The sequence below is a fragment of the Aeromonas sp. 604282 genome, assembly GCF_049170575.1.
Classification (GTDB): Bacteria; Pseudomonadota; Gammaproteobacteria; order Enterobacterales; family Aeromonadaceae; genus Aeromonas; species Aeromonas veronii_A.
Window position 1 is genome coordinate 1 of record NZ_JAAKMV010000012.1, and the last position, 115,343, is coordinate 115,343.

Sequence of the window (115,343 nt, forward strand, 5' to 3'; positions counted from 1 at the left end):
GTTAAAGAGCGACGCAACAGTTCGTTGCTGCGGGAGTGGAATTCTACTCAACCGCCTTCTCGAGTCAAGCCTTATTTGCAAAGGCTTTTCGAGGTTACCGACTTGGCTTTCTGCGTTTCCGCTTGCCGTGTCGATGGAGGCGCATTATAGGGAGTGAATTCGTTCTGGCAAGCGGATAATTGCAAAAAGATGGCTTTCGCCGTTTGTTCGCTCACAAAGCCACCAATTGGCATATTAAACCGGCGAAATCAGCTCGCTACAGGCACCGCGATAGCAAAATCAGGCTATCTGCCACGGTTTATCACTGCACTCTCACTGCTTGCCCTTATCAACACATCGGTTTTAATTGAACATTTGAAAAGCCAATTTATAATTGGCTTTTCAAATGTTCAATTAAGGTTTCGTCATGCATCAGATCCTGGATAGCCGTAAAGAGGAGAAAATTGTTCCTCTGTTCCGCCTCGGGTTTCGGCCTTTCTTCCTGCTCGGCGCCTTGTTCTCAACATTGGTAATGCTGGGCTGGCTTGGGCAGCTCAATGGCTGGTTCGTCTTGCCGGGGATTGGCAATCCCATCTGGTGGCATGCACACGAGATGTTGTTTGGCTTCGGAGCAGCAATTGTTGCAGGATTTCTGCTGACCGCAGTGCAAAACTGGACCGCTCACCCCGGGGTTAGAAGCTGGCCGCTAGTGCTGATCGTGGTGCTGTGGGCATTACCGAGAGCTTTGCTGCCCAGGCTGGGCGAACACAATACCTTCTTGATGGCGGCAGACCTGCTCTGGCTACCGCTTTCTGCTTGGTATCTGGCCAAACCTATCGTGCAGACTAAACAATGGCGCAACCTCTTCTTTGTGCCTCTGCTGGTTGTTCTGACCCTGCTCAACGCTGCCAGCTGGTTGTGGGAGGCACAGTGGGTAGATATGGAACATCTGCTCGTTACCACGGTGCTCTTGTTTACGACCCTGATCGCCGTGATGGGAGGACGAGTCATCCCCTTCTTTACCGCCAGAGCCACAGGGATAGAAAAAGCAGTTCCTATTCTCTGGCTGGAGCGCACGGCTCTTGCCACGCTGTGGCTCACCCTGGTGACCTGGCTGCTGCTACCCACACAGTGGACCACCAGCATCTATATGTTCCCTCTATATATAGTGGCGGCCGTTTTGCATCTGTGGCGTCAGTTGCGTTGGCGGCTGCCGTCCACTCTTGGCCAGCCTCTCTTGTGGTCGCTGCACCTCGCCTACCTGTTTATCCCACTTGGATTGTTCGCCCTTGGTGCTCTAGCAGCCGGCCTGCCCATCAGTCTGTCGCTGGCCAGCCATCTGCTCAGTGCTGGCTGCATGGGGACAATGATTCTGGGGATGATAGCCCGGGTTTCCCTTGGTCACAGTGGCCGGGCCTTGCAGGTGGGGCGCAGGATCCAGTGCGCTTTCGCGCTGGTGATCATGGCCGCCCTACTCAGGGTCGTGATCCCGCTATTCTGGCCTGCCTATACCCTGCACGGCTGGAACCTGAGCGGCCTGGCCTGGAGCCTGGCGTATGGTCTGTTTGTCTGGGTCTATGCCCCCATACTGACCAGCCCTCGTGCAGATGGGCGACCTGGCTGAGCCACCAGCTCAAGACCTGCTGGCCGGATAGTGGATCAGATTGTGGAAGATAGCCGGGGCCACCCCCTGATTGCGATAGCCATGAGGGCGATCAGCCGCAAAACGCACCGCCTCTCCCTGTGTCAAGGAACGCCACTCTCCATCCACCAGCACGTCCATCTGGCCGCTGATGACGATGACATGCTCGGTCACTCCGGGCTCATGGGGTTCTGATTCTCGCTGATAACCGGGCAACAGAGTCAGCTCAAACAGTTCGAATCCAAAGCGCCTCTCATAAGGGAAGAGAGGGGCGACCTGCATGCCCTCTCCCGCAGGCTGCTGGCGAATCGCATCGGCGGTGCGATAGAGCACTTCCCCCTGCTCTGCCGGAGTCGGCTCGATGAAGCTGGAGAAAGAGACCCGAAAGCCGGTCGCGATCTTCCACAAAGTGGCAACCGTCGGGCTCGATTCCCCTCGCTCAATCTGGCCCAGCATCGCCTTGCTGACACCAGTCTCTCGCGCCGCTACATCCAGGCTCCAGCCCAGTTCACTGCGTAAACTCTTCAGACGTTGTGCCAGATGCTGATTCACCTCTTGCATGACTGCCTCTTTGTTGCGCTTGCTTGAATCGCCTTGTGCGCTATAACGCACAGCGATATAGTCTGAAGCAATATTGTACGTAATAACGCACAAACCGCCACAACCCCACAAGGACGTTATATGCCCTTTGCCCTTCCCCATCTGGTCGCCGGCTTCATCGCCGTGATGGTCGGTTATACCAGTTCGGTCATCCTGATCATTCAGGCAGCCACGGCAGCGGGGGCCGATGCTTCCCAGCTCACATCCTGGTTATGGACGCTGGGTATCGGCATGGGCATCAGCTGCATCGGCCTCTCCCTCTATTACCGCATCCCCGTCTTGACCGCCTGGTCGACCCCGGGGGCCGCCCTGCTCATCACCAGCCTGGGTAACTTCACCCTGGCCGAGGCCATCGGCGCCTTCATTATCTCTTCCCTGCTGATCACCTTGTGCGGCATCAGCGGCTGGTTCGATCGGCTAATGCGTCATATCCCCGCCCAACTGGCAGCGGCCATGCTCGCCGGTGTACTGCTCAAATTCGGGCTGGATCTGTTCAAAGTCGCGCCGGCAGATCCCATGCTGCTCGGCAGCCTGCTGTTGGCATTCCTGCTCGGCCGCCATCTCTGGCCACGCTATACCATGGCACTGGTACTGGCGGTCGGCATCCTCATCAGCCTGTTGAGAGGAGAGCTGCAGCTTGACACCATTCACTGGCAGCTGGCCGGCCCGGTCATGATCTGGCCAGAGTTCTCCCTTGGAGCCATGTTCGGTATCGCTCTGCCACTGTTCATCGTCACCATGACCTCCCAGAACATGCCGGGCATTACCATTTTACGGGCCCACGGCTATCAACCCGCCACCTCATCTCTCATCACCTGGACTGGCCTGACCGGTCTGCTGCTGGCTCCATTCGGCGGTTACGCCTTCAACCTGGCGGCCATCACCGCTGCCATCTGCATGGGGAAGGAGGTGGATCCGGATGCCAACCGGCGCTGGCCCGCGGCAGTGTGGGCTGGCTGCTTCTATCTGCTGACCGGCTGTTTCGGGGCCACGGTGGCGGCACTGTTCACAGCCTTCCCGGCGACACTGGTGACCTGTGTCGCCGGGTTGGCCCTGCTCGGCACCATCGGCAGCAGCCTGCACACCGCATTGCAACACGATGATACCCGTGAGGCCGCCCTGCTGACCTTCATCATCACGGCTTCCGGTATCAACCTGCTCGGCATCGCTGCCGCCTGCTGGGGACTGCTCATCGGCATGGGGCTCTATGGCATCCAAATTTATCGACAAAGGAATCAATTGGATCACAAACCGTGAACCATTCCACACTCTCCGTACAAAATAGTTCACAACTGAAACTAATTTTAATCTAGTGGCATCAGGCGGCATCTTCTTCCCAATTTGCCGCCTGTCAGGTTCATATAACGGAGAATAAAAATGAAAAGTCAGGCTGTCTTGTTATTGCTGGCCATACTGGGCGCCACGAGCGTCCAGGCTGCCGATACGGATCGGGAGCTGGCGCGCCAGCTCGCGCTACAACAGAAGAGTTTGCTGCCTCTGGTAAGCAATCCTCAGTACCAAAGCCCGCTGCCCGAGTTGTTGAAGAAAGCGCCCACCCGCCTTAAACGGCAAGCAACCGATGCCAATCAGGCAGCGATCGCCCGACAAGGGCTCGACGGGGAAGTGAAGCAGTTGATGCAGCTGCGACTGGCCAACCCGGAACAGGCTGCCGCCTTGCAACAGGGGGTTGAACCGCTGGTCGCTTATGTCCCGAGCGGTGATGAGAAGAGCTGGAGTGCCATCGAAGCGTTCGACAGCGCCGGCAATCCGGTCTATCTGGATGTCGACAAGGCACCGGCCCGACCCGTGCTCGTGGTCGAAGCCGATCCAGTAAAAGCCAAAAATGCCGGTCTGCAGGTGATGCGCAAGGCGTTTGCCGCAGCCGATATGCAGGCCGTCCAACCCAAAACCTCAGCCAACACTGCACCGCTCAAAACAAGCATCCTGAAAAAGATCAGACTGAAAGATGATCAGGAGCCCTGGCTGCTCGGTGCTGCCGAGGTTTATGCCGTCGTTGCCGGGGTCAACCCCAGTCGGGATGAACCCGTGGTCGATATCGTCGATATGCCCTACCTCGACTATGACAATACCGACTACACCCCCAACCAAATCCTGGTTTACTGGGATCGCTACCGCTGGGGTGCGGTTGATATCGTGATGATGGAGCAGGATGACAACGTCAACTACAAGGAGCTGGCCGACCTGCTGATTGAGGCTCTCAAGCTCGGCTTTACCGCTGGCGGAGTGCCGGAGGGACTCCCCTTCCTCGATCTGGGCGGTCGTATCGTCAAGGCGCTGCCCGACTCCTGGATGACCAACGACGATGACTATCTGGATACCTTCTACACCCTGGAGCAGGACCAGAGTTATCACCAGTATCCGGGAGCGGCAGGCAATGCCGTGATCGATCTCGAGCCGAAAGAGATCGCCCCGACCAGACCCTGACGGGTCGCCATAACAAAAAAGCCAATGAGCAACTCATTGGCTTTTTATCCCTCTGCCGATTACGGCTGACCTTTCGGTCGCACCCCCAGGGTGTGGCAGATGGCATAGGTTAATTCGGATCGGTTCAGGGTATAGAAGTGGAAATCCTTGACCCCCTCCTGACTCAGCACCCGTACCTGATCGATGGCGATACTCGCCCCCACCAGATTACGAGTCATCTGATCGTTCTCCAGCCCTTCAAAACGTTGATGCATCCAGCGCGGGATCTTCACGTTGGTGAAGCCGGCAAACTTGGCCAGGGTCTGGTAGTTGGAGACCGGCAGGATCCCCGGCACGATTTCGGCATCAATACCGATGGCGGCACAACGATCCCGAAAACGCAGATAGGTCTCCACATCGAAGAAGAACTGGGTAATGGCGCGGTTGGCACCTGCATCGATCTTGCGCTTGAGGTTGAGCAGATCCGACTGGGCGCTCTTCGCCTCCGGGTGACCTTCCGGATAGGCCGCAACCGAGATATCGAAGTCAGCTTCAGCCTTGAGCAGGGCAACCAGATCGGTGGCATACATCTCGGGCTTTTCCAGCCCCTGAGGCAGATCACCACGCAGTGCCACAATATGGCGGATACCGCTGTTCCAGTAGTCGCGGGCAATGGTACGCAACTCGTCGCGGCTGGCATCGATACAGGTCAGGTGGGGCGCGGCAATCAGACCGGTGCGCTCCTTGATATCCTTGATCACCTTGTGAGTACGATCCCGGGTACCCGAATTGGCGCCGTAGGTCACGGAGACAAACTTGGGTTCCAGCACTTTCAGTCGCTCAATGGACTGCCAGAGCGTGTTTTCCATCCCTTCACTGTTGGGCGGGAAAAACTCGAAACTGACCGATATATCGCCATTCAAATCTGCCAGACTCTGGTTGAGCGCTTCAACCTGACGTGCACTGTGAAATCCCATCTGCTCTTCTCCCTGTCCTGCAATCCATCTCTCTACGTCAAAACGGATGTTTGGACGTCTAAACGTCTTTATATTTATGAGCAAAACGGGACAAAGTCAACAGGGAATTACCTCACATCCGATCTGACGAACTTCATATTTATAAAATTAACGGTACGTAACCGAACAGTGCCCATCCCAAAATCGCACCAGTCGAGTTATGATGAGGGCAGATCGTCCTGGACGTTCTGAATCTGCGTGTGATTGTTTGGCCGGAGGCTTCTCCGGCCCCTTTTCATCTATTTCCCACTCCTGCCGATAACAGAATGAGTCTTTGCAGGAGCATCATCATGGATACCCACCCCGGCTTTGCCACCGACTTGCTGTTCGATCGCTATCAAGGCGAGGTCGTTCAGCACGATCAGTTCTGGGCGGTTCGCACACCGGATGCTCCCGATTACTACTTCGGCAACTACCTGCTGCTCCCCACCCCACCCAGCGACCGTGACAAAGGCTGGCTGGAAGCCACATTTGATCAGCTGATCGGCCAGGATCCTCGAGTGCGCCACCGAACCTTTCAATGGCCACTGGCAGCCGGGCAAAACAGCCGGATCGCCGGTTTTGTCGCAACCGGATACCAATACATGGAGTGTGTGGTGCTGGCACTGGATAAGCAGAGCTGGCAACCTCATGGTGATATCAATAGCCCCCAGGCTCGCACCTTCGCCACGGCTGATTGGCCTGAATGGCTCGACTTCGAACTCCATGAGCGGGATGAGGGGTACTCGGAACAGAGCTATCTCCCGTATTTGCGTTCCCGTCAGGCGCTCTATCAGGCCATGATTGCCGATGGTCTCGGGGACTGGTGGGGGATCTGGCAAGAGGGGCAACTGGTCGCCAGCTGTGGTTTATTCTTTTGCGGCACACTGGGGCGCTTCCAGTTGGTGCGCACTCACCAGGCGTGGCGAAACCAGGGGTTATGCCGCCAGTTACTGAGTCAAGTGGCTCGCGCTGGATTGTCGCGCGCCAAACAGCTGATCATAGTGGCCGACGAGCACTACCATGCCCAGCGCATTTACCGCTCTCTGGGGTTTGCCCCGGTTGCCCGCATCGGCAGCCTCTGCCGCTGGCCACACGACACACAATAAAGCGATTCGCTCTGGCCGCAAACCATCAATAAAAACGGGAGGCTGATGCCTCCCGCTTGTCATTTATGCTGATGAGTTATTACTGCGAAGCCTCCAGCTCGTTCGAGAGTGCCTGCTCCGCCTCATCCGACGGCGCCGGTAATGGCGCCGCGGCGGCTGATACGGGCTGCTCTGCGGGTGCCACCACTGCAGGCGCTTCACTGGTCGCTGGGGCTGCGGACACCTCAGTCGCCGGCGCTGAAGCCGAAGCAGGGGCAGGGGCAGGGACAACCGCATCACACTGACAATCCGCGCTCTTGGCCTTGTTGCCCTGATGAGGGGCATACCAGCTCTTCAAGCCACTTTCCAGTCGATCCGCGGCAGCCTTGGGCTCCATCTTGCCGAGCAACACAGCCTGACTCACCTCGGCCAGCTCATCCCCCAACTTGGGCGTACCACGGGAGAGGATCTGAGTCGCCACCCGAATGGTCGAGTCACACTGATCCCGCCACTCCATCATCTCTTTAGCCGCCGGATTGGTGACATCGAAGAAGTGGTTGGAGAGGGAAAAGAATCCAGGCAACGAGTTGGTATAGAGCTCGGCAAATTGCGGCGTCGTCAGCCACTGCAGGAAAGCCATCGCCCCCTCTTTGTTCTTGCTGGCCGGATTCATCCCCATACCGATATCGGTGTGGTCGGTAAAGAAACAGCCATCACCCTGTTTGGCCACCGGCGGGCGCATGACACCAAAATCGACCTTGTCGGTGAAGGGGGCAATCTCCCAGGATCCTGCAACATAGAAAGCGGCCTTGCCGGAGGTAAACAGTTCGTTGCTGGTCGCATAATCGCGGCTCTCGGCCCCCTCGCCAAGGTAGGAACGCCAGCGGGCCAGCTCATCGAACACCCTCACATATTGCGGGTTATCCAACCGCTCCTGCCCGCCGATCAGAGCCAGACGGCCATCCTCTCCCTTCCAGTAGTTGGGGCCAATATTCTGGAAGCCAAGCTCTGAGGCAACCCAGCTCTCGGAACCGCTCATGGCCAACGGCACATAGCGCCCATCAGCCTTGATCTTGTCCAGCACGGCAAAGAACTGATCGCGGGTTTGCGGCAATGTCAGCCCCAACTCACTGAAGATCTTCTTGTTATAGAAGAAGCCATGGATGACCGACGCCATGGGTACACAGAAGGTCTGGGCACCGGAATCGGTCTGCCAGGGTGACTGGGCAAAACTCGGGAAGTTCTCCATTCCCGCCATCTCGGTCAGCTCGGCCAGATGTCCCGCCTTGAACAAGGCAAGCGAGTCATCAAACGGACGACAGGTAATGAGATCCCCCGCCTTGCCCCCTTTCAGGCTCTCCCACAGAGTGGGCATGTAGTTGACGTTCTGCACCGGATGAAAACTCACCTTGATGCCGGGATGCGCCGCTTCAAACGCCGGGATAATCTTCTGCTCCCACAACGCTTTGTCATCGGTTCGCCAGCTTTCAATCACCAGCTCGCTGGCCATCAGCTGGCCACACAACAGGAGACTCAGGGCTCCAATCCACTGTTTAGACATAAGCCCTCCTAGACCTTGAAATGTGAGATCAATTGCTGCTGTTTGGCGACCAGGTCGGCCAGCACTTCACTGCTGCTGGCGGATTCGCGCGCCTCCCGCTCCGTTTCGTATGCCACATCGGCAATACCGGCGATATGACGAGCGACCCCCTGACTGACGGAGATCTGCTCCTGAGCGGCATGGGCCACCTGATCAGCCATCGACTTGATGGCACTCATCCGATCGGCAATCGATTGCAGCGCAACATCCATCTCGCGAGTCTGCTCGACACAGCTCTGGGTCTGCTCTTGGCTGCGCCCCATCACTTCAACCACATGCTTGCTGGAGCTTTGCAGGTTCTCAATCATCCCCTGGATCTCTTCGGTCGAGGTCTGGGTGCGATTGGCCAGCGCCCGCACTTCATCGGCCACCACCGCGAAACCGCGGCCGGCATCGCCAGCACGGGCGGCTTCGATGGCGGCGTTCAAGGCCAGCAGGTTGGTTTGCTCGGCAATACTGCGGATCACATCGAGAATGCTGCCGATATTGTTACTGAATTCCCCAAGTTTGTAGGTGATGCCGACAGCCTCCTCCATGGCGCCAGCCAGCTGCTCGGTGATCCGGCGAGTGGTGGCCACTTTCTGGCGACCATTGCGCGCCTCTTCGTCAGCCAGATCCACTTCCCGCTTGGTGCCATCGGTAGAGCGGGCCACCTCGGTCGCACTCACTTCCAACTCGGTAATGGCGGCGGCTACCTGATCGGTCTGGCTCTTCTGCTCCTGCACCCGAGACATGGCCCGTTCGCTGATCTCGGCAGCGCGACTCGCCTCGTCCACCAGATGGCGGGAGCCCGCATTGATTTGGGAGAGCAGCTCGCCAGTCTTGCCCGCCAGCGTATCAATGGAGCGAGAGAGGCTGCCAAATTCGCAACTGCTGCGGTAGTTGATGCGCCGTGTCATGTCGCCAGCCGCCATGTAATCGAGCTCCTTGTTGATCATCTGCAACGGACGCTGAATGCTGCGTGCCGTGGTATAGCCGATCACCAGTGCGGCAGCAGCCGACATCGCGGCAACCACCAGGATCCAGAAGCTGGCACTGCTGACCGCCTCATCCGCATTGACACGGCTCTCGCTGGCGATGGCTCCGGCAGACTTGCCCATCTCATCGAGCAAATTGAGGCTGTTGACCAGACTGGCATCCAGCTGTTGATTCTGAGTAGCCAACGATAGCTCCAGTTGTTGGGCCTGACGCATGGTCGCCAGCAAGCCCTGAGCGCCGAGCGCCAGCTCCTGCATCCGATCCAGGTTGGAGACAAAGCGCGCTTTCACATCATCGGGCACCAGTACACGCTCCAGACGCTTGCGGGCCATCTCAATATCCTTGCTAAGCACCTTTTCCAGCTCGTTCAGGTCGGTTTTGGCATCGGCACGGCGGATATTCTTCAGATCGCGGGCGATCCCTGAGGTAATGAGTTCCGCCTTGTTGCGCATGGAACGCTTGCTGGCCGTCTGTTGCAACAGCAGATCAGCAGCCCACTGGTAGGTATCCTCAAGGCGGATAAATTCCATCTCCAGCTTGTGGCGCTGATCCAGTGCACTGACCCACTGCCTATGCTGGGCCAACACCTGATCCGCCAAGCCATAAAATTGGGTGGTAGCACTCTCGACCTGCTGGAAACGGGCTCGGGCATCCGCTACGCCGGTAAATTTACCCATCTCCTGACTCAGCTGGGCAAAGCGGTTCTGCTGCTCCTTGAACTGATTGGCCAACTGCGGCAACTGGGCGGCATCTTCACTGGTACGGTAGACCAGCACCCAGCGGTTACTATCCTGCAGTGCCCCCTTGAGGCCTGCGACAGCGACTACCAGCGGGGTTGCACGGTCAGATACGGCAGAGAGACCGTCATTTATACCCTTGATTTTAAAGGTACTGATCACTCCAAGCAGGATCAGCAACAGCAGCATCAACACAAATCCGGCGATGATCCGCTGTACGATAGATAAACCCATGAAGACATCCTCACTCATTGGGGGAAGGTAGACTGAACATAGTCACTATCGGCAGGGGTGGCGAATAACTGAAATAAAGCGGCAGGTATTTAATTGATTTGTATCGGGTTGGATCACAGTCCAGACAAAATCATTCATACAAAAAAAGCCCGGCACAAGCCGGGCTGAAAGAGACGTACTTTGCTATCTTCCGCGATCCTTTCGGAACCGCAGTCAGAATCATTAGAAGCGGTAGCCAACGCCTACCATAAAGGCCATCGGGTCGACCTTGGTATTAATGGTGCCAATCGCAGTATGCACATCGGTATCGATATCCATGACCCAGGCGGATCCATTCACAAACCAGCGGTCAGTAATGGCCATATCGATACCAACCTGCCCGGCAACACCCCAGGAGTCATCGACTTTGACATCGGTCCCGGCCAATGCACCACGGCCCTCTTCATCAAAGAAGGTGGTGTAGTTCACGCCAATACCGACATACGGGCGAACCTTGCTCTGAGCATCGCCAAAATAGTACTGACCCATCAGAGTCGGCGGCAGATGCTTGATCTTGGCAACTTCAGAGCCACCCAGTTTGACTGAATGAGAGAAGGGGGTTGCAGCCAGCAACTCGACACCCCAGTTATCAGTAATCATGTAAGAGAGAGTCAGCCCCAACTGCATGTTGTCATTAATTTCCAACTCTACAGGCGTGCTACTTTCCTGCGGCGATACAAATGCCAAACCACCACGAACCAGAATATCGCCAGCCTGATGGGCCATGGCAAAAGGAGAGGTCACTGCAGCGGCAATCATCAGAGGAAGTAATTTTTTCATCACGTAATCCCTTTTTTTGTTTTCATTTGATGCTGTAAGCCCGCAGACTATATTCCCTTGTAAATGCAAAGTTATTGACTTGGAGCAAAGGTTGCACAGAAATAGATCGATTGGTGTGACATCTTTGCGCGCCATCTCAATCTCGTTGCGTCCCCAGATAACAAGCCGAGATACCTGTTTCGACAGATTGTAACTACCCGCATCCAACGCCAAAAGAGGCAAACAAACCACACCTTATTGCGCGGCAGAGCGGCGATTAATTGTTGTTAACATAGGTAAATCAGCGTATTTTTGCGCCACACAAGTTGCTGGGAAGTAATGGTTTATTTATGAAAAATGAGTCGAAATGGCAAAAGGTGGGAGCCTTTCTCGCGGCCGTGTGGGGAATCGGATCCTTTCTCTTTATCCTGCTCGGTTTTATTGTTGCCCTAGCCTATCTGGTATTGGTTCGGCAGGGTTAATTAGGGTTGGCAGAGTTCAGCAGGGTGAAATCCTCCCCTTGGGCAAGTTGTTCCGGAGTCTGGCTCATTCCCTCCACAGAGAGGGTGCCAGCGTAACCACACCACCGATTGCGCCCGCCAACTTTTGCCTGATACAGCGCCATGTCCGCCAGTTTGAAGCTGTGACTCCAGAATGAATCCGGGCACTCCGGGTGCAACGGATAGCGGCAGAATCCCAGCGATACCGTCAACCAGAGTGGTGTATCCTCTTTGCCAAAGCGGTGTTGAGCCACCCGCTGTCGCAGATATTCGACCCGCAGCGCCAACTCTTGCTCATCATCAACCTGCAACAGCAACAAGAACTCCTCCCCGCCCAGCCGGATGATCGGTTCCCACTCTCCTGTCACCATCTTGCGCAGCAGATCCGCCAGCTGTTTCAGCACCAGATCCCCGATATCATGGCCAAGGCTGTCATTTATCCGCTTGAAATGATCCAGATCCAGCAGCAATAACAGACAAGGTTTGGCCCAGTTGGCCTGCAACCAACCATCGAGATAGCGACGATTGAAACAACGGGTCAAGGGGTCGGTAAATGCCGCCATCTCCATCTGGCTGGATTTTTCCAACAAATCATCGTGTTGCTGACTGACCTTGCTGGCCATCTCCCTGAACTTGCCACTCAGGGTCGCCATCTCGACGCTGCTGTCAATATAGGGGATCAAGGTGGCATCTGGCCGATCGCCAAAGCGCTGCAGCGCCGACACCAGCTGCTGCAACGGGGTAAGCACAATGCTGTTGAGCCGGTACATGGCTATCATGACGCAGATAAAACTGATGAACAGCATGCCGATAAACGTCCAGAGCGCCCCCTCCATGACGCCACTCAAAATCTTTCTCTCCTCCTCAATCACCAGAGTCAGCACCGGCAGGTTATCGCTGTTGAGCAGTCGCACCTCTCCCCTAAGCCGAGTGAGCCCAAGGTCAATCAGGCGATACGTTATTTGCGGTTTCAGTGGCTTGAAGGTAGCGGAGACATCCAGATTGGCGTGGGAAATCGCCAGTGGCAGAGCGGTACGCTCAGATACTTGCTCGAGGTAAGCCTTGTCGAGCCAACGTACAACCAGCAAGAAACCGTTGAACGGGGCCGACTCATCACTGTTTCTGATCGGCTGCCATGAGTACATCAGCGGCCCCCACTGGGAGGCCCGGATCCCATGCAGATTAATCCCCCCTTGTGCAGCCGAGCGCTCCCTTAACTGCTTTTTCAGTTCATCCAGGAAGTAGGGGAACTGATCCGGGTTGATCCCCGGCGCATCAGGCAGCAGAGTGCGCGTCCAGACCTCGTAACCAGTGAGGTCAATGAAACTCATCAGATTAAGGCGAAAGTCCTGCATTGGCATATCACTAAGCAGATTGGATTCGATATATGTCCTGCTTTTGTTGCCCATAAAGCGGTGACTGTCATCCCAGATGCCCCAATCACGACTGAATGCGTCCAGAGCGGCCACATCCGCCTGCACCGCCTTGGTCACGCGCAGCAGATGTTCCTTCATTCGCTGCTCTTCAATCCGGCTGGCTGCCGGGATCTGGGCCCACGCCAGCAGGACCAGCAATAGCAGGATAGCCCCCAGCCAGATAGGGAGCATGGAGTAAGCCAACTGATGATCAATCGTGTGCGGAGCCTGAGCCATAACCCGATATATCCATTACCATGACGCTGAGATGCCAAGCCTGCCCCACTTGACGCGCTTCTCCTCATGCTCCCGATTTTTATAACAAAAAGGGGCCAAAGGCCCCTCGATTATAACGGCTTATCGCGCCAATAGTGGCCGCAAAAAACGAGCTGTATGAGACTCTTTATTGATGCAAATCTCCTCCGGCGTCCCCGTCACCAGAATGCGACCACCACCGGCCCCTCCCTCCGGTCCCAAATCGACGATCCAGTCGGCAGTTTTTACCACATCAAGGTTGTGCTCGATGATGACGATGGTGTTACCGCGATCCCGCAGCTGGTGCAGCACCTTGAGCAATTGCTGGATATCGTGGAAGTGCAACCCGGTGGTCGGCTCGTCCAGGATGTAGAGAGTCTGACCGGTATCACGCTTGGAGAGCTCGCGCGCCAGCTTGACCCGCTGCGCCTCGCCGCCCGACAGGGTGGTGGCCGACTGGCCGAGCCGGATATAGGAGAGGCCCACATCCATCAGGGTCTGCAGCTTGCGTGCCACGGACGGCACCGGATCGAAGAACTCGCGAGCATCTTCCACCGTCATCTCGAGGATTTCGTGGATGTTCTTGCCCTTGTATTTCACCTCCAGGGTCTCGCGGTTGTAGCGCTTGCCTTTGCAGACATCGCACGGTACGTAGACATCCGGCAGGAAGTGCATCTCTACCTTGATTACCCCATCCCCCTGACACGCCTCGCAGCGGCCCCCCTTCACGTTGAAGGAGAAGCGGCCCGGCTGGTAACCGCGCGATCGCGCCTCCTGGGTGCCGGAGAGCAGTTCACGGATCGGGGTAAACAGGCCGGTGTAGGTCGCTGGGTTGGAGCGCGGGGTTCGACCGATGGGGCTCTGGTCGATGTCCACCACCTTGTCCAGATGCTCCAACCCCTCCACGCTGAGATAAGGCGCTGGCGTGGATTCGGTCGCCTTGTTGAGCTCGCGGTGAGCAATGCGGAACAGAGTGTCGTTGATCAGGGTCGACTTGCCGGAGCCGGAGACGCCGGTGACACAAGTCATCACCCCGATGGGCAGATCCAGGTTGACGTTGCGCAAGTTATTGCCGCTCGCCCCCTTGAGCTTCAGCCACTTGCCGGTAAGCGGAGTACGCTCGGCAGGAATGGCGATCTGCTTGCGGCCAGAGAGGTAGTCACCGGTCAGCGACTCGGGATTAGCAATGATCTCCTCCGGCGTGCCCTGGGCGACGATGGCCCCGCCGTGCACCCCGGCTCCCGGGCCGATGTCGAGCACATGGTCCGCGAGGCGGATGGCATCCTCGTCGTGCTCCACCACGATCACTGTGTTGCCGAGATCGCGCAGGTGAGTGAGGGTCTTGAGCAGCCGTTCATTGTCGCGTTGGTGCAGGCCGATTGAGGGCTCGTCCAGCACATACATGACACCTACCAGACCGGCACCGATCTGGCTGGCCAGCCGGATCCGCTGCGCCTCACCGCCGGAGAGGGTCTCAGCACTGCGCGACAGGCTCAGGTAGTTGAGGCCAACGTTCACCAGGAAGCCGAGCCGCTCGACGATCTCTTTGAGGATCTTCTCGGCGATCTGGGCGCGCTGGCCGGTCAGATTCAACCCCTCAAAAAAGGCCAGCGCATCACCGATGGACTGCTCGGCGATGGCCGGCAGGTTGCGGTTGTCGACGAAGACGTGGCGCGCCTCCTCCCGCAGCCGGCTGCCACCGCAGCTGGTACAGGATTTGTTGGCGATGTATTTGGAGAGCTCTTCACGCACCGAGTTGGACTCGGTCTCCCGGTAGCGCCGCTCCATGTTGTGCAGGATCCCCTCGAACGGGTGCTTGCGCACCACAACGTCGCCGCGATCGTTCATGTAACGGAACTCGATCTCGGTGCGACCGGAGCCGCGCAGGATCACCTCTTGGGTCTTGAGTGGCAGATCCTCCCACGGCGTTTCCAGATCGAACTTGTAGTGCTCGGAGAGGGATTTGAGCATCTGGAAGTAGTAGAAGCTGCGCTTGTCCCAACCACGGATGGCGCCGTTGGCCAAGCTGATAGCCGGATCGCCGATCACCTTGGCCGGATCGAAATATTGCTGCACCCCGAGGCCGTCGCAGGTAGGGCAGGCACCGGCCGGGTTGTTGAAGGAGAAGATACGCGGCTCCAGCTCCGACATGGAGTAGCCGCACTCCGGGCAGGCGAAGTTGGCGGAGAAGGTCATGGGGGCAACCCCCTCCTCCCCGTCCATCGGCACTACCAGTACGATGCCGCCGGAGAGGGTCAGTGCCGTTTCGAACGACTCGGCCAGACGCAGTGCCAGGTCGTCGCGCACCTTGAAGCGGTCCACCACCACCTCGATGGTGTGCTTCTTGTGCAGCTCCAGAGTCGGAGGATCGGAGAGATCGCACACCTCGCCGTCGATACGGGCACGGATGTAGCCCTGGGCCGCCAGATTCTCCAGCAGCTTGGTGTGTTCCCCCTTGCGATCGCGCACGACCGGGGCAAGCAGCATCAGCTTGCTCCCCTCCGGTTGGGCCAGCACCTGATCCACCATCTGGCTGATGGTCTGGGCAGCGAGCGGAATGGCATGGGTCGGGCAGCGCGGCTCACCGACCCGGGCGAACAACAGACGCAGGTAGTCGTAGATTTCGGTAATGGTGCCGACGGTCGAGCGCGGATTGTGGGAAGTAGACTTCTGCTCGATAGAGATAGCGGGCGAAAGCCCCTCGATATGGTCGACGTCCGGCTTCTCCATCAGGGAGAGGAACTGGCGGGCATAGGCGGAGAGGGACTCCACATAGCGGCGCTGCCCCTCTGCATAGAGGGTATCGAACGCCAGGGAGGATTTGCCCGAACCGGAGAGGCCGGTGACCACGATCAGCTTGTCGCGGGGCAGGGTCAGATTGATGTTCTTGAGGTTGTGGGTGCGAGCACCCCGGACCACGATCTTTTCCATCTTGTTGCACGCTCGATACGGAAACCTGAGCGGGTCAGTATGGCATAGAGACTACTGGATGAATAGACAGGCATTATCTATCGCCGTTATCCTTTTTTACGATGGATAGACCGTTCGTCACACCCTGACCAAGGCGGCGAGTTTGCCCACAATCCACACCAGCAAGCGCTCGCCCGCAGAGTGATCAACTGTTACTATTGGGGGCTAAACCTGAATCAGAACACGCGAAACGAGCACTCTGATTGCTGCAACGGTTATAGAAAAACCATGCTGTTCAATATGATAACGACATGGTCATGAAAAAAGCGCGGTAACTTATTTAGTGGGTCCAGGCCTTGCCTGACCGGAATATAAAGGTGGAAGAGAGATTATGGCCAGTCGAGGCATCAATAAAGTCATTCTGATCGGTAACCTCGGGCAAGACCCGGAAGTACGCTACATGCCGAGTGGCGGTGCTGTGACCAACATTACTCTGGCCACCTCTGAAACCTGGCGCGACAAACAGACCGGTGAGCAGAAAGAGCGCACCGAGTGGCACCGCGTCGTTTTCATGGGCAAGCTGGCCGAAGTGGCTGGCGAGTACCTGAAGAAAGGCTCACAGGTCTATGTCGAAGGCAAACTGCAGACCCGCAAGTGGCAGGATCAGAGTGGCCAGGAGCGCTACACCACTGAAGTGCTGGTCGACAGCTTCACCGGCGTCATGCAGATGCTGGGTGGCCGTCCGCAAGGCGGTCAGGGCATGGGCCAGAACATGGGTGGTCAACAAGGTGGCTGGGGTCAACCACAGCAAGCCATGCAGCAGCCGATGAACCAGCCGCGCCCTGCGCCGGCTCCGCAGCAAAACATGCAACAGCAAGGTGGTTATAGCCGCCCGGCCCAGCAGCCGCAATCCGCGCCACCGGTCTATAACGAACCGCCGATGGATTTCGACGACGACATTCCATTCTAAAAAGAACATGACAAAAAAAGACCCTGTCAAATCAGGGTCTTTTTATTGGAACAAAGCCACCTGCTCAACTCAAGAGAGGTATAACTTTTAGCGGCCACCCATTTTAGAGTGGCAGATATCCTCAACAGGAGCACTTTGTGAGAGGTGCGATGAAGCCTATTACCCTGTTCGTCCTGCTGCTGGCGAGTGTGCTCTCCGGAACATTGCTGGCGCAACCACTCAAAGTAGGGGTCAGCTTTGCGATCCCACCTTATGTGATCGAACAAAATACCCGTGGTATAGAGCTGGACTTGCTGAAAGAAGCATTTGCCGGGAGTGGCTATGAACCCAGTTTTGAGTTTTTGCCACTGGAACGCACTTTCCGCCTGTTCGAGTCAGGCAAGCTGGACGCCATCATCAACGTCCGACCAGGCATGGTTGATCCTCTCTTTCTTACACGCCCCGTCATTACTTTCCATAACCGGATTTTCACCCTGCGCAGCAGCCAGGTCAGCACACTGGACCAGCTCTCCACCATGAGGGTCACCGCATTTCAGCGGGCAAGGATCATTTTGGGAGAAACCTTCGCCAACATGGTTAATCAGAATCCTCACTACGAGGAAGTAGCCAAACAACAGGTACAGGTTCATCAACTGCTGCGCGGTAGAGTCGATGCCATTGTGTTGGAAGAGCGGGTGTTCTACTACTATCTGGATCAGCTTGTTGCCTCGGGTCAGAGTGGCGAAAAATATGACCGCGATCAGATAAGACAGCTGGATCTCTTCTCACCAACGGTTTATCACTTTGCCTTTCGCGCGGCAGATGCCCGCAACCTGTTTAATCGAGAGCTTGAGAAGATGCACAGTGATGGTCGCTATCGGCAAATTTTTGCGGCATATGGCGCTACACCTTGAACCACAAACAAAAAAGCCAGCCGGTAAGGGCTGGCTTTGTACTGGCTCCGGAGGAACAACAGTAGGAGGAGCGTTACTTCATTGCGCTGCCGTTTTTCAGTTCTGCTTTCTGACGTTTGGCTTCGCGTTTCTCTTTCAGTGACATCTGCGGTTTTTTCTTGGCATCTTTGCCGTTGTGATGTTCTTTGTTACTCATCATCAAACTCCAAAAATGTTACCCAGACAGTTGGTTCCCAAGGGAGCCAGCATGCCATCCGAATTATCGACTTCAGTACGCTTGGTGCGATGGTGCAAGACCATCACCAGACCCAGCATACCCCCCAGTGGCATCCGGATCCAGTCTCATGGTCGGCCAAAAAATGCAGTGAGCTACTCCTGAGTGCCGAATCCAAACAACCTCGACAGGAAAGACCAAAAAAGAGTAATTCGCATTATTAAATGTTGTCATGCTTATATTAAGCCATCGTTACCTGGATATTTTCACGGATAAATATAAATCCCTCTTGTTATTTATTGTCATTCAAGTGACCACCGTTTTAATAAGCATTCGCAATATCACTGGAAACATCAAGTTACAACTCTGAATAGCGTTATTTGCTGTCAGACCGATATAATGCCCACCGCACCAAAATATCCTTTTATATGCAGGAAGCTGTGACATGAACAGAAAAACCAGGGCAGCCATGGTGTCGGTCTGCTCCAATATCAGCCTGATCACCATGAAAGTGGTGGCCGGTTTCGCCAGCGGCTCGGTCAGTATCATCTCGGAGGCGATCCACTCCGCCATGGATCTGGTGGCGGCCCTGATCGCCCTGTTCGCGGTGAAAAAGTCTGATCTCCCGCCTGATGAACGGCACCCCTATGGCCACGACAAGATTGAAAATGTCTCCGGCGTCATCGAAGCACTGCTTATCTTGCTGGCCGCGGGCTGGATCATCTTCGAAGCCGTCGACAAGTTGATCACCCCCAGCCCCATTGAGAGCATTGGCTGGGGCGTGCTGGTGATGGTGATCTCGGCGCTGGTCAACAGCGGCGTCTCGGCTTACCTCTACAAAGTGGCCCGAGAGGAGGAGTCGGTCGCCCTGGCAGCCGATGCGCTTCATCTCAAGGCGGACGTGCTCACCTCAGCTGGCGTGGCAGCCGGTCTTGGTGGTATCTGGCTGGCTGGCCTGTTTGGCCACTCCCTCGTCATCCTCGACCCGCTGGTCGCCATGGCGGTCGCCATCTTTATTGTCAAAGAGGCGATAAGTATGCTCAACGAGGCCTTCCAGCCGCTGATCGACCAGAGCATGAGCCCGGAAGAGCTGGTGATGACCAGCCACATCATCACCGAATGCTGCCCCGCCGCCAGCGGTTTTCACGACCTGCGCAGCCGTCGTGCCGGTCGCCGCCGCCATATCGACTTCCACCTCACACTGCCCCCGGAGATGAGCATCAGCGAAGCCCACGATATCTGTGATCGCATCGAGCACGCCATCATGCAGCAGCTGCCCCACGCCATCGTGCTCATCCATGTCGAGCCGGAGGAGCAAGAGCTGCCCTCGCCGCTCGCCATAAACTGAAATGTGGCAAACAGGCGGGAAAGTAGCAGCGAAAGAACGGAAAGTTGGCACAAACCCGCATTTTTACTGCCGGAAAGCCGATTGCATAAGAAGTGATCGGCACAACTGTGTTAGGGTGTCTAACCACCCTGCCGCAGGAGCGCGCCGTGAAAAAGCTGGAAATGAAAGATCTGACCGAGGCCGAAAAGGCCGAGATAGCCTTGTTATTGCAAAAAGCACAAGCCAATGCAGACCACCAGCTGACCAACGGAGAGCGGAACAAGATCCGCGAAGAGGGTCGCCTGAAAATTGTGGCGGATCGCGCCGAAGCGGCAAAGGCAGCCTCCAAGCTGGCTCGCGAAAAAGCCAAAGAGCGCGCCAAGAATCAGGTACTGCCGGAAACCTTCAGCTGGATTGATTCGGTCAGCAACAAGTTTCGCAGCAAGCGCTGACCCCTTCTTGCAAAACGCCCGCAGGCACTTGGTGCCTGCGGGCGTTTGCATGTCTGGGCGATGCTCGATGATCCCGATTGGGCGCGGCCATTGATTTGCTTCTCAGTCGCTAATCGCAGCAGCTGAGAGGTGATTCACATTATGGGTTAGAGAGAACGCAAACTGACAATCCCCGTCTATCGCCATTTTTTCTTTTTTCTCATCTTTTTTGCCAGAACTGGCTACACAGTCAGGGGAAAAAAGCCGAATCTGACTTTCTACAGAATGGCATGTGTCTCGGATGCTTTTCCTATACCATTGAAATACATCATTTTTACTACGAAAAATGAGATTTCAGGCTGTTACAAAACATTAATATCGAGATAAAGTTTGCTTTAAAAATGAGAGCGTGTTTTAATCTTTCTCGATGGTTCGGCAGTTCAGACCTGATTATGTTAGGCAGTCATTTTAGTAAAGCAGTGATTAGCATAAGCGTTATCCTCGGATAATTCTTATCAAATAATTCTCCTTCTTTAGTGCTCCCCATACGTATTGCTGACGAAAAATCAAAAATTGCCATTTAGGTGGCATTCAACACTATTTAAGGAAATTATTATGTCTAACAAAATGACTGGTACCGTTAAGTTCTTCAACGCTGAGAAAGGTTTTGGTTTCATCTCCCCGGCTGACGGCAGCAAAGACGTGTTCGTACACTTCTCCGCTATCCAGTCCACCAGCTTCAAAACCCTGGACGAAGGTCAGCGCGTTGAGTTCACCATCGAGCAAGGCCAGAAAGGCCCGGCTGCTGCCAACGTAGTTGGTCTGTAATTCAAGCCGGAGCATGCTGCTGATGGCTTATGCCAACTGCTGACAGCTCTGCAAGAATTTAAAAAAACCCGCTTCGGCGGGTTTTTTGTTTTTCCCCGCTTTTTCCTCACAGACCTACCCTTCCCAACCGCTTGATCCCTCCCTTACACGCTCTCACCGCTTGAGTCTTAGAATGAGCTCCGAATGGACTCAAAATGTAAAATAGTGACGAAAAAGTCCGGTTATCCGCTGTATTTGCCGCGAATTCTTGCTATTTTGCGCGCCACCAACGCAAACGATTTCCTTCACACTTTCAGGATTAGTTATGGCAAAGCAAGATATGGCCGCCCAAACAGGGACTGGCGGCTTTCTGGACTCTTATTTTTCCATTTCTGCGCGCGGCAGCAGCGTGCGTCAGGAGCTGGTCGCGGGGCTGACCACCTTCCTGGCGATGGTCTACAGCATCATAGTGGTGCCGAATATGCTGGGTGCTGCCGGCTTTGAGCAGGGCCCGGTGTTTGTGGCCACCTGTTTGATCGCCGCCTTCGGCTCCCTGCTGATGGGGCTGTGGGCCAAGCTGCCGATGGCTATCGGTTGCGCCATCTCTCTCACCGCCTTTACCGCCTTCAGTCTGGTGCTGGGTCAGGGACTGAGCATTCCGGTCGCGCTGGGCGCCATCTTCCTGATGGGTGTGCTGTTTACCCTGATCAGCATCACCGGCGTGCGCCAGTGGATCCTGGATAACCTCCCCTCCGGCATCGCTCACGGTACCGGCATCGGTATCGGTCTGTTCCTGCTGCTGATCGCCACCAACGGCGTCGGCATGGTGATCAAGAACGAAGGAGCTGGCCTGCCGGTACAACTGGGTGAAGTGACCGCCTTCCCGGTCATCATGACGGTGCTGGGTCTGGCCGCCATCTTCGGTCTGGAACGTCGCAAGGTGCCGGGCGGCATCCTGATGGTGATTATCGCCATCTCCATCCTCGGCCTTATCTTCGACCCGAAAGTGACCTGGCAGGGCTTCTTCGCCATGCCGAGCCTGACCGGTGAGAAGGGCTCACTGGTGGGCAGCATGGATCTGCTGGGCGCCCTCAATCCGGTGGTCATTCCGACCGTGCTGGCGCTGGTGATGACCGCCGTGTTTGACGCCACCGGCACCATCCGTGCCGTGGCCGGTCAGGCTGGCCTTATCAACGAGCGTGGCCACATCATCAGCGGCGGCAAGGCCCTGACTGCCGACTCCGTCAGCAGCATGGTGGCAGGCGTCGTTGGCGGTGCTCCGGCGGCCGTCTACATCGAATCCGCCGCAGGCACCGCGGCCGGTGGCAAGACCGGTCTGACCGCTGCACTGGTCGGCGTGCTGTTCCTGCTGATGATCTTCCTCTCCCCGCTGAGCTATCTGGTACCGGCTTACGCCACCGCACCGGCGCTGATGTATGTCGGTCTGCTGATGCTGGGCAACGTCACCAAGCTGGACTTCAGCGACTCGGTCGATGCGCTCTCCGGCATGCTGTGTGCCGTCTTTATCGTGCTCACCTGCAACATCGTGACCGGCATCATGCTGGGCTTCGTGGCGCTGGTCGTTGGCCGCATCTTCGCTGCCGAGTGGAAGAAGCTCAACGTCGGCACCGTCATCATCGCCCTGGCGCTGGTGATCTTCTATGCCGGTGGCTGGGCCATCTAACCCATCCACATATTCCGGTTATAGCGAAGGGCCCTGCGGGGCCCTTTTTCATGGCTGTGAGTCAGCTAACAGTTTCCCGCCCGCCAGCCCTGCGCCGTTTCAGATTGAAACACCCATCCCCCTTCTGCTGTTTCAAATCCGAACCAAATCGCCCGTCATTTTTATCCCTTTTTCTGTCGTTAGACTGGCTCCATCAACCATTTGCCCACCCGAGCGGTGGCAAGCCAAGGAGTGAGCCATGAAGAAACTGATCAATGCCGTCGATGCCGTGGTCCGTGAACAACTGATGGGGATGGCAGCCGCCCACCCCGAGCTCAAGGTACGTATCGAACCCCACTACATCACCCGCGCCGACTCCCCCGTGATGGGCAAGGTGGCGCTGGTCTCCGGCGGTGGCAGCGGCCACGAGCCGATGCACGGCGGGCTGGTGGGCAAAGGGATGCTGGATGGCGCCTGCCCCGGCGAGATCTTTACCTCCCCGACCCCGGATCAGATGTACGAGTGCGGTCAGGCCGTTGATGGCGGCGCGGGCGTGCTGTTTCTGGTGAAGAACTACACCGGCGACGTGCTCAACTTCGAGACCGCGGTCGAGCTGCTGCACGGCGATGGTGTAAAAGTGGGCTTCGCCCTGATCGATGACGACGTGGCGGTCAAAGACAGCCTCTACACCGCCGGTCGCCGTGGGGTTGCCACGACCGTGCTGTGCGAGAAGCTGGTCGGTGCCGCAGCCGAGGCGGGCTATGACCTTGCCCGCTGCGAGGCGCTGGCCCGTCGCATCAACAACCAGAGCCGCACCATAGGCGTGGCCATGCATGCCTGCACCGTGCCGGCCGCTGGCAAGCCCTCCTTCACTCTGGCGGACAACGAGCTGGAGTTCGGCGTCGGTATCCATGGCGAACCGGGCATCGAGCGCCGCCCCTTCACCGACCTCAATACCCTGGTGGATGACATGTTCAGCGAGCTTGCTGACAACACCCCCTATGGTCGCACCCTGCGCCACTGGGATCGCACCAGCGGCAGTTGGCAGGAAGAGCACACCTTTATCGAACCGCTCAACAAGGGTGATCGGGTTATCGCGCTGGTCAACAGCCTCGGCGGCACCCCGATTTCAGAGCTCTACGGTGTCTATGGTCGCCTCGCGACCCTGTGCGAGGAGGCGGGCATCCATCTGGTGCGCAACCTGATCGGCCCCTACTGCACCTCCCTCGACATGACCGGCATCTCCATCACCCTGCTCAAGGTGGATGATGAGCTGATGACCCTGTGGGATGCCCCCGTTCACACCCCCGCCCTGCGTCGCGGCTGCTAAGGAGAACCCATGTTAAGCAAGCATCACATCGTCAACTGGCTGCTCGACTGCGAACACATCTTTACCGAGCAGCGCGACTACCTCACCGCGCTGGATACCGATATCGGCGACGGTGACCACGGCCTCAATATGCAGCGCGGCTTCGCCAAAGTGGCCGAGAAACTGCCCGCAGTGGCGGACAAGGATATCGGTCAGGTGCTGAAAACCACCGGCATGACATTGCTCTCCTCGGTTGGCGGTGCCAGCGGCCCGCTCTACGGCACCTTCTTTATCCGGGCCGCGGCCAGCACCGACGCCTGCCAGAGCCTGAGCCTCAGTCAGCTGTGCAAAATGCTGAGTGACGGGGTCGAGGGGATCGTCTCGCGCGGCCGTGCCGAGCCGGGCGACAAGACCATGTGCGATGCCTGGTGGCCGGCACTGGCCGCCCTGCAACAGGCTCAGCAGCAAGATCTGCCGCTCAACGACGCGCTGGACAAGGCGGTGGCAGCCGCCGCAGCCGGTACCGAGGCCACCATCCAGATGCAGGCCCGCAAGGGGCGCGCCAGCTATCTTGGCGAGCGCAGCATCGGCCATCAGGATGCCGGGGCCACCTCGACCCTGCTGCTGCTGACCGCCCTGCGTGACAGAGCGAGGTTGTGACATGATCGGAATCGTAGTTGTCTCTCACAGCGCCCTGCTGGCGGCCGGCTTGAAAGCGCTGGCCGACCAGCTCGGTAGCCCGGCCAGATTGCTGCTGGCGGCCGGGGTCGATGACCCCGACCACCCCATCGGCACCGATGCCATCGCCGTGATGAGTGCGATTGAAGAAGCGGACGACGGCAGCGGCGTGCTGGTGCTGATGGACTTGGGCAGCGCCCTCTTGAGCGCCGAGACCGCCCTCGAACTGCTGCCCCCGGAGCTGAGCGCGAGGGTGCGGCTCTGCCCCGCCCCGCTGGTGGAGGGCACCCTGGCCGCCGTGGTGGCGGCCGGTTCCGGCCTGACGCTGGATGAGGTCGCCGCCGAGGCGCTCGGCGCGCTGGGCCCGAAACAGGCGATGCTGCCAGCCAGCGCGGCGCAGGCCGCCACCGAGACGGCCCCCGTTGCCGACGACGGCTGGCTGCGCTGCGAGGTGATGGTCGATAACCCCCACGGCCTGCATGTGCGCCCCGCCGCCCGACTGGTAGCCGCCCTCAAGCCCTTTGCCGCTGAACTCAAGCTGCAAAAGGGGGATAAAGAGGCCAATCCCCGCAGCCTGACACGGCTCGCCATGCTCAACGTGCGTCAGGGCGACCAGCTCACCCTGCTGGCGCGCGGCGAGGATGCCAGCGCCGCCCTGGCCTGCTTCCAGCAGCTGGCCGACGAGCGCTTCGGCGACTGACGCCGCACACCATTGTTTCAAGGGGCTGCACTCGCTCGCTGAGCCTGTGCAGCACCATTCAAGACGAAGGAGTCCCCGGCACAGCCGCCCCTTCGCCCCGATTCTTAATTAGTAAAGAGAGAGGGATAGAATATGGACCGCATTATCATCAGCCCCAGCAAATACGTGCAAGGCAACGGGGCCCTCGCCAATATCGGCAACTACGTCAAAGCGCTCGGCAGCAAGCCGCTGATCCTGGCTGACGCCTTCGTCACCAAGCTGGTGGGCGATACCGTGGCCACCAGCTTCCACGGCGCGGGGATCAAGCCGGAGTTCGACTGCTTCAACGGCGAGTGCTCCCGCCCCGAGATCGACCGCCTGCTGGCCCGCTGCAACCAGACCCCGTTTGACGTCATCATCGGCATCGGCGGCGGCAAAACGCTGGATACCGCCAAGTCGGTCGCCTTCTACCAGAAGGTGCCGGTGGTCATAGTGCCCACCATCGCCTCCACCGATGCCCCCACCAGCGCGCTGGCGGTCATCTACACCCCGGAAGGCCAGTTCAGCGAATACCTGATGATCCCGACCAACCCCAACATGGTCATCATGGATACCGGCGTGGTCTCCCGCGCCCCGGTGCGGCTCTTGGTCTCCGGCATGGGGGATGCGCTCTCCACCTACTTCGAGGCGCGCGCCAACAAGGTCTCCGGTTGCCAGACCATGGCCGGTGGTGCCTCTACGCTGGCGGCGCAGGCCATCGCCGAGCTCTGCTACAAGACCCTGCTGGCCGATGGCTACAAGGCCAAGCTGGCGGTAGAACAGGGGCTCTGCACCAAGGCGGTGGAGAACATCATCGAGGCCAACACCTATCTGAGCGGTATCGGCTTCGAGAGCAGCGGGCTGGCCGCCGCCCACGCCATCCACAACGGCCTGACCCAGCTGGCCGAGTGTCACCACCTCTATCACGGTGAGAAGGTGGCGTTCGGTACCCTGGTGCAGCTGGTGCTGGAGAATGCGCCGATGGCGGAGATCGAGACAGTGCTGGGCTTCTGCCGCTCGGTGGGCCTGCCGACCAACCTGTATATGATGGGGGTCAAGGAGCTGGATATGGCGCGCCTGATGGAGGTGGCCAAAGCCTCCACCGCCGAGGGCGAAACCATCCACAATATGCCGTTCAAGGTCACCGCCGAGGATGTGCTGGCGGCCATCGTCACCGCCCACCAGTTGGGGCTGTAACCACGCCACCACTGACCTGCTATATAACAAGGCCCCGCATCTGCGGGGCCTTTTCATTTTCTGCTGGCCGGTTCGCAATGGCTCGCCGTCAGCCGTGATAGTCGGCGGGATCGATCTCGAGCAGTTTGAGCCGTCGCCACAGTGTGGTGCGACTGATACCCAGATGCTGGGCCATCTGGCTCACCTGCCCCTTGCAGGCATGGGCGCAGCGCAGGATGGCCTGCCGCTCCAGCTCCGCCAGCGTGAGCAGCGGTTGCCCCACCACCTCGTCGGCCACCCGTTGATAGCCGTGCCGAATGGCGGCGGGCAGCGCCTCGGGCGGGATCGGCCCCTGACCGGCATGAAGCAGCGCATGCTCAACGGCGCTGCGCAACTCCCCCAGATTGCCGGGCCAGGGATAGGCGAGCAGGCAGTCGAGGGCCGCCGGACTGAACTGGCGCACCGGCTCGCGCCCCTGCGCCGCCAACTGCTGGCTGATAAGGCCCGGCAGATCGGCACTGCGCTCCCGCAATCCCGGCAGCCACAGCTCGCACGCCTGCAAGGCATAGAGCAGCTGGCGGCCAAACAGCCCCTCCTGTACCAGCTGCTCCAGCGGAGCGCTGCTGGTGGCGATGATCCGCACCTTGAGCGGCAGGATGCGGGCCGAATCGAAGCGCTGGATGCGGCCGGTCTTGAGCAGTTGCAGCAGCGCTGCCTGCATGGGAGCAGAGAGGCACTCCACCTGCTCCAGCACCAGGGTGCCACCGTGGGCCAGCTCGAACTTGCCTGCCCGCTCCTGCCCCGCCTCGTCGGAGCCCATCAGCTCCAGCGCCATCCGCTCGCTCGGCAGCGCCTTGCAGTTGAGGGTAATGAGCGGCCCGGCGGCCCGTTCGCTGCCAAAGTGAATAGCCTCCGCCAGCTGGGCCTTGCCCACCTCCTCCTCGCCGCGCAGCAGGATCGGCCCCTGACTCTGGGCCGCCTGCCGGGCGTAGCGCAGCAGCTTGCGCATGGCGCTCGATTCCCCCACCAACGCCGACAGCTCGGGCACCGTTTGGCGCAGCTGATGAATGGCCCGCAGCCGATCGACCGGGTGCAGCAGGGCGATAAAACTGACCCCCTCCGGCCCCGGCAGCGGCTTGAGGCTCAACAGCGCATTGATAAACTCCCCCTCCTGCGCGCCAAGCCGCTCCAGCGTCACCTCCACATGGCTGAGCGGCGTCTGCCCCTTGATGGCCAGCTGCAACCGCTGGGGCAACAACAGGTGCTGCTCCAGCGGCTGGCCGAGACAGAGCGCCGGATCGAGCCGCAGCCGGTTGGCCGCCAGCGCGTTGAGGTAACGCAGCCGCCCCTGCGGATCCCAGGCCAGCACACCGTCATCCATGCCATCGAGCAGGGCGTAGAGCTCGCTCAGGTGGTGCTGGGACTCCTGCATCAGGGTCTCCATCTGCAGCAGATGGGCCAGCTCGCGCCCGGCGCTGACGGTGAGCGCCAGATCGCCGGCGCTCGCCTCTTCCACCTTGCAGATCAGGGCAATGATGGCGACCTGACGGCCATTGCTGTTGTAGACCGGGCTGGCACAGCTGTGCCACGGGTGGAGGGTCTGGTTGAAGTGCTGGGGGCCGCTGACGCAGAGCGGCACTCCCTCCAGCGCCGCCAGATTGATGGCATTGGTGCCGATGCGCCCCTCGCTGAAAAAGGCGCCGGGGCCAAACCCCAGCGCCGCCAGCTCGCGCAGAGTGTCGAGGTGGCCGGTCTGGGCCAGCAGGCAGCCGCTCTCGTCGGTGAGCAGCAGGGCGCAGGGGCGCCCCTCCATAAATTCGTAGAGATCTTCGAGGGCCATCTCGCCGGTGGTGAGCAGATCCCGCTTACGCTGGCGCAGGCTCTGCAAGGTCTGCCCCTTGGCGCTGTGGGGCGGGTGCCAGAGGGTGGCACTGGTCTGGTGGGCGCAGCGCAGCCAGGATGCCTGCAGATAGTCAGGCCAAGCGAGCAGCGGCTGAAGGTCAGATGGCATGGTCACAGCAATATCCGGCAAGATGTAAGCCGACCATTTAACCACTCTTGCTTGCCCGATTCAGTGACCTGCCTCAGAGGGTGGCAACGTTTAAAGACACCAGGTTGCCGCTAAGCGGCACGTACAGTCCTGACTGCCCGCAGCACGCTCTGGCGCCCCTGCCAGTAGCCCTGCAGATAGCCGGACTCCAGCTTGATCGGATCCTGGGTAAAACGGGAGACCATGAAATCGGTCGGTGGCGCGATCACCTCGATGTCGCAATCGGCAGGGGGATTGGCGATGAAATCGAGCGCCCGGTTGTAGGCGCGATCCCGCTCCAGCATAGCTTGCGCCAGTGCAGGCTGGGTTTTCAGCAAGGCTTTGACCATCCAGCAGAAACGGGCCGGCTTCTTGCGATAGCCCCGGGGTTCCGACAGCACCACTGTCATCCGCCGTGCACCGCGCCGATAGGCCTCGATCACCGGAATGGAGTCGCTGATCCCGCCATCGGCCATCGGGCGACCATCGACGCAGGGGGTATCGTGCTGCACCACTGGCAGGGCGCAGGTGGCGGTCAGCACCTCATCCATGTTGTCGGGCCGCACCGGCAGATAGATGGCCTTGCCGCTCGCCACATCGGTCGCCACCGCATAGAAGGGAATGTCGCGGGCGCAGAAAGTCTCGAGATCGAGCGGGAAGCGATGGCGACTGGCTTGCCACAGCCAGCCGATGTCCACCAGATCGCCCCCTTTGACAAAGCGCAGGGGATCGAGAAACCGGGAACTGCAAGCCAGCTCGGTGATGATGTGGTGGCTGCGGCGCGGCTGCTCGCTCAGATAAGAGACCAGATTGGTGGCACCGGCCGAGACGCCCATGACGAAATCGAACGGGTAGTGGTGGCTTTCCACGAAGGCATCGAGCACGCCGCTGGCAAAGATGCCGCGCATGGCGCCCCCTTCGACAATGAGTGCGCTGGTAGCAGAAGAGAACATGTGAAGGCTCCGTCAGCGGTAAAAAATTCGGGGCATACCCCGATCGGTGATGGACGCCTTCATGCTGGGCACCAAGACGCCTGCTGGACGGATAGGACAACTGGAGTGCGCCGATACCGTCAAGCGACTACCAGTATATGCAGCGAACAAACCTGCAAAAAATGAATTTAAATAATAAAAAACATTCCATTTAGGCATGATTTTTACTGTAAAAAGGCCAGCCGCAGGGCTGGCCGTGCGCTTAACTCACTCAGGGCAAACCGGGGCCGAAACGCCCCATCACCGGATCGTAGTGATAGGCGTCGTAATCAAAGTCGATCCCCTTGAGCAGGGGGTTGGGCAGCTCGAACAGCTTGCGCTCGTGGAGCCTGGCCCGCTCAAGGGAGGGTTTGAAGTGGTGCAGCCAGAGCCGCTGCAGCGAACCATCCTGCCACGCCAGTTTGAGCCCGGTCTGAATGCGCCGGATCCCCGCCTGATTCCCCTTGAAGGTGTAGAAGAGATGGAGGAAGGGGTAGTGCAAGGCGATACGCTGCTCCACGATGAGGCCGGCCACATCACGGTGCTGCTCCAGCTCGGCGAAGAGCTCGTTGGCGCCGCGGCAAAAGAGGTCGGCCCGCCCACGTGCCACCAGCTTGAACAGCCGCTCGTAGCCGTCCACCTCCTGCACTTGCAAACCGGCCGCCCGCAGAATGGCAACATCCTGCCAACCACGCCCCTGCACGTTCTGGTACTGCTTGAGCTGATCGAAGCGGGTCACGCTGGCAATCGTCTTCGCTTGCTGCGGACTGACAAAGCAGATGCGATAGCCGAGGATGCCGAGCTCCACCGGGAAGCGGACATAGTCGAGGGCCTCGCCGCTAGCGGGCTGTGGTGTATCGACGGCAAACAGATTGGGATAGAGATTGGTTTGCAGCACCTGTCGCAGCCGGATCCGGTTCATCGGCGGCGCCACCCGCAGCTCGTAGTCACCGAAGCTGTCGCGGGTCTTCTCCAGCGCGAGTTGCAACAGGTCGCGAAAATAGAGGGTACGCAAGTCCCGGTCGCTCTCCGGGCTGATGTGGGTAAAAACGTTGCTCGCCCGTAGGGGACTGGCAAAGAGGAAGAGACTGCACAGCAGCAAGCAGGAAGCGAGGCGATGAAAGGTCATACTGCTCATCCCGGAAATACACGCTCACTAGAGTGTAGCGCCGGGACGAGCAGCCTTGTAAAGGGAAGCTCGGCCTACCAGAACATCCGGCCCAGCAGGGGCGCCAGCAACACGGTCACCATGCCGGCGATCATCATCACCATGCTGGAGACCACCCCCTCTTCGTTGCCCATCTGATAGGCCCTGGCGGTGCCGGCGCCGTGGGCCGAGGCACCAAACCCCGCCCCCTTGCCGAGACGACTGCGAATGGCCAGCACGGTGAGCACGCTCTCCCCCACCGCCATGCCGATGACGCCGGTCAGCACCACAAACAGCGCGGTGAGGTCGCTCTGACCACCGATGGCGCGGGTCGCCTCCACCGCAAACGGCGTGGTGATGGAGCGCATCGCCAGACTGCGTTGCAGCATGTCGGAGAGATCCAGCCAGCGGGCCAGCAGCACGGTGCTCCCCACCGCCATGATGACCGAGGCGACCACTCCGACCGACAGCGACAGCCAGTGGCGACGAATGAGCTGGCGGTTCTCGTAGACCGGCACCGCGAAGGCGACGGTGGCGGGGCCCAGCAGCCAGAGCAGCCAGTGGGATTCCGCCATGTAATCCTGATAGGGGATGTGGAACAGCAGCACCACGGCCACTAGCAGGGTCGGCGCCAGCAGCAGCGGCATCAGCGGCAGGATCCGCTTTTTGCCGTAGAGCCATTTGCTGGCGTAGTAGAAGAGCAGGGTGAGGGCGAAGCAGATCAGCCCGAGCAGGGTATCAGACATGACGGCGACTCCGGCGGGCCAGTTTCAGTTCGAGGCGGTAGACCCGATCCACCACCAGCGCGGTAGTGCCAAGCACTAGCGTGGTGCTCACCAGCAGCACCACCATGATGCGCCACCCCTCCTGCAACAGTAGATCCTGATAGTTGACCACCGCAACTACGGCGGGCACGAAGAAGAGCAGCATCTCGGCCAGCAGCCAGCGCGCACCGGCACTGAACCACTCGGCCTTGACCACTCCGAGCAGGATGCAGGCCAGCAGCAACAACATGCCGGTGAGGTTGGCGGGCAGCGGCAGATGGAGGGTACGCACCGCGGTATCGGCCAGCAGCCAGATGGCTGCCAGCAACACAATCTGGAAGGGAGTCTGTAACCAGCGCAAGCAGAGGGCTTTCATGATCATCGTCTTTCTGTGAACCGGCTCACAGTATAGAGTTGAGCAAAACCTGCCAGAAATGAATTAAAATTATCAAATTCATGCCGCATAGGCATACTTCATCCCGTACCCGCCAACACGAGTCGAGAGAGTCCATGGATATTCGCGCCCTGCGCTATTTTGTCGAACTGGTGCGGGAAAAAAGCTTCACCCGCGCCTCTGAAAAGCTGTTCGTCACCCAGCCCACCATCAGCAAGATGATCCGCAATATCGAAGAGGAGCTGGGCCAACCCCTGCTCAACCGGGAAGGGCGCCGCTTCACCCTGACCGACAGCGGCCAGGTGCTGTTCAACCGGGCCCAGACCATCTTGGCGGAGATGCAGCAGCTGGAGGCCGAACTGGCGGATCTGCAGAGCCTGCAACATGGTCGCCTCACCCTCGGCATTCCCCCCATGGTGGGTCACGTCTATGCAGATCTGATCCGCGCCTACCGCACCCGCTATCCCAAGGTGGAGCTGACCCTGGTGGAGTACGGCGGCCGCCGCATCGAACAGGCGGTGCTGGAGGGAGAGCTGGATCTCGCCATCACCATGCTGCCGACCAAAGAGGGGGGCGCCCTCAGCGCGCTGGAGCTGGATCAATACCCGATCCGGGTGGTGCTGCCGGATCAACCCCGCTGGCATGGCGAAGCGCCGCTGCGGCTGGAGTCTCTGCAGGAGGAGCCCTTCCTGCTCTATACCCAGGCGTTTACCCTGAGCGAGCGGCTGGAGCAGGCGTGTCAGGAAGCGGGCTTTGTGCCTCAGGTGGCGGCGCGCAGCAGCCAGTGGGATTTTCTCACCGCCATGGTACGCAGCGGCATGGGGGTCGCCTTCTTGCCGGAGCCGGTCTGCCACCGGCTGACCCCGGATGGTCTGGTGCTGCGGCCGCTGGAGCCCGAATTGAGCTGGCGACTCGGGGTGATCTGGCCGAGCGAGCGCTATCTCTCCCGCACCGCCGAGGCCTGGTTGGCCCTCTGCCGCCAGCGGCAGGCACCTCAGTAATCGCCGAAGCGATCGGTCTGCGGATTGTAGAAGTAGGGGCGGAAATCGAAGCTGATCCCGTCGAGGAAGGGGTTATCCAGTCGCAGCAGTCGGCGCTGGGAGAGCTTGGCAAAAGCGATGGCCGGGCCAAAGCTCTTGTGCCACAGCGCCTGTAGCGAGCCATCCTGCCACGCCAGCTGCAACCCCCGCTCGACCCGCTGCAGCGCCTCGCGATTGTTGGGATTGGTGTAGAAAACCCGGGGCAGCGGGTAGTAGATCAACAATGCATCATCCACCAGCAGGTCCGTCATCTCCTTGTGGGCCAGCTGCTCGCTGCGCAGCTCGCTCACCCCGCGGCAGAAGAGATCGAAGCGGCCCCGCGCCACCATTTTGAACAGCTTTTCGTACCCCTCCACTTCCACCACCTCCATCCCGGCGTAACGCAGGATATCCACATCCAGCCACCCCTTGCCCTGACCGAAGGTGAACTGGCGCAGCCCCTTGAGGTCGGTCACTTTGCTCACCGCCCCCTTTTGCTGCGGGCTGACAAAACAGATGCGGTAGCTGACGATCCCCAGATGGATGGGAAAACGGACATAGGCGAGCCCCAGATCCTCGCGGGTGCTGCTGTAGCTGTCCATTACAAAGAGGTTGGGATAGTTGTCGAGCTGCATGCTGACCCGCTCGCGCGCCTTGGTCATGGGCGGCGCAGGCTCCAACAGATAGTCGCCAAACTGGTCGCGGGTCTTGTCGAGGGCGAGCCGCAGCAGCTCCCGATCATAAGTGGTGCGCGGGTCCCGCTCGCTCTCTGGGCTGATATAGGTAAACCGGGTGGCCGCCTGTCCGGTCACCGACAACACGCAGAGCAGAGCGGCAGCCAGCAGATGCAGGGGTGACATAAACCGCGCCTTGGCTGAAGGGGTACTTTCAGTGTAGCCCCTGAGCGTGGCTGCTCGGCCCTGCCACCACCCCGCGCTCTCCTCCCCTTTTCGGCCAGTCGCATCCATCAGCCTACTCCCCCACCGGAGGTGTGCTTCTGAGCGATGTTGCATAACGCTGATAGGCAGCAGAGTCGCGCACCTGCTCGATAGCATCCCACACCTGCCGGCTTTGTCGGGGATGGGCCTGATAGAAGCGGTTAGAGAAGACCAGATAGTAGGGCTTCTCCACCAGCACCGGCGACAGCCGCTCGATGCGGGCCTGCAACTCGGGATGAGCCACCAGAATACTGTCGGCCACCTCGGTCTGGATGGCGGTCGCCTGCGCCCGATCCATCACCAGCTTTTTCAACATGATCAGCGGGTCACGGCTGGAGTCATCCACCTCGGCTCCCGCAGCCTGCAACAAGTCGACGATGGAAAATCCGGACTGGGCCGCCACTACGCCCTTGACCCTGAGGGTGGAGCCATCCCACTGGCTTTTGCCACCCTTGAGCTGGTAGAGACTGTAACTCTCGGTCAGCAGCCGCTTGGCGGGGTCGGGTTTGCCCTCACGCATGGGATAGACCCCCACCCTGGTCGCCCGCTCGACGCTATAGCTCATCTTGATGACCGCATCCATCTGGCCACTGCTCACCCGAGAGAGGCAGCGCTTCCACGGCAGCGGCGTCAGCACGATCTCGGCATCAAGAGCGGTAGCAACCGCCTTGAGGTGATACTGCACAACCCCCTCCCCCGATTGCAGCAGCCAAGGATAGGAATCACTGTTTTCAAAGCAGGTACGCAGCGTAAAGGCAGGGGCCGCACCGCCGGTCGCGGGCAGCAGCAACGCAATAAAGAGCAGATAGCGGGCAGATGCGCGCATGGGCCATATCCTTGGCGACAATGATCTCTCCCTTACTCTATCAGAGCCTGCGCACCTGATAATCCGGCTCAGGGTTGTGAACCGAAATCATCCGTCAGCGGGTTGTAAAGGTAGGGGCGATAGTCAAAACCGTCCTTGGGTAACTGCGGATTGCCGAGCCGGACAATCTGGCGAGCCCCCAGATTGGCAAACACCAGCGAGGGTTGGAAGTGATGGCGCCAGAGCCGTTTGAGCGAACCATCCTGCCAAGCCAGTTGCAGACCGCGCGCAAGGCGCTCGCGCTCCTGAACGTAGCGGGCATTGCTGTAGAACACATGGATCAGCGGATAGAAAAGGGCCAGATGGCGATCGACCGTCAAACCGGCCACCTTGCCCTGATGAGATTGCCACTCCGGCAGGATCTCGTTGGCCCCACGACAGAAGAGATCGATGCGCCCTCGTGCCACCATACGAAACAGCGACTCGTAGTTATCCACCTCATGTACCGTCAGCCCGCCGTTGCGCAGGATCACCGCATCCTGCCAGCCGGTGCCCACCCCTTGAGTGAAGTGGCGCAACTGATCCAGGGTGTTTACCCGCGCCAGCTCGGCAGCACGAGCCGAGCCGACAAAACAGACCCGATAGCCGAGGATCCCCATATCGATCGGGAACGGGATCGATGCCACCTGATCCGCCACCGCCTCCCCCTGATAAGGCCAGCTGTCGACAATAAAGAGGGCGTTTTTGCCCTGCTCCTGCACCTCGATCCGCATCCGCGCCTTGTTCATCGGCAGGGAGTCCAGCAACTCGTAGTCGCCATATTCGGGGCGAGTTTTCTCTAGCGCCAGCTGCATCACCTCACGGTAATAACGCATCCGCATGTCCTGACTGTTTTCAGGACTGAGCAGGGTAAAACGGGTGGCAGCCAGCAAGGCAGAGGGGAAGGATAAACAGAGGCAAAGCAACAGAAGTCGGTACATCATGGCTGAACTCATACAACGGGGTTCACCCAGTATAGACTGGCACACTCCCCGTTGAGCACGGGGCAATCACGGCTTGCGCGTCCGATCACAGGTGAGGCAATCCGGGCCACCACAGGCCCGGAGAGCAGGTTCACACCGTGCCCGGCACTACTCTTCGCCGATAGGTGCGGCGATCCACTTCATCAGCGTTAGCATATCCTGCGGCGCCACGCCGACCGAGAGGCCGCGCTTGCCGCCGCTCACCAGGATCTCGTCAAACTGCAGCGCCGACTCATCGAGCACAGTGGGCAGCAGTTTCTTCTGCGCCAGCGGGCTGATGCCACCCACCTTGTAACCGGTCAGCTTCTCCGCTTCCGCCGGTTTCATCATCTCCACCTTCTTGAGACCGGTCGCCTTGGCCAGCTGCTTCAGGCTGCACATGCCGGATGAGGGAACGATGGCCACCACCGCCTGCTTGTCGTGATGGGCGACCAGGGTCTTGAACACCTGCGCCTCCGGCAGCCCGAGCTGGGTCGCGGCATGCTTGCCGAAATCGTCGTGGGCTTCGCACTCGTAGGGGTAGAGCTTGTGGGGGATCTTGAGCTTCTTCAGCAGGTTGATGGCAGGAGTCATGATGGTTGCCTTGAATCGAATCGCATAAAAACAAGGCCAAACAGTCTGCGCCTGCGTGGCGAGGGATGCAAGCCGGAGGGGAAATCTGTACCCATCACCGGTAATGCGTAGAGAGCAATGAACAAGGTGAATTGTGCCGCTTGCCGAATTAAACACAGAACGAGACTAGGCAAAGAGCATTTTCGAGCGGTGCAAGGCGTGCCCCCAACGAAATACAGCCAAAAACAAAGGGCGCCTTATCGGCGCCCTTTGGCTTGATGGATATTGCTGAAGCCTGCTGGCTTGAGCTGGCTATCAACCGGTGTTGCGCATACCTGCGGCAATACCGGCGATGGTGACCATCAGCGCCTTGTCCAGCTCGGGGTGCAGGGTCTCCGGGTGGTTGCGGGAGCGGTTGAGCAGCTCGGCCTGCAGCACGTTGAGCGGGTCTGTGTAGGGGTTGCGCAGCTTGATGGACTCCTTGATCCAGGGCTGATCCTCCAGCAGATCCCCGCGCGGGCTCAGTTTCAGCACCACCTCGATGGATTCGGCGAGCTCCTGACGCAACTGTTTGCCAAGGCCCCACAGCTCCTGCGGCACCAGACGGGTGTCGTAGTACTCGGCGAGCCAGACGTCCGCCTTGAGGAACACCATCTCCAGCATCTCGAGGCGAGTGCGGAAGAAGGGCCACTGGGCGCTCATCTCTTCCAGCACCGCCAGCTTGCCGCCGTCGATCGCCTGTTGCAGCGCCTTGTGGGCACCGAGCCAGGCTGGCAGCATCAGGCGGTTCTGGGTCCAGGCGAAGATCCACGGAATGGCGCGTAGACTCTCGACGCCGCCGTTGGGCTTGCGCTTGGAGGGACGGGAGCCGAGCGGCAGCTTGCCGAGCTCCATCTCCGGGGTGGCGGCACGGAAGTAAGGGACGAAGTCCGGATGACCGCGCACGATACTGCGGTAGTGCTCGCAGGAGTCGGCGGCCAGCTGTTCCATCACCTCGCGCCAGCACTCTTTCGGCTTGGGCGGCGGCAGCAGGTTCCCTTCCAGCACGGCGCTGGTGTAGAGCTCCAGACTCTTGATCGCCACTTTCGGCAGGCCGAACTTGAAGCGGATCATCTCCCCCTGTTCGGTGGTACGCAGACCGCCGCGCAGGGATCCCGGCGGCTGGGAGAGGATGGCCTGATGGGCAGGCGCACCACCACGACCGACGGTACCGCCACGGCCATGGAACAGGGTGAGGCGGATGTTGTTGGCTTCGGCCAGCCCCACCAGAGATTCCATGGCGGCGTACTGGGCCCAGCCAGCGGCCATCATGCCCGCATCCTTGGCAGAGTCGGAGTAACCGATCATCACATACTGACGACCCTGAATGTAACCGCGATACCAGTCAACCGAGAGCAGGCGCTCCATCACGGCGGTGCCTGCCATCAGGTCATCCTGGGTCTCGAACAGCGGGGCGACCGGCATGCGGAACTTGCAGCCCGCCTCTTTGAGCAGCAGTTGCACCGACAGCACGTCGGACGGCGCTCCGGCCATGGAGATGATGTAGATACCGAACGCATCGGGGTCGTGCTGGGCGATGACCTGACAGGTATCCAGCGTCTCGCGCACCTCGGCGCTCGGCTCCCAGTCGTGGGGAATGAGCGGGCGACGGGAGTTCAGTTCGTTGAGCAGGAAGGCCTGCTTGTCATCTTCGCTCCACTCGGCGTAGTCACCCAGACCCAGATAGCGGGTCAGCTCGGAGAAGACCAGCCCGTGGCGCTCGCCATCCTGACGGATATCGAGCTTGACCAGATGGATGCCGAAACAGGCGACCTTGCGCAGCACATCCAGCAGCATGCCGTCGGCGATGTTACCCATGCCGCAAGCGTGCAATGAGTGGTAGCAGAGCTCCAGCGGCTCGCGCAGCTGGGCGGTGGTCTTGACCAGATCCTGGCTCTCGCTCGCCTGACCCTGCACCTTGGCGGTGAGGTGCTCCTTGGTTTCGCGCAGCGCTTCACGCAGCTCGCGCACCAGCGCACGGTAAGGCTCGGGGTGATCGCCAACGCGAGCGCGCACGGCGTCGGTACAGTCGGACATGGAGAGCTCGGAGGTGAGCTCCTTGATGTCTTTGTAGAACAGGCTCACCGCCATCCAGCGGCCCAGCTCCAGTACTTCGGCAGTCACCTTGGCGGTGACGAAGGGGTTGCCGTCGCGGTCACCGCCCATCCAGGAGGTGAACTTGACCGGCGCGGCATCCAGCGGCAGCCGCACACCCAGATGGTGTTGCAAACGCTCGTCCAGATTGCGCATGAATTCTGGGATGGCAGGCCACAGGCTGTTCTCCACCACGGCGAAGCCCCACTTGGCCTCGTCGACCGGTGTCGGGCGCTGTTCGCGGATCTCGTTGGTGTGCCACGCCTGATTGATGAGCTGCTCGATACGATTGAGGATCTTGTCCCGCTCGCGGGGCAGCAGGTCGGAGAGCTCCAGCGCCTCGAGACAGTCGTTGAGCTGTACGTGCTTGTGGATCAGGGTGCGACGGGTCACCTCGGTGGGGTGAGCGGTCAGCACCAGATCGATATCCAGCTCGCGCACGGCCGCAATGATGGCCTCTTGCGACAGGTTGGAGGCTTTCAGCTTGTCGAACATCTGCTCCAGCGGGTCCGGGGTGCAGACCTGCTCTTCGCAGCGACGAGAGATGGTGTGGAACTGTTCCGCCACGTTGGCCAGATTGAGGAACTGGCTGAAGGCGCGGGCCACCGGTAGCAGTTCGTCATCGCTCAGGGTGCGCAGGGTATCGAGCAGACGTTCTCGGTCTGATTCATTGCCCTTGCGGGAGGACTTGGCCAATTGGCGAATGGTTTCGATCTTGTCGAGAAAGGCCTGACCCTGATGATCCTTGATGGATTTACCCAGCAGCTGACCCAGCATACCTACGTTGGCGCGTAGTGCGGCGTACTTTTCGTTCATTCCACATCCTTATCTTGTTGGTGCCTGGCACCCATCCGGGGTGCGAGACGACCTCACTTATTGTTGTGCGATTACAACATATGCTCCGTCATCTTAGGGTGACAATCTACCCAGATTGTCTGCGCAAGGTCAAATAACAGGCCGATTCAGAACATGTATTTCCATCACCACTCCACAACCGGCTTGTTATGTAACTTACTTACAGTTTTTACGCCCCTTTCACCGTCGCCGCTACAGGCAAAAACGTCTGATCAGGTGTTGCAACACTGCGGTGGTCGGCTTGACGAAGGAGAGGTCGAGATACTCATCCGGCTGGTGCGCCTGGGTGATATGACCGGGGCCCATCACTATGGTCTGGCAACCAAGCTGCTGGATAAACGGCGCCTCGGTGCAGTAGTTGACCGACTCGGCGGCGCGGCCGCTCGCTTTCTCGGCTTCGCGCACCAGCACAGAGTCGTCGGCGCAGGCGTAGGCAGGAATGGGTTCATGCAGATGTTGCAGATGCAGGCAGCCCGGCTGGTGGATCTCGATGGGCGACAGCGCCTCTTTCAGCATCCCCATCAGCTCGTCCGGCCCCACCTGCGGGGTGGGTCGCAGGTCGATATGCAGCTCGCAGCAGCCGCAGATGCGGTTCGGGCTGTCACCCCCCTGAATGTAACCCAGGTTCAGGGTTGGCTGCGGCACGGCAAAGCGGTGGTCGGCGTAGCGATCTTTCAGATCCTGCTGCAAGCGCAACACCTGCCCCATCGCCTTGTGCATGATCTCCATGGCGTTGACACCGTTGGCGGGATCCGAGCTGTGACCGCTCTTGCCGGTAATGCGGATCGCCTCCGACATATGACCCTTGTGGGCCACCACCGGCACCAGTCCGGTCGGCTCGCCAATCACGGCGTAGTCGGGTTTCAATTCGGCCGCCGCGGCGATAGCGCGGGCCCCCGCCATGGTGGTCTCTTCATCGGCGGTAGCGAGAATGCGCAGCGGCTTGGTCAGCTTGGTGAGGTCGATCTCTTTGAGCGCCTCGACGATAAAGGCGAAGAAGCCCTTCATATCGATGGTACCGAGACCATAGAGACGGTTGCCCTCTTCGGTCACCTTGAAGGGATCCTTGCTCCACCCTCCTTCATCAAACGGCACCGTATCGGTGTGGCCTGCCAGCAGCAGACCGCCTTCCCCCTGACCAATCGTCGCCACCAGATTGAACTTGCCCGGCAGGTCGGGGAGCGCCGTTACCTCGCACTGAAAACCGAGCTGACCGAACCAGTCGGCCAGCAGCCGGATCACCGCCTCGTTGCTCTGATCCCACTTGGGATCCGTGCTGCTGATAGAGGGAATCGCAATAATATTCTTATAAAGTGAAAAAAAATCCAGATTGGCCATCAGCTCCTCCTTGCGTCCCCGGAATGTTTCTGTTAGAAAATACAAATGCAAAGTGAGTGCATGAATATTCTGTAATTTTGCCTGAATATCTGGCTCATCAACAAAGGCTTCTAGTTGTAAGGGAAAGTTAATGTTCTGTCACCTGATCTATAACCGACGACACACACCCGCCTGAATTGCCCCTCCGCACTTGTGCAAAGGGGCGATCGAACACCCTTGTGCACTGCAGCGTCATGCTGTGAATCTCGAACTCTGACTTGGAATATTCAACATGCTTAACACCGTTATCGTCGGTGCCAGTGGCTACGCGGGAGCCGAACTGGCCGCACTGGTACAGAACCACCCACAACTCAAGCTGTTCGGCCTCTATGTCTCGGCCGGCAGTCAGGATGCCCACAAGCGCTTCTCTTCCCTGCATCCCCAGTGGGTCGGAGCCCTCGATCAGCCGCTGCTGCCGCTGGACGAGGATGGCATGACCCGGATCCTGACCCAGGCCGATCTGGTGCTGCTGGCCACCGCCCACGAGGTGAGCGCCGAGCTCGCACCCAAGTTTCTCGCCAAGGGGTTGCCGGTGTTCGATCTCTCCGGCGCCTTCCGGGTCAAGGATCAGGGCTTTTACGACAGCTTCTACGGATTCACCCACGACAGCGAGCAGTGGCTGGATCAGGCCGTCTATGGCCTGGCGGAGTGGAATGCCGATGCCATCGCTACCGCCCAGCTGATTGCGGTGCCGGGTTGTTACCCGACCGCCTCCCTCTGTGCTCTCAAGCCGCTGCAGCAGGATGGCCTGATTGCCAAGGGGTGGCAGCCCATCATCAACGCCGTCTCCGGGGTTTCCGGCGCCGGGCGCAAGGCAGCCATCAACACTAGCTTCTGCGAAGTGAGCCTCAATCCCTACGGCACCTTCAATCACAGACACCAGCCGGAGATCAGCCACCACCTCGGCAAGGAGGTGCTGTTCCAGCCCCACCTTGGCAACTATGTGCGCGGCATCCTGGCCACCATCTATGTGCAGTTGGCGGATGGCGTCACTCCCACCCAGGTGGATCAGGCCTTCCTCAAGGCTTACGAAGGCAAGCCGCTGGTGCGCCTCACCGGCCAGATGCCATCCATTCGCGGCGTCGCGGGCACCCCTTACTGCGATATCGCCTGGCAACAGCAGGGCAACATGCTGGTGGTGGTCTCTGCCATCGACAACCTGCTCAAGGGCGCAGCCTCGCAAGCCATGCAGTGCATAAATATCAAATTTGGTTTTGAACCGGCCACCGGCCTGATTTAAGGACTTAGGAAGGATCTCGAACATGGACAAACAGACGTTGGTAATCAAGCTGGGCGGTGCCCTTATCGAGAACGATGAGGCGCTGACCGCCCTGTTCGCCACCCTCAAAACCTTCCTCGACGATCAGCACCGTCCGCTGGTGTTGGTGCACGGCGGTGGCTGTCTGGTGGATGACCTGCTCAAGGGGCTGGGTCTCACCTCCACCAAGAAGAACGGCTTGCGGGTGACCCCGTTCGAGCAGATCCCCTTCATTGCCGGGGCGCTGGCGGGCACAGCCAACAAGCAGATGATGGCCAAGGCGATCGCCACCGGCATTCCGGCTGTGGGGCTCTGCCTGGCGGATGGCGGCCTCTGTCAGGTGACCCAGCTCGACCCGGATCTCGGCGCGGTCGGCGAGTGCAAGCCGGGCAACCCGGCGCTGGTAGCAGGCATCCTCAGTCAGGGCTTCCTGCCGGTGGTGAGCTCCATCGGCATCACCGCCGAGGGGCAGCTGATGAACGTCAACGCGGATCAGGCCGCCACCGCCATTGCCGAGGCGCTCGGTGCCGATCTGGTGATGCTCTCCGATGTGAGCGGCATCCTCGATGGCAAGGGCAAGCTGGTGCCCCAACTCGACAAGCTGACCGCGCTGGATTTGATGGAGAAAGGGGTGATCCGCGATGGTATGGCGGTCAAGGTAGAAGCAGCCCTGCACGCCGCCGAGACCCTCGGCAAGCCGGTCTGTGTCGCCAGCTGGCGCTACCCGGATCAGCTGCTCAAGCTGCTGGCTGGCGGCGCGGTCGGCACCCAAGTGGCCATTTGATCTCCACCGGAACAAGGAACATCCGATGCAACATCTTCTGAAAGACAGTGATCTGAACAAAGCCCAGATCGAGGCTCTGATTGCGCTGGGCAAAGCGGTCAAGGCCGACCCGAAGAAGTACAGCCAGGCGCTGGCCGGCAAGAGCGTGGTCACCCTGTTCGAGAAACCCTCCCTGCGCACCCGGGTCACTTTCGACATCGGCATCGCCAAACTGGGCGGCCACAGCGTCTATCTGGATCAGCAAAACGGCGCGCTGGGCAAGCGGGAGTCGGTGAAAGATTTCGCCGCCAACCTGTCGCGCTGGTGTGATGCCATCGTCGCCCGGGTGTTCGATCACCAGACTCTGGTCGAGCTGGCGGAGCACGGCACAGTGCCGGTGGTGAACAGCCTGTGCAACCTCTACCACCCCTGTCAGGGGCTGGCCGACTTTATGACCATTGCCGAGCACTACGACGATCTGTCGAAGGTGAAGCTTGCCTACCTCGGTGATGGCAACAACGTCAGCCACTCTCTGCTGCTGCTGGGGGCCACCCTGGGCACCGACGTCACCCTCATCTGCCCGAAAGGCCACGGCCCGGATACCCAGATCTTCCTGCAAGCGCAGGCGCTGGCGGCCAAGTCGGGGGCAACCATCCACATCAGCGATGACGTGGCGGATATCGAAGGGTTCGACGTGGCCTACACAGATACCTGGGTCTCCATGGGTGACAACACCCCGATGGAGCAGGTCAAAGACCTCTTTATGCCTTACCAGATCAACCAGGCCCTGCTCGACCGCACCGGCATTGCACATGTGCTGCACTGCCAACCGGCGCACCGGGAGCTGGAGATCACCTCGCAGGTGATGGATGGCCCCGCCTCCCTCATCATGGACGAGGCCGAAAACCGGATGCATATCCAGAACGCCGTGTTGCTGACCCTTCTCGGTGGCAAGTAACGCGGTACTCAACCTGAATCACGACACTTTTATTGAATCATCATCGAATCATCACGGAGAGAAGTAACATGAGCGGAATCAACAAGATCGTACTGGCTTACTCGGGTGGACTGGATACCTCGGCCATCATTCCCTGGCTGAAAGAGCACTATGACGCCGAAATCATCGCCTTCGTGGCCGACGTCGGTCAGGAGCGCGACGATCTGGAAGGGATCGAGCAGAAGGCGATCGCCTCCGGTGCCACCAAGTGCATCATCAAGGATCTGCGGGAAGAGTTCGTCAAAGAGTACGTCTACCCGACCCTGAAGACCGGCGCCGTCTATGAAGGCACCTATCTGCTGGGCACCTCCATGGCCCGTCCGGTGATCGCCAAGGCGATGGTCGAAGCGGCACTGGCGGAAGGGGCTGATGCCATCTCCCACGGCTGCACCGGCAAGGGTAACGATCAGGTGCGTTTCGAAGGTGCGGTTGCCGCGCTGGCGCCCCAGCTGAAAGTCATCGCCCCGTGGCGGATCTGGGACATGCGCTCCCGGGAAGATCTGCTCTCCTATCTGGAGACCCGCAACATCCCCTGCAAGGCGACCTTGAAGAAGATCTACAGCCGCGATGCCAACGCTTGGCACATCTCCACCGAAGGTGGCGAGCTGGAGAGCACCTGGAACGAGCCGTCCGAAGCGGTCTGGCAGTGGACCGTACCGGCCGAGCAGGCTCCGGATCAGCCGGAGTACGTCAAGCTGACCGTGGCGCAGGGTGAAGTGGTGGCCGTTGACGACCAGCCGCTCAGCCCGCACCAGATCCTGATGACCCTGAACGAGCGTGCTGGCAAGCACGGCGTGGGCCGCATCGACATCACCGAAAACCGGATGGTGGGGATGAAGTCCCGCGGCTGCTACGAGACCCCGGGCGGTACCGTGATGGTCGCCGCGCTGCGCGCCGTGGAAGAGCTGGTACTGGATCGCCCGACCCGCGCCTGGCGGGAAAAGCTGGGTGCCGAGTTCTCCCACCTGGTCTATGACGGTCGCTGGTTCACCCCGCTGTGCAAGGCGATCCTCGCCTCTGCCAACGCCATCGCCGAAGATCTGGATGGTGAAGTGGTGCTGAAGATGTACAAGGGTCAGGTCACTGCGGTGCAGAAAAAGTCGCCGAACAGCCTCTACTCCGAAGACTTCGCCACCTTCGGCGCCGACGAAGTGTATGACCAGAGCCATGCCGAAGGCTTTATCCGCCTCTACACCCTGGCCAGCCGGATCCGCGCCATGAAGGAGCAACATCAGGCTATCGGTGGCGATCACACCCACGGCTAAGCAAGCGCGATAACCCGTTGATTCCGTTGAGGGGGCATGGCCCCCTCTTCTACTGGCAGAGGACATAACCCCTGACCCATCATCGGCGGGTGTGACAAGAGCGGCAGCGCCCCGGCCGCTTCTGTGAGATAACAGGCTCGCAGAAAAACAGGGCACGATTTCAAGCTCGGCGGCCAGGGCGCCGCCGACAACGCATTCAAGGAGAGCAGTATGGCACTTTGGGGTGGACGCTTCAGTCAGGGAGCCGATAGCCGGTTCAAGCAGTTCAACGATTCGCTGCGGTTCGATTACCGCTTGGCGGAGCAGGATATTCAGGGCTCCATGGCCTGGGCCAAAGCGCTGGTGAAAGTGGGCGTATTGACCGCCGATGAGCAGGGCAAACTGCAACAGGCGATGGAGGTGCTGCTCGCCTCGGTGCAGCAGGATCCCCAGCAGATCCTGAGCTCGGATGCCGAAGATATCCACTCCTGGGTCGAAAGCCAACTGATTGCCGCCGTCGGCGATCTTGGCAAGAAACTGCACACCGGCCGCTCCCGCAACGATCAGGTCGCCACCGACCTGAAACTCTGGTGCAAGGCGCAGGGCGAGCTGCTGCTCGGCTCCATCACCGCCCTGCAGCAGGGGCTGATCGCCTCTGCCCGCGCCAATCAGGCCGCAGTGCTGCCCGGTTACACCCACCTGCAACGGGCCCAGCCGGTCACCTACGCCCACTGGGCGCTGGCCTATGTGGAGATGCTGGAGCGGGACTACTCCCGGCTGCAGGATGCGCTGAAGCGCCTCGACACCAGCCCGCTCGGCTGCGGCGCGCTGGCGGGTACTGCCTACGCCATCGACCGCGAAGCGCTGGCGCTCGACATGGGCTTTAGCGGCGCTACCCGCAACAGTCTGGATTCGGTCTCCGATCGGGATCACGTGGTGGAGCTGATGCACGTGGCGTCCCTCTCCATGACCCACCTGTCGCGCTTTGCCGAAGACCTTATCTTCTACAACACCGGCGAGGCGGGCTTTGTCGAGCTCTCCGATGCGGTCACCTCCGGCTCGTCGCTAATGCCGCAGAAGAAGAACCCGGATGCGCTGGAGCTGATCCGCGGCAAGACTGGCCGGGTGGTCGGCGCCCAGATGGGCATGCTGATGAGCCTCAAGGCGCTGCCGCTGGCCTACAACAAGGACATGCAGGAAGACAAGGAAGGGCTGTTTGATGCCCTCGATACCTGGCACGACTGCCTCGATATGGCGGCGCTGGTGCTGATCGATCTGAGGGTGAATGGTGAGCGCACCATGGCGGCGGCGCAGGGCGGCTACGCCAACGCCACCGAGCTGGCGGACTATCTGGTGGCCAAGGGGATTCCATTCCGTGAGGCGCACCATATCGTCGGTGAAACCGTGGTCTTTGCCATCAGCGTGGGCAAACCGCTGGAGGAGCTCTCCATCGGCGAGTTCCAGCGCTTCAGCCCGGTAATCGAGTTCGACGTCTACCCCAATCTGGAACTGGAAGCGACACTGGCCAAACGGGTTGCCAAAGGCGGCGTTGCCCGGGAGCAGGTAGAAGCAGCCCTGACTGCCGCCGAACAGTGGCTGGCCAAACGGGTGGGTTGATCGCGGTTGGTGATATGTGACGAGAGGGCTTAGGCCCTCTTTTTATTCCCCGGCTATCGCTTGATGTCCCTGCTGACGCAAGAATGGGCATCCGATGCGTTATGCATGGAAGCCAACTATCGATAAAGGAGTCTGCATGTATCTACCACCTTATTTCGCCACCGATGACCCCGAAGCTCTGCATAAACTGATGCAGGCACATCCGCTAGGAGCGCTGATCACCCACGGTGAGCGGGGGCTGGATGCGAACCATCTTCCGTTCGAACTGGACACGGAGAGTGGGAAGCATGGCGTCCTACGTGCCCATGTAGCCCGCAACAATCCGCTCTGGCAAGAGGCCAGGGATGGGGACGAAGTCCTGGTGATCTTCAAGGCTGCAGATGCCTATATCTCCCCTAACTGGTATCCAAGCAAGAAAGCGCATCACCAGCAGGTACCGACCTGGAACTACAGCGTTGTGCATGCTCACGGTCGCATCCAGATTCGCGACGATGCCCGCTTCGTACGCCGCCTGCTGGCAAATCTGACTCGTCATCATGAGGCCGGGGAACCGACCCCATGGAAAATGGCAGATGCCCCCCCGAGACTATCTCGAGGCCAAAGTGGCTGCTGTGGTGGGAATCGAAATCGAGATAACTGGGCTAGTCGGCAAGTTCAAACTCAGTCAGAACAAGGAGGCAGCGGATCGCCAAGAGGCAGCTCACGCTTTGTACGCAAGAGGGCAGGTAGAAGTAGCCAGCGACATGGAAAACCCGCCATCACCTCCCTCATAACGTGTTAAACCAAAAACAGAAACGGCAACCCGAGGTTGCCGTTTTTTATTGCTTACCACCGTTCACGCGCTGGCATTTAGCAGCTTGCCAACCCCATCTCCCTTGCCATTGGGCAGGGTCTGTTTAAAGGCGCCGAGCAGCTGATCGAGGTTGAGATGGCTGGCACCGAGGGAATCCTTGAGGGTATCGAGCTCGCTTTGCAGCGCATCGAGGCGTGTACTCTGGGTGCCACTCGCCAGCTGATTGCGGGCGCTGTCGATGGCAGCCGTGAGGGATTGGCCACCATTCTCCTGCCCCAGGGTCTGCATCAGCTCCCCCATAAAGTGGTTGATGGCCGAGCGGTTCTGTTCGCTATCGGCATCCTTGATACCAAGTCGCTGGAACAGGCTCTGGACGGTCGGGGCTAGGTGCTCCTCCTGTACGGCAGGCTGCACGGGCTGGGGTTTGCTACTGCTGCCAAGCAGCTGGCTGCCCAGCTTGAGGGCGATCGAGGCAAGGGGAAGCAGGCTGCTGATCATGATATCTCTCCGCGACAACGACCCTTGATGGTGTTGCCAAGAGAAATGCATAAGCGGGGCCAGAACGATGAAAAAACGCCAGCCATAGCCAACTCATTGAGCAATCAAGCGATTTGAGTGACCGCCTCGTGCTTGGGCATGACAACTGAGGGCATCACAAGAGAGCCGGACGGCCAGCGGCTGCCGCTGCAGATCAAGGCGGCAAAGGGGTATTGCCGCAACGAACCGGAAACCGCAGGGCTACTCTTCGCTATATACCGGTACATGCCCGCCATCTCCTTGAACACATCATTTTTCATTCATGAAACTTATGGCTATTAAGATCATGTAAATTTTCTTATCTAAAATGTTCGCGCAAGATGGCTCTCAAACCGGATTTGCCGTTGCCGCTATGCTGGCCGGCAACCGCCTTCTCCCAGCCTCGTTCGTTTTATGGAGTCGCTATGTCCCTGATCACCCCCTATATCTCCCCCGAAGTCAGCCAGTTGGCTCCTAGCTTTCGCGCTCTGAGCATCACGGTGCAGGCCGCAGCCGTGGTTGACCCGAACGTGGGGGCACGCGCCCTTGATGAAGCCTGCACCGCCATGCTGACTGCCGATGTGCAGTGGGCAGAGGCGCATCTCGCCGCCTGGGGCGATCTATTCAGAAAGTTCGGCGCCAAGCCGCAGCGGACTCCCTGTTCCGCCGAAGCTCTGAGAAAACGGGTCGCCCGCGATGGCAACCTGCCCGCCATCGATCCCGTGGTCGATCTCTACAACGCCATCAGTATCCGTTACGCCATTCCGGTGGGGGGCGAAAACCTGCTTGCCTATGAGGGACTGCCGCGACTGGTGGTGGCCGATGGCAGCGAGCGGTTCGATACCATGAAGGGGGGCGAGCCGACCCACGAACCAGTGGAGCCCGGCGAGGTCGTCTGGCGGGATGACAAGGGGGTCACCTGTCGGCGCTGGAACTGGCGGCAGGGTGTACGCACCCGATTGAGTGTCGATTCGGGCCAGATGTGGTTCATTCTGGAGAGCCTGCCCGAGATGCCGCTGGCTGCGCTGCATGAGGCGGGGGAAAAACTGATCGCCGGGCTGCGGGAGATGATGCCGGAAGCGGTGATCGCACAGAGCCTGATCGGCGATGTTGAGTAAACCGAAGGACGAGCCAACTCGTCACCGATAGATACAGAGAGGGGCGCCGCAGCGCCCCTCTCTCTTTTCACTCTGCTCAGCCCAGCAGCATATAAAGCTGGTGCGCCGCAACCCCGGCGCACAAGCCGCCGACGGTGTGGGCGACAATGGCGCGGGAAGTGAGATGGCGATAGCCGAGGGCATCAAGCATGGCGGTGTGGGTGCTCAAAAAGCCGCTCCAGCACATCCCCATGGCGGTAAACACCGCGACCTCGTTACCGGTGATCCACCCCTTGGCGATAAAGGGGGGCACCAGCGACATGGCGGCACCCACTGCGCCGAGCGAGGTAGCCGGGAAGGCGACCAGCTCCGGCTGCTGGAAGCCGAATAGCAGGTCAAACAGCCAGCCAGCCTTGGCAGCCAATACCGGCAGCAAGGCAACCCCCTGGAAGGCTTCACCGGTATAGCCCTTCTCCCCCGGGCCGAAGGTGAGCAGCATGACGAAGGTGCTGATGATCAGCACGCCCGGGATCACCGCCATCCCCAGCTCCACGCCGGATTTGCCGCCATCGAGCAACGAGTTGAGGATCCGCAGCCAGCCCGGAGCCGCCTCTTTGCTGACCCCGACCTTGTGCCCCTTGGCATCCGTCGGCTCATCATCCAGCACCTCACCCACCAGCGGACGGATCATTCGCTGCATCAGTCGGGTAGAGACCACCGAGCCAACCAGAGCACCGAGCAGACCGATCAGCGCCGCGCTGGCGGTGGACTCGCCGCCCGGCAGTTGCAGGGTGGCCATAAAGGTGACCACGATCAGGCCCATACCGAAGGCGGTCCCGAAGTTGGTCAGAGACACCAGTTGCCACGGAGTGAAGCCCTTGCGAAAGCGGCTGTCCTTGGCAAGGCTGATCACCGCCGGGTTATCGGAGAAGAAGGTCATCAGCGCCGCCAGCGCGGTACGTCCCGGCAAGCGGAACACCGGCTTCATCAGGGGTGCCAACAGAACCTCCAGCAGGCGGATCACCCCGAATTCGCTCAGCAGCTGGCTGAGGGCGCCGGAAAGTACGGTGATCCCCATGATGAAGAGCACGGTATTGAGCAACAGCTGGTGAGCGGTATTGAACAGGGTGTTGACCATGGCGGAGAGGCCCATCTGGCTGCCGAGGTAGCCAAACAGGCTGCCCAGGATCAGCAGCACCAGCACGGGCTCAAGCCACTCGCGGATGGTGGCCAGTCGCCCCTTTGACTCTATAACTACTTGATTTTCCATATCTATCCTGCCGTCATTCTGTGCGTGTGTGATGGTTGTTATGGTAAAAAGCGGTATTGAACCAAAGAAAAAAAGCCCTTGTCTTGCGACAAGGGCTTTTCGGTTTGGCTCCTCCTGCTGGGCTCGAACCAGCGACCTGCGGATTAACAGTCCGTCGCTCTACCGACTGAGCTAAGGAGGAATTATTAGTGGTGCCCAGAGACGGAATCGAACCGCCGACACGGGGATTTTCAATCCCCTGCTCTACCGACTGAGCTATCTGGGCAAATGGTGCCGGCTACCGGAATCGAACTGGTGACCTACTGATTACAAGTCAGTTGCTCTACCTACTGAGCTAAGCCGGCACACTTTAAACCATTGTGCATGAACAAATTTTTATTTCATGGCACCAAAATTTGGTGCCCAGAGACGGAATCGAACCGCCGACACGGGGATTTTCAATCCCCTGCTCTACCGACTGAGCTATCTGGGCGTGGGCGCTATTAAACGGATTTTAAGGCGGATGGTCAACGGGAAATTTCACTTTTTGTCTCGTTCGTCTCTTTTTTGCGCAACATTAGCTATTTCTGCCACTTCCTTGGCACTGGCAGCACGTTTTCGCCCCCAGACTCTGGGTTCTTCCCCCTTAAGCAGGCGGGAGATGTTCTCGTGATGGCGGATCAGAATGAGGCAGGAGAGCAGGGAGACTGGCAGGGTATATTCGGGTTTGAGTAGATAGGTAAAGAGCGGCGTCAGCAGCACAGTAATAATGGAGGCCAGCGAAGAGTAGCCGCTCACCAGTAGCACCAGCAGCCAGGTACCGATCACCGCTCCTCCCATGGTAAAGCCGATGGGCAGCATGGTACCGAGCGCCGTAGCCACCCCTTTGCCGCCACGAAAATGAAAGAAGAGGGGATACATGTGGCCAAGACAAGCGGCAACCCCGATAAAGCCAAGGTAGACGGGTTTGATCTGCAGATACCAGGCGAGATAGACGGGAGCTGTCCCCTTGAGCACATCGAGCAGCAGTACCACCAGCGCCGCCATGCGCCCGCCGAGGCGCAGTACATTGGTGGCCCCCGGATTGTGCGAGCCATGGTCACGGGGATCCGGCAGACCCGTGATCCGGGAAACCAGCACGGCACTGGATAGAGAACCACCCAGGTAGGCCAGAATAATCATCAAAATCGTCAGGGCCGTCATCTTGGTCGTTTTTACCACGATATGAATGGGGTATGATGCGGGCCACATTCTCTGGCGCTGGCTCGGGCTTGCCCAAAAGCGTGTCGCCCAAACCGACCGCGCGGCAAACTGCTTGCCGAGCCTGCATCCCTGCGCTGTCATCACAGCCCATCAAGAGTAAAGAAGAAGTACTGTCATGGACAAGGTGTTTATTCGCGGACTCGAAGTTTTGACCACTATCGGTGTATATGAGTGGGAGAAGGGCATTCGCCAGAAACTCTGTTTCGACCTCGAGATGGGGTTCGACAACCGTCCCGCCGCCGCAACCGACGATATCAATCTGGCACTGGATTATGCCGATCTCTCCAACAAGATTTGCGAGCATGTCAGCGGCAAGGTGGTCGAACTGGTCGAAACCATGGCCGAACAGGTTGCCATGCTGGTGTTGGCCGATGAGCGGGTACAGTGGGTCAAGGTTACCCTGACCAAACCGGGCGCCGTGCCAAATGCCGCCGGCGTCGGCGTCGAGATCTTGCGCCATCGCACGCCAGCCGCGAGCAGCAACTGATGACCACTATCTATATAAGCCTGGGATCCAATATCGAGCGGAATCGCCATATCCGCGCGGGGCTCGATGCCCTGCACGCCGAGTTTGGCGAGTTGCAGGTCTCCCGGGTATTTGAAAGCGAGGCTGTCGGCTTCAACGGCCACCCCTTCTACAACCTGGTGGCCGCTGCAAAGACCGAGCTGCCGCTGAGCACCGTCTGCCAGCGGCTACGGGCCATGGAGTTTGCCCACGGTCGCGAGCCAGATGCCAAGAAGTTCGCCCCGCGCACGCTGGATCTCGATCTGCTGCTCTATGGTGATCTGGTCTGCGAGACACCGTTGGTGTTGCCGCGCGGCGAGATCCTCACCAATGCCTTCGTGCTCTGGCCGCTGGCCGAGCTGGCACCCACCTTGCGCCACCCAGTCGATGGCCGCACCATGGAGTCGTTGTGGCAAGCCTATGACAAGGCCTCCCAGCAGCTGTGCCCCATTCCCTTTCACTGGGAAGCGTGCGAATTGCAGCATCACTGATCCCCAAGGGCGTCTCGCGGCGCCCTTGTTGTTTCACGGACAAGGTTGCTTATCACTGATAAGAAAGTGTCATTGGGCCAGCCCCTGCGAGAGTGGCAGGATAGCGCCCACCACAGGAGAACCCCATGCCACTCGATACCATTCACGACTTCAACTGCCAGCTGCTCACCGCCCTGCCCCACCAGCGCTTCGAACACGAACCGATCCTCGACTACGCCACCGATGAGAAGGTCAAAGCCCGCTTCGGCTGGCAGGCGGAGTTCAGCAAGACCCTCTTTATCAAGTTCAAGGATGGCCGCTTCGCCCTGCTGCTGACCCACAGGGATGGCCGGCTCGACAACAAGGCGGTCAAGGCCGCGCTCGGTGCCAAGCCCTCCATCTGCAGCGCCGAAGAGATGCAGGCTGAGATCGGCTGCCTGCCGGGAGCGGTCTGCCCCTTCCTGCCCCGCGCCGATATTCCGCTGCTGGTGGACCCGCAACTGCTCAGCCACTCCGCCTTCACCTGGACCCCGGGCCACCCCGAGCAGACCTTTCTGCTGGAGACGGCCCATCTGGCTGAGGTGTTGGCGCAGCTCCCCTGCGAAGTCAGCTATCTGCCCGTGACGACGGCGTAACACCATCGCGCGCCAGCTGGGCAAAGATCAGCGCCGCCAGCATGGAGAGCAAACCGACACAAAGGTAGGTGAGATGGAACCCTGCCAGCCACTGGCCATTGGCAGCTGAAGTGCCCGCCGAGAAGAGCCCCAGCAGGCTGGCCGCAATCGCCACCCCCAAACTCATGGAGAGCTGCATCACCACCGAGAGCAGGCCGTTGCCGCTACTGGCCAGGGTCGGGCTGAGATCTTGCAGCGTGAGAGTGTTCATGGCGGAGAACTGCAGCGAGTTGATGGCGCCGAAGATCGCCAGCCAGCCCAGCAGCACGCCATAGGGAAGCTGGTTGTCGATAAAGTAGAAGCTGGCGATCATGGCGCCGAGCAACAGAGTGTTGCCAATCAGGATCCGGCGATAGCCCACCCTGGGGATGAGCTTGTTCACCAGCGTCTTGGTCAGCATGGCGCCCAGCACCGTCGGGATCATGGTCATCCCCGCCTTGCTCGGGGAGAAGCCAAGCCCCAATTGCAGAAAGAGCGGGGTGAGGAACGGCATGGCACCGCTGCCGAGGCGGGCAAACAGGTTGCCCCAGACCCCGATGGCGAAGGTGGCGGTCTTGAACAGGTTCAGACTGAAGAGCGGCTGCTCCGCATTGGCAGCGTAGAGCCAGTAGCTCGCCATCGCCGCCAACCCGAAAATCAGCGCAAACAGCGCCCAGCCGGTGGAGATGCTGTGCTCCCCCAATCCCTGCAAACCGACCGACACCAGCACCATGCCGAGGCTGAACAGCACGAAGCCCTGCCAATCAAAACGGGCGGTCGCCTGACGCAGATCGGGCATAAAGTACCAGCTCGCCATAAAGCCGATCACCCCCACCGGCAGGTTGATGAGAAAGACCCAGTGCCAGCTCGCTACCTCGACCAGCCAGCCACCGAGCGCTGGCCCCATCAGCGGGCCAAGCAGCCCCGGAATGGTGACGAACGACATCACCCGCAGCAGCTCCCGCTTGTCGTAGACCCGCAGCACAGCCAATCGCCCGACCGGCATCAGCAGGGCGCCGCCAATCCCCTGCAGCACCCGGGCCGCCACCAGCATGGAGAGCGAGCCGGAGGCGGCACAAGCCAGCGAACCGAGGGTGAACAGCGAGATCGCTGCCAGATAGATGCGACGGGTACCGAACCTGTCCGCCAGCCAGCCGGAGGCAGGGATCAGCAGCGCCACCGTCAGCATGTAGGCGATCACCACCGACTGCATCTGCAGCGGGCTCTCCCCCAACGTCTCGGCCATGCTGGGCAGGGCGGTATTGAGAATGGTGCCATCCAGCGACTGCATGAAAAAGCCGACTGCCGCCAGCATGGGCAGCCACTTGCGCTGGGCAGGGCTTACCCCGAGTGAAACTTCCGCCATAACAGACCACCTCCACTTCAGGAATAAAAAGACCCGCTCTCGTTGTTACGGGCGGGTCATCTCAGACATCAGGCATCCGGCTGGCCAAGCATGGCCTTGAGCCGCTCTTCAAGGCTGGGCTCGGGAGCCTTGAGCGTATCAAGGAACAACCGCTCTATCCCCGCCTTGTCCTGAGTTTTCACGATAAACACCAGTCGGGACTGGGCCTTGCCCTCCGGCCACTCACCCAATGCCTGCAATGGATAGAGCTGACCGTGGACGCCGTGGATCACCACCGGCTGGCTCTCCCCTTCCAGCTGCAAGATCCCCTTAAGCCGCAGCAGGGCATCGCCATACTGCGCCTGCACCGCATCGATGGCGGCCAGTAAACGAGAGGGCTTGAGCGGCTCGCCGATGCGCAAAGAGAAACTCTCGATGTTGCCGTGCTCGAAGTGGGTGGGCGCAGCCGTGCCCACCTTGGCGGCGAACGGTTGCATCTTCGGCTGCATCGGTGACGCCAGCCCCTGCTTGGGGGATTCGGTGCGCAGCCAGGCAAGCAGCTGGCGCACATCGCGCCCCGCCGCTTCGTTGTAGGCGCCGAGCTTCTCCAGCACCGCTGGCGACAGTTCACCATTGGTCACCTGCTGGATGGGGGCCGCCGGATTGAGTGCCGCCAGCTGGGCTTCGACCCGCGCCAGCTGCTCGTCATCCACCAGATCGCCTTTGCTCACCACCAGCAGATCCGCCAGCGCCACCTGTTTCACCGCCTCATACTGGGCCGCCAACTGCTGCTCGATATGACCGGCATCCACCACGGTGACGGTGCCATCGAAGCGGTAGCGCTGGGCGATAAAGCCCTCTTCGCGCAGGGTAAACAGAACGGGGGCCGGATCGGCCAGACCTGTGGTCTCGATAATCAGCCGCTTGAACGGTTTGATCTTGCGCTGGATGGCCTTCATAAACAGCCCCTGCAGCGCCTCCACCAGAGAGCCCTGCACCGAGCAGCAGATGCAGCCGGAGTCGAGCAGCATCACCTGCTCATCCACCTGTTGCACCAGATGGTGATCCAGCCCCACCGAGCCGAACTCGTTGATTAGCACGGCGCACTCGCCAAGCTCCGGCTGCTTGACCCAGTGGTTGAGCAAGGTGGTCTTGCCGCTGCCGAGAAAGCCGGTCAGCAGGGTCACCGGGATCCTGGAGTCTTGCATATCGGTCATATCGATGACCTCCCTCTGGTCGGCAGAGTGATGAGTGAGCGGGTATCTTGCATATCGGTCATGTCAGATCCTTACCGGTTGGCAAACAGGTCGCTGAGCCAGCGGTTTTCAAAGCGGCCGTGGGGGTCGAGCTCGGCTTTTAACGCTACGAAGTCGTTCCAGCGCGGCAACAGGGCCGGGAAGTCGTAGAGATCCATCGCCAGATGTTTGCCGAAATGGGGAATGCCGCCGAGCGGCACCAGCAGTTGCTGCAGCTCGCGCATCTGCTCCATGGAACCGTTGACGAAGGTGCCGTCCGCCGCCAGATAGACCAGAAAACCGATCCAGCAGACCGGCTGGCCATAAGCGGCGCTGAGCCAGGCCTCAGAAGGGCCGGTGCAACGCAGGATAAAGGGGTAGTGCAGCACGCCCGGGTTGGCCTGCTGCCAGGCCTGCAGGGTCTCCAGTGCCTCGTTCATGCGATGAAGCGGCACCGCCACCTCACAGTTGATCTGAGGTGCCGGGATCCCCTTGCAGAGAATTTGGTAGACGTTGCCCACCAGATCGGAGGCATCCTTGAAGCGGCGCACCGTCTCGAAGTGCTCCCCCGCCAAGGCCTCATCCTTGGTGTCTTTCGCCATCTTCTGCAAAGTGGCATCAATGGTGGCATTCATGCGGGCGTCGATATCGCCATCCAGCAGCAGCGGCTCGCTACCACCGGCGCGATAACGGGCCACCTCCTCATCGGAGGCAGGGTCCACCAGCCAGATGTGACTCTCGCCGGTCCAGGCAAACCACCAGCTCTTCACAAAGCCATGCTCGCGGTTGAGCCGTTCGTTGTGCTCCAGCAGGAAGGGGTAATCGGTGGTGAACTTGGTGCAGCGCATAATGCGGTTGGACACGGTGCGCAGGGTGACGTCGAGCAGGATGCCGAGCATCCCCATTCCCATCACGAAGGCACCGAAGCGCGGGTCGGTGCGATCCACCCGGATGATGTCGCCATTGGCCAGCATCACCGTCATCGCCTCCACCGCATCGCACAGGGCTGACTGGTGCAGCCCCTGACCGTGGGTGCCGGTGCTGAGGGCGCCGCCCAGGGTTTGGATGCCGATAACGCCGGGGGATGCGGGCAGCATCCGCTCCATGGCGATCAGCTCGGCATAGACGGTATCGAGCGGCGTCCCCGCCTGATAGGTCACGGTATCGGCGGTTTTCGCCAGCTGGCCGCGCAGGTGGTGCAAGTCCACCAGCAGTGCCTGACTGCCCTCGGCGTAGACGCTATGAATGGGCTCAAAAGAGAGGCCGGAGCCGATAAGGCGCAGCTTGCGCTCGGGGTGCTCCCGCAGCAGCGCTTGCAGCTCATCGCGGGTTTTCGGGCGCCACACCTGATCCAGCGCCCCGAGGGGATTGGTTCTCGACCAGTTGAACAGCACCTCCCGATTACCAATCGCCTTGATGCTGTGAAATGCCTGGAACTGAACCGTCATACCGCGCCTCATCTGACTTCAAAATGAGCGCCGATTCTACCGAAAAGTGAGCCACAAGGCATGAAAAACAAGCCCCTGCACTCGAGGGGGGATAGGGGGAGAGCACTTCCCTACCCTGCCAGAAAGGAGCTTGGCCGCCCGTCTGTCACCGATAAATCAGGTGGCGTTCGGGATGCCTCGCCCATCTGGCTGGCGGGTTTGTGCCTCTTCCGGTAGCAGCTCCTCGCAGAACTGGCGCAACGGCATGGGGCGAGCAAACAGGTAACCCTGCAGATAATCGACCCCTTTCGCCCTGAGGTAGTCAGCCTGACGCTCACTCTCCACCCCTTCCGCCACCAGCGCCAGACCGAGCCGGGTCGCCAGATCGATCACGTTGTCCACGATATGTTCCGAAAGGGACTCGGTGCCGATACGGGCGATAAAGGATTTGTCGATCTTGAGGTAATCCACATGGAACTGCTGCAGGTAAGCCAGGCTGGAGTGGCCGGTACCAAAGTCGTCGATGGCGAGTTTTACCCCCATCTCGTCCAGCTGGCGGAACAGGGAGAGGGTCTGGGGATCGGACATCAGCAGCTCCCGTTCAGTCAGCTCCAGCACCAGTACCACCTTGCCGGGGAGGAAATGCCCGAGGAAGGCGCGACACTCGGCCAGCAGGGCAAAATCATGGCAATGAGCGGCGCTGATGTTGAAGCTGATATGAAACCCATCGGGCAACTGCTCCTGAGAGCGGTTCAATCGTGTCGCCACCTGTTTCATGATATGGGTGGTCATGGGAACGATCAGTCCCGACTCCTCCGCTTGCGGGATAAAGAGATCGGGCCGGATCACCCCTTCATTGACATGCTCCCAGCGCATCAGTACCTCGGCGCCCATCATCTTGCCGTCGTGGCTGGCAATCAGCGGCTGCAGATAGGGAACAAACTCCCTGGCCCGCAGGGCGCGTCGCAACTCATCTGTTGGCGAGCCGGGACGCCCCAGCACCCACCACACCAGCCAGGCCAGCAAAAGCGAGGAAACCGCCAGCCACGACAGCGCCACATGCCGCGCGGCCCACAGCGACGTCCAGTAGACCGGCATGGCATAACCGGCATGGATGGTGAAAGGATAATGGGATGAGGTGAGGGCCAGGCTAATCCCGCGCTGGAGGGTGGGCGCCTCGCTCAGATAGCGGCCCGACTCATTGAGCCAGGCCGCTCCCACCTGCAGATAGAGCGCGCTGGATTTTCCGCTCATGGTGAGCATGAAGCTGAGCTGAGTGCTGTCGATAGCGCTCAGGGCGGCATCCTTACCCTGCTCGGTGCGCACCACTAGCAGCGGGTGATTTTGCCGAACCCGGTTGCCACTCATCAACAGCAGCTTGCGGCCAGCATAGATAGCACCGTCATCAGCATCGTTGGCCTCACCAAAAAGCGAGGTGCAATAGATGATGCCATTGCGAACCAGATTGACCGAACGCAGGAAGGGCTCGATGGCGACCTTCTTGCGCAGTACCAGCAGGTTGTCGCGACAGGGAGCATTCACCAGAGGCAGCACAGAGCGATTGGCCTGCTCCGCATGATCCAGCATCGACTCCATCAGGGTTCTGGCCTTGTGGGCCGAGGCGCTGGATTCCGCTTTCAGCTCCTGCACATAATTGCTGTGGATGAGCCAACCTCCCACCAGCAGCGGCAGGGTAAAGACCAGCAAGGCACCGCCGAAGCGTAACCCGGTTCGGGAGAGATCGATCCTGAACAGAAACATAAAGAACCACGCCGCAATTCGTCGGGCCAGCCCGCACAAGCCAAAGAGAAAAGAACTCATCTCACACCGATAGCGGAGCACTGTTTCGCGACCGGTCATAACCAGACAACATAACGCAAAGCGTTTATAAAACGAACTGTAAGGTTCATTGAAAGGATGATGTCTGCCGCAAAAGACCCCGAACGGATCACATTCATCTAAAACACAGCCTGCTCCGGCTCGCCCTTCTCCCAGTAGCCTCTCTGAAGAGGCTAACGACAGACCTGTGCGGTTAACTCTGCCTGTTAAAAATAATGTCGAAAGAACCCGTCCTGAGGTGCAGGTGATCAAATTCACACAACTGGATGACCGTCATAATAATCCAGTAAATGCCACAAAATTAATCTACTCGCTCAATCGACACCCTATTAACATCAATTTACTAAAATAAGAATCTACAAATAATTATGTTGACCATCTATTACGTTCAGCTGCAAACGTAAAAATTCTATCAGTCACCGAAGCCATCTTTGCCAAATATTGGCGAAGAAAGATATTGCTCGTTCATAAATGACACAACCTTGCCAAGGAGCCCAATCATGAAACATAAACCAACCCCATTAGTGATAGCGCTCACCATAGCACTATCCGGCTGTAACAGTGATTCGACCACCAGTTCTGATAACTCTCGTCCGACACCTGATAAATCGTTAATCCAGTATATAAACCCATTAATCGGCACCGGTGCTGATGGCCACACCTTCCCTGGAGCCGTCTACCCGGGTGGACTGGTGCAGCTCTCCCCTGATACAGAGATGGAGGGTTGGGGCTCGGCAGCTGGCTATTTTGACCATGGCAAGCTATCTGATATTCCAGTTTATGGCTTCTCTCACACCCATTTGTCAGGCACTGGTATTACTGATCTCGGTGATATTCTCATTTTGCCGTTTACCGATAAAAACAACACTACTTACAACACCTTTGATAAAGCCAATGAGCAAGCAGAGGCGGGCCACTATTCTGTCATTCTTAACAACGGAAAAATCAAGGCTGAGTTAACAACGTCAGCCCGGGTTGGATATCACAAATATACCTTCCCCAAAGGCAGCACGCCCTCAATTAAACTCGACCTTGATCACACACTGAATAAGAGCTGGGGCAATCGCACCACTGTTGGCGATATTGAATTTGTCGATGAATACACCATTCGCGGCAAGCGCAGTTCGGATGGCTGGGCCAACAACCAGCACATCTATTTCTACGCAAAATTCAGCCAGCCAGTGGTCAAGGCCAGCGTCGTTGTCGATGACGTAACAACCGAAGCGACCTTGAAACAGGATGCATTCAGGGGAACTAAAACCATCGCCTATCTGACTTTCAGTCCCAGTGAACAACAGCTCGAACTGAAGGTCGGGATCTCCCCCACCGGAGTTGAAGGGGCGCAGAAAAATCTGGAAACCGAGGTGCCGGATTGGGGTTTCGAGGATCAGGTAGCCAGCAACCAGCAGGCCTGGCATGGCGAGCTGGAAAAAGTAAAAGTAAGCGGAGGCACTCAGGCCCAAAAAGAGATTTTCTATACCGCCATGTACCACTCCCAGATTGCCCCGATGATATTCCAGGATGTGGATGGCAAGTATCGTGCAATGCGCACTCAGGAGATCAAGGATGCCGGAGCCATCCCCAACTACTCCGTCTACTCCATGTGGGACACCTTCCGGGCACAGCACCCGCTGCAAACCATCATCAACCCTCGTAAAGCCGAGGAGTATGTCAACGACTTGATCCGCAAGTACAAGGATGGTGGCATTCTGCCCAAGTGGGAGTTGCACGGCCATTACACCGGCACCATGATTGGCTTTCCAGCCATCTCCATCATTGCGGATGCCATGGTCAAGGGGATGAATGTCGATGCCCAAGAGGCTCTGGACGCCGCCGAATTTACCGCCCGCTATCACAAGAAAGAGGAGCTCCCGGACTGGACCGAAGACCAGAACATAGGTGCGGCCAGCATTGCCCAGCTCGAGGTATACGAGCAGAACGGCTATGTACACTGGGGATACTGGAACTCCACCTCCTATACCCTGGAGTTTGCTTACGGCGATTGGGCTCTCTCGGAAATCGCCCGAATGGCGGGCAACAACAAGGTTCAGCAGGAATTTCTCAACCGCTCGAACAACTACCTGAACCATTGGGATGCCACAACCGGCTTCTTCCGCCCCAAAAACCACCCAGACAGCTGGAACCCGCACCGCCCGGCCAGCCAGTTCAATCAACCCGTTGACGAGAACTCTCCTGACTGCAAGCTGGAGACGGTCAACAAACCCGATGGCACCAGCGTCGAGATGCGCGTCTGCCCGCTACTGCCATTTGATCCCTACTATGTGGACGAGTTTGCCTACACCGAGGGCAACAGCTGGCAATGGAAATTCCAGCCGCTGCATGCTTTCCAGTGGCTCAAACAGGAAGTGGGCGGAGAGAAAGGGCTGCGCGAGGATCTGGATGAACTGTTCAACGCCCGCTCATCCAATAGCGGTGAAGCGCTGCCTGACCTGACCGGTTATATCGGCCAGTACATGCATGGTAATGAACCGTCGCACCATATCCCCTACCTCTACAACATGACCGATGAACCGTGGAAAACGCAGGAGTATCTGGATCGGGTCATGAACGAGTTTTACACCACCAAGCCAACCGGTCTGATTGGTAATGAGGATGTCGGCCAGATGTCGGCCTGGTACATCATGTCGGCCATGGGATTCTATCAGGTTACCCCTGCATCCCCGCACTACAGCATCGGCCGCCCACTGTTCGATGAGGTGACGATTGCAGTGAAAGACGGGACCTTCAGGATCACCGCCGACAACAACAGCCCTCACAACAAGTACGTAAAGTCTGTCACCATCAACGGCAAGCCGCTATCGGGGGATCTCACCTTCGAGCACAGCGAGATCAGGGCCGGAGGGGAGTTGCACTTTGTCATGACAGGCGACAAGAGAGAGGCAATGACCCGACTCTAACCGTCCGCATAAATGAAAAATGCCGCGTAGCTACGCGGCATTTTTATTGGCTGACACAGAGCCCCTGCAGGGCCCTGTCATCCATTCACTCAGACAGCTTGCTGCAGGATCACCGCATCGGCTTTCTTGGTGTAAGAGGCGATCTCGTTGAAGTTGAGGTAGCGGTAAGTATCTGCCGCAGTGGCATCGAGCGCCTTGGCGTATTGCAGGTACTCTGCCACGGTCGGGATCTTGCCGAGAATGGCGGCAACGGCTGCCAGCTCCGCAGAGGCCAGATAGACGTTGGCACCTTTACCCAGACGGTTCGGGAAGTTGCGGGTGGAGGTGGAGACCACCGAGGCACCTTCCGCTACCCGCGCCTGGTTGCCCATGCACAGGGAACAACCCGGGATCTCGATGCGGGCACCGACCCGGCCGAAGATGCCGTAGTAGCCCTCTTCGGTCAGCTGATCCTTGTCCATCTTGGTGGGCGGCGCGATCCACATGCGGGTCGGCAGCTCGCCCTGATACTTCTCGAGCAGTTTGCCGGCGGCACGGAAGTGGCCGATGTTGGTCATGCAGGAACCGATGAACACCTCGTCGATCTTGTCGCCAGCCACGTCGCTCAGCAGACGGGCGTCGTCCGGATCGTTCGGCGCACACAGGATTGGCTCCTTGATGGTGGCCAGATCGATCTCGATGATTTCGGCGTACTCGGCATCCTTGTCCGCTTCCATCAGGGTCGGGTTGGCCAGCCACTCTTCCATCCCCTTGATGCGACGGGTGATGGTGCGCGGGTCACCGTAACCTTCGGAGAGCATCCATTTCAGCATCACGATGTTGGACTTCAGGTACTCGATGATCGGCTCTTTATCCAGCTTGATGGTGCAACCGGCAGCGGAACGCTCGGCACTGGCATCGGCCAGCTCGAAGGCTTGTTCCACTTTCAGGGTCGGCAGACCTTCGATCTCGAGGATACGGCCGGAGAAGATGTTCTTCTTACCCGCCTTCTCGACGGTCAGCAGCCCTTTCTGGATGGCGGCATAGGGAATGGCATGAACCAGATCACGCAGAGTGATGCCCGGTTGCAGCTCGCCCTTGAAGCGCACCAGCACAGATTCCGGCATATCCAGCGGCATCACGCCGGTAGCGGCGGCGAAAGCCACCAGACCGGAGCCCGCCGGGAAGGAGATACCGATGGGGAAACGGGTGTGGGAGTCACCACCGGTACCCACGGTATCCGGCAGCAGCATGCGGTTCAGCCAGGAGTGGATGACGCCGTCACCCGGACGCAAGCTCACACCGCCGCGGTTCATGATGAAGTCCGGCAGGGTGTGGTGGGTCTGTACGTCGATGGGCTTGGGGTAGGCCGCGGTGTGGCAGAAGGACTGCATGGTCAGATCGGCGGAGAAACCGAGGCAGGCCAGATCCTTGAGCTCGTCGCGGGTCATCGGGCCCGTGGTGTCCTGGGAGCCGACCGTGGTCATCTTGGGCTCGCAGTAGGTGCCGGGGCGAATGCCCTTCACGCCGCACGCCTTGCCCACCATCTTCTGGGCCAGGGTGAAGCCTTTGCCGGTATCGGCCACCGGCTGCGGGCGGCGGAACACGATGGAAAACGGCAGGCCCAGTGCTTCGCGGGCCTTGTCAGTCAGGCCGCGACCGATGATCAGCGGGATACGGCCACCGGCGCGCACTTCGTCGATTAGCACGTCGGTTTTCAGTTCAAACTGTGCCAGCACCTGTTCGGTGCCATGTTTGCAGATCTTGCCGGCATAGGGGTAGATGTCGATCACATCGCCCATTTCCAGCTTGGAGACGTCCACTTCGATGGGCAGAGCGCCGGCATCTTCCATGGTGTTGAAGAAGATCGGGGCAATCTTGCCACCCAGACAGACACCGCCAGCGCGCTTGTTCGGCACGAACGGAATGTCGTCGCCCATAAACCAGAGCACCGAGTTGGTGGCGGATTTACGGGAAGAGCCGGTACCGACCACGTCACCGACATAGGCCAACGGAAAGCCTTTCTCTTTCAGGGCATCGATGGTCTTGATGGGGCCGACGGCGCCATCCTTATCCGGAGTAATGCCGGGGCGGGCGTTTTTCAACATCGCCAGCGCGTGCAGCGGAATGTCCGGGCGGGACCAGGCGTCAGGTGCCGGGGAGAGGTCGTCGGTGTTGGTTTCGCCGGTCACCTTGAACACGGTGACGGTGATCTTCTCGGCCAGTTCCGGGCGGGAGAGGAACCACTCGGCATCGGCCCAGGATTGCATCACCTGTTTGGCGTGGACATTGCCCGCCTTGGCCTTCTCTTCCACGTCGTGGAAGGAGTCAAACATCAGCAGGGTGTGGGAGAGCCCCTTGGCGGCAAGCGGCGCCAGGGTGGCGTGATCCAGCAGGTCGATCAGCGGCTGAATGTTGTAACCACCCTGCATGGTGCCCAGCAGCTCAACGGCTTCGGCGGCAGTCAGGATGGGAGAGTGGGCTTCGCCCTTGGCGACAGCAGTGAGGAAACCGGCTTTGACATAGGCCGCTTCATCAACACCGGGGGGAATACGGGAGGACAACAGCTCTTTCAGAAAATCTTCTTCGCCAGCGGGCGGGTTCTTGATCAGTTCAACCAGAGCGGCGACCTGCTCTGCGTCCAGAGGTTTGGCAACCACGCCCTCGGCGGCACGTTCTGCGACGTGTTTACGGTATGTTTCAAGCACGACTAATTCCTCTTTGGTCTTTTTTTGGGGTTCGCCCAGGCTCGCGGCGATCGTCCTTGCGGGACACCCCGTAGGGTGCTCCCCACTATATAAGTTTTAACGACTAATTAAAATCCAAACCCTGCTCACTTATTCACCACAAAATCATAACCAATTAAACATAATGACTTTTTTTGAAAATTAATTGACCACCGCCAACCAGAGTTAACAAATTGGCATCAATTCGGCATTATTCGAACGTACTACCCAATTGCAGATAGAACATGTTATTCCCCCCTTCCGCCATACCGTAGCCGAGGAACACAGGCCCCAGGAAACTCTCCACTCCCACGTAGACTGAGCCGGCAGTGAAGGAGCTCTCCAGACTGATATCCTCCCCCTTGTTCCAGACCCCGCCCTGCTCCAGCGATCCACCCAGATAGAGCGGCATCTTGAGGGCACCGAAGTCGTTGTCCGCTACCCGATAGATGTAACGCAGGCCACCAAACAGGCTGTAACGACCGCTCAGCTGGTAGCGCTGGAAACCGGACATGCGGAACAACCCGCCCAGATCCTGCACGAACAGTGGATACTCCTCCTGAGAAGTGGACCCGCCCCCTTCCAGCAGCAGGTTGAGGCTATGTCTTTCCCAAGACCAAGGCTTAATCATCGACAGGTGGTAGTTGATCCCTTCATGGAGCTCATTGCCCCCCTCCTTGTCATTCAGCCGGACGGAGGTATACCCCCCCTTGATGTCCCAGTAGGCTCCCTGATAGGGGAAGTAACGGCTATCCAGAGTATCGTGCTCGAATCGGGCATAGGGTCCCCAGGCTGTGGCATCCCCCTGCAGCTCCTTGACGTTTTTGATCTCGATACTGCCCGTCCGCCCTTCCAATCCCATCGACAAGCGACTCCAGGGCTGACGGTTCCAGCCCACCGCCAGATCGGCGCTGAAGAAGGAGTACTCGGCATCAAGATAGGTGAAGGATGGCTCTTCCGGATCCGGATTGAACAGACTTCTCAGAGTCTGGTCATAGGCCAGACTCGCCTCGCCATAGAAAGTCTGGGAGGGCTCGAGCGGGGTATAGAAGTCGGTCTTGATATGCTTGGCCGTCCCCAACGACGCCTCGGTCAGCCACTCGGCCCCCCACTCGTTGACGTTGGTAAGGGTATAGGACATGCCGACGTTATAGTTGGAGGTGTTCTGGAAATCGTCGGAGAAGCCGAACTGGAAGTTGAGGTAACCCGGCCCCCAGTTCTTCTCGCTGGCATCCACTACCAGCACGTTCTCCCCATCACGCTCCTCCACTTCATAGGTGATGCGATCGAATGACTCCAGCGCATAGAGGCGGCGAATGCCAGCCTCCAGACTCTCGTTGGTCTGGATCTTGTCAGGCCGAACATCCAGCATGGCGCGCACCGTCTCGTCAGAGAGGCGCGACTTGTTGATGATCTCCACCTTGTCGATGAAATAAGCGGGCTGGCCACTACGTTCGGCACGTCGGCTCAGCTTCTGGTTGCGATAGGCGTTGTACTGCGTCTTGGTGAGTGACAACTTATCGAGTTGCAGCGACGCCTTGTCCGCCGCCGCCTCACCCATCTTGATCCCCTCCCGCATCCGGGCAAAGTCGGCAATCCCAATATCGCCAAATTCGGGGGCAATCAGTATGTCTTTGGGTCCCATCAGTGCCTTCTGCTTGTCAGTCCCCACCTGGGTCATATAGGTGGTAAGCTGATCGATCATGGCGAGACCTGACTTCAAGGACTCCCGGGTACGCAGCTTGGCACCGATATCCACCGCGATCACCACGTCGGCCCCCATCGCCTTGGCGACATCCACCGGCATGTTGTTGACGCTGCCGCCGTCCGCCAGGATGTGCCCTTCCCACTCCACCGGCTTGAGAGCACCGGGAATGGACATGGAGGCCTGCATCGCCTTGGCCAGGCTGCCGTGATCCAGCACGAAGGGTGTCACCGTCTCCATATCGGTCGCCATGGCGCGGTAGGGGATGGGCAGATCATCGAAACTCGCCTGCACCGGCAGGTTGGAAGTGGCTGCCCTCAGCAGGCTGGCCATGGATTGGCCCTGGAAGAAACCGTCCGGCAGCTGGGTGGTGTCGCCATTCACCCCGATGTCAGTGCGCAGTTGGTACTGCTCGTTCTGCTGCTTTTTACGCAGCGACAGCTCGTCGCGGCCAACCTTGTCCTGATACCCCTTGTTCCAGTCGATGGCTAAAGTAGTGCGCTCCACCTCCTCGGCACTGAGCCCCATGGCGTACATCCCCGCCACATAAGAGCCCATGCTGGTACCGACTATGATATCGACCGGGATCCGTTTCTGCTCCAGTACCTTGAGGATGCCGATATGGGCAGACCCCTTGGCACCACCGCCACTGAGCACCACTGCAATTTTCGGGCGCTCTCCCTGTGCCGCCGCAGCCAACAGCGGGCAGACCGCCAGCATCACCAAAAGCAGACGGGTCCATCCCGCACCTAAGCTGCGCATCATATTTTCCATATTATTCAGAGGGTCAGTCACCAAGGATGGCCTCTACTATAAGGGGCCGGGCAGTTAGCGCAACCGTCAATCCACATCCCGCGTGTGCAGCATGCCGGAGGGGGGCGCCGTCGCCCCTGTGAGCGCAAACGTAATCCGAAAATAAAGGCATCCCCGGACTCATGAGTGGCAGAGTACGGCCGCTAATATGAGGGTCGTCAACCTCAACCTTTTGAGCACCTTTATGCTGGCAACCCTCACTCTCAAACAGAAAATAGTGGCGACGGTCACTCTGGCCGTGGTCGTCTCCTGCCTGCTGGTAGGCTACTTCAGCCAACGCTCGGCCCAGCAACTGATCGAAACCCGGATGTTCGAGCAGGAGCTGCCCAACCTGACCCAGCGGATCAGCAAGGAGATAGAACAGGATCTCCACGGCATCGCCCAGGCCGCACGCCAACTGGCCACCGACCGTTTCATCCTCGACTGGGTGGATCGGGGCATGCCCAAAGAGCAGGAGTCAATCCTCATCAACCAACTCAAGGATGTAGCCAACCAGTATGGTCTGGTGACTGCCTCTTTCGCCGATCGCCAAACCGCCGCCTACTACAACCAGGATGGCTTTCTGCGCAACCTGACCACCGCACAGGACGCCTGGTTCTATGACTACACCAAGAGCCAGAAGGAGATGACCCTCAGCATCTTCCGCGAGAGCAACGGCGAGGTGAAGCTGTTCGTCAACTTCCAGCAACTCAACGGGCGCGGGTTGGCCGGCTTTGCCAAATCCCTCGACACCATGGTGACCATGGTCGCCAACTTCCGGCTGGAAGAGAGTGGCATCGTCTTTATGGTCGATGGCAGTGGCAAGGTGAAGCTTCATCCCGAGGCCAACCGCATCGAGCGTGACACCCTTGGCAGCATTGCCAGCGGCGATACCGGCAGCCTGCTGGCCAAACGCCCCTTTGCCGTCATCAACGCCGAAGTGAATGGTGAGCCCATGGTACTGGCCAGCAGCTATATCCCGCTGCTCGACTGGTATCTGGTGGCCCAGGTGCCAGCAGCCGAGATCTATGCCGAACTGGATCAGACCCGCAACGAGATCCTGATGATCTCGCTGGTCATCGCGCTGGCCATGGGGCTGATGGGGATGCTGCTGTCCGGCTCGGTCAGCCGTCCGCTCAATGAGCTGGCCCGCCTGTTCAAGGAGCTGGGTAGCGGCGATGGGGATCTCACCCAGCGCCTCAAGGTGGAGGGGCGTGACGAGTTGAGTCAGGTCGCCACCGGCTTCAACAACTTCGTCGCCAAGATCCACGGCTCCATCGAGCAGGTGGCGGAGAACTCTCGCCAACTCGCGGCCACTGCCAATGAAGTGGCAACCAAGGCCCAACTGACCCAGCACAACTGTACCGCCCAGCGCGACCGTACCGTGCAGGTGGCCACCGCCATCCACGAAATGGGCGCTACGGTGAGCGAGATCGCCGGTAACGCTTCGCTGGCAGCAGAAGTAGCCAGACAGGCCAACGATCAGGCCGATGCAGGGGCGGTCGTGGTGGCACAGGCACGCCACGGCATCGTCGGCCTCTCCGGCGAGATTGAGCAGGTGGCCGGGGTTATCGAGTCGCTGGCGAGCCAGACCGACTCCATCGGCAGCATCCTCGAAACAATCCGCAGCATCTCGGAGCAGACCAACCTGCTGGCACTGAACGCCGCCATCGAGGCCGCACGGGCCGGTGAACAGGGTCGCGGTTTCGCCGTGGTGGCAGATGAGGTGCGCAATCTGGCCAACCGCTCCGCCGCCTCGACCGCCGAGATCCAGGGGATGATCAACCGCTTGCAGGAGCAGAGTGCCCGCGCCGTCAGCGCCATGGCACAGGGGCGCAACCAGAGTCTGGAGGTAGTGAGCCAGGCCGATGAGGCCAACGCCGCCCTCGGCCAGATCACCGCCCACATCACCCAGATCAACGACATGAATATCCAGGTCGCCACCGCCACCGAGGAACAATCCAGCGTAGTGGGCGAGATCAACCGTAACGTAGAGGACATCAACCAGCTCACCATGGAGACCGCCGACATTGCCCACCAGCTGACCGAGTCCAGCCGCAGCCTGCAGCAGCTCTCCGGTCAACTCGACAAGCTGGTCGGCAACTTCCGTCTGTAGTCTGCATCCCACTTATGAAGACTCACCAGAGGGCGCTGCGGCGCCCTCTGTCATAGCCACGGCAAACGGTGACGCACGGCCATTCAACCGCCGTTATGCGGCTCTCGAAATGCCTCATAATCAGGGAAATATGAGGAGGAGTTATGGGCAAGCTGATCGTAATGATATTGCTGGGGGGAGTGCTCAGCGCCTGCAGCAGCGGGCCGGTACGAGTACACGGCGCCGACGTGAGCGTGGATGATACCCGGATCCGGGTCAGCGACGGCAGTGGTGGCGGTTATGGCACCTTCTGCCCGCCCGGTCAGGCCAAGAAGGGGCGCTGCTAAACCACCTGCAGACGCTAAAAAACAAAAAGCCGCTCGATTGAGCGGCTTTTTTACAGGCAGAAGCGAATTACTTCTTCTTCTTGGCCTTGGCGTTCGGCAGATCGGTGATGGAGCCTTCGAACACTTCGGCAGCCAGACCCACGGACTCGTGCAGAGTCGGGTGAGCGTGGATGGTCAGCGCGATATCTTCGGCGTCCGCCCCCATCTCGATGGCCAGACCGATTTCACCCAGCAATTCACCACCGTTGGTACCCACGATGGCACCACCGATGACGCGGCCGCTCTCCTTGTCGAAGATCAGCTTGGTCATACCGTCGGAACAGTCGGACGCGATGGCGCGACCGGAAGCAGCCCACGGGAAGGTGGCGACTTCGAAGTTCAGGCCCTGTTGCTTGGCTTCCTTCTCGGTCAGACCAACCCATGCCATCTCTGGCTCGGTGTAGGCGATGGACGGGATCACTTTCGGGTCGAAGTAGTGCTTCTTGCCGGCGATGACTTCGGCGGCAACGTGACCTTCGTGAACACCTTTGTGTGCCAGCATCGGCTGACCCACGATGTCACCAATGGCGTGGATGTGCGCCACGTTGGTACGCAGCTGCTTGTCCACCTCGATGAAACCACGCTCAGTCACGGCAACGCCTGCCTTCTCGGCATCCAGCATCTTGCCGTTCGGCACACGACCTACGGCAACCAGCACGTTGTCGTAGCGAACCGGCTCGGCCGGAGCGTGCTTGCCTTCATAGGAGACGTACAGGCCGTCTTCGCGCGCTTCAACTGCGGTGACCTTGGTCTCCAGCATGATGTTGAATTTCTTGGCGACGCGCTTGGTATAGATCTTGACGATGTCTTTGTCGGCAGCCGGAACCAGCTGGTCGGCAAATTCCACCACGTCGATCTCGGAACCCAGAGAGGAGTAAACGGTCCCCATCTCCAGACCGATGATGCCGCCACCGATAACCAGCAGTTTGCCGGGAACGGTTTTCAGCTCCAGCGCATCGGTAGAGTCCCATACGCGGGGGTCATCGTGGGGGATGAACGGCAGCTTCACCGGACGAGAACCGGCCGCGATGATGGCGTTGTCGAAGGTCACGGTAGTCTTGCCGTCGGCACCTTCCACTTCAAGGGTGTTCGGGCCGGTAAATTTACCCAAGCCGTTAACCACCTGAACTTTACGCATCTTGGCCATGCCAGCCAGACCGCCGGTCAGCTGGTTGATAACCTTCTCTTTCCACAGACGGATCTTGTCGATGTCGGTCTGCGGTGCACCGAAGACGATGCCGTGCTCGGCCAGCGCCTTGGCTTCTTCAATCACTTTGGCTACATGCAGCAGGGCCTTGGAGGGAATGCAACCCACGTTCAGGCAGACGCCACCCAGGGTGGAGTAACGCTCGACGATAATAGTATCCAGACCCAGATCGGCTGCACGGAAAGCAGCGGAATAACCGGCAGGGCCAGCACCCAGTACTACGACCTGGGTTTTGATTTCTTTACTCATCATGACCTCTTTGTCGTTCTTATATCCCCGGACAGCGCAGTCTTATACCGAAACGGGTGGCTGCAGCCGTGAAAAAAACGGGGCAAGTTTACGATCATGTTAATGAAATGAGAAGTAAAAAGGGCAGGCTCTGGGCCCGCCCTCTCACTTACAGGACCAGTCGACGAATGTCGGACAGCACGCCGTTCATGGTGGTGATGAAGCGAGCCCCATCGGCACCATCGATCACGCGGTGGTCGTAGCTCAGAGCCAGCGGCAGCATCAAGCGCGGCGCGAACTCTTTGCCGTTCCACTTCGGCTTCATCTCGGACTTGGAAACACCGAGGATGGCCACTTCCGGCGCGTTGACGATCGGGGTAAAGCTGGTACCGCCGATGCCACCCAGGCTGGAGATGGTGAAGCAACCGCCCTGCATGTCGGCAGCGGTCAGCTTGCCGGCACGGGCCTTCTTGGAGATCTCGGCCAGATCGCGAGACAGCTCCATGATGCCCTTCTTGTTAACATCGCGCACCACGGGCACAACCAGACCGTTGGGGGTATCCACCGCCACACCGATGTGGATGTACTTCTTCATGATCAGCTTGCTGCCATCTTCGGACAGGGAGCTGCAGAAGCGCGGGTGAGCTTCCAGCGCCTTGGCGGCGGCTTTCAGGATGAACACCAGCGGGGTGATCTTCACGTCAGCCTTCTGCTTCTCGAGCATCGCGTTCTGCTCTTTGCGGAACGCTTCCAGCTCGGTGGTATCGGCTTCGTCGAACTGGGTGACATGAGGGATCATGACCCAGTTGCGGTGCAGGTTCGGACCGGAGATCTTCTGGATGCGGGTCAGCTCGACCTCTTCCACATCACCGAACTTGCTGAAGTCTACCTTCGGCCACGGCAGTACGCCCAGACCGTTGCCACCGGCTACGCCGGCAGAGGCAGGAGCGGACTCGGCACGCTTGATGGCATCCTTCACGTAGGCTTGTACGTCTTCTTTGACGATGCGGCCCTTGCGACCGGAGGCTTTCACCTTGGCCAAGTTGACGCCAAACTCGCGCGCCAGACGGCGTACTGCCGGGGAGGCGTGTACATAGGCATCGTTGGCAACGAAATCGGTCGCAGCGGCAGCAGCCTGGGCAACCGGAGCCGGAGCAGCGGCAACAGGGGCTGCAGCGACCGGAGCGGCAGCTTGAGCAACCGGCGCGGCAGCAGGAGCAGCGCCAGCTACTTCGAAGACCATGATCAGGGAACCGGTGGAGACCTTGTCACCCGCCTTCACCTTGATCTCTTTGACCACACCGGCGAACGGAGCAGGCACTTCCATGGAGGCCTTGTCACCTTCCACGGCGATCAGGGACTGATCGGCTTCAACCTTGTCACCCACGGCAACCATGATCTCGGTGACTTCCACCTCATCGCCACCGATATCCGGTACGTTGACCTCTTTGGCAGCAGCGGCAACCGGGGCAGCAGCCACGGGCGCGGCAGCTTGGGCCGGAGCAGCAACGGCAGCAGGCGCAGCGCCAGCCACTTCAAATACCATCACCAGAGAGCCGGTAGAGACCTTGGCACCAGCGGCAACCTTGATCTCGACCACGCGACCGGCAAACGGCGCTGGCACTTCCATGGAGGCCTTGTCACCTTCCACGGCAATGATGGACTGGTCGGCTTCAACCATGTCGCCCACGGCAACCATGATCTCGGTCACGTCCACTTCGTCGTCACCGATGTCCGGCACGTGCACATCTTTGCGCACGGCAGCGGCAGGAGCGGCGGCCGGAGCAGCGGCAGCCGGTGCAGCCACTTCAGCAGGGGCGGCAGCGCCTTCGGCTTCGAAGATCATGATCTGGGAACCGGTGGCAACCTTGTCGCCTACCTTGATCAGGATCTCTTTAACGATACCGGCAGACGGGGCCGGTACTTCCATGGAGGCCTTGTCGCCTTCTACCGCGATGATGGACTGGTCCAGCTCGACCTTGTCACCCACGGCCACCATGATCTCGGTGACTTCAACTTCATCGGCGCCGATATCCGGCACCATAATCTGTTTGGACATTGTGCTTTATCCTCTTGCGTCGATCCGCGTGACTGGCTGATGCCGCCACGCACATCTCGCGTTAACCGTTTTAAATCCTGGCAGGGTCACGCCGCATGACGGCGCGACCCTTGATCCACTTACGCGTACAGCGGGTTGACCTTGTCGGCATCGATGCCGTACTTGGCGATGGCGTCGGCCACAACCTGCTTGTCTACCTCGCCGCGCTTGGCCAGTTCGGTCAGAGCAGCAACCACCACGTAGAACTCGTTCACTTCGAAGTGACGACGCAGGTTGGCACGGCTGTCGGAACGGCCGTAGCCGTCGGTACCCAGCACGCGGTAGTTCTCGGTCGGAACGAAGGCGCGAACCTGATCGGCGAAGGACTTCATGTAGTCGGTCGCAGCGATGGTGGCTTCGGAACCCAGTACCTGAGCGATGTAGGGAACACGCGCTTCAGAGGTCGGGTGCAGCATGTTCCAGCGATCCGCGTCCTGACCGTCACGGGCCAGCTCGTTGAAGGAGGTGACGCTGAACACATCGGAACCGATGCCGTACTCGCTGGCCAGGATCTGGGCAGCCTTGCGCACGTGCCCCAGGATGGAACCACAACCCAGCAGCTGAACTTTCGCCTTGGCACCGGCGACGGATTCCAGCTTGTAGATACCCTTGCGGATGCCTTCCTCGGCGCCTTCCGGCATGGCCGGCATGGCGTAGTTCTCGTTCAGGGTGGTGATGTAGTAGAACACGTTCTCCGGGTTCTCACCGTACATGCGGCGCAGGCCGTCCTGTACTATCACCGCCACTTCATAGGCATAGGACGGGTCGTAGGAGATGCAGTTCGGGATGGTGTTCGCCAGGATGTGGCTGTGACCATCTTCGTGCTGCAGACCTTCGCCGTTCAGGGTAGTACGACCGGAGGTTGCACCCAGCAGGAAGCCACGGGCTTGCTGGTCACCGGCTGCCCACGCCATGTCGCCGATCCGCTGGAAGCCGAACATGGAGTAGTAGATGTAGAACGGGATCATCGGGCAATCGTTGGTGCTGTAAGAGGTCGCAGCAGCCAGCCAGGAGGACATGGCGCCCAGCTCATTGATACCGTCTTGCAGAACCTGACCCTGCTTGTCTTCCTTGTAGTAGGAGACGATGTCGCGGTCTTGCGGGGTGTACTGCTGACCGTGCGGGCTGTAGATACCGATCTGGCGGAACAGACCTTCCATACCGAAGGTACGGGCTTCGTCAGCGAGGATCGGAACGATGCGCTTGCCGATGGACTTGTCTTTCAGCATCACGTTCAGGGAACGCACGAACGCCATGGTGGTGGAGATTTCGCGCGCTTGCTCGCCCAACAGCGGGCCGAAGGCATCCAGCGCCGGGATTTCCAGCTTGGTGGTGCTTTCGCGCAGACGGGTCGGCAGATAGCCTTTCAGGGCTGCACGACGAGCATGCAGGTACTTGTGCTCTTCACTGCCCTCTTCGATCTTCAGGTACGGCAGATCGGCCAGCTGCTCGTCGGCCACCGGCAGGTTGAAGCGGTCACGCAGGTGACGCACGGAGTCCAGCTCCATCTTCTTGACCTGGTGAGCGATGTTCTTGCCTTCAGCCGCTTCACCCATGCCGTAACCCTTGATGGTCTTGGCCAGAATAACGGTCGGCTTGCCCTTGGTCTGGGTCGCCTTGTTGAATGCGGCGAACAGTTTGCGAGGATCGTGACCACCGCGGTTCAGAGCGAAGATCTCCTCGTCGGTCATGTCTTTGACCAGCGCGGCAGTTTCCGGATAACGGTTGAAGAAGTGCTCGCGGATGTAGCCACCGTCGCGGGACTTCATGGTCTGGTAGTCACCGTCCACGGTCTCGTTCATCAGCTGGATTAGCTTGCCGGAAGTGTCTTTCTTCAGCAGCTCATCCCACTTGCGACCCCAGATCACCTTGGTCACGTCCCAACCGGCGCCAGCGAACAGGCCTTCCAGCTCGTTGATGACCTTGCCGTTACCGACAACCGGACCATCCAGACGCTGCAGGTTGCAGTTAACCACAAATACCAGGTTGTCGAGCTTTTCACGCACGGCAACGGTCAGGGCACCTTTGGCTTCCGGCTCGTCCATCTCGCCGTCACCTAGGAAGGCGTAAACGGTCTGCTCGGAGCAATCCTTGATGCCACGGTCGGTCAGGTACTTCAGGAAACGAGCCTGATAGATGGCGGCGATAGGGCCCAGACCCATGGAGACGGTCGGGAACTGCCAGAAGTCCGGCATCAGTTTCGGGTGCGGATAGGAAGGGATACCCTTGCCGTCCACTTCCTGACGGAAGTTGTCCAGCTGCTCTTCGGTCAGACGACCTTCAGCGAAGGCGCGAGCATAGATGCCCGGGGAGATGTGACCCTGGAAGTAAACCAGATCGCCACCATCCTTCTCGTTACGAGCACGGAAGAAGTGGTTGAAGCAGACATCATAGATGGTCGCAGAAGAAGCGAAGGAAGACATGTGACCACCCAGGTCCAGGTCTTTCTTGGAGGCGCGCAGCACGATCATCATGGCGTTCCAGCGGATGATGGCGCGAATGCGGCGTTCCATCTCCAGGTCACCCGGATAGTCCGGCTCATCGCTGGACGGGATGGTGTTGATGTAATCGCGATTTGCCTTGGCAGCCACGTCCACACCGCTTGCGCGGGCTTTCTCGGCCAACTGTTCAAGGATGAACTGAGCGCGTTGCGGACCCTCTTCACGCAGCAGGGATTCCAGAGAGGCAAGCCACTCCAGCGTTTCTATCGGGTCCACATCGTTCTTCAGGATATCAGACATGGCTGGTTCCTATGTTGTTGTGATTGCACGGCATTGCACGGCGAAGGGCGCAAGCATTCGACAATAAAGCCTTGTGGGATTAGTTTTCCTGCTGACGGATCCGACGCATGGATCGCTGGATCCGGCTGTCTTCCCTCTGCATATCCAACAAGGTGTCCTCGATAAAGGCCAGATGCTCATGACAAGCTGTTCTGGCCCGCTCCGGAGCCCCCGAAAGAATAGCCTCGATCAGATTCGCGCGATGGCGACGTATCTTGGCTACCACTCCCGGGCGGCGATTCAAAATCTCGTTATTCTGCAGAATGTTCTGCTCGAGCATGGGGCTCATGGCCCGCAGCAGGTGCAGCAGCACCACGTTGTGGGACGCCTCGGCCACCGCCAGATAAAACTGGGTGACGGCTGCCGATTCGGCCACCAGCGAGCCCGACTGGCCCGCCTCTTCGATGGTGATTTGTACCTGACGAATGCGCTCGAAATCAGACCCGGTTCCCCGCAAGGCGGCGTAGTAGGCACAGATGCCCTCCAGCGCGTGGCGAAACTCCAGCAGGTCATACCGGGCTTCCGGGTGAGTACTGAGCAGTTCGAACAGAGGATCGGCCATCCCCTTGCTCAGGGCATTCTGCACATAAGTGCCGCCGCCCTGACGGCGATAAAGCAACCCGCGCGCTTCCAGCCGCTGGATGGCTTCGCGCAGGGAGGGGCGCGATACCTGAAACTGGATGGCGAGTTCCCGCTCGGGAGGCAATTTCTGCCCCGGCTGCAGGCTGCCTTCCAGAATCATCTGTTCCAGCTCGGCGACAATGGAGTCGGCCAACTTGGGTTGCGTAATCTTGCGATAGGGCATGAGGCTACTTTGTTAAATTGGTATTACCAATTTCATGGATGGGGCGAAAATTAGCAGAGGCCTTTTGAAAAGTCCACTCAAAAGATGATCTGAGTCAAGAATCACCCCCACCACTTAAGGGGTAAAGCAGAGGAAACATGATTTAGCTCATAGAAAATGGTCTGACCAATATTCTTGACCACGCTCACAAATAACATATGTGCAACCAGAGGCAAAAATGGCCTGCCAGATCGGCAAGCCATTGATTTTAAAATCCAAACTAAATTTGAATATTTACTTTAGCTGTTTAGTAGTTGCCAGTAGTAATCCCACTGAAAACTGGCACCGGGATCCGTCTTGCGCCCTGGCGCTATGTCGCAATGACCGACAATTTTTTCGCGGGTAATCGCCGGATAGCGTTCTGAAATGGCTCGAGTGAGCCCGGCCAGTGCCCGATATTGAGCCTCGGTGTAGGGGGTCTCGTCGGTCCCTTCCAGCTCGATGCCGATGGAGAAGTCATTGCATGCCTCCCTCCCCTGCCAGCTCGAGATACCAGCATGCCAGGCGCGCGCGCCGAACGGCACATACTGCACCAGCTCGCCATCACGGCGGATCAGGCAGTGGGCCGAGACCCGCAACTGATGGATACCGGCAAAATAGGGGTGAGCATCGGGGTCGAGCCGCCCCATAAAAAGATCGTCGATAAAGGGGCCACCAAACTCCCCCGGCGGCAGGCTGATGCCATGCACCACCAGCAGGGAGATATCGTCCGGCACGGCCCGCTCGTTGTGATGGGGAGAAGGCACCCGGCGCGCCTGCTGGCACCAGCCCGCGGCATCGATAGAGAAACAAGGTTGCGAAGGGAGTTGAGTCATCGGCTACTCGAGTTGGCTGATAAATGGCGACAAAACGAAGATACCTGATAGGCAACCCGGCACCAACTCACTGAATCAACGGGAAATGGTATGTTAGGCTGAGTCATCTTCCGCTCGATATGGATGGGGTATGCAGCACACGGCACGCTGGATGTGGTTACTGGCCTGGCTCTCTTTGATGGGCCTGCTGACCCTCTATTTTCACACCCGCAACCAACCGAGCGTGACCGCCAGCGGCGAGCTGTTGCTGCGCGCCGACCAGAGCGGCCACTATCGTCTGGAGGGTGCCATCAACGGTCAGCCGGTGCAACTGCTGCTCGATACCGGCGCTACACGCATCACCATCCCGCAACAGGTTGCCGAGCGCCTCGGCCTGACAGCTTATGGCAGCAGCCAGGTCAATACCGCTGCGGGGCAGATCCGGGTCGGCAACGGCACCATCGAAACGCTGGCGATGGGGCCATTGACCTTGTACGATCTAGCCATCTTTATCAATCCGGCGGCAGACGGTGACGAAGTGCTGGTTGGCATGAACGCCCTCGGTCGGCTGGAGCTGGTTCAAAAGGAGCGGCAACTGCTGCTCAGACCCTTGCAGGAATAAGGCATGTTTCAACAGGATGTCAGCCGCGCCGTGCGCGCCGCACTACTCGAAGATCTGGGCGATGCCCTCACCACGCTGGACCAACCGGACGCCAGTGCCGATATCACCGCCCAGCTGATCCCGGCCGACCGGATGGCCAGCGCCCGGGTCATCACCCGTGAGGCCGGTGTGTTCTGCGGCCAGCCCTGGGTGGATGAAGTGTTCGTACAACTCGGCGGCGACGTGAAGGTGGAGTGGAAGGTGCAGGATGGGGAAGTGCTCTCCCCCAATCAGGAGCTGTTCCGCCTCCACGGCCCTGCCCGCCGGCTGCTGACCGGCGAGCGCAATGCGCTGAACTTTGTCCAGACCCTCTCAGGCGTCGCCACCCTCACCGCTCGCTATGTGGCAGAGCTGGAGGGTACCGACTGCCGCCTGCTCGACACCCGCAAAACCATCCCCGGGCTGCGCACCGCCCAGAAGTACGCGGTCACCTGTGGCGGCGGCAAGAATCACCGCATCGGCCTCTACGACGCCTATCTCATCAAAGAGAACCATATCCTCACCTGTGGCGGCATCGCCGAGGCAATTAGCGAGGCTCGTCGGCTCAATCCGGGCAAACCGGTGGAGGTGGAAGTGGAATCACTGGCAGAACTGGAACAGGCACTGGCGGCCAATGCCGATATTGTGATGCTCGACAATTTCGACGTGGCCATGATGCGGGAAGCAGTCGCCATTAATCAGGGGCGCGCCAAGCTGGAAGTTTCCGGTAATGTGACGCTGGACACCCTGGCCGAGTTCGCTGCCACCGGCGTCGATTTTATCTCGGTCGGGGCGCTCACCAAGCATGTGCGGGCGCTCGATCTCTCCATGCGTTTTATCCAGCAGTGAGCCAAATTACCGGGACCTGAGCAAATACTCGACCGAACCGGACAAACAACTTGCAAAAGGCGCCATGGGCGCCTTTTCTTTATGCAGGATCCCTCGGCAAAGGAGTGTTAAGACGGACCCGATTCCGGCAATATAAAGAGTCATAGGAGGCCACTTCTTTTATGACACGCATCAAGTTTTTGCTAAATGAAAGAAGTGTGATTAACAAAATAGACAATCTCTGTTGCCACCCCTGACAGCTCGGATAAGATACTGACGTGCAGATGATTTTCCACCGGCACTTCCCAGGAACCAAGGATAAAAGGATATTTTTCATGAACAGTAAAATGAAGAAACAATCAGGCTTTACCCTTATTGAATTGATGATCGTGGTCGCGATCGTGGCCATCTTGGCCGCCGTCGCGCTGCCGGCGTATCAGAACTACACCAAAAAGGCCAAGATGACTGAGTTAGTTGCTGCAACTGGCGCAGCCAAAACAGCCGTTGAAGTATGTGTACAAACAAATGGTGTTGCAGCTTGTGAAGCTGGGGTTGCAGCAGGAATTCCTGGTGCCTCGGCATCACCAGCAGTGTCCACTGGTGTTGAAGTAACGGGCTCAGGCGGTGGAACTTCAACCACATACACTTTAACTGCTACGGTCAAAGACGACACTCTTTCTCCTCTTCCTTCAGGTGATGCCTATCAATTAGAAGGTACTGTAGCAACTGATGGTAAGGTCACGTGGGAGTCTTCATGTACTGGGGCATCTAATGTTGGCGACTACTGCCCATAATGACATCTAGCCCTAATAGCGGCCTGGCGTTAAGCCTGGCCGCCTCTTCACTGATCAGTGAAGAGGAGTCCCAGCGCTATCTAAGCCAGGCGAAGGCCCAGCGTAAACCTTTTGTCACCTTTCTGATAGAAAACGACATCCTCGACAGCAAGGCGCTCGCCGATTTTTGCGAGCTGGAGTATGGGGTACCTCTGCTGGATCTTGCCGCCTTCGATTTGGCCGAGATCCCGCAGAAGTACCTCAATCAGAAGCTGATTGAGAAACACCACGTGCTGCCCATCTACACCCAGGGCCACACTCTCTATATCGCCATGTCGGATCCGACCAATGTCTCGGCCCTGGAGGACTTTGGCTTCAGTTTCGGCCTTCATACCGAAGCGCTGCTGGTGGAGGAGAACAAGCTTACCGCCGCCATCGGCAAGCTGCTGGAGAGCGAAAACGACGCCCTCGGCATGGAGGATATCGACGAAGCAGAGATTTCGGATCTCGAAGTCTCCGACGAGAACAGTCGACTGGACGAGAGCGTCAATACCGCCGATGACGACGCCCCCATCGTCAAGTACATCAACAAGATCCTGATGGATGCCATCAAGCGCGGCGCCTCCGACCTGCACTTCGAGCCTTACGAGTTCAAGTATCGGGTGCGCTTTCGCATCGATGGCATTCTGCACGAAATCGCCACCCCGCCGGTCAATCTGGCCAACCGCTTCTCTGCCCGCCTCAAGGTGATGGCGCGGCTCGATATCGCCGAGCGGCGGCTGCCGCAGGATGGCCGCATCAAATTGAAGCTGTCGCGCAACAAGTCGATGGATATGCGGGTTAATACCCTGCCCACCATGTGGGGGGAGAAGATCGTTATCCGTCTGCTCGACTCCTCGGCGGCCCGCCTCAATATCGAGCAGCTCGGCTTCGACGACCGCCAGAAGGCGCAGTACCTGCGTGCCCTCTCGAAACCACAGGGGATGATCCTGGTGACCGGCCCCACCGGCTCGGGCAAAACGGTCTCGCTCTATACCGGCCTCAATATTCTCAACACCACCGAGGTGAATATCTCCACCGCTGAAGATCCGGTGGAGATCAACCTGCCGGGCGTCAACCAGGTGCAGGTCAACCCCAAGGCGGGGCTCACCTTCGCCAGCGCACTGCGCTCCTTCTTGCGGCAAGACCCGGATGTGGTGATGGTGGGGGAGATACGGGATCTCGAAACCGCCGAGATCGCCATCAAGGCTGCGCAAACTGGCCACCTGGTGCTCTCAACCCTGCACACCAACTCGGCAGCCGAAACCCTGACCCGGATGATGAATATGGGGGTGCCCGCCTTCAATATCGCCTCTTCGGTCACCCTGATCATGGCCCAACGGCTGGCACGTAAACTGTGCGACCACTGCAAGGCGCCGGAGGTGGTGCCGGAAGCAGAGCTGCTGGAGCTGGGTTTTACCCCGCAGCAACTGGCAGCTGGCTTGCGGCTGTTCAAACCTGTGGGGTGCAAGGAGTGTTCGGGCGGCTATAAGGGACGGGTCGGCATCTACGAGATCATGCTAATGTCGGAGAATATCGCCAAATTGATCATGCAAGGCGCCAACTCCCTGCAAATTGCGGCAATAGCTCAGAAAGAGGGAATGCGCACCCTGCGTACTTCGGGACTGGAGAAGGCACGCCTCGGTGTCACCAGCCTGGCAGAGGTCAACAGGGTCACCACCAATTAAAACTCGCCAAGATGCGAGCAAGATGATTTACCAGCAAACGACCAGATGGTGCCAAGCCGTTTGAGGATATTTATCAGGTCAGATGGTTCAGGGACTCCCTGACCATCCGCCCAATTGCAGGATGCAAAGATGGCAACCCTAACGAAAAAGAACAATACCCCCAAAAAAGTCTTCGCCTACCGCTGGCACGGGGTTAATCGCAAGGGGCAGAAGGTCTCTGGCGAGCTGCAGGCTGACAGCATCAATACCGTCAAGGCGGAGCTGCGCAAGCAGGGGGTCAACGTCACCAAGGTGGCCAAAAAATCCCAAGGGCTCTTCTCCAAGGGTGGCGCCAAGATCAAGCCGATGGATATCGCCATCGTTTCCCGCCAGATCACTACCATGCTCTCCGCCGGCGTACCACTGGTACAGAGTCTGCAGATCATCGCCCGCAGCCACGAGAAAGCTGCCATGCGCGAACTGATGGGGGAGATTGCCGCAGATGTCGAAACCGGCACCCCCATGTCGGAGGCGTTGCGCCGCCACCCCCGCTATTTTGACGATCTCTACTGCGATCTGGTGGAGGCGGGAGAACAATCCGGTGCGCTGGAGACCATCTACGACCGTATCGCCACCTATCGGGAAAAGTCGGAAGCGCTCAAGTCGAAGATCAAGAAGGCAATGTTCTATCCCACCATGGTTATTCTGGTGGCCATCGTGGTGACTTCCATCCTGCTGCTGTTCGTCATCCCCCAGTTCGAGGATATCTTCAAGAGCTTCGGCGCCGAGCTGCCGGTGTTCACCCAGTTTGTCATCGGCATCTCACGCTTTATGCAGAACTGGTGGTATGTCTTCTTTGGCGGAGCTGCACTCGCCATCTTCCTCTATGTACGCGCCTGGCGCGCCTCCCAGAAGGTAAGGGACAATACCGACAAGTTTGTACTTACCATCCCGGTGGTCGGGATGATCCTGCACAAGGCGGCCATGGCTCGCTTTGCCCGTACACTCTCAACCACCTTCTCGGCCGGCATTCCACTGGTCGATGCACTCATCTCGGCGGCCGGCGCTTCAGGCAACTATGTCTATCGCACCGCAGTAATGGCCATTCGCAACGAGGTAGTGGCAGGTATGCAGATCAACGTGGCGATGCGCACCGTCGATCTCTTTCCCGACATGGTGATCCAGATGGTGATGATCGGCGAGGAGTCCGGCGCCATCGATGATATGCTCTCCAAGGTTGCCACCATCTTCGAGCAGGAGGTGGACGACCTGGTCGATGGCCTCACCAGCTTGTTGGAACCCCTCATCATGGTGGTGCTGGGGGTGCTGGTCGGCGGCATGGTTATCGCCATGTACTTGCCCATCTTCAAACTTGGCGACGTGGTGGGCTGATTCATCAGGGCATGGCGCCACAGCCATGCCATTCCCCTCATTTAATAACTGACGGTTGGTTATGACACTTCTTCTCGAGCTGGCTCACGGCTTGCCTTGGCTCTATTTCTCGCTGGTTTTTATCTTTTCCCTGATGATCGGCAGTTTCCTCAACGTGGTGATCCACCGCTTGCCCATCATGCTGGAGCGGGAGTGGCAGGCCGAGTATCGCAGCTACTTTTCCCCCGATGAGGAGGCCACTGCGCCAGAGCGCTACAACCTGATGGTCCCCCGCTCCGCATGCCCTCACTGTGACCACGCCATCACTGCGCTGGAAAACATCCCGCTGTTGAGCTGGCTCTGGCTCAAGGGGCGTTGTCGCGACTGTCAGGCCCCCATCTCGGCCCGCTATCCGCTGGTGGAGCTGCTGACCGCCCTGCTCTCGATTGCTGTTGCCATGGTGATTACACCGGGCTGGGGCACGCTGGCCGCCCTGCTGCTGACCTGGGTACTGGTCGCCCTCACCTTTATCGATCTCGACAAGATGTTGTTGCCAGACCAGCTCACCCTGCCCCTGCTGTGGAGCGGGCTGCTGTTCAATCTGGCAGGTGGCTTCGTCCCCTTGGCTGATGCAGTGATTGGCGCCATGGCGGGCTATCTGGTGCTCTGGAGCCTCTACTGGGCTTTCAAGCTGCTCACCGGCAAGGAGGGGATGGGATATGGCGACTTCAAGCTGCTGGCGGCGCTGGGCGCCTGGCTCGGCTGGCAGGCGCTGCCCATAATTCTGCTGCTCTCATCCCTGGTCGGCGCCGTGATCGGCATCAGTCTGATCGCTTTGCACAAACACCATCAGAGTAAGCCCATCCCCTTCGGCCCCTACCTCGCCATCGCGGGCTGGATTGCCCTGCTGTGGGGCGATACCATCACCAACTGGTATCTCTCTACCCTGCTTTGAGCAAGAGGCTCCCATGTATGTAGTTGCTATCACTGGTGGTATCGGCAGCGGCAAGACCACCATCGCCAATCAGTTTGCCGAGCTGGGTATCGAGGTGGTGGATGCCGATGTGATCGCCCGCGAGGTCGTTGAGCCGGGCACCCAGGCTCTTGCCGCCATCGCCGACCATTTTGGCCCGGATGTGATTGAGCCGAGCGGTCAACTCGACCGCCGCACCCTGCGCGAACGGGTCTTCAGCGACCCGCAAGCCAAGACCTGGCTCAACGCCTTGCTCCATCCACTCATTCGCAGCGAGATGCAGCGCCAATGTGCTGCTGCCCGCTCACCTTACTGCCTGCTGGTGGTGCCGCTGCTGGTGGAGAACAAACTCACCGGCCTCGCCGACCGGGTGCTGGTGATCGATGTGGACGAAGCCACCCAGATTGAGCGAACCTGCCGTCGGGATGGCGTCAGCACCGAGCAGGCCAAAGCCATCATCGCTGCTCAGGCGAGCCGGACAGAACGGCTAGCTGTGGCGGATGATGTCATCGAAAACCACAATGACAGCGAAATGGCGATTAAAACGCGGATTTTGGCACTGCACGAGACATATCTGGCAATTGCCTCTCAACAAGCCCGCCAAGTGTGAGTACACTAGGCCGGTTTATGGCTGGCCAGGATTAGGCATGATTTACGATTTCCCCCTCAATGAAAAAAGCCGGACCTACCTGCGTCTGGAGTCCCTATTTTCCCAGATCCGCGACAATCTGGAGAGTGAACAATCCTGGGCACATATCGCCTTCTTCAAGGGGCTGTTCGATCTGCAGGAGTTGCTGGAGCGTGGTGACCTGCGCGCCGACCTCATCAAGGATCTGGAGCGTCTCGGCCAGCGTCTGAGCCACTGGGCCAGCCTGCCCGACGTCGATCTGGAGCAGATCAAACTGATGCAGCAAGAGAGCAGCCAGCTCTCCCGCAACCTGCTCAATTCACCACGCCCGGGTGCCCGCCTGAAAGAGGATCGTCTGCTCGGATCCATCCGCCAGCGTTTCTCCATCCCGGGTGGCCTGTGTGCCTTCGATGTGCCGCAGCTGCACCACTGGCTCGGAACCCCGGCCATCACCCGTCACCAGCAGATGCAGGGCTGGCTGAGCGATATCAACCTGCTGATGAATGCCATCACACTGCTGCTGCGCCTGTGGCGCGAATCAGGCAGCTTCAGTGAGCAGGTTGCGAGCAACGGTTTCTTCCAGGACACCGCCGAGAGCGCCGAGCTGATCCGCATCAAGCTGCCGGGCAATCTGTTCTGCTACCCGACCCTGAGCGGCCACAAGAACCGCTTCGCCCTGCGCTTTCTGCCCACCGCAGAACAGCCGATTGGCGACGTGCCGTTCCAGCTCGCCTGCTGCTAAGGAGGGCTTATGGTCACCAAGGTAAAGTGTCCAACCTGCCAGAGCGAAGTGGAGTGGGGCCCGCAGAGTCCGTTCCGCCCCTTCTGCAGCAAGCGCTGCCAGCTGATCGATCTCGGCGAATGGGCCGATGAAGAGAAGCGCATTCCCGGCGAAATCAACCCGGACCTGCTGCCGGAGCCGGAAGAGGGTGACCAGTGGCTATAAGCCTGCGGCCACTCGCCTCTGTAAAATGAAAAAAGGGCCAATTGGCCCTTTTTTCATACTTGTTGATTACTACCGGCTCACGCCAGCAGGCCTTGAAGCCGCGCGACAATCGGACCGTTGGCATCGGGAAAGTGGTAGTTGTGCAGCTCAGCCACCGGCACCCATAGACACTCCTGCCCCTCCTTGCCGAACGGATCGCCGCTGAAACGGGTCACCTTCCAGATATCCAGCAACACCTGCTTCTCGGGGTAGTCGTGCTGCAGCTCCATAAAAGGGGCACAATCCTGCACCCGGATGCCGATCTCTTCCCACAGCTCCCGATCCAGTGCGGTGAGCAGATCCTCACCGGACTCTACCTTGCCACCGGGAAACTCCCAGCGATCACCCTGATGGCGATCGGAGGAGCGTCTGGCGATGAAGATATCGCCCCGTTCATTCTCGATGACGCCAACCGCCACCCAGATCCGTTTTTTCTGTTCCATCAATTACCTCTGTTCGCTTGTTGCCACCAATAACAAGGCGGGCACTTGGCCCGCCTGTTATGGCATAGCGTCGATCAGGTCAACTGACCGTGGCAATGCTTGTACTTCTTGCCGGAGCCGCACGGGCAGGGATCGTTGCGGCCAACCTTCTGCTCGTCGCGTACGAAAGTGGTGTGGCCCTCTTCGCCTGCGGTCTGTTCATCGGCCAGCTGGTTCTCGGCAGCGGCGTGGGTGTAGGTACGGGGAGCGGCTTCCGCCTGCTGGCGCTGCTGCTCTTCCATCGCTTCCACATCACGCTCCTGCACCTGAACACGGCTCAGAATGCTGACCACGTCGCGTTTGAGGGTTTCCAGCATCTGGGTAAACAGATCGAAGGATTCACGCTTGTACTCCTGCTTGGGGTTCTTCTGGGCGTAGCCGCGCAGATGGATGCCCTGACGCAGGTGATCCATGGCCGCCAGATGCTCTTTCCACAAACCATCCAGAGTTTGCAGCATCACCGCCTTCTCGAAGTTGCGCAGCACCTCTTTGCCAACCAGCTCCTCCTTGTGGGCATAGAGCTTGGTAGCTTCGTCCAGAATGCGCTCGCGCAGCTTCTCTTCGTAAAGCTTGTCATCTTCCGCCAGCCACTGCTGCAACGGCAGATCCAGCGCGAAATCGGCCTTCAGGCGCGCTTCCAGACCCGGTACATCCCACATCTCTTCCAGAGACTGGGGCGGGATATACTCATCGATCACGCTGCCGTAGACATCATCACGGATAACGTGGATGGTCTCGGAGATGTCGTTGGTATCCAGCAGCTCGTTACGCTGCTCGTAGACCACCTTGCGCTGGTCGTTGGCAACGTCATCAAACTCCAGCAAGCTCTTGCGGATGTCGAAGTTGCGACCTTCCACCTTGCGCTGGGCATTTTCGATCGCCTTGGTGACCCAGGGGTGTTCGATGGCTTCGCCCTCTTCCATGCCCAGCTTCTTCATCATGCCGGTGACGCGATCAGAGGCGAAGATCCGCATCAGGGTATCTTCCATGGAGAGGTAAAAGCGGGAGGAACCCGGGTCACCCTGACGACCGGAACGGCCGCGCAGCTGGTTGTCGATACGACGGGATTCGTGACGCTCGGTACCGATAATGTGCAGACCACCGGCGGCCAGCACGGCATCGTGGCGCACCTGCCAGGCCGCTTTCAGCTCGGCAATCTGCTCCTCGGTCGGGTTCTCCAGCTTGGCGATCTCTGCCTGCCAGTTGCCGCCCAACACGATATCGGTACCACGACCGGCCATGTTGGTGGCGATGGTGACAGCACCAGTCTGGCCTGCCTGGGCAACGATCTCCGCCTCCATGGCGTGGAACTTGGCGTTCAGTACCTGATGCGGGATCTTCTCCTTGGTCAGGATGCCGGAGAGCAGCTCTGAGTTTTCGATGGAGACGGTACCCACCAGCACCGGCTGGCCGCGCTCCACACACTCGCGAATATCCTTGACGATGGCAGCATACTTCTCATTGGCGGTCAGGTAGACCAGATCGCCCATGTCCTTGCGCACCATCGGCTTGTTGGTCGGGATAACCACGGTATCCAGGCCATAAATCTGTTGGAATTCAAAGGCTTCGGTATCTGCAGTACCGGTCATCCCCGCCAGCTTGTTGTAGAGACGGAAGTAGTTCTGGAAGGTGATAGATGCCAGCGTCTGGTTCTCGTTCTGGATCTTCACCCCTTCCTTTGCTTCAACGGCCTGATGCAGACCATCGGACCAGCGACGACCCGGCATGGTACGACCGGTGTGCTCATCGACGATGACGATCTCGTCCTTCTGGACGATGTAGTCCACATTGCGCTCGAACAGGGTATGAGCACGCAGACCGGCGTTGACGTGGTGCAGCAGGCTGATGTTTGAGGCGGAGAACAGGGAGTCGTTCTCGTCCAGCAGCCCCTCTTTCTTGAGCAGCTCTTCCACGAAGATCTGGCCGTTTTCGGTCAGCAGGGCCTGACGGTTCTTCTCGTCCACCGTGTAGTGACCGTCACCGGTGTACTCTTCGGTGTCTTCCTTGTCCTGCTTGACCAGCAGCGGGATCAGCTTGTTGACGCGAATATAGAGCTCTGAGCTGTCTTCGGCCGGGCCGGAGATGATGAGCGGAGTACGGGCTTCATCGATAAGCACCGAGTCAACCTCGTCCACCAGCGCGTAGTTAAGCGGGCGCTGTACGCGCTGCTCCGGCGAGAACGCCATGTTGTCACGCAGGTAGTCGAAACCGAATTCGTTGTTGGTACCGTAGGTGATATCGGCAGCGTAGGCGTCACGCTTCTGGGACGCATCCATGCCGGGCACGTTGCACGCAACGGTCATGCCGAGGAAAGCAAACAGCGGACGGTTAGCTTCCGCATCACGCTTGGCCAAGTAGTCGTTCACGGTCACCACGTGCACGCCACGACCGCTCAGGGCATTCAGGTAGGCCGGCAGGGTCGCGGTCAGGGTCTTACCTTCACCTGTCTTCATTTCTGCAATGCGGTTGGAGTTCAGCACCATACCGCCGATCAGCTGTACGTCGAAGTGACGCATGCCGAACACCCGCTTGGAGGCTTCACGCACAGTCGCGAACGCTTCCGGCAGCAACTGCTCCAGAGTCTCGCCCTGCTCGATACGCTGACGGTATTCAGCCGTTTTGGCCTGCAACTCGGAATCGGAGAGAGCCTCGAACTGCGGCTCCATGGCATTGATCTGTTTTACAATTTTGCGCAAAGCCTTGAGCGTTCTGTCGTTCCGGCTGCCGATAATCTTGGTAAGCAGTGTGCTAATCATGGGTACCAACTATTTCTGGTTATAAAAGCGTTCCGTCACTGGAACTGAAGAAAAAAACCTAACCCCGGCTGGCACTGAGAAAGCGTGCGGGGTTGACCTGACGACCGTCTTTCAACACTTCGTAATGCAAATGGACACCGGTCGCACGACCGGTACGTCCCATCAAGGCAATCTTCTGACCCTGATCAACCATGGTGCCCACCTCGACCAGCAACCTGGAGTTGTGGGCATAGCGGGTGACAAGGCCATTGCCGTGATTAATCTCCACCATATTGCCAAATTCCGGATGACGGCCCGCCCAGCTGACAATGCCAGGCCCGGTGGCCAGAATCGGGGTTCCGGGTTTGCCACGGAAATCGACCCCTTTGTGCATCTTGGCACGCCCGTTGAACGGATCGACGCGTCCACCAAACCCGGACGAGACCCAAACTCGCTCTTGTTTGACTGGCGTGCCGGAAATAAAACCGGCATCGGTGATATGGTGATTCATGATGAAAGATTCAAGTACCGACAGCTGCTCTTCACGGCTGCTGAGCTGCTGGCTGAGGTGTTTCATAGAGGCTTGCAGCTCGTTGAGGCTCACTTCCAGATCTTCATCATAAGAAGGTCCGCCCATGGGGGGCAGCTCTTTGAAATTGAACTCGTCGGGGTCGAGATCGGCCTGCTCGGTCAATCGTTCGCCGAGGGCATTGAGACGGCCAAGCTGGCCTTGCATGGTGCCCACCTGAGCAGCCAACATTGCCAACTGTTCACGGGCTTCGTCGCCACTCTGGTCGACGGACTGTTGCTCGGCAACGGCAAGCGCTACTTCCAGCGCCTCCATTTTCTGGTGCCAACTCTGCCAAAGCCAACCACCACCAAGTGCCAACAGGGAGAGGAGAATACCGCCGACCCAGGCCAGACGTTGTTTGGGCAGGTGCAACTTGCGTCGCTGCTTGCCGTGGAGGATCAGGGTAATGCTCATAGAAATCAGTCTGCTCGGTCAGGTGCGGCCAAGAGCCTGCACGGGAAATAAAACCGGGAGATAATCGGTATTAAAGGATGGAGTAAACAAATGACGGAACGTCGGTGCGGAGAGAGGACCGACGTTCCGTTGCATAGCTATCAGGCCAGAACCAGACCGTTATCGTAGTAAGCGATAGGCGCTTTGTCGCCCTCACCCTCGAAGGTCACCAGTTCCCAAGCCTCCTGCTCGGCCAGCAAGGCACGCAGCAGTTTGTTGTTCAGGGCATGTCCGGTCTTGTAGGCACGGAACTCACCGATGATGCTGCGGTTACACATATAGAGGTCACCGATCGCGTCCAGCATCTTGTGCTTGACGAACTCGTCCTCATAACGCAAACCGTCTTCGTTCAGCACCCGATAGTCATCCAGTACCACGGCGTTTTCCAGGCTTCCGCCCAGCGCCAGGTTCTGGGAACGCAGGTACTCGATATCACGCATGAACCCGAAGGTACGGGCACGGCTGATCTCTTTCACGAAGGAAGCACCGGAGAAGTCCAGTACGCAACGCTGATTGCGCCCTTCAAAGACCGGATGCTGGAAGTCGATCTCGAGATCCATTTTGAAGCCGTTGCGATAGGGGTGGAATTCCGCCCACTTGTCGCCGTCTTCAACCCGGATGCTCTTCTTGATCCGCACAAACTGCTTGGCCGCATTTTGCTCACGGATCCCGACTTCCTGCAGCAGGTAGATAAAGGGATGCGCACTGCCATCCATCACCGGGATCTCGGGCGCGTCAACCTCGACATAGAGGTTGTCGATCCCCATCCCAGCCAGCGCGGCGGAGAGGTGCTCAATGGTAGAGACCCGGACACCGGCTTCGTTGACCAGAGCGGTACAGAGAACGGTATCGCGCACCTGATCGGCATTGGCTGGCAGCTCCACCACAGGATTCAGATCGGTACGCAAGTAAACGATCCCTGTGTTCACAGGTGCCGGACGGAATGTCATGGTGACTTTCCGGCCCGAATGCAGGCCGACACCAGTCGCCTGTACACTCGTTTTCAAGGTTCTTTGTCTAATCATGGGTGTACCCTAAACAGCTTAAAATCCGGACCAGATGGTCGTTGGCAGGCCATCTTAGCACATTCCTTAAGCAACAGACAAACAAGCCTCATCAGAGGCTTAGTCTGCCTGCTTGCGCAGGAACGCCGGAATATCCAGATAATCCGGTTCACGACGGGCTTGCGGCTCGGCGTTGACCACCTTGGCCGGCGCTTCGTCCATCACGCGGCCTTGCATCATGTCACTGACCAGCGGCTGACGCACCGGGCGCTCTTGCACCTGGCTGCTCTTGACTAGCGTGATGTCCGGCTTGCGCTCGGCACCGATACCGGTCGCAACCACGGTCACACGCAGTTCGTCGTGCATTTCCGGATCGATTACGGTACCCACTACCACAGTGGCGTTCTCGGAAGCGAAGGCCTTGACCGCGTTACCCACGGTTTCGAACTCTTCAATGGTCATGTCCATGCCAGCAGTGATGTTGACCAGGATGCCGCGGGCACCGGCCAGATCTACATCTTCCAGCAGCGGGCTGGAGATGGCTTTCTCGGCCGCTTCTTCGGCACGGTCATCACCGGAGGCAGAACCGGTACCCATCATGGCGGTACCCATTTCGCGCATCACGGTACGTACGTCCGCGAAGTCGACGTTGATCAAGCCCGGACGGGTGATCAGCTCGGCAATGCCCTGTACCGCACCAAGCAGTACATCGTTGGCCGCCTTGAAGGCGTCCAGCAGGGAGATGCCGCGACCCAGCACCTTCAGCAACTTGTCGTTGGGGATGGTGATCAGGGAGTCAACATTTTTGGAGAGCTCTTCGATACCGTGCGCGGCGAAGCCCATCCGCTTCTTCCCTTCGAAGGAGAACGGCTTGGTCACTACAGCAACGGTCAGGATGCCCATCTCGCGCGCCACTTCGGCCACGATCGGCGCAGCACCGGTACCGGTACCCCCCCCCATACCAGCGGCGATAAACACCATGTCGGAACCGGTCAGCAGCTCACGCAGTGCTTCGCGATCTTCCATGGCCGCATCACGACCCACTTCGGGATTGGCACCCGCCCCCAGACCCTTGGTAATACCACTACCGATCTGCAGAGTGGTGTTGGCACTGGAGTTACGCAGTGCCTGGGCGTCGGTGTTGACGGTGATGAACTCGACACCTTCGATGTTTTGACGAACCATGTGTTCGACAGCGTTGCCGCCGCCGCCACCTACACCGATCACTTTAATGACGGCTTCGTCAGTGTGGCTATCCATAAATTCAAACATGTTGTCTCTCCGCTTTATTTGCCTGACTCAGCAAAATTCTTAGAACTCGCCACGCAGCCAGTTGCTGACCCGTTTGACCAGGCCACCGACGCTTGCCTTGGCGGCATATTCTTTGTTGCTACCTGTTGCCTGATGGGTACGGCCATACTGCAGCAACCCGACTGCGGTCGAGTACACCGGTGCCTGCACGTAATCACTCAGACCACGAATATTCATGGGCTCCCCTACCCTGACCTGACACTGGAAGATCTGCTCTGCACACTCCACAATGCCTTCAATCTGGGCAGCGCCGCCGGTCAAGACCACACCGGCTGCCAGCTGATGCTTGACCCCCTGCGCTTTCAACTCGCTTTGTACCCGCACCAGCTCATCATTCACCATGGAGAGCAACTCGGTGTAACGGGGCTCAATCACTTCAGCCAGTGTCTGCCGCTGCAGGCTGCGCGCCGGACGGCCGCCGACACTGGGCACTTCAATATTGTCTTCCTTGCTGACCAGACGACCGAGGGCACAGCCGTAGCGCACCTTGATCGCTTCTGCGTCGAGCGGCGGCGTACCGAAGGCGTAGGCGATGTCGCTGGTTACAGTGCTGCCAGCGTACGGGATCACCTTGGTGTGGCGCAGTGCGCCGCCGGTAAACAGCGACATGTCCATAGTGCCGCCACCGATGTCCACCACGCAGACCCCCAGCTCTTTCTCGTCTTCAGTCAACACTGCGTAGCTGGATGCCAGCGCAGAGAAGATCAGTTGATCGACCCGCAGCCCTACCTTCTCGACACACTTCTCGATGTTGCGAGCCATGTCGTTATGGCAGGTGATGAGATGCACCTTGGCCGCCATCCGCACGCCGGAGAGGCCGACCGGATTCTTGATCCCTTCCTGATAGTCGATGGCAAACTCCTGGGGCAGCACGTGCAGCACACGCAGCTCGTCGGAGAGGCGAACCGACTTGGCGGTGTGGATCACGTTGTCCACATCCTCCTGGGTCACCTCCTCATCGGAGATGGGCACCATGCCGGTCTCGTTGCGGCAGTCGATATGCTTGCCGGACAACCCCAGATAAACCGAGCTGATCTGGCAATCCGCCATCATCTCGGCCTCTTCCACCGCACGGCGCAGTGACTTGACCACGGAATCGAGGTCGTTGACCCCTCCCTTCTCCATCCCGCGGGAGGCGTGACTGCCCATACCGATGACGTTCAGTTCACCGTCCGGCAATACTTCCCCGACCAGAACCGCCACCTTGGTTGTGCCGATATCCAGTCCGACAATCAAATTCCTATCTGCGGTGTTGGTCATGCACTTTCTCTTCGCTCTTCTTCCAGCCAACTGCCACACCGGTATCGTATCGAAGATCCACATACGCAACCTGCGAACGGGGTTCGATAACCGGGAAGGCATCGATAAACCGCTGCAACCTGAGCGCTATGTCGTTACGCCCCAGAAACAGCTTGATATTGCCATCCAGGGTCAGTTCCCAGGCATGGCGGGGGGTCAGATTCACCCCCAACAACTTGTATCCCTTGGCCGCCAGCTGCGCTTCGTACTGCCGACTCTCTTTCAACACCATGGCGGCCTGGTCATCCGGCCCAGACAACTGCAACAGCGATGTCTTGACCCGATCCGGCGCACTGAACACCTTGCCCTTGGTGTTGACGAAGCGGTTGCCATTCCAGCGCGCCGCCACATCCTGTTCCGTCAGGTAAACCTTGATCTTGTTCGGCCACTTCTTGCGTACCGATACCGAGGCTACCCATGGCAAGGCATTAAGCCGTGCCTGCAATTCGTTGACATCCAACTCGAAGAAGTTGCGTGACTCGGCGCCATCCAGCACGGCCAGTCGCAGCTCTTCGGTTTCCAGATACTGGTGTTGCCCCTGCAGCAACAGCTCGCTCATGGGCAACCGGTTGGCATCTGTCAGCCAACCTTTAACATCCAGCGCAGTCCGGTAGCAGCCCCATATCACCAGCAGGAAAAACATCACACCTACGATGAAGCCGCCCTTGGTGCGCCCCTGTGCCCTTGCCTCCACCCGCTCGATCCCCGTGTAACGCGCTAAACCGGCCTTTTGACAGACCGGTTCGCCATTATATAGGCCCCGGCTTGGCGGTCAAAATACTCATTGGGCCCTCAGGCACCAGATTTCATGCTATCTATGCGCAATTTCATTTCGCCGAGACGACGGGCAAGTGCCCCAACGTTCCCCGCCCCCTGAGTCAGCACCAAATCCCCCTCACCAATCACGTCGGCCAGCACGACAGGTACGTCATCTGGCGTGGCGACGAAGATGGGTTCCAGGTTGCCACGCGAGCGAATGGAGCGACACAGAGCCCGTCCATCAGCCCCCGGGATCGGATCCTCACCGGCAGCATAAACCTCCAGCATCACCAGTACATCTACCTTGGAGAGCACATCTGCGAAGTCCTCGTAGAGGTCTCGGGTGCGGGTATAACGGTGCGGCTGGAACACCATTACCAGACGCTTCTCGGGCCAACCGGCACGAGCAGCGTTGATGGTGACCTTCACTTCGCTCGGGTGGTGACCGTAATCATCCACCAGCATGGCCTTGCCGCGCCCGGTTTCGAACTCGCCATACTGCTGGAAGCGACGGCCAACCCCTTCAAACTTGGCCAGCGCACGGATGATGGCCTCGTCGCTAACCCCGTCTTCAGTCGCGACAGCTATCGCCGCGGCAGCGTTCAAGGCATTGTGGATCCCCGGCAAGTTGAGGGTAACCTGCAGTTCGCCCGCCTCTTTGCGACGCACTCGGAAGCTGCTGTGGTTGGTGGTCTGGACAAAATCCAATACCTGCACGTCAGCGTCGTCAGAGAGACCATAAGTCAAGGTCGGACGAGCAATCTCCGGCAACATACCACGGATCACCGGATCATCGATGCAGACTACCGCCAGCCCGTAGAAGGGCAGGTTGTGCAGAAACTCGATAAAGGTGGCCTTCAGCCTGGAGAAGTCACCGCCGTAGGTGTCCATGTGATCCGCTTCAATGTTGGTCACGATAGAGACCATCGGCTGCAGATGCAGGAAGGAGGCGTCACTTTCGTCTGCTTCGGCAATCAGATAGCGGCTGCTGCCCAGACGGGCATTGGTGCCGGCACTGTTGAGCAAGCCACCGATAACGAAGGTCGGATCGCGGTCGGCTTCGGCATAGATGCTCGCCACCAGACTGGTGGTGGTGGTCTTGCCGTGGGTACCGGCGATGGCGATACCGTGGCGGAAACGCATCAGCTCGGCCAGCATCTCGGCGCGACGAACCACCGGAATACGTAGCTCGCGGGCGGCCAGCAGCTCCGGGTTGTCCTGCTTGATGGCGGTAGAGACCACCACCACGCTGGCACCCTCAACGTGTTCGGCACTGTGACCGACGAAGATGTGAGCGCCCAGTCCGGCCAACCGTTCAGTCACGGCATTGCGAGCCAGATCCGAACCCGTTACCTGATACCCTTCGTTGGCAAGCACTTCGGCGATCCCGCCCATACCGGCACCACCGATGCCGATAAAGTGGATGCGACGCACGCGGCGCATTTCGGGGATCACAGTACGCAGTTTTGCCAGTTCAACCTTGGTCATAATCGTCTCTTTAGTCTGCCGCAGGCAATGTACCGTCAAAGCGCGGCTGCACGGCGGCATCAATACATACAGGTACAAGGCTGCACGGTGTCACCGCTGCAACCTTGCTCATCAATCTTTACCACTCTGCCCACTGGCGAGCTGTTTGCACTCATCTGCAACCCGCTCGGCCGCATCTGTGATGGCAACGCGACGAGCCGCTTTCGCCATGTTAAACAGGGTCTCCCGGCGACCAGCCAGCCAGGTCAGGCGTGCCGCGAGTGAGGTTGTGTTCAGCTCGGACTGGGGCAGGAACTCGGCCGCACCGCCGTCGACCAGGGTCAAGGCGTTACGGGTCTGGTGATCATCCACCGCATGGGGGAGCGGCACGAAAATGGCTGCTACCCCGGCGGCGGCCACCTCGGATACCGTCAGTGCTCCCGCCCGGCAGACCACCAGATCTGCCCAGGCGTAGGCGCCAGCCATATCCTTGATAAATTCACTCACCTCGGCATTGATACCGTGCTGGGCATAGGCAGCAGATACTGTCTCGGCATTGCCCTTGCCACACTGGTGACGCACCTCGATAGGCACACCAGCCGCAGCAACTGCAGCGGGTACCTGCTGGTTGAGCACGCGGGCACCCAGGCTACCACCAACGATCAGCAGATGCAGCGGCTCGGCTTCGCTGCGCAGCTGCGGATCCGGCAGGGCAACCACTTCGGGACGCACCGGATTGCCGACCACAGCGGTGCGGCGGCTCGGCGCGAAGGCGCCCGGAAATGCCATCAGCACCCGCTTGGCAATACGCGCCAGCAGCTTGTTAGTCATGCCTGCAGCAGCATTCTGCTCATGGAGCAGCAACGGGATGCCAGAGAACCAGGCAGCCACGCCCCCTGGACCGGAGGCAAAGCCCCCCATACCGAGCACCACATCAGGGCGAACGGTCTTGAGCACCTGACGCGCCTGCAAGATGGATTTGACGATACGATAGGGCGCCATCAGCAGTCGCTTGATGCCGTTGCCACGCACGCCCTGAATATCGATAAAGGAGATGGGATAACCATGGGCGGGCACCAGCTCCGCCTCCATCCGGTCCGCCGTCCCCAGCCAGTGGACAGTCCAGCCCTGCTCCCTCAGTCGATCAGCCACGGCCAGACCGGGAAAGACATGCCCCCCGGTACCACCTGCCATCACCAACAGCGTCTTGCTCACTAAACCTCCCGCACCCGCGCCTGGGCAGTCGCCTGACGCAACTCAAAATCGATTCGAATCAACATGCTCACCGCCACTGTCATGATGATGAGACTCGAGCCACCGTAACTGACCAGCGGCAGGGTCAAGCCCTTGGTCGGCATCATGCCGCTGGCCGCGCCGACGTTGACGAAAGTCTGGAAACTGAACCAGATGCCGATACCGATAGCCAGATAGCCATCATAAAGGCGGTCGGCTTGCAGGGCGCGATGCCCCAGCTTCAACGCCTTGATCGCCAACGCAAAGATGAGACACAGGGCGCCCAGAACCCCAACGTAACCCAGCTCTTCGCCGAGGATCGCAAACACGAAGTCGGTATGCGCTTCCGGCAGGTACTCCATCTTCTGGATGGAGTTGCCAAGCCCCTCGCCAAACCAGCTGCCACGGCCAAACGCCATCAGCGACTGGGTCAACTGGTAGCCACTGCCAAACGGATCGGCCCAGGGATCCATAAAAGAGGTCACCCGACGCATCCGGTAGGGCTCGACGATGATCAGCATGATCACCCCGCCAAGACCGCCACCGATGAGGATCATGAACTGCCACAGTTTGGCACCAGCCAGAAACAGCATGCCGAACGAGGTGACGAACATCACCACGGTCGACCCCAGATCCGGTTGCAGCAGCAACAGGATCGCCAGCACCCCGAATACCGCCAGGGGCTTCAGGAAGCCAAGCCAGGCTTCACGCACCTCGTTCTGACGCCGCACCAGATAACCGGCCAGATAGACGAATAGCGCCAGCTTGCCAAACTCGGCCGGCTGCAGGTTGAAGGGGCCCAGTGGCAGCCAGCGCACCGCGCCGTTGACATTGCGCCCGACCACCAGCACCAGTACCAGCAGTAGAATGGCCAGCAACAGCATGGGTCCGTTGTACTCCTGCCAGCGCGCCATCGGCACCTGCAACACAAACCAGGAGATACCGAGCGCCATCACCAGAAACATGGCGTGACGCTTCACAAACATGAAGGGATCATCCCCCAGGGAGATCCCCTCCGGGATCGAAGCTGATGCCACGATCACCACCCCGACCGCCATCAGGGAGAGCGCCAGCAACACCAACTGCCGGTCATAGAGGCCGGCAGGGCGCGCCGGCAATAGCCAGCGCTGGAACAGACCTGCGGCTGCGCGAAGGGCATTCATAGCGCCATCACCATCTCGGTAAAGCGATCGCCACGCACCTCGAACGACTTGAACTGATCCAAGCTGGCACAGGCTGGCGCCAGCAGCACCCAGTCACCGGGCTTGGCATCGGCCGCCGCTTTGGCAACCGCAGCGGCCAGGTCGGCCACCCGTTCGGTCTGCTCGCCCAGCGCCAGCAGCACCTCAGCATCCTGACCGAAGCAGTACATGTGATCGATCTGGTTGCCCAGCAGCGCCTGGATCGGGCCAAAGTCCTGCCCCTTGCCCTGGCCACCGGCCAGCAGCAACAGGCGCCCCTTGACCGATTCACGGACACCGGCAACGGCAGCTAGCGTAGCTCCCACGTTGGTGGCTTTGGAGTCGTTGATCCACCGCACCCCGTTTACCTCGCGCACGAAACGGGCACGGTGGGGCAAACCTTCAAAGCGGCGCAGCACGGTGAGCTGGGCAGCGCGGGGAATGCCGACCGCATCACACAGCGCCATGGCGGCCAGCGCGTTGGCCTGATTGTGTGCACCGACGATCTTCATCTCGTCCACCGCCAGCAGCGGCTCGCCGTGCAGGGTCAACCAGTAGCGACCATCCAACAGGCAGCGGCCATAGCCATTGCAGTCGAGACCGAAGCTCTGCCACACCTGACCCACATCGGGCAAAGTCTGGGGATCGTCGCGATTGACCAGAATGTGCTTGGAGTGCTGATGGATCTCCATCTTGGCGGCACGGTAGTCGGCCATACCCTGATAGCGATCCATGTGATCTTCAGAGAGGTTCAGCACCACAGAGGCGGCAGCACGCAGGCTATGAGTGGTCTCCAGCTGGAAGCTGGAGAGCTCCAGTACGCAGAGATCCATCGGCTGCTTGAGCAGCTCCAGCGCAGGCGTGCCGATATTGCCGCCCACGCCCACCTTGAGCCCGGCTTCGGCAATCATCTCACCCACCAGAGTAGTGACAGTGCTCTTGCCATTGGAACCTGTGATGGCGATGACCGGTGTCTCGGTCTCGCGAACGAACAACTCTATATCGCCGACTATCTGTACACCACACTCGGCAGCCGCTTTCAATTCAGGGGTAGCCAGGGCAATGCCGGGACTCGCTACGATCATGTGCGCCTGTTTGAGTCGCTCACCATCCAGCCCGTGAATGAGTTCCACCTCGGCGGGCAGTTGATCCTTGCCGGGCGGGTTGGCACGAGTGTCCATCACCAGCGGGGTGACACCACGGCCGAGGAAGTAGTTGACGCAGGAGAGTCCGGTTTTGCCGAGTCCGATAACGATGACCATAGCCTTATCTCACCTTCAGGGTGGCAAGACCCAGCAGTACCAGCACTAGAGTGATAATCCAGAAACGCACGATAACGCGCGGCTCCGGCCAGCCCTTCTTCTCGTAGTGGTGATGGATCGGCGCCATGCGGAAGATCCGCACGCCGCGCAGCTTGTAAGACCCCACCTGCAGAATCACCGAGACGGTCTCCATCACAAAGACACCGCCCATGATCACCAGCAGGAACTCCTGGCGTACCAGCACGGCGATAGTGCCAAGCGCGCCGCCCAGTGCCAGGGAACCGACGTCCCCCATGAAGACCTGTGCCGGATAGGTGTTGAACCAGAGAAAGCCCAGACCTGCCCCGACGATGGCAGTACAGACGATCACCAGCTCGGAGGTATAGGGCACATAGGGGATATGCAAGTAGCTGGCGAAATTGACGTTACCGGTGGCCCAGGCGATGAAGGCGAAGCCCCCCGCCACCATCACGGTAGGCATGATGGCCAGACCATCCAGACCATCAGTCAGGTTGACCGCATTGGAGGTGCCAACGATGACAAAATAGGTGAGCAGGATAAACATCAGACCAAGCTGCGGCATCACATCCTTGAGGAAGGGCACCACCAGCTGGGTCTGGCCATCATGAGTGGCCGTGGCGTAGAGGAAGACTGCCACTCCAAGCGCAACCGCAGACTGCCAGAAGTACTTCCAGCGGGCGATCAGGCCGTCGGTATTCTTGCGCACCACCTTGAGGTAGTCGTCGGCAAAGCCGATGGCACCATAGGCTCCCAGCACAAACAGCACCAGCCAGACATAGGGGTTGTCGAGGCGGCACCAGAGCAACACCGAAGTGAAAATCGCAGCAATGATCATCAGGCCACCCATGGTCGGGGTGCCCCGCTTGCTGAGGTGGGACTCGGGACCATCGTTGCGGATCACCTGACCGAATTTCAGGATCTGCAGGCGTCGGATCAGCCGCGGCCCCATCCAGAGGGCAACCCCCAGTCCGGTAATGATCGACAGGATGGCGCGAAACGTCAGATAGGAGAAGACGTTGAAGAAGGTGAAGTGCGGGGTGAGCAGTTCGGCCAGCCAGACTAGCATGGAGCAGACTCCTGACGGTCTTTGACCATCTCGACGATATCTTCCATGCGGGAGCCGCGAGCTCCCTTGACCAGAATTGAAATTTCCCGATGTGTATCAATCATATGAGCAAGCACTTCAAACAACGACGCCTTGTTATCGAAATGTCGGCCAACCGCGGCATCTGCGGTATGACGACTATGTTCCCCCACTGTCAGCACGGCATCCAGGCCGCACTCGCGAGCATGACGGCCAACCCGGGCATGTTGCTCGGCAGACTCCTCACCCAGTTCCCGCATATCACCGAACACCAGCACTTTGAATCCGCTCATGGCGGTCAGGGCATCGATGCCCGCCAGCACGGACTCCACGCTGGCGTTGTAGGTATCGTCCACCAGGGTCAGGCCGCCCCAGTGCTGAACACAGAAGCGTCCCTTGACCGGAGCCATCAGCTCCAGACCGGCTTTGACCGAGGCCAGAGAAGCACCGAGTGCTAAGGTACCGGCAGCAGCAGCCAGCGCATTGGCCACGTTATGGCGGCCGGGGATCGCCAGAGTCAGGCTCACCTCGCCCTGCGGGGTCACCATCACGAACTCGGCACAACCCTGAGCGTTGAGAACCACATCGCGAGCATGGAACGGCTGGCTCTGATCTTCGATGGAGAAGGCGCAGCGAATGCCACGCTCGCGCCATTTCGGCCAGAATTCGTTGTCGGCATTGACGATGGCGGTACCGCCTGCGCTCAAGCCTTCAAAAATTTCGCTCTTGGCGTGGTAGATCCCCTCAAGCGAGCCGAAGCCCTCAAGATGGGCAGCTGCAACGTTGTTGATGATGGCGGCATCGGGTTTGGCCAGCGAGGTGGTCCAGGCGATCTCGCCCTTGTGGTTGGCGCCCAGCTCCATCACTGCAAACTGGTGTTGCGGCTCGAGGCGCAGCAGGGTGAGCGGCACGCCCACCTCATTGTTGAAGTTGCCGGCGGTGGCCAGCACCTCTCCTTCATGACGCAGGATAGCGGTCGCCATCTCCTTCACCGTGGTCTTGCCGCAGCTGCCGGTGATAGCCAGCACTTTCGGGTTGATGCGCTCACGCACCAGTTTGCCGAGCCGGCCCAGCCCTTTGAGGCTGTCCGCCACCACCAGCTGGGGGATGGCCAGAGGCAGTTCGCGCTCGACCAGCAGGGCAGAGGCCCCTGCCACCAGCGCCTGATCGCAAAAGTCGTGGGCATCGAAGCGCTCACCGCGCAGTGCAACAAACAGAGCACCAGCACCCAAAGTACGGGTATCGGTGCTGACAGCGGTGATCTCGCCATCTTCGCCAATCAGACGGGCATCAAGTACCTGCGCCAGCTCGGCAAGCCTGAGGGTCATCATTTGAATGACTCCAATAATGTGTGCAAGGCGGCCGCGACGGTTTCCCGGTCGCTGTAGTGCCGCTTGTCGGTTCCTATGATTTGATAATCCTCGTGGCCTTTACCGGCCACCAGGATGATGTCCTGTTTGTTCGCCTGACCGATGGCAAGCGAGATCGCCTTGACCCGATCGTGCTCGACCTGCACCGCAGCAGGATCGCGAAGCCCCGCCACCATGTCGGCCATGATCCGGGCCGGCTCTTCGGTACGGGGATTGTCGTCAGTCAGGATCACGCGATCCGCATACTGCTCAGCCATGGCTGCCATCATGGGACGCTTGCCGCGATCCCGATCGCCACCACAGCCAATCAGGCACCAGAGCTGACCTGCACAGTGCACACGCAGTGCCTGCAATGCCTTCTCCAGCGCATCCGGGGTATGGGCATAATCGACCACCGCCAGCGGCGTAACTCCACCGCCAAAACACTCCATGCGACCGGTCACCGGCTGCAATTGAGGTGCTGTCGCCAACAGCTCGTGGAAGTCATAGCCGAGCACCAGCATCACGCCCATCGCCGCCAGCACATTGCTGACGTTGAAGCGGCCGAGCAAGGGGGCGGATAATACACCATTCCCCCAGCTGGAGTTAATCTGCGCGCGAAAACCTTGCTGGTGAAAATCGAGCTGCTGCGCCGTTAATTGACGGCCGGAATGGTGTTCAATCGGGCCATTCACACTGAAAGCCACCGCTGCCGGGTATTTTTCGAGCCACTTGGCACCCAATGCATCATCCCGGTTGATCACCGCATTCGACTCATCGACCAGTTGCAGCAGCTGCTCCTTGGCCGCGCCATAGGCTTCCATGGTGCCGTGGTAGTCGAGGTGATCCCGGCTCAGGTTGGTAAAGACAGCGGCGGAAAAGGGCAGCGCGGCGACACGGTGCTGCACCAGACCATGGCTGGAGACCTCCATCGCCACCAGATCCGCCCCCTGCTCTTGCAGCGCAGACAGATTGGCTTGTACCTGCACGGCGCTGCCAGTGGTATTTTCCGCTTCGATCAGATGGCCAAACAGGCCGTTGCCGATGGTGCCCATCACCCCGGCCTTACCACCCAGCAGGGTGCGCCAGTTGGCGACCAGCAATGCAGTGGTGCTCTTGCCGTTGGTACCGGTGATCCCGACCAGCTCCAGTTTTCTCGCTGGCTGGTCGTAGAAATACCCGGCAAGCGCAGAGAGATGAGCGGGCAGATCCCGCATCCCGATACAGGGAGTCGAGGTTGCTGGCGCAACAAATTCACCATCCTCCTCAAACACAACAGCGGTCGCTCCCTGAGCCACCGCCTGTTCGATGAAACGTCTACCATCCACTTGATGGCCACGGATGGCCACGAAAAGCGTGCCGGGCCTGACCCGCCGACTGTCAAGCTGAATATCGGTCAGAGTGAGCGCCGGCGCCTGGATACCGAAGGGGCGCAGTAATGCATCAAGTGCGCGGGACAAGAGGAGCCTCCGTACGGGCAAGTTTGGCGGGCACCGCTGTGGGCACCGCATCAGGACGAATATTGAAGAGTTGCAGTACCCCGCCCATGGCCTCTGCAAACGGTGGGGTCGCCACGGCACCGCCATAGTAGGCACTGCCTTTTGGCTCGTTAATCACAACTACCATGACGAAACGGGGATTACTGGCAGGGGCAAAACCGGCAAACCAGGCCATGTAATCCTTGCCGTAGCCTCCGGCAACGGCGACCTTGGCGGTACCACTCTTGCCACCGACCCGATAACCCGGGATCTTGGCTTTTGGAATGGCGTTGTCGACTACGTACTCCAGCGCCTGCAGCATGGCGGAGGCGTTGTTGTGATCGATCACCTGCTCACCCTTGGGCGGCGTGGTCACCTTGACGATGGAGATGGGCACTCGCTTGCCCTTGTTGGCTAGGGTGGCGTAGGCGGAAGCCAGTTGCAGCGGGGTAACCCGCAGACCATAACCAAATGAAAGGGTCGCCCGCTCGATATCGGACCAGCGCCGACGCTGAGGCAACATACCACCGCTCTCGCCCATCAGTCCGCTGCCGGTATCCATGCCGAAACCGAACATACTGAGGGTGTTGATCATCTCTTGGGCCGGCATCCGTAGCGCGATGCGCGACATGCCAATGTTGGAGGAGTAGCGCAGGATATCGTAAAGGTTGGTCGCCTTGTGAATACTGACGTCCTTGATCTGCTTGGCACCGATAAAGAGCGGACCACCGGGAATGAAATCCTTCCAGCTGGTGACACCCGCCTGCAAGGCACTTAGCAAAATCAGCGGCTTGACTGTGGAGCCCGGCTCGTAGGTATCGGTCACCACCCGGTTGCGCACCCGGAAACTCTGATACTGGCCGCGGTTGTTCGGGTTATAGGAGGGGGTATTGACCATGGCGAGCACTTCGCCGGTCTTGATATCCAGCATCACCATCGAGCCTGACGTTGCCTTGTTCTCGTCGGTTGCGCGTTTGAGCGCCCGATAGGCCAGAGCCTGTACCCGCTGATCGATGCTGAGCTGCAGATCGTTGGCGTTCTTGCCCTCTTTAACGATGCCAAGACGCTCGATGACCCGACCCTGCCGATCCTTGCGCACCCGCATCTCGCCAGGCGTCGCCGTCAGCCACTCGTTGTAGCTGCGCTCGATCCCCTCGATCCCGTTGCCATCGATGTTGGTTACCCCCACCAGGTGGGCGCTGATCTCGCCGGTTGGGTAGAAGCGGCGTGACTCGGGACGCAGATAGACACCACCCAGCTTGAGCCCCTTGATGTATTCGGAGACAGCGGGCGTCACCTGACGCTGCAGATAGACGAAGCGCTTGCTGGGGTTAGCAATACGCTGCTTGAGGGTATTGATGTCGATTTTGAGAACAGCGGAGAGCGCCATCCAGGCGCGCTCGTTGTGAATCGCACCAGACTCGTGCACCGTCTTGGGATCGGCCCAGACCGCCTCGACCGGAACGGAAACAGCCAGCTGTTCACCGTTGCGATCGGTGATCATACCGCGCACAGCCTGGGTGGAGGTGGTACGCAGGGAACGCATGTCCCCCTCCTGCCGCAGGCGGTCAGGGTTGATCACCTGGATCCAGGCCAAGCGCAGGATCAGCCCAACGAATGCAATGCCGATGAATACGACCAGCGTGCGAAAGCGCCACGGATAGATCGAGGGCGCTTTGACGTTCGCTTTGGCAGCTTTGGCTGTAGCCTTGCGTTTCATGGCAGGGTAATTACCTTCTCGGTGGTCACCAGAGGGCGACCCATTTGTAACTTGTCCATCGCCAGAGTGGCCACCCGGGAGTGTTCCGCCAGGGTGCCCTGCTCCAGCAGGAGGTGACGCCATTCGATATTGAGGCGATCCTCTTCGGCCATCAGGTCGTTCTGTTTGGCAGTCAGGCCGCGCGTCATGTTGGTCACCAGGATCACGGCAAACGCAGTCACCAGCACGGCGACTGACAACAGGATCTGCAGCTTGTGCCGCCAGAGATCAGCAACGATCTCCTTGGCCAGGTGGACACGCACTTCGCTCATCGCTTACTCCGCCAGACGCTCGGCGACCCGCAGCACAGAGCTGCGCGACCGGGTATTTTCCGACACTTCATGATCAGAAGGCTTGAGCGCCTTGCCGACCGACTTCAATTTGCGACCGCCAGCCAGCTGGGCCTCGGTCAACGGAATGCCGTAGGGTACTTCCGGCCCCTTCTCGTGCTTGCGAATAAAATGCTTCACCAAGCGGTCTTCCAGCGAATGGAAGCTGATCACCGACAGACGACCGTGAGGAGCCAGCACCTCCAGCGCACCGTTGAGCGCGGTTTCGATCTCGTCCAGCTCACTGTTGATGTAGATGCGGATAGCCTGGAAGCTGCGGGTCGCCGCATGCTTGCCTTTCTCCTTGCTCGGATTGACCCGAGCAATCATCTCCGCCAGCTGGCGGGTGCGCACGTAAGGCTCGGTCACCCGGTCGTGCACGATGGCGCGGGCAATCTTCTTGGCAAAACGCTCCTCACCGAAGGTCTTCAATACCCAGGCAATATCGTCCACATCGGCCTTGGCCAGCCACTCGGCGGCGCTCTGGCCGGAAGTAGGGTCCATCCGCATATCAAGCGGACCGTCTTTCATAAAGCTGAAACCACGCTCGGCGTCATCCAGTTGGGGTGAAGAGACCCCCAGATCCAGCAGGAAGCCATCCACCTTGCCTAGTAAACCGCGCTCATCCAGATAGGAGGCGATGCCGGAGAAGGGGCCGTGTACGATTTCGAAACGGGGATCCTGGATCTTGGCCGCTTCGGCAATCGCCTGGGGATCGCGATCGATGGCGATCAGGCGGCCGTTAGGGCCAAGGTGTTGCAGGATCAGACGAGAATGACCACCACGGCCAAAAGTGCCGTCTACATAGATTCCGTCCGGCTTGATGGCCAGACCTTCAACGGCTTCGTGCAGCAGCACTGTGATGTGTTCAGCGGCTTGGGTCATTTATAAAGAGAAATCCTGTAGTCGTGGTGAGCTTGCCCAATCGTCCCCGGGCAGACCCAAGATGTCGTCATTGACCTGTTGCTGCCAGCGGGCTTCATCCCACAGCTCAAATTTGTTGAGCTGGCCCACCAGCATGATCTTCTTGTCCAGCCCCGCATGGTTGCGCAGTGGCTGGCTGAGCAACAGACGGCCATTGCCATCCAGCTCGCATTCGGTTGCATGTCCCAGCAGCAGTCGCTGCAAACGGCGTTCTTGCGGATTCATGCTGGAGAGGGTCTTGAGCTTGCGCTCGACCTCTTCCCATTCATTCAGGGGATAGAGCAGCAGACAGGGATGGGCAATATCGATGGTGCAGACCAGCTGGCCGTCGCTTTCGTCGCGCAGCCAATCACGGAATTTGGTCGGAATAGCCAGCCGCCCTTTACTGTCCAGGCTGATGGCATGAGCGCCACGCAACAAATTGCAGTCCCTGAAGGTGAGTGAGCAGGCAGATTGCCCCTCTAAAAACCACTTTGATCCACTTTTCCCCACCTTGAAGTTTAAGGACGTGCAGGGGGCTTTTCAAGCAAGGAGATGGGGCAGAGGGAACATATTGACGCAGCAATTGCATACTGCGGATTGAGTGGGTTGATTTTCCACAAGTTATTTGGCGTTAAACTCTGGTGATTAATTGAAATAAATGAATGAACTGAGAACACACACAATGTGCGGGTGCGAACAACCATCCTGGGTTCTGTCACCATCTATCGCTACCATCGTGCTAAATACGAAACTATTCGATTGATTTAAAACATATAATTTCATTCAAAATGACAAGGCCGAAAATATCCTGCCAACGAAGCCATATTTTCTCATGCATAAAAAAGAGCCCCGCGATAAATCGCGGGGCTCTTCGGAATGAGGTCGGAGTCGGCCTGTAAGCCGGGTTCTGTACCGGGTTACCCCGGGTAGCAATCATTCCTCTAGGCCAGCAATCGCTCGCTGGCTCAAGCAACCTACCCGCCCCCAACGCGGGCCGCGCCAATAGGGGCCTATTTGGTCTTGCTTCGGGTGGAGTTTACCGTGCCACGAACTGTTGCCAGTCGCGCGGTGCGCTCTTACCGCACCCTTTCACCCTTACCTGATCCCTTGCGGGCCATCGGCGGTCTGCTCTCTGTTGCACTGGTCGTAGGCTCACGCCCCCCAGGCGTTACCTGGCACCCTGCCCTGTGAAGCCCGGACTTTCCTCCCCTCCGCCCGTCTGTCCCGAGGGACACAACGACGAAGCAGCGATTGCCCAGCCAACTCCGAGGCGCGGATTATAGCCTTGCGATACGCACGGGGTAAACCGGCAATTCCCGTTTACAGCCATTTATCGCGTTTTGGCCCCCCGTTTACAAGGTGAATGCTCGCAGATACAGAGGAGCGTGCTGGTCATAAAACAGTCTGGCGGCCTATTCCACCGACTCAATAGTGCTCGAGACCGTATTTGTAGAGGGCATTCTTCTTCACGCCGTGGATCTCGGCGGTCAGGGCGGCCGCTTTTTTCAGTGGCAACTCGGCCACCAGCAGACCCAGAGTACGGATCGCCTCGGCTGGCAGATCCTCTTCATCTTTGGCGGCGCCAGCCACCACCAGCACGATCTCTCCGCGGCAGCGGTTGTCATCCTCGCCAAGCCAGGTCAGCATTTCGGAGGCTGGCAGACCGTGGATCGACTCGAAGGTCTTGGTCAGCTCACGGCACACCACCACCTGACGCTCGCCGAGAATGCGAGCAATCGCTTCTACTGTATCCTGCACACGCCGCGGCGATTCGTAAAACACCAGCGAGCGGGTGTCTTCGATAACGGCTTGCAGACGATCATCCCGACCCTTGCTCTTGGCGGGCAAGAAGCCTTCAAACGCAAAGCGATCGGTGGGCAGACCGGCCGCGCTCAGAGCAGTGATAGCGGCACAGGGGCCGGGCAACGGGACCACCTTGACCCCGGCCTCACGACAGCGGGTGACCAAGTGATAACCAGGATCACTGATAAGCGGAGTGCCGGCATCGGAGACCAGCGCAACACTCTTGCCCTCTTTGATCCGACCGATCAGTACATCGGCCTTCTGCTGCTCGTTGTGATCGTGCAGGGCGAAGGTCGGTACCGAGATTTGGTAGTGACTGAGCAGGATACCGGTATGGCGAGTATCTTCGGCTGCCACCAGATCGACACTGCGTAAAATGTCCAATGCACGCTGGGTAATGTCCGCCAGATTGCCGATCGGAGTGGGGACTATATACAGGGTTGGGATGTCACTCATGGGATCTCCGAGTGCCCCGACAATTGTGTCGCCATATTGGCCCGTTTACACTATGGGGAACTTCAACACTGGTCGGGGAATGAACTTGAACCGGGTTACAAAGCAGCTAAGTGTATCACGACTCTTCGGCATCATACTCGCGGCAGTACTGCTCGCCGCCTGTGCGTCGGAGCCCAATCAACCGTCAGGGCAGTCAGGCATGCCCTCTGCGTTCTCCAATCTGACCAAGAATGCCCAGTGGTATCTTGAGCAGGTGGACCCGGCCAAGCCGGCCGAAGCCTTTACCTGGCAGATGCTGGCGGCACGCAGCTATCTGGCGCTGGGCCAGGCCAAACCGGCCTCGGCACTGTTCCAGCAATTGCAGAAGCAGGCCAAGGATCCCGTTCAGAAGGCGCAGTTGCAACTGCTGCAAGCTCATCTGTTGCTGGCGCAGGGCCACGCCAATCAGGCGCTGATCCTGCTGGAAGGCAAACCCGAGGTGGTGCTGGATGCCGATACCCAGAAGGATTGGTATCGCCAGCGCGTGGTGCTGCAGCTCGACATCAACAACAAGTTTGGCGCAGCCAAGTCGTTGATTGCACTGGAGCCCTACCTCAATCAGAGCGAGCAGGCCACCAACCATCAGCAAATCTGGTCGTTGCTCAAAAGCATGACCCCCTCCACCCTGCAAGCGCTGGAAGAGGCTCCGGCCCCTGATGTGACCACCGGCTGGTTGCGACTGGCGGCACTGGTCAACGAGTTTGGCGCCCAGCCGAACCTGCTGGCCCGCCAACTGGCAGGCTGGAAGCGCGACTTCCCCAACCATCCAGCCCAGAAGGATATGCCGGCAGGATTGGGCGATCTGGCTGCCACTGCCAGCACCTCGGTGCAACAGATCGCTGTGCTGCTGCCCCTCTCCGGCAATCTGGAGCCGCAGGGCGCCGCCATCCGTAACGGTATGCTGATGTCTTATAAGGAAAATCAGGGGCAATTCACCCTGAACTTCTACGACACCCAGAGCAAGTCGACCGGCGACCTTTATAAGCAGGCGATTCAGGAAGGGGCAGACATGATCATCGGCCCGCTGCTGAAAGACCGGGTCGAGGAGCTGCTCAAGGCCAATCCGACCGTGCCGGTACTGGCGCTCAACGAGCTGGACAAGCCGGTCGTCAACGACACCACCTACTACTTCTCCCTCTCTGCCGCCGCAGATGCCGCGCAGGCAGCCCAGTACCTTTACACGCAGGGCTACCGCAAACCGCTGCTAATCGCCGCCCAGGGGCGGATCGGTTACAGCAGTATCAAGGCGTTCGAGCAGAGCTGGGCCACTCTCAGTCAGGATAAACCGGTCGTTGCCACCTTCGGTGCCCGCAACGAAGTACAGGGGATGGTCAAGAATGCCCTGAGCGGCCGCTCTACCGCCCGTGCAGGTGAAGTGGTGCAACTCTCTGATGCCGCACCGCGCAGCATCGATGCCGTTTACGTGGTGGCCAATAGCCTGGAAACCCGGATGATCAAACCCTACGTGGACGTCTCGGTCAATCCGATGGGCAGCCTGCCCATCTACACCAGCTCCCGTGGCTACGACAGCGCAGCCACCGAGGTCGCCTCCGAGCTCAACGGCATGCATATCGCCGATATGCCGCTGTTGCTCGGTGGTTACGAGAAACAGCGCGAGCAGATCGCTCTGCTCTGGCCGCAGACCCAGGGTGACCTGCTGCGTCTGTTTGCCATGGGCTACGATGCCGTCAGCCTGGCTGAGAACCTCCAGCAGATGCGCAAGGTAGGTGGCATGCAGCAGGCCGGCATGAGCGGTCAGCTGAGCGTGGATGCTCAGGGCAATATCGTGCGGATGCTGAGCTGGGGTACTTACCAGAACGGCAAACTGGTCGACGAGAACGCCGTTCAGCAACTGGAGGAGCCCTCCAATGAAGGAACTATGGAAACGGATGCGCCAGCAGTTGCCGAGCCTGTTCCCCTCACCAACGAGCAAGGGACAGCACTTTGAACAAGTTGCTGAACGCTGGTTGCAGGCACAGGGCCTGCAACCGGTAGCTCGCAACTACCGCTGTCGTGGCGGTGAAATAGATCTCATCATGCACCAGGGCCAGACCCTGGTGTTTGTTGAGGTGCGCTACCGGGCCACCGGCAGCCATGGCGGGGCCGCCAGCTCGGTCACCCACAGCAAACAGCGCAAGATCATGCTGGCAGCGCGCCACTATTTGAAGCAACATGCCATCAACGAGGCCAATCAGGCCTGCCGATTCGATGTGATTGCGTTCGAGGGTGACCAGCCAGCCTGGATCCAGAACGCATTTTAAGAGGACCCTATGACTGACCGCATCAAAGAGAACTACACCGAAAGCATCCAGACCAAGATAGCCGCCGCCGAGGCGCTGCCGGATGCCATCCATACTGCAGCCCAGATGATCACCATCTGCCTGCTCAATGGCCACAAGGTGCTGGCATGCGGTAACGGTCCTTCTGCCGCACTGGCGCAGCTGTTTATCTCCGAGCTGGTCAACTGCTACGAGACCCAGCGCCCCTCCCTGCCCGGTATGGCCCTGACCCCGGACATGGCGACCATCAGCGCCATCGCCACCGACCACGGTTTTGAAGAGGTCTACGCCAAGCAGATCCGCGCACTGGGCCAGCCTGGCGACATTCTGGTGGTCATCACCACCACGGGCAACAGCCGAAGCCTGATCAAGGCGGCCGAGGCAGCTCTCTCCCGCGACATGACCATTGTTGTACTGAGCGGCGGCGACGGTGGCGAGATGGCTGGCTTGCTGGGGCCAAACGATGTGGAGATCCGAGTACCCTCTGCCCGCCGCCCCCGCATTCTTGAGGTCAACCTGTTGACCCTGCACTGTCTGTGTGATCTCATCGACCAGACTCTTTTCCCGCAACAGGAAGATTGAAACAATGAACAAGCAGATACTCATCCTTGGCCTGCTAGCCAGCTCCTTGCTATTGCAGGGCTGTGCTGCCGTGGTGGTTGGCGGAGCAGCTGGCACCGCCAAGGTTTCTGGCGACCGCCGTACCATGAGCGCCCAGTGGGATGACCAGAGCATCGAGCTGAAAGCAGCCAATCTGCTGGCCGACAACAAACCGCTCAGCGCAGCCAGCAAGATCAGCGTCTACAGCAACAATGGCCGTGTGCTGCTGGTCGGTCAGACACCTTCTGACGTTTACAAGCTGGAAGCAGGCAAGATTGTTGGCCGCATCGAGGGGGTCCGCCACGTCTACAACGAGTTACGCCTTGGTCAGCCAGTCAGCCTGACCACACGCAGCAATGACACTTGGCTCACCTCCAAGGTGAAAGCCGACATGTTCGGCACCAAAAACTTCGATAGCGCCAAGGTCAAGGTGGTCACCGAAAACGGCGAAGTATTCCTGATTGGTCTTGTCACCCGTCAGGAGGGAGAGCAGGCGGTCAACATCGCTCGCCACGTTAGCGGTGTGAAGCGAGTCATCAAGGCATTCGAATACGCCCAGAACTGATAATTACGGATATGAAAAACGCAGCCAATTGGCTGCGTTTTTTATTTGATGACTTTCAGGGTCGGACGACCGCTTGGACGCGGAGGTTCCGGCTCTGGCTCCACCGGTGCTTCGGCCTGCTCCAGCCAGATATCGTAACCAGGCTCGGGGGGGAACAGGGTTCCCACGCCGTTCTCCCTAGCATGGATAGCCAGCACGGCCGCCATCGGGATATAGACCTGTTGGGATACCCCGCCAAAGCGGGCGCTGAAGCTGATTGCCTCATTATCCATGTGAAACTGCATTACGGCACGGGGCGCGATATTCAGCACAATCTGCCCGTCCTGAGCAAACTGCATCGGCACCATCACATGGGGAATGTTGACGTTGACCACCAGATGGGGAGTCAGATCGTTATCCAGCAACCAGTCAAAGAACGCCCGTAACAGGTACGGGCGACTCGGCGTCATTGTCGGTTCCATGCTCATACGCCAGCACGGATCTCGCGTTCGGCTTCGGTCAGGGAGGCCTGGAAGGACTCACGCTCGAACAGACGAACCATGTAGGCCTTCAGCTCTTTGGCGCCACGACCGGTCAGGTCGATACCCAGGCTCGGCAGACGCCACAGCAGCGGTGCCATGTAGCAATCCACCAGGCCAAACTCTTCGCTCATGAAATAGGGCATTTCACCGAAGATCGGTGCAATGGCGAGCAAGTTGTCACGCAGTTCGTTGCGTGCTGCTTCTGCATCGGTACCGGCCATGATCTTGTCAGCCAGGGAATACCAGTCCAGCTCGATGCGGTGCATCATCAGGCGGCTGTTACCACGGGCAACCGGATAAACAGGCATCAGGGGTGGATGCGGGAAGCGTTCGTCCAGATACTCCATGATGATGCGTGAGGTGTAGAGTGCCAGCTCACGATCAACCAGGGTCGGTACAGAGTTGTACGGGTTCAGCTCGGCCAGCTCATCCGGCAGATTGGCTGGATCAACCTGGCAGATATCCACGCTAACACCCTTCTCCGCCAGGACAATACGCACCTGATGGCTGAACATATCGTTGGCACCGGAAAACAGCGTCATTACCGAACGCTTATTGGCAGCTACAGCCATTGAACCCTCCCGTCATTAAAAAGCAGAAACGGCAATGAAGCATCTTGGTCTTCATTGCCGTGCATTATATTACCCGTATCTGGTCGCTTAGTGAACGTCGCGCCAGAATTCCTTCTTCAACAGCACAGTGAAGATGAAGAAGATCACGATGAAACCAAGCACCCAGAAGCCCATGCGTTCACGCTCCTGTTGTACCGGTTCAGCCGAGTAGACCAAGAAGTTTACCAGATCCAGTACCGTCTGATCATACTCTTCGTCATCCATTTCACCATTACCGTCAGATTTGATGCTGACAACCTGCTGGGTCTCGACTCCATCGACCGTGTGAGTGACGAACTCGGCACGGGGGGTTCCCTGCAACGGTTCCAACACATGAGGCATACCCACAGACGGGAACACCACGTTATTCACCCCAAATGGACGAGTCGGATCCACATAAAAAGAACGCAGATAGGTGTAAATCCAGTCCGCACCACGTACCCGGGCAACCAGAGTCAGATCAGGAGGGGGAGCACCAAACCACTTGGCGGCATCCTTCTCGGACATGGCGCTCTTCATCAGATCACCCACTTTGGCGCCGGTGAAGATGAGGTTCTCCTTCATCAGCTCCTCGGGGATCTCCAGATCGGCAGCAACCCGGTTGTAGCGTTGATACTGGGTAGAGTGGCAGCCTGCACAATAGTTCATGAAGGTGGCAGCTCCACGTTGCAGGGATGCCTTGTCGCTCAGATCATAATTGGCTTTGTCCAGATGCACGGCCCCAGCATTGGCAAACACCAGTGATGGCAGCAGGGTCAGCACTGCAAATATTATTTTTTTCATTTAAATGTAACCCTCTCCGGCAGCGGCTTGGTGCGTTCGTTTTTGCTGTAGAAGAACAACAGCACGAAGAAACCGAAATAACCCAAGGTACAAATCTGGGCAACCAGCGTCAGGGTCGGCGTCGACGGCAGTACACCCAGCACCCCCAGAATGATGAAGCAGACCACGAACTGGGCGATGTTAAGCTTGTGCAGCTTGCTGCGATAGCGAACAGAACGCACCTTGCAGCGATCCAGCCAAGGCAGCAGGAACAACACCACAATAGAGAGGCCCATCATGATGACGCCAAGCAGCTTGTCAGGTACCGCACGCAGAATCGCGTAGAAGGGGGTGAAGTACCACACTGGCGCGATGTGAGCAGGAGTCTTGAGGCCGTTGGCCACTTCAAAGTTCGGCTTCTCGAGGAAGTAACCCCACATATCCGGCTTGAAGAAAATGATGGCGCAGAAGAAGAACAGGAAGCCAGCCACACCGATCATATCCTTGACGGTGAAGTAAGGGTGGAACGCCACCGCATCCAGCGGCCAGCCGTTCTCGTCCTTGTGCTTCTTGATGTCTATGCCATCCGGGTTGTTGGAACCCACTTCGTGCAGCGCCAGGATATGCATCGCAACCAGCATCACCAAAACCAGCGGCAACGCGATGACGTGCAGCGCGAAGAAGCGGTTCAGGGTCGCACCAGAGATAACGTAGTCACCACGGATCCACAGGGTAAGATCATCACCGATGACCGGAATGGCACCAAACAGCGAGATGATGACCTGGGCCCCCCAGAATGACATCTGTCCCCAAGGTAGCAAGTAGCCCATAAAGGCTTCCGCCATCAGCACCAGAAAGATCAGCATGCCGAAGATCCACAGCAACTCGCGTGGTTTCTGGTAAGAGCCGTAAATCATACCGCGGAACATGTGCAGGTAGACCACCACGAAGAAAGCAGAGGCACCGGTAGAGTGCATGTAACGCAGCAGCCAGCCATACTCCACATCACGCATGATGTACTCGACAGAGGCAAATGCACCCTCCGCAGAGGGGTTGTAGTTCATGGTCAGCCAGATGCCGGTGATGATCTGGTTAACCAGCACCAACATGGCCAGCGAACCAAAGAAGTACCAGAAATTCAGGTTCTTCGGTGCCGGATACTTGGCCATGTGGTCGTTGTACATGGCCGTAAGCGGGAAGCGATCGTCAATCCAGCCCATCAGTTTGCTCAACATGATCAGGCCTCCTTGCCATCGGCACCGACCAGAATGGTGGTGTCGTTAATGAATTGATACGGCGGAATAACCAGATTCAGTGGTGCAGGCACCCCCTGGAACACACGGCCAGCCATATCGAACTTGGAGCCATGACACGGGCAGAAGAAGCCGGATGTGACCCCCTGCACCTGCTCGCCAAAACTGTCAGGCAGATAAGAAGGCGAACACCCGAGATGGGTGCAAATACCGACCGCGACAAAGATCTCTGGCTTGATGGATCTGTAGCCATTATGTGCATAATCAGGCTGTTGCGGCTCTTCTGATGAGGGATCCCGCAACTTGTCATCATGTGCTGCCAGGGCATCCAGCGTCTGTTTGGTGCGTTTGACCACCCAGACGGGTTTGCCACGCCACTCGACACGGATGAGCTGACCCGGTTCCAACTTGCTGATATCGACTTCAACCGGTGCACCGGCTGCTTTGGCCTTGGCACTCGGATTCCATGACTTTATAAACGGCACTGCGGTAAACGCAGCTCCTACCCCACCAACGGCAACCGTTGACCAGGTAAGAAATCTGCGGCGACCGGTATCAACTGGCGCATTGCTCATCCAAAAACTCTCCCATGTGGACTCCGCACATTCTTATAGTGTCCCTGTTCCCCATTTTTCCCGTGACAACAGCGGCGGAAGCTGGATTTACAATTGCCACAGAAAACAGGGGAAATTTTAAA

The 115,343-nt window shown here is 59.0% G+C and carries 97 protein-coding genes, 4 tRNA genes, 1 other RNA gene and 1 pseudogene; 41 read left to right on the forward strand and 62 right to left on the reverse strand.

Annotated features, from left to right (window positions below):
• Positions 1 to 406: 406 nt before the first annotated feature.
• Positions 407 to 1,603: an NnrS family protein gene (locus G5367_RS14300; protein ID WP_421244490.1), complete on the forward strand. Its 1,197-nt coding sequence runs from the start codon at positions 407 to 409 to the stop codon at positions 1,601 to 1,603.
• 9 nt (positions 1,604 to 1,612) lie between these two features.
• Here G5367_RS14300 and G5367_RS14305 read toward each other — a convergent pair whose 3' ends face one another.
• Positions 1,613 to 2,182, reverse strand: coding sequence for a helix-turn-helix domain-containing protein (locus tag G5367_RS14305; RefSeq protein ID WP_421244491.1), 570 nt, complete (start codon positions 2,180 to 2,182; stop codon positions 1,613 to 1,615).
• Between the two features lie 120 nt (positions 2,183 to 2,302).
• On the opposite strand from G5367_RS14305, the gene G5367_RS14310 reads away from it, so the two are divergent.
• Both G5367_RS14310 and G5367_RS14315 read left to right on the forward strand, forming a co-directional pair.
• A complete protein-coding gene (locus tag G5367_RS14310; protein WP_421244492.1) occupies positions 2,303 to 3,478 on the forward strand; it encodes a benzoate/H(+) symporter BenE family transporter in 1,176 nt (391 codons plus the stop codon).
• 120 nt (positions 3,479 to 3,598) lie between these two features.
• Positions 3,599 to 4,666: a DUF3103 family protein gene (locus G5367_RS14315; protein ID WP_421244493.1), complete on the forward strand. Its 1,068-nt coding sequence runs from the start codon at positions 3,599 to 3,601 to the stop codon at positions 4,664 to 4,666.
• 59 nt (positions 4,667 to 4,725) lie between these two features.
• Here the strand turns inward: G5367_RS14315 and metF are convergent, their stop codons facing one another.
• Positions 4,726 to 5,622 (reverse strand): methylenetetrahydrofolate reductase, encoded by an 897-nt coding sequence (metF, locus tag G5367_RS14320; RefSeq protein ID WP_005341548.1) that lies wholly within the window; start codon positions 5,620 to 5,622, stop codon positions 4,726 to 4,728.
• Between the two features lie 329 nt (positions 5,623 to 5,951).
• On the opposite strand from metF, the gene G5367_RS14325 reads away from it, so the two are divergent.
• Positions 5,952 to 6,749, forward strand: a complete 798-nt coding sequence (locus tag G5367_RS14325; RefSeq protein WP_421244494.1) for a GNAT family N-acetyltransferase — start codon at positions 5,952 to 5,954, stop codon at positions 6,747 to 6,749.
• 79 nt (positions 6,750 to 6,828) lie between these two features.
• Here G5367_RS14325 and G5367_RS14330 read toward each other — a convergent pair whose 3' ends face one another.
• From G5367_RS14330 to uvrA, 5 genes are all read right to left on the reverse strand, one after another.
• Positions 6,829 to 8,289 carry an ABC transporter substrate-binding protein gene (locus G5367_RS14330; protein WP_421244495.1) on the reverse strand — a complete coding sequence of 487 codons (1,461 nt, stop codon included), beginning with the start codon at positions 8,287 to 8,289 and terminating at the stop codon, positions 6,829 to 6,831.
• Positions 8,290 to 8,297: 8 nt separating this feature from the next.
• Positions 8,298 to 10,277 (reverse strand): HAMP domain-containing methyl-accepting chemotaxis protein, encoded by a 1,980-nt coding sequence (locus tag G5367_RS14335; protein WP_421244496.1) that lies wholly within the window; start codon positions 10,275 to 10,277, stop codon positions 8,298 to 8,300.
• 222 nt (positions 10,278 to 10,499) lie between these two features.
• On the reverse strand, positions 10,500 to 11,096 hold the full coding sequence (locus tag G5367_RS14340; RefSeq protein ID WP_421244533.1) for an OmpW family outer membrane protein: 597 nt from the start codon (positions 11,094 to 11,096) through the stop codon (positions 10,500 to 10,502).
• 457 nt (positions 11,097 to 11,553) lie between these two features.
• Positions 11,554 to 13,227, reverse strand: a complete 1,674-nt coding sequence (locus tag G5367_RS14345; protein ID WP_421244497.1) for a sensor domain-containing diguanylate cyclase — start codon at positions 13,225 to 13,227, stop codon at positions 11,554 to 11,556.
• A 120-nt stretch (positions 13,228 to 13,347) separates the two neighbouring features.
• The gene (gene uvrA, locus G5367_RS14350) at positions 13,348 to 16,176 is read right to left on the reverse strand and encodes an excinuclease ABC subunit UvrA (protein WP_421294540.1); all 2,829 of its coding nucleotides are present in this window, start codon (positions 16,174 to 16,176) and stop codon (positions 13,348 to 13,350) included.
• Positions 16,177 to 16,546: 370 nt separating this feature from the next.
• Between uvrA and G5367_RS14355 the strand changes: the two genes are divergently transcribed.
• Positions 16,547 to 17,125, forward strand: coding sequence for a single-stranded DNA-binding protein (locus G5367_RS14355; RefSeq protein WP_005341559.1), 579 nt, complete (start codon positions 16,547 to 16,549; stop codon positions 17,123 to 17,125).
• Positions 17,126 to 17,274: 149 nt separating this feature from the next.
• Positions 17,275 to 18,018 carry a substrate-binding periplasmic protein gene (locus G5367_RS14360; protein WP_041233983.1) on the forward strand — a complete coding sequence of 248 codons (744 nt, stop codon included), beginning with the start codon at positions 17,275 to 17,277 and terminating at the stop codon, positions 18,016 to 18,018.
• A 73-nt stretch (positions 18,019 to 18,091) separates the two neighbouring features.
• On the opposite strand, the gene G5367_RS14365 is transcribed toward G5367_RS14360, so the two are convergent.
• Positions 18,092 to 18,217, reverse strand: a complete 126-nt coding sequence (locus G5367_RS14365) for a hypothetical protein (RefSeq protein WP_019445191.1) — start codon at positions 18,215 to 18,217, stop codon at positions 18,092 to 18,094.
• Between the two features lie 460 nt (positions 18,218 to 18,677).
• Here G5367_RS14365 and G5367_RS14370 point away from each other — a divergent pair, with 460 nt between their 5' ends.
• From G5367_RS14370 to G5367_RS14405, 8 genes are all read left to right on the forward strand, one after another.
• Positions 18,678 to 19,580: a cation diffusion facilitator family transporter gene (locus G5367_RS14370; protein ID WP_421251059.1), complete on the forward strand. Its 903-nt coding sequence runs from the start codon at positions 18,678 to 18,680 to the stop codon at positions 19,578 to 19,580.
• A 146-nt stretch (positions 19,581 to 19,726) separates the two neighbouring features.
• Positions 19,727 to 20,011, forward strand: coding sequence for a DUF3811 domain-containing protein (gene yjbD / locus G5367_RS14375; protein WP_005340165.1), 285 nt, complete (start codon positions 19,727 to 19,729; stop codon positions 20,009 to 20,011).
• 594 nt (positions 20,012 to 20,605) lie between these two features.
• Positions 20,606 to 20,818 carry a transcription antiterminator/RNA stability regulator CspE gene (cspE, locus tag G5367_RS14380; RefSeq protein WP_005316548.1) on the forward strand — a complete coding sequence of 71 codons (213 nt, stop codon included), beginning with the start codon at positions 20,606 to 20,608 and terminating at the stop codon, positions 20,816 to 20,818.
• 304 nt (positions 20,819 to 21,122) lie between these two features.
• Positions 21,123 to 22,481: an NCS2 family permease gene (locus G5367_RS14385; protein WP_421244500.1), complete on the forward strand. Its 1,359-nt coding sequence runs from the start codon at positions 21,123 to 21,125 to the stop codon at positions 22,479 to 22,481.
• A 238-nt stretch (positions 22,482 to 22,719) separates the two neighbouring features.
• Positions 22,720 to 23,790: a dihydroxyacetone kinase subunit DhaK gene (dhaK, locus tag G5367_RS14390; protein WP_005340163.1), complete on the forward strand. Its 1,071-nt coding sequence runs from the start codon at positions 22,720 to 22,722 to the stop codon at positions 23,788 to 23,790.
• 9 nt (positions 23,791 to 23,799) lie between these two features.
• Positions 23,800 to 24,429, forward strand: a complete 630-nt coding sequence (gene dhaL / locus G5367_RS14395; protein ID WP_201952800.1) for a dihydroxyacetone kinase subunit DhaL — start codon at positions 23,800 to 23,802, stop codon at positions 24,427 to 24,429.
• A gap of 1 nt (position 24,430) precedes the next feature.
• Positions 24,431 to 25,147 (forward strand): dihydroxyacetone kinase phosphoryl donor subunit DhaM, encoded by a 717-nt coding sequence (gene dhaM / locus G5367_RS14400; protein ID WP_201952803.1) that lies wholly within the window; start codon positions 24,431 to 24,433, stop codon positions 25,145 to 25,147.
• Between the two features lie 132 nt (positions 25,148 to 25,279).
• A complete protein-coding gene (locus G5367_RS14405) occupies positions 25,280 to 26,362 on the forward strand; it encodes a glycerol dehydrogenase (RefSeq protein WP_201952807.1) in 1,083 nt (360 codons plus the stop codon).
• Positions 26,363 to 26,450: 88 nt separating this feature from the next.
• Here G5367_RS14405 and dhaR read toward each other — a convergent pair whose 3' ends face one another.
• The 5 genes from dhaR to G5367_RS14430 form a co-directional block, all read right to left on the reverse strand.
• Complete coding sequence (dhaR, locus tag G5367_RS14410; protein WP_421294546.1) at positions 26,451 to 28,352, reverse strand: dihydroxyacetone kinase operon transcriptional regulator DhaR; 1,902 nt, start codon at positions 28,350 to 28,352, stop codon at positions 26,451 to 26,453.
• Positions 28,353 to 28,462: 110 nt separating this feature from the next.
• Positions 28,463 to 29,323, reverse strand: coding sequence for a patatin-like phospholipase family protein (locus tag G5367_RS14415; protein ID WP_421244502.1), 861 nt, complete (start codon positions 29,321 to 29,323; stop codon positions 28,463 to 28,465).
• 250 nt (positions 29,324 to 29,573) lie between these two features.
• Complete coding sequence (locus G5367_RS14420) at positions 29,574 to 30,470, reverse strand: hypothetical protein (RefSeq protein WP_421244503.1); 897 nt, start codon at positions 30,468 to 30,470, stop codon at positions 29,574 to 29,576.
• Between the two features lie 74 nt (positions 30,471 to 30,544).
• Entirely contained in the window at positions 30,545 to 31,234 is a 690-nt protein-coding gene (locus G5367_RS14425) for an LrgB family protein (protein WP_005341581.1), read from the reverse strand.
• The gene (locus G5367_RS14430) at positions 31,227 to 31,628 is read right to left on the reverse strand and encodes a CidA/LrgA family protein (RefSeq protein ID WP_040069042.1); all 402 of its coding nucleotides are present in this window, start codon (positions 31,626 to 31,628) and stop codon (positions 31,227 to 31,229) included. Before G5367_RS14430 ends, G5367_RS14425 begins: the two co-directional genes overlap by 8 nt.
• Positions 31,629 to 31,762: 134 nt before the next feature.
• On the opposite strand from G5367_RS14430, the gene G5367_RS14435 reads away from it, so the two are divergent.
• Positions 31,763 to 32,647, forward strand: a complete 885-nt coding sequence (locus G5367_RS14435; protein ID WP_103252113.1) for a LysR family transcriptional regulator — start codon at positions 31,763 to 31,765, stop codon at positions 32,645 to 32,647.
• On the opposite strand, the gene G5367_RS14440 is transcribed toward G5367_RS14435, so the two are convergent.
• From G5367_RS14440 to argE, 6 genes are all read right to left on the reverse strand, one after another.
• Entirely contained in the window at positions 32,641 to 33,525 is an 885-nt protein-coding gene (locus G5367_RS14440; RefSeq protein WP_421294549.1) for a hypothetical protein, read from the reverse strand. The two genes, G5367_RS14435 and G5367_RS14440, sit on opposite strands and share 7 nt — an antisense overlap.
• Before the next feature lie 112 nt (positions 33,526 to 33,637).
• Positions 33,638 to 34,429, reverse strand: coding sequence for a substrate-binding periplasmic protein (locus tag G5367_RS14445; protein ID WP_421244505.1), 792 nt, complete (start codon positions 34,427 to 34,429; stop codon positions 33,638 to 33,640).
• A 68-nt stretch (positions 34,430 to 34,497) separates the two neighbouring features.
• Positions 34,498 to 35,391: a hypothetical protein gene (locus tag G5367_RS14450; RefSeq protein ID WP_421244506.1), complete on the reverse strand. Its 894-nt coding sequence runs from the start codon at positions 35,389 to 35,391 to the stop codon at positions 34,498 to 34,500.
• Between the two features lie 147 nt (positions 35,392 to 35,538).
• Complete coding sequence (ybaK, locus tag G5367_RS14455; protein WP_005336092.1) at positions 35,539 to 36,003, reverse strand: Cys-tRNA(Pro) deacylase; 465 nt, start codon at positions 36,001 to 36,003, stop codon at positions 35,539 to 35,541.
• A gap of 294 nt (positions 36,004 to 36,297) precedes the next feature.
• Complete coding sequence (ppc, locus tag G5367_RS14460; protein ID WP_335817422.1) at positions 36,298 to 38,931, reverse strand: phosphoenolpyruvate carboxylase; 2,634 nt, start codon at positions 38,929 to 38,931, stop codon at positions 36,298 to 36,300.
• 231 nt (positions 38,932 to 39,162) lie between these two features.
• Positions 39,163 to 40,308: an acetylornithine deacetylase gene (gene argE / locus G5367_RS14465; RefSeq protein WP_421212449.1), complete on the reverse strand. Its 1,146-nt coding sequence runs from the start codon at positions 40,306 to 40,308 to the stop codon at positions 39,163 to 39,165.
• A gap of 271 nt (positions 40,309 to 40,579) precedes the next feature.
• Here argE and argC point away from each other — a divergent pair, with 271 nt between their 5' ends.
• The 6 genes and pseudogenes from argC (at position 40,580) to G5367_RS14495 (ending at position 46,999) form a co-directional block, all read left to right on the forward strand.
• Positions 40,580 to 41,587 carry an N-acetyl-gamma-glutamyl-phosphate reductase gene (gene argC, locus G5367_RS14470; RefSeq protein WP_100644948.1) on the forward strand — a complete coding sequence of 336 codons (1,008 nt, stop codon included), beginning with the start codon at positions 40,580 to 40,582 and terminating at the stop codon, positions 41,585 to 41,587.
• 22 nt (positions 41,588 to 41,609) lie between these two features.
• Complete coding sequence (gene argB / locus G5367_RS14475; protein WP_421244507.1) at positions 41,610 to 42,389, forward strand: acetylglutamate kinase; 780 nt, start codon at positions 41,610 to 41,612, stop codon at positions 42,387 to 42,389.
• A 25-nt stretch (positions 42,390 to 42,414) separates the two neighbouring features.
• Positions 42,415 to 43,326, forward strand: a complete 912-nt coding sequence (locus G5367_RS14480; protein WP_104016515.1) for an ornithine carbamoyltransferase — start codon at positions 42,415 to 42,417, stop codon at positions 43,324 to 43,326.
• 68 nt (positions 43,327 to 43,394) lie between these two features.
• Complete coding sequence (locus G5367_RS14485) at positions 43,395 to 44,630, forward strand: argininosuccinate synthase (protein WP_033115910.1); 1,236 nt, start codon at positions 43,395 to 43,397, stop codon at positions 44,628 to 44,630.
• A 210-nt stretch (positions 44,631 to 44,840) separates the two neighbouring features.
• Positions 44,841 to 46,226 (forward strand): argininosuccinate lyase, encoded by a 1,386-nt coding sequence (gene argH / locus G5367_RS14490; protein ID WP_421244508.1) that lies wholly within the window; start codon positions 44,841 to 44,843, stop codon positions 46,224 to 46,226.
• 136 nt (positions 46,227 to 46,362) lie between these two features.
• Positions 46,363 to 46,999, forward strand: a pseudogene (locus tag G5367_RS14495) (FMN-binding negative transcriptional regulator).
• 62 nt (positions 47,000 to 47,061) lie between these two features.
• Here the strand turns inward: G5367_RS14495 and G5367_RS14500 are convergent.
• Positions 47,062 to 47,517 (reverse strand): hypothetical protein, encoded by a 456-nt coding sequence (locus tag G5367_RS14500; protein ID WP_201938577.1) that lies wholly within the window; start codon positions 47,515 to 47,517, stop codon positions 47,062 to 47,064.
• 443 nt (positions 47,518 to 47,960) lie between these two features.
• Here G5367_RS14500 and G5367_RS14505 point away from each other — a divergent pair, with 443 nt between their 5' ends.
• Entirely contained in the window at positions 47,961 to 48,653 is a 693-nt protein-coding gene (locus tag G5367_RS14505) for a B3/4 domain-containing protein (protein ID WP_201938579.1), read from the forward strand.
• A gap of 76 nt (positions 48,654 to 48,729) precedes the next feature.
• On the opposite strand, the gene G5367_RS14510 is transcribed toward G5367_RS14505, so the two are convergent.
• From G5367_RS14510 to plsY, 6 genes are all read right to left on the reverse strand, one after another.
• Complete coding sequence (locus tag G5367_RS14510) at positions 48,730 to 49,902, reverse strand: CD0519/CD1768 family membrane protein (RefSeq protein ID WP_337073386.1); 1,173 nt, start codon at positions 49,900 to 49,902, stop codon at positions 48,730 to 48,732.
• 105 nt (positions 49,903 to 50,007) lie between these two features.
• Positions 50,008 to 50,083 (reverse strand) — tRNA-Asn (locus G5367_RS14515).
• Positions 50,084 to 50,091: 8 nt separating this feature from the next.
• Positions 50,092 to 50,167: transfer RNA gene (locus tag G5367_RS14520), tRNA-Phe, on the reverse strand.
• Positions 50,168 to 50,170: 3 nt separating this feature from the next.
• A tRNA-Thr gene (locus G5367_RS14525) sits at positions 50,171 to 50,246 on the reverse strand.
• A gap of 52 nt (positions 50,247 to 50,298) precedes the next feature.
• Positions 50,299 to 50,374, reverse strand: a tRNA-Phe gene (locus G5367_RS14530).
• A gap of 47 nt (positions 50,375 to 50,421) precedes the next feature.
• The gene (plsY, locus tag G5367_RS14535; RefSeq protein WP_041233993.1) at positions 50,422 to 51,084 is read right to left on the reverse strand and encodes a glycerol-3-phosphate 1-O-acyltransferase PlsY; all 663 of its coding nucleotides are present in this window, start codon (positions 51,082 to 51,084) and stop codon (positions 50,422 to 50,424) included.
• Between the two features lie 175 nt (positions 51,085 to 51,259).
• On the opposite strand from plsY, the gene folB reads away from it, so the two are divergent.
• The 3 genes from folB (at position 51,260) to G5367_RS14550 (ending at position 52,754) form a co-directional block, all read left to right on the forward strand.
• Positions 51,260 to 51,631 (forward strand): dihydroneopterin aldolase, encoded by a 372-nt coding sequence (folB, locus tag G5367_RS14540; RefSeq protein ID WP_005341634.1) that lies wholly within the window; start codon positions 51,260 to 51,262, stop codon positions 51,629 to 51,631.
• Complete coding sequence (gene folK, locus G5367_RS14545; protein ID WP_337073387.1) at positions 51,631 to 52,140, forward strand: 2-amino-4-hydroxy-6-hydroxymethyldihydropteridine diphosphokinase; 510 nt, start codon at positions 51,631 to 51,633, stop codon at positions 52,138 to 52,140. Before folB ends, folK begins: the two co-directional genes overlap by 1 nt.
• A gap of 125 nt (positions 52,141 to 52,265) precedes the next feature.
• Positions 52,266 to 52,754: a YbaK/EbsC family protein gene (locus G5367_RS14550; protein WP_236347985.1), complete on the forward strand. Its 489-nt coding sequence runs from the start codon at positions 52,266 to 52,268 to the stop codon at positions 52,752 to 52,754.
• Here the strand turns inward: G5367_RS14550 and mdtD are convergent.
• The 4 genes from mdtD to G5367_RS14570 all read right to left on the reverse strand — a co-directional run bounded on the left by mdtD (position 52,726) and on the right by G5367_RS14570 (position 58,540).
• Positions 52,726 to 54,138, reverse strand: coding sequence for a multidrug transporter subunit MdtD (gene mdtD, locus G5367_RS14555; protein WP_216980000.1), 1,413 nt, complete (start codon positions 54,136 to 54,138; stop codon positions 52,726 to 52,728). The genes G5367_RS14550 and mdtD overlap by 29 nt on opposite strands.
• A gap of 68 nt (positions 54,139 to 54,206) precedes the next feature.
• On the reverse strand, positions 54,207 to 55,334 hold the full coding sequence (locus G5367_RS14560; protein ID WP_421244509.1) for a CobW family GTP-binding protein: 1,128 nt from the start codon (positions 55,332 to 55,334) through the stop codon (positions 54,207 to 54,209).
• Positions 55,335 to 55,405: 71 nt separating this feature from the next.
• A complete protein-coding gene (locus tag G5367_RS14565; protein ID WP_421244510.1) occupies positions 55,406 to 56,800 on the reverse strand; it encodes a D-arabinono-1,4-lactone oxidase in 1,395 nt (464 codons plus the stop codon).
• Positions 56,801 to 56,956: 156 nt separating this feature from the next.
• On the reverse strand, positions 56,957 to 58,540 hold the full coding sequence (locus G5367_RS14570) for an EAL domain-containing protein (RefSeq protein WP_421244511.1): 1,584 nt from the start codon (positions 58,538 to 58,540) through the stop codon (positions 56,957 to 56,959).
• A gap of 578 nt (positions 58,541 to 59,118) precedes the next feature.
• Between G5367_RS14570 and G5367_RS14575 the strand changes: the two genes are divergently transcribed.
• Positions 59,119 to 61,536, forward strand: coding sequence for a GH92 family glycosyl hydrolase (locus tag G5367_RS14575; protein WP_421244512.1), 2,418 nt, complete (start codon positions 59,119 to 59,121; stop codon positions 61,534 to 61,536).
• 89 nt (positions 61,537 to 61,625) lie between these two features.
• Here the strand turns inward: G5367_RS14575 and acnB are convergent, their stop codons facing one another.
• Both acnB and G5367_RS14585 read right to left on the reverse strand, forming a co-directional pair.
• The gene (gene acnB / locus G5367_RS14580; RefSeq protein ID WP_421244513.1) at positions 61,626 to 64,223 is read right to left on the reverse strand and encodes a bifunctional aconitate hydratase 2/2-methylisocitrate dehydratase; all 2,598 of its coding nucleotides are present in this window, start codon (positions 64,221 to 64,223) and stop codon (positions 61,626 to 61,628) included.
• 229 nt (positions 64,224 to 64,452) lie between these two features.
• Positions 64,453 to 66,708 carry a patatin-like phospholipase family protein gene (locus G5367_RS14585; RefSeq protein ID WP_421244514.1) on the reverse strand — a complete coding sequence of 752 codons (2,256 nt, stop codon included), beginning with the start codon at positions 66,706 to 66,708 and terminating at the stop codon, positions 64,453 to 64,455.
• 235 nt (positions 66,709 to 66,943) lie between these two features.
• Here G5367_RS14585 and G5367_RS14590 point away from each other — a divergent pair, with 235 nt between their 5' ends.
• Entirely contained in the window at positions 66,944 to 68,854 is a 1,911-nt protein-coding gene (locus G5367_RS14590) for a methyl-accepting chemotaxis protein (protein WP_421244515.1), read from the forward strand.
• Positions 68,855 to 68,997: 143 nt separating this feature from the next.
• Positions 68,998 to 69,180, forward strand: a complete 183-nt coding sequence (locus tag G5367_RS14595; RefSeq protein WP_005341657.1) for a hypothetical protein — start codon at positions 68,998 to 69,000, stop codon at positions 69,178 to 69,180.
• 67 nt (positions 69,181 to 69,247) lie between these two features.
• On the opposite strand, the gene lpdA is transcribed toward G5367_RS14595, so the two are convergent.
• The 5 genes from lpdA to ampD all read right to left on the reverse strand — a co-directional run bounded on the left by lpdA (position 69,248) and on the right by ampD (position 77,191).
• Entirely contained in the window at positions 69,248 to 70,675 is a 1,428-nt protein-coding gene (gene lpdA / locus G5367_RS14600) for a dihydrolipoyl dehydrogenase (protein ID WP_005336123.1), read from the reverse strand.
• 148 nt (positions 70,676 to 70,823) lie between these two features.
• Positions 70,824 to 72,713 carry a pyruvate dehydrogenase complex dihydrolipoyllysine-residue acetyltransferase gene (gene aceF / locus G5367_RS14605; RefSeq protein WP_204419767.1) on the reverse strand — a complete coding sequence of 630 codons (1,890 nt, stop codon included), beginning with the start codon at positions 72,711 to 72,713 and terminating at the stop codon, positions 70,824 to 70,826.
• Between the two features lie 119 nt (positions 72,714 to 72,832).
• Positions 72,833 to 75,493, reverse strand: a complete 2,661-nt coding sequence (gene aceE, locus G5367_RS14610) for a pyruvate dehydrogenase (acetyl-transferring), homodimeric type (protein ID WP_335843623.1) — start codon at positions 75,491 to 75,493, stop codon at positions 72,833 to 72,835.
• Positions 75,494 to 75,572: 79 nt separating this feature from the next.
• Positions 75,573 to 76,337, reverse strand: a complete 765-nt coding sequence (gene pdhR, locus G5367_RS14615) for a pyruvate dehydrogenase complex transcriptional repressor PdhR (RefSeq protein WP_005341670.1) — start codon at positions 76,335 to 76,337, stop codon at positions 75,573 to 75,575.
• 278 nt (positions 76,338 to 76,615) lie between these two features.
• Positions 76,616 to 77,191: a 1,6-anhydro-N-acetylmuramyl-L-alanine amidase AmpD gene (gene ampD / locus G5367_RS14620; protein WP_337073394.1), complete on the reverse strand. Its 576-nt coding sequence runs from the start codon at positions 77,189 to 77,191 to the stop codon at positions 76,616 to 76,618.
• A 130-nt stretch (positions 77,192 to 77,321) separates the two neighbouring features.
• On the opposite strand from ampD, the gene G5367_RS14625 reads away from it, so the two are divergent.
• The 9 genes from G5367_RS14625 to yacG all read left to right on the forward strand — a co-directional run bounded on the left by G5367_RS14625 (position 77,322) and on the right by yacG (position 85,035).
• Positions 77,322 to 77,792 (forward strand): retropepsin-like aspartic protease family protein, encoded by a 471-nt coding sequence (locus tag G5367_RS14625; RefSeq protein WP_064339262.1) that lies wholly within the window; start codon positions 77,322 to 77,324, stop codon positions 77,790 to 77,792.
• A gap of 3 nt (positions 77,793 to 77,795) precedes the next feature.
• Positions 77,796 to 78,659, forward strand: a complete 864-nt coding sequence (gene nadC / locus G5367_RS14630) for a carboxylating nicotinate-nucleotide diphosphorylase (RefSeq protein ID WP_421244516.1) — start codon at positions 77,796 to 77,798, stop codon at positions 78,657 to 78,659.
• A 314-nt stretch (positions 78,660 to 78,973) separates the two neighbouring features.
• Positions 78,974 to 79,432 carry a pilin gene (locus tag G5367_RS14635; RefSeq protein WP_421244517.1) on the forward strand — a complete coding sequence of 153 codons (459 nt, stop codon included), beginning with the start codon at positions 78,974 to 78,976 and terminating at the stop codon, positions 79,430 to 79,432.
• Positions 79,423 to 81,138 (forward strand): PilB family type IVa pilus assembly ATPase TapB, encoded by a 1,716-nt coding sequence (tapB, locus tag G5367_RS14640; protein ID WP_421244534.1) that lies wholly within the window; start codon positions 79,423 to 79,425, stop codon positions 81,136 to 81,138. Before G5367_RS14635 ends, tapB begins: the two co-directional genes overlap by 10 nt.
• A gap of 129 nt (positions 81,139 to 81,267) precedes the next feature.
• The gene (locus tag G5367_RS14645) at positions 81,268 to 82,509 is read left to right on the forward strand and encodes a type II secretion system F family protein (RefSeq protein ID WP_337073396.1); all 1,242 of its coding nucleotides are present in this window, start codon (positions 81,268 to 81,270) and stop codon (positions 82,507 to 82,509) included.
• Positions 82,510 to 82,570: 61 nt separating this feature from the next.
• Complete coding sequence (locus tag G5367_RS14650) at positions 82,571 to 83,443, forward strand: prepilin peptidase (protein WP_421244518.1); 873 nt, start codon at positions 82,571 to 82,573, stop codon at positions 83,441 to 83,443.
• A gap of 13 nt (positions 83,444 to 83,456) precedes the next feature.
• Positions 83,457 to 84,071: a dephospho-CoA kinase gene (gene coaE / locus G5367_RS14655; protein WP_421212466.1), complete on the forward strand. Its 615-nt coding sequence runs from the start codon at positions 83,457 to 83,459 to the stop codon at positions 84,069 to 84,071.
• Between the two features lie 37 nt (positions 84,072 to 84,108).
• Positions 84,109 to 84,831: a cell division protein ZapD gene (zapD, locus tag G5367_RS14660; protein WP_005336141.1), complete on the forward strand. Its 723-nt coding sequence runs from the start codon at positions 84,109 to 84,111 to the stop codon at positions 84,829 to 84,831.
• A 9-nt stretch (positions 84,832 to 84,840) separates the two neighbouring features.
• Positions 84,841 to 85,035, forward strand: coding sequence for a DNA gyrase inhibitor YacG (gene yacG / locus G5367_RS14665; RefSeq protein ID WP_005336142.1), 195 nt, complete (start codon positions 84,841 to 84,843; stop codon positions 85,033 to 85,035).
• A gap of 77 nt (positions 85,036 to 85,112) precedes the next feature.
• Here yacG and mutT read toward each other — a convergent pair whose 3' ends face one another.
• The 20 genes from mutT to rsmI form a co-directional block, all read right to left on the reverse strand.
• On the reverse strand, positions 85,113 to 85,517 hold the full coding sequence (mutT, locus tag G5367_RS14670; protein ID WP_005341686.1) for an 8-oxo-dGTP diphosphatase MutT: 405 nt from the start codon (positions 85,515 to 85,517) through the stop codon (positions 85,113 to 85,115).
• Between the two features lie 74 nt (positions 85,518 to 85,591).
• Entirely contained in the window at positions 85,592 to 88,312 is a 2,721-nt protein-coding gene (gene secA / locus G5367_RS14675) for a preprotein translocase subunit SecA (protein WP_337073398.1), read from the reverse strand.
• Positions 88,313 to 88,370: 58 nt separating this feature from the next.
• Entirely contained in the window at positions 88,371 to 89,180 is an 810-nt protein-coding gene (locus G5367_RS14680) for a peptidoglycan DD-metalloendopeptidase family protein (protein WP_367949402.1), read from the reverse strand.
• Between the two features lie 236 nt (positions 89,181 to 89,416).
• Positions 89,417 to 90,340, reverse strand: coding sequence for a UDP-3-O-acyl-N-acetylglucosamine deacetylase (gene lpxC / locus G5367_RS14685; RefSeq protein ID WP_005336146.1), 924 nt, complete (start codon positions 90,338 to 90,340; stop codon positions 89,417 to 89,419).
• A gap of 99 nt (positions 90,341 to 90,439) precedes the next feature.
• A complete protein-coding gene (ftsZ, locus tag G5367_RS14690) occupies positions 90,440 to 91,591 on the reverse strand; it encodes a cell division protein FtsZ (RefSeq protein ID WP_005341691.1) in 1,152 nt (383 codons plus the stop codon).
• Between the two features lie 39 nt (positions 91,592 to 91,630).
• Positions 91,631 to 92,890, reverse strand: a complete 1,260-nt coding sequence (gene ftsA, locus G5367_RS14695) for a cell division protein FtsA (protein ID WP_005341694.1) — start codon at positions 92,888 to 92,890, stop codon at positions 91,631 to 91,633.
• The gene (locus tag G5367_RS14700) at positions 92,871 to 93,623 is read right to left on the reverse strand and encodes a cell division protein FtsQ/DivIB (protein WP_005341696.1); all 753 of its coding nucleotides are present in this window, start codon (positions 93,621 to 93,623) and stop codon (positions 92,871 to 92,873) included. Before G5367_RS14700 ends, ftsA begins: the two co-directional genes overlap by 20 nt.
• A gap of 98 nt (positions 93,624 to 93,721) precedes the next feature.
• On the reverse strand, positions 93,722 to 95,176 hold the full coding sequence (gene murC / locus G5367_RS14705; RefSeq protein ID WP_421244519.1) for a UDP-N-acetylmuramate--L-alanine ligase: 1,455 nt from the start codon (positions 95,174 to 95,176) through the stop codon (positions 93,722 to 93,724).
• Positions 95,177 to 95,287: 111 nt separating this feature from the next.
• Complete coding sequence (gene murG / locus G5367_RS14710; RefSeq protein WP_421244520.1) at positions 95,288 to 96,370, reverse strand: undecaprenyldiphospho-muramoylpentapeptide beta-N-acetylglucosaminyltransferase; 1,083 nt, start codon at positions 96,368 to 96,370, stop codon at positions 95,288 to 95,290.
• A complete protein-coding gene (gene ftsW, locus G5367_RS14715) occupies positions 96,370 to 97,551 on the reverse strand; it encodes a cell division protein FtsW (protein WP_005341699.1) in 1,182 nt (393 codons plus the stop codon). Before ftsW ends, murG begins: the two co-directional genes overlap by 1 nt.
• Entirely contained in the window at positions 97,548 to 98,831 is a 1,284-nt protein-coding gene (gene murD, locus G5367_RS14720; protein WP_288729723.1) for a UDP-N-acetylmuramoyl-L-alanine--D-glutamate ligase, read from the reverse strand. The genes ftsW and murD overlap by 4 nt, the downstream gene beginning before the upstream one ends.
• 4 nt (positions 98,832 to 98,835) lie before the next feature.
• Positions 98,836 to 99,918, reverse strand: a complete 1,083-nt coding sequence (gene mraY, locus G5367_RS14725) for a phospho-N-acetylmuramoyl-pentapeptide-transferase (protein WP_005341701.1) — start codon at positions 99,916 to 99,918, stop codon at positions 98,836 to 98,838.
• Entirely contained in the window at positions 99,912 to 101,267 is a 1,356-nt protein-coding gene (locus G5367_RS14730) for a UDP-N-acetylmuramoyl-tripeptide--D-alanyl-D-alanine ligase (RefSeq protein WP_421244521.1), read from the reverse strand. Before G5367_RS14730 ends, mraY begins: the two co-directional genes overlap by 7 nt.
• A complete protein-coding gene (gene murE / locus G5367_RS14735; RefSeq protein ID WP_421244522.1) occupies positions 101,264 to 102,796 on the reverse strand; it encodes a UDP-N-acetylmuramoyl-L-alanyl-D-glutamate--2,6-diaminopimelate ligase in 1,533 nt (510 codons plus the stop codon). Before murE ends, G5367_RS14730 begins: the two co-directional genes overlap by 4 nt.
• Positions 102,729 to 104,483, reverse strand: coding sequence for a peptidoglycan glycosyltransferase FtsI (locus G5367_RS14740; RefSeq protein ID WP_005341706.1), 1,755 nt, complete (start codon positions 104,481 to 104,483; stop codon positions 102,729 to 102,731). Before G5367_RS14740 ends, murE begins: the two co-directional genes overlap by 68 nt.
• Entirely contained in the window at positions 104,480 to 104,794 is a 315-nt protein-coding gene (ftsL, locus tag G5367_RS14745) for a cell division protein FtsL (RefSeq protein ID WP_005341708.1), read from the reverse strand. The genes G5367_RS14740 and ftsL overlap by 4 nt, the downstream gene beginning before the upstream one ends.
• 3 nt (positions 104,795 to 104,797) lie before the next feature.
• Positions 104,798 to 105,736, reverse strand: coding sequence for a 16S rRNA (cytosine(1402)-N(4))-methyltransferase RsmH (gene rsmH, locus G5367_RS14750; RefSeq protein ID WP_005341710.1), 939 nt, complete (start codon positions 105,734 to 105,736; stop codon positions 104,798 to 104,800).
• A complete protein-coding gene (gene mraZ / locus G5367_RS14755; RefSeq protein ID WP_013723406.1) occupies positions 105,737 to 106,195 on the reverse strand; it encodes a division/cell wall cluster transcriptional repressor MraZ in 459 nt (152 codons plus the stop codon).
• Positions 106,196 to 106,637: 442 nt separating this feature from the next.
• An RNA gene (gene rnpB, locus G5367_RS14760) (RNase P RNA component class A) lies at positions 106,638 to 107,024 on the reverse strand.
• A gap of 158 nt (positions 107,025 to 107,182) precedes the next feature.
• Positions 107,183 to 108,016 (reverse strand): 16S rRNA (cytidine(1402)-2'-O)-methyltransferase, encoded by an 834-nt coding sequence (gene rsmI, locus G5367_RS14765; RefSeq protein WP_005341712.1) that lies wholly within the window; start codon positions 108,014 to 108,016, stop codon positions 107,183 to 107,185.
• Positions 108,017 to 108,215: 199 nt separating this feature from the next.
• Between rsmI and G5367_RS14770 the strand changes: the two genes are divergently transcribed.
• From G5367_RS14770 to dolP, 4 genes are read left to right on the forward strand one after another with little or no spacing between them, the layout of a single operon-like run.
• Positions 108,216 to 110,003: a penicillin-binding protein activator gene (locus G5367_RS14770; RefSeq protein WP_005355126.1), complete on the forward strand. Its 1,788-nt coding sequence runs from the start codon at positions 108,216 to 108,218 to the stop codon at positions 110,001 to 110,003.
• Positions 109,945 to 110,316, forward strand: coding sequence for a YraN family protein (locus tag G5367_RS14775; RefSeq protein ID WP_322112865.1), 372 nt, complete (start codon positions 109,945 to 109,947; stop codon positions 110,314 to 110,316). Before G5367_RS14770 ends, G5367_RS14775 begins: the two co-directional genes overlap by 59 nt.
• Positions 110,317 to 110,325: 9 nt before the next feature.
• Positions 110,326 to 110,916: a D-sedoheptulose-7-phosphate isomerase gene (locus G5367_RS14780; protein ID WP_005341724.1), complete on the forward strand. Its 591-nt coding sequence runs from the start codon at positions 110,326 to 110,328 to the stop codon at positions 110,914 to 110,916.
• Between the two features lie 4 nt (positions 110,917 to 110,920).
• Positions 110,921 to 111,499: a division/outer membrane stress-associated lipid-binding lipoprotein gene (gene dolP / locus G5367_RS14785; RefSeq protein WP_216979972.1), complete on the forward strand. Its 579-nt coding sequence runs from the start codon at positions 110,921 to 110,923 to the stop codon at positions 111,497 to 111,499.
• Positions 111,500 to 111,540: 41 nt separating this feature from the next.
• On the opposite strand, the gene G5367_RS14790 is transcribed toward dolP, so the two are convergent.
• From G5367_RS14790 to petA, 5 genes are all read right to left on the reverse strand, one after another.
• Entirely contained in the window at positions 111,541 to 111,966 is a 426-nt protein-coding gene (locus G5367_RS14790) for a ClpXP protease specificity-enhancing factor (protein WP_041234002.1), read from the reverse strand.
• Positions 111,963 to 112,592, reverse strand: a complete 630-nt coding sequence (sspA, locus tag G5367_RS14795) for a stringent starvation protein SspA (RefSeq protein WP_005336279.1) — start codon at positions 112,590 to 112,592, stop codon at positions 111,963 to 111,965. The genes G5367_RS14790 and sspA overlap by 4 nt, the downstream gene beginning before the upstream one ends.
• Positions 112,593 to 112,679: 87 nt before the next feature.
• Positions 112,680 to 113,414 carry a cytochrome c1 gene (locus G5367_RS14800; RefSeq protein ID WP_040068844.1) on the reverse strand — a complete coding sequence of 245 codons (735 nt, stop codon included), beginning with the start codon at positions 113,412 to 113,414 and terminating at the stop codon, positions 112,680 to 112,682.
• A complete protein-coding gene (locus tag G5367_RS14805) occupies positions 113,411 to 114,628 on the reverse strand; it encodes a cytochrome b (RefSeq protein ID WP_005341735.1) in 1,218 nt (405 codons plus the stop codon). The genes G5367_RS14800 and G5367_RS14805 overlap by 4 nt, the downstream gene beginning before the upstream one ends.
• Before the next feature lie 2 nt (positions 114,629 to 114,630).
• The gene (petA, locus tag G5367_RS14810; protein ID WP_040068840.1) at positions 114,631 to 115,221 is read right to left on the reverse strand and encodes a ubiquinol-cytochrome c reductase iron-sulfur subunit; all 591 of its coding nucleotides are present in this window, start codon (positions 115,219 to 115,221) and stop codon (positions 114,631 to 114,633) included.
• Positions 115,222 to 115,343 lie beyond the last annotated feature (122 nt).

Excerpts from the sequence above, each read along its gene's own strand:
- G5367_RS14300 (WP_421244490.1), top strand. The coding sequence starts at position 407 with ATGCATCAGATCCTGGATAGCCGTAAAGAGGAGAAAATTGTTCCTCTG.
- G5367_RS14305 (WP_421244491.1), bottom strand. The coding sequence starts at position 2,182 with ATGCAAGAGGTGAATCAGCATCTGGCACAACGTCTGAAGAGTTTACGC.
- G5367_RS14310 (WP_421244492.1), top strand. The coding sequence starts at position 2,303 with ATGCCCTTTGCCCTTCCCCATCTGGTCGCCGGCTTCATCGCCGTGATG.
- G5367_RS14315 (WP_421244493.1), top strand. The coding sequence starts at position 3,599 with ATGAAAAGTCAGGCTGTCTTGTTATTGCTGGCCATACTGGGCGCCACG.
- metF (WP_005341548.1), bottom strand. The coding sequence starts at position 5,622 with ATGGGATTTCACAGTGCACGTCAGGTTGAAGCGCTCAACCAGAGTCTG.
- G5367_RS14325 (WP_421244494.1), top strand. The coding sequence starts at position 5,952 with ATGGATACCCACCCCGGCTTTGCCACCGACTTGCTGTTCGATCGCTAT.
- G5367_RS14330 (WP_421244495.1), bottom strand. The coding sequence starts at position 8,289 with ATGTCTAAACAGTGGATTGGAGCCCTGAGTCTCCTGTTGTGTGGCCAG.
- G5367_RS14335 (WP_421244496.1), bottom strand. The coding sequence starts at position 10,277 with ATGGGTTTATCTATCGTACAGCGGATCATCGCCGGATTTGTGTTGATG.
- G5367_RS14340 (WP_421244533.1), bottom strand. The coding sequence starts at position 11,096 with ATGAAAAAATTACTTCCTCTGATGATTGCCGCTGCAGTGACCTCTCCT.
- G5367_RS14345 (WP_421244497.1), bottom strand. The coding sequence starts at position 13,227 with ATGGCTCAGGCTCCGCACACGATTGATCATCAGTTGGCTTACTCCATG.
- uvrA (WP_421294540.1), bottom strand. The coding sequence starts at position 16,176 with ATGGAAAAGATCGTGGTCCGGGGTGCTCGCACCCACAACCTCAAGAAC.
- G5367_RS14355 (WP_005341559.1), top strand. The coding sequence starts at position 16,547 with ATGGCCAGTCGAGGCATCAATAAAGTCATTCTGATCGGTAACCTCGGG.
- G5367_RS14360 (WP_041233983.1), top strand. The coding sequence starts at position 17,275 with ATGAAGCCTATTACCCTGTTCGTCCTGCTGCTGGCGAGTGTGCTCTCC.
- G5367_RS14365 (WP_019445191.1), bottom strand. The coding sequence starts at position 18,217 with ATGATGAGTAACAAAGAACATCACAACGGCAAAGATGCCAAGAAAAAA.
- G5367_RS14370 (WP_421251059.1), top strand. The coding sequence starts at position 18,678 with ATGAACAGAAAAACCAGGGCAGCCATGGTGTCGGTCTGCTCCAATATC.
- cspE (WP_005316548.1), top strand. The coding sequence starts at position 20,606 with ATGTCTAACAAAATGACTGGTACCGTTAAGTTCTTCAACGCTGAGAAA.
- G5367_RS14385 (WP_421244500.1), top strand. The coding sequence starts at position 21,123 with ATGGCAAAGCAAGATATGGCCGCCCAAACAGGGACTGGCGGCTTTCTG.
- dhaK (WP_005340163.1), top strand. The coding sequence starts at position 22,720 with ATGAAGAAACTGATCAATGCCGTCGATGCCGTGGTCCGTGAACAACTG.
- dhaL (WP_201952800.1), top strand. The coding sequence starts at position 23,800 with ATGTTAAGCAAGCATCACATCGTCAACTGGCTGCTCGACTGCGAACAC.
- dhaM (WP_201952803.1), top strand. The coding sequence starts at position 24,431 with ATGATCGGAATCGTAGTTGTCTCTCACAGCGCCCTGCTGGCGGCCGGC.
- G5367_RS14405 (WP_201952807.1), top strand. The coding sequence starts at position 25,280 with ATGGACCGCATTATCATCAGCCCCAGCAAATACGTGCAAGGCAACGGG.
- dhaR (WP_421294546.1), bottom strand. The coding sequence starts at position 28,352 with ATGCCATCTGACCTTCAGCCGCTGCTCGCTTGGCCTGACTATCTGCAG.
- G5367_RS14415 (WP_421244502.1), bottom strand. The coding sequence starts at position 29,323 with ATGTTCTCTTCTGCTACCAGCGCACTCATTGTCGAAGGGGGCGCCATG.
- G5367_RS14420 (WP_421244503.1), bottom strand. The coding sequence starts at position 30,470 with ATGACCTTTCATCGCCTCGCTTCCTGCTTGCTGCTGTGCAGTCTCTTC.
- G5367_RS14425 (WP_005341581.1), bottom strand. The coding sequence starts at position 31,234 with ATGTCTGATACCCTGCTCGGGCTGATCTGCTTCGCCCTCACCCTGCTC.
- G5367_RS14430 (WP_040069042.1), bottom strand. The coding sequence starts at position 31,628 with ATGAAAGCCCTCTGCTTGCGCTGGTTACAGACTCCCTTCCAGATTGTG.
- G5367_RS14435 (WP_103252113.1), top strand. The coding sequence starts at position 31,763 with ATGGATATTCGCGCCCTGCGCTATTTTGTCGAACTGGTGCGGGAAAAA.
- G5367_RS14440 (WP_421294549.1), bottom strand. The coding sequence starts at position 33,525 with ATGTCACCCCTGCATCTGCTGGCTGCCGCTCTGCTCTGCGTGTTGTCG.
- G5367_RS14445 (WP_421244505.1), bottom strand. The coding sequence starts at position 34,429 with ATGCGCGCATCTGCCCGCTATCTGCTCTTTATTGCGTTGCTGCTGCCC.
- G5367_RS14450 (WP_421244506.1), bottom strand. The coding sequence starts at position 35,391 with ATGATGTACCGACTTCTGTTGCTTTGCCTCTGTTTATCCTTCCCCTCT.
- ybaK (WP_005336092.1), bottom strand. The coding sequence starts at position 36,003 with ATGACTCCTGCCATCAACCTGCTGAAGAAGCTCAAGATCCCCCACAAG.
- ppc (WP_335817422.1), bottom strand. The coding sequence starts at position 38,931 with ATGAACGAAAAGTACGCCGCACTACGCGCCAACGTAGGTATGCTGGGT.
- argE (WP_421212449.1), bottom strand. The coding sequence starts at position 40,308 with ATGGCCAATCTGGATTTTTTTTCACTTTATAAGAATATTATTGCGATT.
- argC (WP_100644948.1), top strand. The coding sequence starts at position 40,580 with ATGCTTAACACCGTTATCGTCGGTGCCAGTGGCTACGCGGGAGCCGAA.
- argB (WP_421244507.1), top strand. The coding sequence starts at position 41,610 with ATGGACAAACAGACGTTGGTAATCAAGCTGGGCGGTGCCCTTATCGAG.
- G5367_RS14480 (WP_104016515.1), top strand. The coding sequence starts at position 42,415 with ATGCAACATCTTCTGAAAGACAGTGATCTGAACAAAGCCCAGATCGAG.
- G5367_RS14485 (WP_033115910.1), top strand. The coding sequence starts at position 43,395 with ATGAGCGGAATCAACAAGATCGTACTGGCTTACTCGGGTGGACTGGAT.
- argH (WP_421244508.1), top strand. The coding sequence starts at position 44,841 with ATGGCACTTTGGGGTGGACGCTTCAGTCAGGGAGCCGATAGCCGGTTC.
- G5367_RS14500 (WP_201938577.1), bottom strand. The coding sequence starts at position 47,517 with ATGATCAGCAGCCTGCTTCCCCTTGCCTCGATCGCCCTCAAGCTGGGC.
- G5367_RS14505 (WP_201938579.1), top strand. The coding sequence starts at position 47,961 with ATGTCCCTGATCACCCCCTATATCTCCCCCGAAGTCAGCCAGTTGGCT.
- G5367_RS14510 (WP_337073386.1), bottom strand. The coding sequence starts at position 49,902 with ATGGAAAATCAAGTAGTTATAGAGTCAAAGGGGCGACTGGCCACCATC.
- plsY (WP_041233993.1), bottom strand. The coding sequence starts at position 51,084 with ATGACGGCCCTGACGATTTTGATGATTATTCTGGCCTACCTGGGTGGT.
- folB (WP_005341634.1), top strand. The coding sequence starts at position 51,260 with ATGGACAAGGTGTTTATTCGCGGACTCGAAGTTTTGACCACTATCGGT.
- folK (WP_337073387.1), top strand. The coding sequence starts at position 51,631 with ATGACCACTATCTATATAAGCCTGGGATCCAATATCGAGCGGAATCGC.
- G5367_RS14550 (WP_236347985.1), top strand. The coding sequence starts at position 52,266 with ATGCCACTCGATACCATTCACGACTTCAACTGCCAGCTGCTCACCGCC.
- mdtD (WP_216980000.1), bottom strand. The coding sequence starts at position 54,138 with ATGGCGGAAGTTTCACTCGGGGTAAGCCCTGCCCAGCGCAAGTGGCTG.
- G5367_RS14560 (WP_421244509.1), bottom strand. The coding sequence starts at position 55,334 with ATGACCGATATGCAAGACTCCAGGATCCCGGTGACCCTGCTGACCGGC.
- G5367_RS14565 (WP_421244510.1), bottom strand. The coding sequence starts at position 56,800 with ATGACGGTTCAGTTCCAGGCATTTCACAGCATCAAGGCGATTGGTAAT.
- G5367_RS14570 (WP_421244511.1), bottom strand. The coding sequence starts at position 58,540 with ATGTTTCTGTTCAGGATCGATCTCTCCCGAACCGGGTTACGCTTCGGC.
- G5367_RS14575 (WP_421244512.1), top strand. The coding sequence starts at position 59,119 with ATGAAACATAAACCAACCCCATTAGTGATAGCGCTCACCATAGCACTA.
- G5367_RS14585 (WP_421244514.1), bottom strand. The coding sequence starts at position 66,708 with ATGCGCAGCTTAGGTGCGGGATGGACCCGTCTGCTTTTGGTGATGCTG.
- G5367_RS14590 (WP_421244515.1), top strand. The coding sequence starts at position 66,944 with ATGCTGGCAACCCTCACTCTCAAACAGAAAATAGTGGCGACGGTCACT.
- G5367_RS14595 (WP_005341657.1), top strand. The coding sequence starts at position 68,998 with ATGGGCAAGCTGATCGTAATGATATTGCTGGGGGGAGTGCTCAGCGCC.
- lpdA (WP_005336123.1), bottom strand. The coding sequence starts at position 70,675 with ATGAGTAAAGAAATCAAAACCCAGGTCGTAGTACTGGGTGCTGGCCCT.
- aceF (WP_204419767.1), bottom strand. The coding sequence starts at position 72,713 with ATGTCCAAACAGATTATGGTGCCGGATATCGGCGCCGATGAAGTTGAA.
- aceE (WP_335843623.1), bottom strand. The coding sequence starts at position 75,493 with ATGTCTGATATCCTGAAGAACGATGTGGACCCGATAGAAACGCTGGAG.
- pdhR (WP_005341670.1), bottom strand. The coding sequence starts at position 76,337 with ATGCCCTATCGCAAGATTACGCAACCCAAGTTGGCCGACTCCATTGTC.
- ampD (WP_337073394.1), bottom strand. The coding sequence starts at position 77,191 with ATGACTCAACTCCCTTCGCAACCTTGTTTCTCTATCGATGCCGCGGGC.
- G5367_RS14625 (WP_064339262.1), top strand. The coding sequence starts at position 77,322 with ATGCAGCACACGGCACGCTGGATGTGGTTACTGGCCTGGCTCTCTTTG.
- nadC (WP_421244516.1), top strand. The coding sequence starts at position 77,796 with ATGTTTCAACAGGATGTCAGCCGCGCCGTGCGCGCCGCACTACTCGAA.
- G5367_RS14635 (WP_421244517.1), top strand. The coding sequence starts at position 78,974 with ATGAACAGTAAAATGAAGAAACAATCAGGCTTTACCCTTATTGAATTG.
- G5367_RS14645 (WP_337073396.1), top strand. The coding sequence starts at position 81,268 with ATGGCAACCCTAACGAAAAAGAACAATACCCCCAAAAAAGTCTTCGCC.
- G5367_RS14650 (WP_421244518.1), top strand. The coding sequence starts at position 82,571 with ATGACACTTCTTCTCGAGCTGGCTCACGGCTTGCCTTGGCTCTATTTC.
- coaE (WP_421212466.1), top strand. The coding sequence starts at position 83,457 with ATGTATGTAGTTGCTATCACTGGTGGTATCGGCAGCGGCAAGACCACC.
- zapD (WP_005336141.1), top strand. The coding sequence starts at position 84,109 with ATGATTTACGATTTCCCCCTCAATGAAAAAAGCCGGACCTACCTGCGT.
- yacG (WP_005336142.1), top strand. The coding sequence starts at position 84,841 with ATGGTCACCAAGGTAAAGTGTCCAACCTGCCAGAGCGAAGTGGAGTGG.
- mutT (WP_005341686.1), bottom strand. The coding sequence starts at position 85,517 with ATGGAACAGAAAAAACGGATCTGGGTGGCGGTTGGCGTCATCGAGAAT.
- secA (WP_337073398.1), bottom strand. The coding sequence starts at position 88,312 with ATGATTAGCACACTGCTTACCAAGATTATCGGCAGCCGGAACGACAGA.
- lpxC (WP_005336146.1), bottom strand. The coding sequence starts at position 90,340 with ATGATTAGACAAAGAACCTTGAAAACGAGTGTACAGGCGACTGGTGTC.
- ftsZ (WP_005341691.1), bottom strand. The coding sequence starts at position 91,591 with ATGTTTGAATTTATGGATAGCCACACTGACGAAGCCGTCATTAAAGTG.
- ftsA (WP_005341694.1), bottom strand. The coding sequence starts at position 92,890 with ATGACCAACACCGCAGATAGGAATTTGATTGTCGGACTGGATATCGGC.
- murC (WP_421244519.1), bottom strand. The coding sequence starts at position 95,176 with ATGACCAAGGTTGAACTGGCAAAACTGCGTACTGTGATCCCCGAAATG.
- ftsW (WP_005341699.1), bottom strand. The coding sequence starts at position 97,551 with ATGAATGCCCTTCGCGCAGCCGCAGGTCTGTTCCAGCGCTGGCTATTG.
- murD (WP_288729723.1), bottom strand. The coding sequence starts at position 98,831 with ATGGTCATCGTTATCGGACTCGGCAAAACCGGACTCTCCTGCGTCAAC.
- mraY (WP_005341701.1), bottom strand. The coding sequence starts at position 99,918 with ATGCTAGTCTGGCTGGCCGAACTGCTCACCCCGCACTTCACCTTCTTC.
- G5367_RS14730 (WP_421244521.1), bottom strand. The coding sequence starts at position 101,267 with ATGATGACCCTCAGGCTTGCCGAGCTGGCGCAGGTACTTGATGCCCGT.
- murE (WP_421244522.1), bottom strand. The coding sequence starts at position 102,796 with ATGCGGTGCCCACAGCGGTGCCCGCCAAACTTGCCCGTACGGAGGCTC.
- G5367_RS14740 (WP_005341706.1), bottom strand. The coding sequence starts at position 104,483 with ATGAAACGCAAGGCTACAGCCAAAGCTGCCAAAGCGAACGTCAAAGCG.
- ftsL (WP_005341708.1), bottom strand. The coding sequence starts at position 104,794 with ATGAGCGAAGTGCGTGTCCACCTGGCCAAGGAGATCGTTGCTGATCTC.
- rsmH (WP_005341710.1), bottom strand. The coding sequence starts at position 105,736 with ATGACCCAAGCCGCTGAACACATCACAGTGCTGCTGCACGAAGCCGTT.
- rsmI (WP_005341712.1), bottom strand. The coding sequence starts at position 108,016 with ATGAGTGACATCCCAACCCTGTATATAGTCCCCACTCCGATCGGCAAT.
- G5367_RS14770 (WP_005355126.1), top strand. The coding sequence starts at position 108,216 with ATGCCCTCTGCGTTCTCCAATCTGACCAAGAATGCCCAGTGGTATCTT.
- G5367_RS14775 (WP_322112865.1), top strand. The coding sequence starts at position 109,945 with ATGCGCCAGCAGTTGCCGAGCCTGTTCCCCTCACCAACGAGCAAGGGA.
- G5367_RS14780 (WP_005341724.1), top strand. The coding sequence starts at position 110,326 with ATGACTGACCGCATCAAAGAGAACTACACCGAAAGCATCCAGACCAAG.
- dolP (WP_216979972.1), top strand. The coding sequence starts at position 110,921 with ATGAACAAGCAGATACTCATCCTTGGCCTGCTAGCCAGCTCCTTGCTA.
- G5367_RS14790 (WP_041234002.1), bottom strand. The coding sequence starts at position 111,966 with ATGAGCATGGAACCGACAATGACGCCGAGTCGCCCGTACCTGTTACGG.
- sspA (WP_005336279.1), bottom strand. The coding sequence starts at position 112,592 with ATGGCTGTAGCTGCCAATAAGCGTTCGGTAATGACGCTGTTTTCCGGT.
- G5367_RS14800 (WP_040068844.1), bottom strand. The coding sequence starts at position 113,414 with ATGAAAAAAATAATATTTGCAGTGCTGACCCTGCTGCCATCACTGGTG.
- G5367_RS14805 (WP_005341735.1), bottom strand. The coding sequence starts at position 114,628 with ATGTTGAGCAAACTGATGGGCTGGATTGACGATCGCTTCCCGCTTACG.
- petA (WP_040068840.1), bottom strand. The coding sequence starts at position 115,221 with ATGAGCAATGCGCCAGTTGATACCGGTCGCCGCAGATTTCTTACCTGG.